Here is a 91867-nt window from a genome sequence, read left to right as displayed (position 1 = left end):
AAACAATCTAAAAGCAAATATCGAACCTTTTCTAACTTTAAACCAGCGTATTAGGCCCTTAACTTAATGACATTGACCTACGGCACATGAATTATTTGTGCGTTTTTTTTCTACCAATATTAGGCCCCGATGGGGCTGGAAAAAAATCGATCTTTAATTATGTGACAATTGATATAGTGAAAATGGATGTTGAATTCCCCATGCTCCGTTAGGAGCAAAATATCGGTAGAAAAAACAAAGAAGAGATTTGCGCGCCGTAGGTGCGAAACCTATTGAGCTATTTATTGGCAATTGACTTTGCAGCGGGGTTGTGTACCTACGGCACACGAATTATTTGTGTGTTGTTTTTCTACCAATATTAGGCCCCGATGGGGCTGGAAGAAAATACATTCAATAATGGGTATGAATCGATAGCTATCATATGCATTTAGGTTTCTGTTTCACTCTTGTTTCGCGTTGTTCGGCACAAATAAAAAACGGAACAAGATTTAACCAGTTTGCTTATTGAATCCCTGTTTCACTCTTGTTTCAATATGTTCGGAACAAGAAACGAACGGAACAACATCCCGCCCAATCTTTATATTGATAAATACTATATATAATATACCTATCAATAAGAATAACTACAACGATCGGTTTGGTCCCGATAGAAACTTGGGTAGGGTGGCACGCTGAGGTACTCGAAGAGCGCCGTGCGCAGAGGCCAATCCGCGTGCTAAATATGGCGCAGAGGCCTTTGCCCGCATGCTTCGAGTACCTCAGCATGACATCCCATTCTTGTTATTTCACCTTCCTAATCCAGCTGATTTTACGACTCTCAATGACGCTGATAGGTATCAACTTGTTTTGTTTCGTTCGTTTTTTGTGCGACACACCCTGAAACAAGGTGAAACAGCGGATAATTAAATTGAGATGTTTGTTCCGTTCGCTATTTGTGCCGAACACCCTGAAACCGGGTGAAACAGCAATTATTGCAGATACGCCCTCTTATTCAAAAAATCAGCCAGCTCATTGATCTTATCTGTGCCGATAACGTCGGAATGCAAATCAATCAACTCCTTCCAGCAAACCGGGTTATCAGGCGTATCCCAAAAGCGGATCTTTTTGCCGGCAGTATGGGCACTGTCGATTATGCTGTTTAACCTGCCGATGCTTTCCTGGTCGATGTTACCCGTACCATCCCATTTGGAATACCTGCTGAACGGGACACTTACCAGCCCGATTTTTGTAAGCTGCGGGGTGGTAAATCCGCCCACATGATCCACATCAAAATTGAGCCATGCCGGGTAGTTTAACATGACCGCCCCGGGTGGCACCTTTCCTGTCATCACTATTGACAATCGCCCTGCATGACCGGGGTAATCAAAATATTGGCTAAGTGGCTTAAGCTCTTCCATCACCAGCGGCAGGGTTACGGTGTAATCTCTTTTTATTTCGATGAGCAGCCTTAGTTTTCTCGCGGTATCCTGTTTTAGTTTCAGCACCAGCGGATCAATATACATCAGTTTAAGCGACCGCTCCGGCGTGATCTCCTTTTCATCATGCGCCACCATCAACTGCCCGTTAACCGCAAACACATCCGCTTCTATCGACCCAAAACCTGCATCATACGCCCGGTAAAACGGGATGCTGTTTTTATAGTCGTTATGTGAATGAGCATCGGCAGGGGTATAGGTTTTGGTAGAGGTGTGGCAGGATAAAATGGCAAACGATAATGCTATTATGGGATAAATTGATCTTAATTTGATCATAGCGCTTTTGTTTATTAAATACTATTGTCATTGCGAGAAGCGTAGCGACGAAGCAACCTCGTGGCCTGCAAATCGGCCATGCTTGCGACGAGGTTGCCACGCTGCGCTCGCAATGACAAAGTTTGATAGAATACCTTTAATTCCGAAATACAAAATCCGAATTCCGAAATCAACCTTTACATATTAAACGTCCCGTTTCTCTCCTGCTCTTGATAGTTTTGTACGGTTTCGATGGCGTTGTCAATTACATCGCTTAGGGCAACTATAAACGTACCGGGTTTGGCAAGGCTCATGGAGTGCTTAATGGCATCCACCTCGTTAGGAATGATCTCGAATTTCTTATCGATATCCACCGACTCAATCCCCTCAATCAATAACGTCAGGATGTTTTCGGCGGTACGGCCGCGCAGGTGTTTTTCCTGGCGGAGGATGATGTAATCAAACATCTCGGCAGAGAGTTTGCCCAATTCGCGGATATCCTCGTCGCGCCTGTCGCCTGTACCGGCTATGATGCCGATCTTTAACGGCGAATCGATATGATCCAGGAATGCCTTGATGCCCTTAAAGCCTGCCGGGTTATGCGCAAAATCGATCATAAAGCGGAAGTCCTTAAAGTTAAAGATGTTCATCCTGCCCGGTGTTTGCGCTGCCGACGGGATAAAGGTTTCCAATGAGATCTTGATATCGTCAGTCTTAAAGTCGTACAGGTAGGTTGCCAGTGTAGCCGCCAGCACATTCTCGATCATGAACGGAACGGTGCCGCCAAAGGTTATCGGGATCAGTGTGGTACGTTGTACGCGGATCTTCCAGTCGCCTTTTTGAATGGTGATAAAACCGTTCTCGTAAATACAGGCAATGCCGCCCTTTTTACAATGCGATTTAATGATGGCGTTATTTTCATTCAGGCTGAAATAGGCCACCTTGCAATGCGCGTTTTTACCCATGCGCACGCAATATTCATTATCGGCATTTAACACTGCCCAGCCGTCTTTTTTAATAGAGTCAACAACCACGCCCTTTACACGGGTAAGGTCATCAAGGGTATGGATATCTGCCAAACCAAGGTGATCCTCCTGGATATTGGTTACTACGCCTATGTCGCAAAAACCAAAACCTAAGCCGGAGCGCAGGATACCGCCACGTGCGGTTTCAAGTACTGCAAAATCTACTGTAGGGTCTTTCAGTATAAATTCGGAGCTAACCGGGCCGGTGGTATCGCCCTTCAGCATCATGGTGTTTTGCACGTAGATACCATCGGATGTGGTAAAGCCAACCCGGTGGCCATTATTCTTAACGATATGCGCTATTAAGCGGGTGGTAGTTGTTTTGCCGTTGGTGCCTGTTATGGCGATGATAGGAATGCGTGCCGATTTGCCCGGAGGGTACAGCATATCTATCACATGCCCGGCAACGTTGCGCGGCAGTCCCTCGCTTGGCGCAATGTGCATCCGGAAGCCCGGTGCTGCATTTACTTCCAATACCACACCGCCATTTTCGGTAAGCGGTTCGGTTAGGTTCTCGGCCATTATATCTATGCCGCAAATATCCAGCCCGATGATCTTCGAGATACGTTCGCAGATGAATATATTTTGCGGGTGTACATGGTCGGTTACATCAACGGATGTGCCGCCGGTGCTCAGGTTGGCTGTCGATTTTACAAAAACCTTTTCGCCTTTGGCCGGAACGGTGTCAAGTGTATAGTTTTTCTTTTCCAGCAGATCAAGCGTGTCGCGGTCTATAGTGATCAGGGTAAGCACATTTTCGTGCCCGTAACCACGGCGCGGATCACTGTTTTCTGTATCGATGAGCTGTTGAATGGTCGACACGCCATCGCCCTTAACATGCGCAGGATCGCGCAGGGCGGCGGCTACCATTTTGTTATCTATCACCAATACGCGGAAATCATACCCGGTAATAAAGCGCTCCACTATTACCCGGCGCGAGATTCGGGCGGCATGTTCATACGCGGCAACCGCATCCTCGCGGGTGCGGATGTTGATGGAAATACCACGGCCATGGTTGCCGTCAAGCGGTTTAAATACTAAGGGGAAGCCCACCTTGCGGATGGCCTCATCCACACCCTCTAAGGACGAGATGGTAATGCCCTTGGCAACCGGGATGGCCTGCTCCTGTAAAAGGCGCTTGGTTTCGTCCTTATTGCTGGCGATGTCTACCGCTATGCTGCTGGTTTTCTCGGTCATGGTGGCGCGGAAGCGTACCTGGTTTTTACCGTAGCCCAGCTGGACCAGTGATTGATTGTTGAGCCTGATCCATGGGATATCCCGCGATATGGCCTCTTCAACTATCGACCCGGTACTTGGCCCCAAACGGGTATTTTCGCGGATCTCCCGCATTTTCTGGATATCTTTCTCCAAATCGTAGTCTTCCCCTTTTATCAAGGCTTCAGCAATAGCTACGGCTGATTCCGCAGCAAATACACCTACTTTTTCTTCAAGATAAGCGAATACTACGTTGTAAACACCTTTGGTTTTTGTTTCGCGGGTGCGGCCAAAACCGGTTTCCATACCGGCCAGCGACTGGATTTCCAAAGCGATGTGTTCAATCACATGCCCCATCCAGGTGCCTGCCTGCACGCGCTGGAAAAAACCTCCCGGAACGCCCGGTGAACAACGGTGACTGTACAGGCTCGGCATCAGTTTTTCAAGCCGATCATAAAAACCGTCGATGGTATTTGTCGGGCGGTCCTCCATCTCCTGTAGGTTAAGCCGCATCTGGATCAATTTTTTACGACTAACGCTCCAGATATTCGGGCCGCGCAATACTTGTATATTTTCTATCTTCATTTGGACGATGCAATTTTTATAAGGGGCAATTTTCTTTTAAAACTATAAAACTTAACAGTGTAATAAAATTTTTCAGCATAAAAAAGGCATTATTATTTACAACAGCCTGCCTTTATGCTGGTTTTTATTTTAATTTGTAGTGTGGTAGGAGAGTGGTTGATTAAGTGAGTAGGTTGATTGAGTTAGATTGAGTCAATATTTAGTAGTGTTAAACTTAATAAACTCAATCAACTTAGTCTAACTTAATCAGCCATTAATCCTAATCTAACTTAATTAACTAAAAGATGACTGTCCCGAAGGGTAAACTGATAATAATTGGCGGAGCCGTTGACATGAACACCAATTTGGGTGCCCAGGAAAATATCTTAAAGCCCGATCACCTTAAATTTTTTGAACAAGGCATACTCAAGCGCATTATTACCGAATCGGCAAAACAGTCGGCATCAAAGGTTGAGGTTATTACAACTGCATCGCAAATTCCCGAATTAGTTGGTGAGGAGTATACAGAAGCCTTCAACTACCTGCTGGCTAATCCTATCGGCGTAATGGACATCCGTAAGCGTGAGGATGCATCAAACCCTGAATATTTAGAACGCATCCGCAAGTGCGATGTAGTAATGTTCAGCGGCGGCGACCAGTTAAGGCTGAGTTCTATTTTTGGCGGGACGGAGTTTCTGCAGATCATGAAAAGCCGCTACGAGAATGAGCATTTTGTGATAGCCGGTACATCGGCAGGGGCAGCGGCGGCATCAACCAATATGATCTACCGCGGGCAAAGCAGCAAGGCGCTGATAAAAGGCGAAGTGCAGATCACAGCCGGGCTAGGCTTTATTGATTCCGTCATTATTGATACTCATTTTGTTCAGCGTGGCCGTATAGGCAGGCTTTTGTATGCGGTAGCCAGTAATCCCGGCATGTTGGGGATTGGTTTGGGTGAGGACGCAGGCTTGCTGATCACAGATGGCACCATGATGGAAGCTATCGGTTCAGGAATGACCATACTTGTAAACGGCCGCAAAATGGCGGAAACCAATATTTACGATGTAGAGATGGGTTCGCCGGTATCCATTAAAAATATGCGCGTAAGCGTTATGTCGATATTTGATAAATACGACCTGCTAACCAATCAGCTCATGATCAAGAAATCGATCAGTGCTGAGGATACTTTATTGAATACTTCCCCGGGAAGCTAACGAACAGAGACTAGTGATTGGAGGTTGTAGATTAGGAAAAAGCTTTTTTTCTTTCGGACTTCCGGACTTTTCCGACTTTCGGACTAATAGATCTACCTATGAAAATAATAATCCACGGTGGTTTTTTCAGTGAATCGCTGACTAACCAGGGAGTTAAGAAAGCCAAGCAGGATGCACTTACCGAAATTGTGAAGCTTGGCCATAAATACCTGCAAACACATACCGCTTTAGAGACTGTTGTTTATACCGTGGCTTTGCTGGAGGACTGCGACTTGTTTAATGCAGGCACGGGATCACAGATCCAGAGCGATGGCAAGATCCGCCTGAGCGCCTCTTTAATGGATGGCAAAACCATGAAATTTTCGGGGGTGATCAATATCGAGGATGTAAAGAACCCGATCTGCATTGCTGAAAAATTGTTGACTTATGACGATCGTGTATTAAGCGGGAAAGGCGCACAGGACTTTGCACGCGAGAGCGGGTTTGACTATTATAACCCCGAAATACCGCAACGCCGCAAGGAATATGAAAAAAAACTAAGCGATTCCATTCGTTTAGGTACTGTGGGTTGTGTAGCGCTGGATGCGCTTGGCAACCTGGCAGCAGCAACTTCAACCGGCGGAAAGGGCTTCGAGATCCCCGGCAGGGTAAGTGATTCTGCTACCACGGCAGGTAATTATGCCAATGCCTTTGCCGGAATTTCATGTACCGGTGTAGGCGAAGATATTGTGAGCGGCGCGGTAGCATCAAATATAGTAACCCGGGTTACCGATGGCATGCCGCTGGCTTTGGCTACAGAAAAAACGCTTAATGAATTAAAGCCTTATGATGGCTTTGCAGGGATAATTGGCATTTCCAGCAAAGGTGAAGTTTACCACGCAGATACCCATCCTTATATGGTTTGGGCGGCGTATGACGACAGTGTTTGGGTGTTTGCTTAGCTAACATCAGATTTACGAAGTTTAAAGAACTTCGTAAATCCTTACATTGCTGCTAACCTACTCAAAGCGCTGGTTATACAGTTTTAATGCCCTGTTGCCGTGTTTTCCTGCTTTAACCCAATTAATTATGGCTGCGGTTAAAAATCCGGTCGCAATACCGGTTAATACATAGGCACCGGTCAGGCTATGGTGCTGGTAAATAAATTCCGGCTGACCGTTTACAAACCCAGTTGTTTCCCCGGCATGTTTGTTATGGGTAGCAAATTCAATTACCGCCGCAAGCTGCGCCACAACAAATCCGCCGCCTGACACATAACCCCAGGTGAGGTTATTTTTGGCCTGCGAATATTCCTGTGCCGAGGGGGCATAGCTCAATAGCCTGATCTTAACATCTTCGGGAGTTTGAAGTTTCCCGCCGATGGTATAAAGAAATGATGTATGCCTCCCCTCCCCAAAAGGAATAAGCTTGATAACGCTGTCGGGCTGGGCCCTAAATTTTGTAGTGTCCTGCGCTTTGACAAGGAACGACGTGAACAACAATGAAATTGTGATAACGATTAGTGTTTTCATAAATAAATTTGATTTGTTTGACAGTTTGACTTGGGGAATACGCGTTGGTTTGATGGCTCGGAGGTAACAAATCAATTACGATAATAGGCTGTGTGCGAGTACTAATCCGGATAGTGTAAAGGAATTGAGACAGCGTTGAGGAGGACGCTTTTTAATTGACTACAAGCGGGGTGTTGCCCCTACAGGGCAAAAGATCTTTTTTCTGTGTTTGCTACCAATATTTGGCTCCTAACGGAGCCGATGGTAGGTCGTCATTGTCGGGAAATCATCCAGTGATATTTATGCTCGTCATTCCGAGCCCATGGGGCTTGTCACTAAGTTAACCCTATTAGATTTGTTTTTTTCCTCTTTGCGCAGCAGGTGATCCAGCGCAGCGTCGGCGGGGTGAGCCGAACCGTTGTGCATTCGTGCCAGTGCACTAGCGCGAACGTAATTGCGTGAACATCGCGCGCAGATTTACCCACCCGGTCGACGCTTCGCTGGACCTGCCCTCCCTTTGCTGCGCACAAGGAGGGCTTGCAGATTTACCCACCCGGTCGACGCTTCGCTGGACCTGCCCTCCCTTTGCTGCGCACAAGGAGGGCTAAAAAGCTTAACTTAATGACATTGCCCAAAGAGACCAATCCCGGTAGAAAAATCAAAATCAAGTTTTGCGCGTCGTAGGTCAATGTCGTTAAGTAAGGATGTCATTGCATTTGACCCCACCTAAATCCTCTCCAAAGGAGAGGACTTCAGCTTCGCTCTTATTTAGAACCCTCTCCTTTGGAGAGGGCAGGGTGAGGCAACCAAGGCTTGTGGGAAGAATTGGCTACTCGCCATCCCTCAAGTTTAACTTAATGCATTCCACGTCGGGATCAAACCCCGGCAGAAAAATAGAATTGTCAAGAAGATGTTCGACAGATCTTCTACGTATGCGATTCACCGACCCCATCGGGGTCAAATCTTGGTAGAAAAATCAAAATATTAAGAAGTCGTTCGATAGGCATTCTACTTATGTGCTTCCCCGACCCCATCGGGGTCAAATCTTGGTAGAAAAATCAAAATCAAGTTTTGCGCTCCGTAGGTGCGCTACCTCGCCAACGTTCAACACGCGTTAATTATTATCCACCTGCCTGTTCTTTTTATAAGCTATCCACACATAAAACGGGATGCCAGCCATCAGCAATAAAAACCCCCAATAAACCGTGCTTTGTCCCGAACCGGCAACCGCCCAGATAGAATAGGCGAACGCAAGCGTACCAACCAGCAATGAGGTATATAATCCTTTGGTTTGTTTTATTTTTAAGCGGATGATCACAAACGCGGCCGCACAAAAAAGGTAGGGCACCAGGGTTGTTAAGGTAGATAGCAGCACTAAAAATTTAAATTGTTCAACCATGCCTTTGGTGTAGTTCATCATCATAAATAAGGAAACAAAGGTGCTGCTGATAATGATACCTACGTATGGCGCTCCCTTTTTATTCTGCCTTCCGAAGATAGCAGGGAACAGTTTGTCCTTTGCGATGGCGTAGGGTAGTTTGCCTTGAACAAGCGTCCACCCGTTTAATGCGCCAAATGCTGCAATTGCTGCACCACCGCTTGCCCAGTAACGGGCGTTGCTGCCAAACATGATCACTGCCGCATCGGCATAAGGCGTAACTGAATGTTTAAGTTCTTCGGGCGGTATTATGCCCATGATGCTGATGCTCCCCAATAAATATACCAGCGTACAGATAACCAGGCCAAGCATGGTTGCCCTTGCGATTGTTTTGCCCGAGTTTTCAATGCTATCGGCGGGAATGGTGGCGCACTCAACACCAACAAACGAAAAAAGCGCAATGGTTGCAGACCCGTTAATGGCATCGTAAACCGAACCACCACTGCTGTTAAAAGGGTGGAAATTTTCAAGACGGATAAAGAAAAGACCACCGATGGATATAATTGCCAACGGGGCAAGCTTTAAAATGGTGGTAACGAGTTGCATTTTACCGGATGCAGGCACACCGCGCATATTGATCCACGCCAGGAACCATATTGCAGCCAAACCTGTTCCAACCGCAGCAACTGCACTTTCACGCAGTACCGGGAAAAAGGTGCTCATTGCGCTCACAAATGAAATAGTGATGGCGGCGTTAGCGGTAATTACGCAGATATAATATCCCCATGCCACCAGGAAGCCTGCAAAGTCGCCAAAGCCCTGGTGGGTATAGGCATACGGGCCGCCTGTGCTTTTTGGCACCATGGAGCTTAGCCTGCTAAACACACGTGCCAGGAAAAATGCACCGACTGCCGAGAATACCCAACCCAGCAAACTTACACTGCCATAGGATGCCATTGCTGCGGGCACCATAAAAACGCCTGCGCCTATCATACTGCCAACCACCAGCGAGGTGCTTGTCCAGAGGCCAATTTTTTTGGGAGGTTGGGTCATTGGTTGGTTTAAATCAATTGGGATACAATGTTTAAATATATTGATTTATCCAATAAAACAACCTATGCCATTTTTTCGCAAGATGACAGCAATTTTCATAATTCTGTATTTTATTGAAAATTATTTACTTTTGCATGTTAATTTAAACTTGGGGACAAAGATTAAATGAAATTTATCCTGCTTATTATCTGCTGCTTGTTTGGCCTTTCGGCTTCGGCGCAGTGGTATCGTGTAGATTTAAGATTAAAAAAGCACCCACGCTATCCTTTAATTGAAATTCCCGCCGATAATTCGATGGCCCGGTTAAAGTTTAATACTTCAATTAAAACCGTTAAAATTCGTCCTATTATTTTAGACAGAACTGAATACAGCTTCCAGGCGGCTGAAAATATAGTGATGCGTACTGCCCAGCACAATATGCGCTTCAGGGTTTATAACGACGCGAGTTACAACTTTAGCGAACTTGCCAGGCTTTATATCCAGCAAAACCGGTATTCAGAAGCTAAATGGTATTTATTGCAAAGCAACATCATATCGCGCCAGCAAAACGACGATAAACATACCATAGCTAACCTGATTGACCTTGCAACTATAAAATCAGACCTTGGCGACTTCCCGCAGGCGCAACAGGATCTGTCAGAAGCCCACGACCTGGCCAATATGCGTGGCCTTAAGGAAGAACTGGCAGCCATCGACAAAAAGATGGTATACATCAAGCTAAATAAAAACAACGCGCCAAAAACCGATGTGCGCTATGCCGAGGTTCCGCTTACGAAAGCTGAACTTAAAAACCAGGAATTAAAAGACAAGAGCCAGGAAAACTTAAAGAATTAAGAAAACGGAGCTGCCTGGGCCGTGATCAGGTGACTCTATTATAGATTTTTTTGACAGTCAGGCGCTTACAAATTCTTCTTAACTTTTGCTTCTTGTCCCTTTATTCTTTTCTCCCCCTGTCTCTTGATTCTTGGCTCTTGATTTCTTGATTCTTCAGCACCGGACAATAAAATTGTAACAATACCGTAAAATGTATGTCTATTTTGTGAAAACAATACAAACATTATTGTAATATTGTTATTCAATATGAGACGGCATTTAAGCTGTCTCTTTTTTTTAAAATTAGCAAACCGAATTTAGGCACAAGTATTGATGTTTTATAAAATTCCCGACTTAAAGAGTGTAAAAGATATGTTCAAAAAATTTTATTTAGTGCTGGTTGTTGGTGCCACACTGGCGTGCAGCGCTAAACCAGCCAAACCGATAAGAGTTGATGGCTCAAATAATATACAGCCTGACGAGAAACAAGCAATAGTTTGTAAAACCATTGCTACCCTGATATCAAATTACAATTATAAAAAGGTTGTTCTTAACGATTCGCTTTCAACCGAAGTTTATAACCGGTATATTAAATTGATGGATGAGAGCCATAATTACTTTCTTGCATCAGATATCCAGGATTTTGATAAGTATAAAACCATGCTTGACGATGACGTGAAGGCAGGCAACCTGAGCGATGTTTTTTACATCTTCAACGTATACCAGAAAAGATATATCGACCGGATAAAATATTCGATTACCCAACTGGATAATAATTTTGATTATTCAAAGAACGATACCTTTACTTACGACAGGGATAACCTGCCATGGGTGTCATCCGAAACTGAGATGAACAAGCTTTGGAGCGAACGTGTAAAATACGACATGCTTAACTTAAAGCTTGCGGGGACAGACGTTTCAAAAAACAAGGAGACTTTAAAGAAAAGGTACGAGAGCTTACTGTCGCAAGCCAATAAGCTGAACAATCAAGACGTGTTCCAGGTGTTTATGGATGCCTTTACCGAAGCAATTGATCCGCATACCAACTATTTTAACCCGGCAAATGCAGCCAATTTTAATATTGACATGTCGCGCCAGTTAGAGGGTATTGGAGCAGGTTTAAATATTGAGAATGAGTTTGTGATCATCAAATCATTAACTGCCGGTGGCCCCGCTGAAAAAAGCAAGCAGGTAAATGTTGACGACCGTATCATCGGCGTTGCACAAGGAGCCGATGGCGAGTTTCAGAATGTTGTAGGATGGAGGATAGAAAACGCGATAGCGCTCATCCGCGGTAAGAAAGGCACCACCGTAAAGCTGGAGCTTTTACCAAAGGGTGTAAGCGTTGGCAGCAAACCAAGGGTTGTTGAATTGGTGCGCGAGAAGATCATCCTTAAGGACGAATCGGCAAAAAAAGAGATCAAAACATATAACGAAAATGGTAAGACCATTAAGATAGGAGTTATCTCTGTACCGGCTTTTTATATCGATTTTAACGATTACAAAACTGGTAACCCTAATTACAAAAGTACCACGCACGACGTTAAATTGCTGATCGATTCGTTAAAACAGGAAGGTGTTGACGGTATTGTGATGGATATGCGCCAGAACGGCGGTGGTTCGTTGTTGGAAGCAGTAGACCTTACAGGTCTGTTCATTAAAACCGGCCCGGTAGTACAGGTTAGGAACCCTAACGATGAAGTGGAAGTTGATAAGGACGAGGATCCGTCAATAGCATATTCTGGTCCGCTGGCTATTTTAGTGGATCGCTTTAGTGCATCGGCTACTGAGATCTTCTCAGGCGCTATACAGGATTACGGGCGTGGTATAATTTTGGGCACCCAGACTTACGGTAAGGGTTCTGTTCAAAATGCTATCGACCTTGACAAAGTTATTTCGCCATCAATGCTGGAGCGTGTTGCCGGTTTAGTGAACAAGGACAAAAAAACAACAACTGCCATGACAGGCAGCCAGAGCGTATTTGGTCAGCTTAACTTAACCATTGCTAAGTTTTACCGCATAACAGGTAACTCAACCCAGCATAAAGGTGTTACACCTGATATTGAGTTTCCGTCGATAATCCCGTTGGATAAATATGGCGAGGATACCGAGCCGTCTGCAATGCCGTTTGACGTAATTGCAAAAAGTTCATATACAAAGGTTGGCGATTTCAGCGCAGTATTACCGCAGCTTAAGAAACTACATGACCAGCGTATGGCCGGCAGCCCTAACTACAAATACATGTTAGAGGATATTGCTGAGATCAAAAAGCATGAAGCAGAAAAAAGCGTTACCCTGAATGAACAAAAACTAAAGGAGCAACGCGATGCTGATGATAAAAAAATGTTTGAAGAAAACAACCTGCGCCGCGTAGCAATGGGCTTACCGGCTTTGAAAAAGGGACAAACCAAGCCCCGTAACGAGGACCTTGACTTCCTGAAACGCGAAGCAGGCCAGATCCTGACCGACTATATCGGCCTGGATAATAAGTTCACCAACACAGTTGTGCCGGTAACCAACAAATAGTACTTAATAATATTATAATAGAAAATCCTGGCTTAGGCCGGGATTTTTTTGTTTAAGGGTATTTGCACACTCAAGTTCGGAATCGCGAATCACTGCCCCGCACGGCATCATTAAGATCCGTCTCGGCTTTTCTGCAAAATATATATGCCTGGAAATGATGTTTTTGTCAAATATAATATTTACTATTGTGTTGTAATGACACAATGAAAGTTTTGCCATTAAAACCAACCAATATTAAACCATTTTTAAAGTATTAATTATGAAGAGAGGGTACAGGTTATCGGCAGGACTGCTTGTGTTGTTGTGCGCCATCCAATTAAGTGTAAATGCACAAGACAAGGCTAAAAAGCCGGTTCCGCAATTAGGCAAAGCCACATTAAGGCAGGTTATTAACGCCATGACGCTGCAGGAAAAGTCAAAGCTGGTTGTGGGCATGGGCTTCAAAATGCCGGGTGTTCCTGCACCGGTAAAGGGTGAAAAACCAAAGACTGTAGATATCGGTGGTTTTAAAATGCCACCATCGGACCCCGAGGCTTATGAAATTCCTGAAAAAGTGCCCGGCGCTGCTGGAAGAACACATGCTATCCCGCGTTTGGGAATCCCGTCTATCACAGTTTCTGATGGCCCGGCCGGGTTAAGGATTGAGCCAAAACGGCCAAATGATCCGAATACGTATTATGCTACCGCATTCCCGGTTGCCACTTTGCTGGCTTCTACCTGGGATACAGCAATGGTTAGAAAAGTGGGCGTTGCCTTTGGAAACGAAGTGCATGAATATGGGGTTGATATATTACTCGGCCCGGCTTTAAACATTCACCGGAATCCTTTGGGCGGGCGTAATTTTGAATATTATTCGGAAGATCCGCTGATTGCCGGCAGCATGACAGCAGCAATTGTAAAAGGCATCCAGAGTAATGGCGTAGGAACATCCATTAAACATTACGCGGCAAATAACCAGGAAACTGAACGTAACAGTGTAAACGTTAATGTAAGTGAACGTGCCATGCGCGAAATTTACCTGCGCGGTTTCGAACTCGCGGTTAAAACTTCGCAGCCATGGACGGTAATGTCGTCATACAACAAACTGAACGGTACATATACGTCCGAACGTCGCGACCTGCTGACCACCATCCTTAAAAACGAATGGGGCCTCAAAGGCTTTGTGATGACGGATTGGTTTGGCGGCAAGGACGCTGTTGCCCAGATGAATGCGGGTAATGATCTGATCATGCCCGGTAGCCCGGATAAATCGGACGACATAGTTGCAGCCGTAAAAAGCGGAAAATTGAGCATGGCGCAATTAAATGCCAATGTGGAGCGAATACTAAAGGTTATCGTAAAATCGCAAAGCTTCCTCGGGTATAAATATTCTGACAAGCCCGACCTTGCGGCGCATGCGAAAATAGCCCGGGAGGCCGCTGCGAACGGGATGGTGCTATTGAAAAATGATGGTGATGTATTGCCGCTATCGATAAATAAAAGAGTTGCCCTATTTGGGAATACCTCCTACAACCCTATAGCAGGCGGAACAGGGAGCGGCGATGTAAATAAGTTGTACAATATCTCAGTTGCTGAGGGCTTAAATAACGCTGGCTATAAGGTGCAGGAAACTTTGGCTAAAACCTATAAGGATTACGTGGCAGATGGTAAAATAAAACAACCGAAGCCCAAAAATTTCTTTATGCTGCCGCCGCCAATTCCGGAAATGGATGCCAATGGGCTGATATTGAAGGAAGCTGAAGGGGCTGATGAAGCGGTAATAACCATCGGCAGAAACGCTGGTGAGGGCTCAGACCGAAAGCTTACCGATGATTATTACTTGACCCCTGGCGAAAAAACGTTGATTGAGAATGTAAGCAAGGCGTTTCATGATAAGGGCAAAAAGGTAGTTGTGGTATTAAACATAGGCGGCGTTATTGAAGTTGCCAGCTGGCGCGATAAGGTGGACGCAATTTTGTTAGCCTGGCAGCCCGGCCTGGAAGGCGGAAATGCGGTTGCTGATGTATTAAGCGGAAAAGTAAACCCATCCGGAAGACTTGCAACTACCTTTGCAATGGATTACAAGGACGAGCCGACAGCCAAAAACTTCCCCGGAACACCGGCGGAAAAGCCGGCGCAGGTTAATTACGAGGAAGGTATTTATGTGGGTTACCGTTATTTCGACTCGTATAAAATTAATCCCGCCTACGAGTTTGGTTACGGTCTGTCGTACACCAAATTTAAGTTCAGCGATATGGACGTGAGCGCACCGGATGCTAAGGGTAGCGTATCGATAAAGGTGACTGTTAAAAATACCGGTGATGTTGCGGGCAAGGAAGTGGTGCAGCTATATGTAAGCGCTCCCCACAAAAATATAGATAAGCCGGAGCAGGAACTAAAGGCATTTGCCAAAACAAACCTGCTGGCGCCGGGGCAACAGCAATTCCTGGTGTTTACCTTACATGCAGGCGACCTGGCATCATTTTACACCAGCAGATCGGCATGGGTAGCTGATGCAGGGGAGTACAAAGTTAAGATAGGTACTTCATCAAGAAACATTGAAAAAACAGTTTCATTCAAACTAGCTAAGGAAATAGTTACGGAAAAAACCATCCCGGCGCTTAAACCCATAAAAGCCATTAATGAATGGCACAAGAAATAAAAGCGTAACAAACTATAATTGACCCGGCCCTGCAGCATTAATGTTGCAGGGCTTTTTTTTGGCGTAGATTTCGACCGCTGATTTTAAGATGATTTAAGGATTTCGCTGATTTTATTCGGGAATAAGAATGTAGAGACGCGATACTTTGCGTCTTTTCTCCATTAAATATCACAAAAAACATTAATTATTCTATAATTTCTATAGTTTTAGTAGTAATTAAAATAAATTTATATATTTGCGGCGTTAAACAATAGTAATGAAGACAATTTTACATCCTCATACTGAATTCAAATCCTGCTTGCAGCGCTGCTACATGCGGATGTGTTGTACCTGTTGTTGTTGCTGATTCCGGTAACATTCTCCTATTAGATCCTACTGATCAATTTAATTAATAACGGTTTTATCGCTGTTTATGTCAGTATTCGTGTGACCCTTTAAAATACAATAATGAAACTTTAGACCCCTGTAAAAAAAGCAAACCGGCAAGGAAGCCTTGCCGGTTATTTCAACGAGAGACCGGCCCGTAACGCCAATCACTAACCGATCCTCATAAATAGTTTTACTAACAATTACTCATTAACATAAAACAGCTAAATATATGGAATTATATATCCATGCAAAACGAATACGTCCCCGGTTTTTATACACATTTCTTTTAGTTCTGCTTTCCACGGTTGCATTTGCACAAACCGAAACCGTACCGCTCATCAATTCAAGGCTGCTAGGTACCGTTAAAGATTCATTAACCAAACAGCCCGTAGTAGGCGCAGTGGTTCACATTAAAGGAACTACACATGCTGTTGCAGTAGCTGCCGATGGCAGCTTTTCCTTTGTAACCGGTCAGAAATTTCCTTACACGCTGATCATCACTTTTGTGGGTTATAGAACAAAGGAAGTTATCGCCGATGGCAGCCCCATATCCATAGTACTTGCCGAAAACGTAAGCCTGCTTAACGATGTGGTAGTGGTAGGCTACGGCACCCAGAAAAAAAGCGACGTAACCGGGTCGATCGGTTCCGTATCAAAAAATATCCTTAATCAGCCCGCCGCCTCATTTGATAACCTGCTGCAAGGCGCCGTTTCTGGGGTTGCGGTAACGCAAAACTCCGGTCAGCCCGGCAGTACCGCAACTATAAGAGTGCGGGGTGGTAACTCCATATCGTTCGGCAACGCGCCACTGTATGTGATAGACGGGTTTATTATTTATAATAATAACGACAACGCCAACGTGGGCGCAAACGGCACCAGCGTAAACGCGCTATCAACCATCAACCCAAATGATATTGAATCCGTCGAGGTTTTGAAGGATGCTTCGGCTACCGCGATTTATGGATCGCACGGGGCGAATGGGGTGGTTATTATCACGACAAAACGAGGCAAAAAGGGCACCAATAATGTAAACTTCAGCAGCTATTTCGGCACGCAACGGGTTGCCAAAACACTCAACCTGCTGAACGCTTCACAATGGGCGGGGTTAGTTAACGATGTGAACGTGAGCGACGGTGTTGCCAAAACTTATACCGATGCGCAGATTGCAGCTTTGGGCACAGGTTCAAACTGGCAGGCGGCAGCTTTAAAAAGTGCGCCTACATCAAATAATGAGCTGACCATATCCGGCGGGGATGAAAAATCGAGATACCTGATTGCCGGTAATTACTTCGACCAGGAAGGAACCATTTTGCATACCGGCTTTAAACGCTACTCGGCAAGGGTAAATTACGAAAAGGAGATCTCCGACAAATTCAAAGTTTCCACTAACTTATTCGGCAGCCGGTCTATCGAAAACAAACTTTACGGCAGCCCTTATAACAGCATCAACTTTAGCAACGCGTTTTCAAATTTAATACTAACCTCGCCGGTGGCCCAAATAAGAAATGCAGACGGTAGCTTCAATATCACTAATCCGTTCAATGCGACACCCACTAATCCGCTGCAGGACATCACCAATACAACCAACACAACAACGCTAACACGTGTGCTGGGTAATGTTGCCGGTGAGTATAAATTTAACACCGATCTTACCCTGAAGGTAACCGCCGGGGTTGATATTCTTAATGCCGGGCAGGACTATTATGCACCCTCAAATACAGGTTCACCAGCAGGTGGTTCAAACGGCTATTCGGCCAGCGGCTATGCATCGGTTGGTGCAGCTAATTCACTGAGCTGGTTGAATGAAAATACCCTGACATATGATCATGCGTTTAACCGTACCCACTTTTTAAATGTGCTTGTTGGTTATACCACGCAATACCAGCACGATGAATCATCGGTAGCCTCTGCACAAAAATTCCCCAATGATTTAACTACGTATAACAACCTGTCGTACGCGGGAATTGCGAACCTGCCGCTTTCATCGGCACATAACTCAACCATGAATTCATACCTGGCGCGGGTGAATTATTCTTTCCAGCATAAATACAACATTACCTTGTCTGAACGTGCGGATGGCTCGTCGAAACTTGGCGCCAACAATAAGTGGGGCTATTTTCCATCGGCTGGATTTTCATGGAATGCGGGCCGGGAAGATTTCTTTAAGCCGCTTGCTGAAACCGTCAACAACCTGAAACTGCGCTTAAGCGCCGGGCAGACCGGTAACTCAGAAGTGCCGCCGTACAGTTCACTTGCAGCACTCGCGCCAACAAATTATTATTTCGGCAGCAAGCTGGTAACAGGCATAGCGCCGGTGCAATTGGCCAATCCCAATCTGAAATGGGAAACAACCACGCAGTATGACGCCGGGGTTGACATCGGCTTATTTGACAGTCGCATTAACTTAACCTTTGATGCTTATTACAAGAAAACCACCGATCTGCTGCTGAATGTTCCGCTACCACTTTACACAGGGTACGCAAGTGCGCTTGAGAACGTGGGCAGTGTGTCAAACCGGGGTCTTGAGCTATCATTAAATACAGATAATATCAAAAGCGATGCCTTTAAATGGAGTACCAATATTGTATTTGCCGTAAACAGGAACAAAATTTTGAACCTGGGCCAGGGAATAACCAGCTTTTATCCACTAGCGCCTACCGGGCAGGTTTCGCCGGTAATAGTACAAGTTGGATTGCCGGTTGGTACCTTCTGGGGATACTCGACTCATGGCCTGTTAACCGCTGCTGATATTGCCGCAGGTGTGCCGCTTTTAGCCGGGGTGCCGCAGAAAGTTGGCGATACCAAATACGTAGATGAGACCGGTGACGGAAAAATCACCACTGCCGACAAACATAACCTTGGCAGCGCCCAACCCAAATTTACAGGGAGCATTACCAATACTTTTACCTACGGCCATTTTGATCTGTCGGTGTTTTTTGCAGGATCATACGGTAACAAGATCTTTAACCTGCTGCAGCAGAGTTTAGAGCGGCCAACGCTTACGTTAAACGCATCTGCAACTTTGCTGAACAGGTGGAGCCCATCTAATCCTAACGGAACGGTTGCGCGTGCTACAAACTCACCGGTTCCGCAGGTAACGGACAGGTATATCGAAAACGGATCGTACCTGAAGCTGAAGAATGCTTCGTTTGGCTATACATTCTCTAATGAGTTGCTTTCAAAGATCCATGCCAAACAGCTAAGGGTTTATGTATCGGCACAAAACCTTTTCACCATAACCAAATACACCGGGCTTGATCCGGAAGTAAGCTTTTACGATAACGACAACACCAAGCAGGGCATTGATTATGGCACCTATCCATCGGTGCGCACATTCCTGGCGGGCCTAAGTATTACCTTCTAAAACTTCGAATATGAAAAAGTTACACACTTATATAATTAGTTCATTACTGCTATCTGTTGCGGCGCTATCATCCTGCAATAAGCTGAATGAGAACCCGAGCTCGGTGATAGTTAGCTCACAATTCTTCAAAACACAGTCAGACGCGGTTGCGGCGGTGAACGCGGTTTATGGCACTTTGAACAGTGATCCTGCGGGCGATTTCCCCCTATACGGCCGCCAGCTTAACCTGCTGGTTGAGAACGGAAGCGATAACCAGGTTTACAGCCCCAGCAATACCAATCCTGACGTAAGGGCTCTGGGAACGGCAACCTATATCCCGTCAAACAGTCGTGTTCAGAAAGTTTGGCAGCAGCTTTATTATGGAATTAACCGCGCGAATATTGCCATTGATAATATTCCCGGCATCCAGATAGATACTGTTTTGCGGTCGAGGCTGGTAAGGGAGGCTAAATTTATCCGGGCGCTTTTATATTTCGACCTGGTGCGCTTATATGGTGATGTGCCCCTGGTATTGCATAACCCAAACAGTATTGATTTAGATAAACTGTTTGTATCCAGAGCTGCCACGACTGATGTATACACACAGATAATAAGCGATTTGCAGGATGCAACCAACCTGCCAAAATCATTTTCAGGCACCGATCTGGGCCGTGCAACAGGCGGCGCAGCACATGCCCTGCTGGCCAAGGTGTATGTTACCCGTAAAAACTGGAGCAGCGCCCTAACCGAATTAAAAACGGTAATAAACGGCGGCTACGGCTATGCGCTTTTCCAAAATTACCGGGATGCATTTCAAAAAGCTACCAAAAACGGGGTCGAACATATTTTCTCGGTGCAGTATGAAACCAATTTAGGAGAGGCAAACAGTGTGCAGAATTTAAGCCAAAGCTTTACCTCGTTTAACACCGGGACGTTCCCGATAGATATCCCGGCGGATAGCGGCGTGTCTAAATTGTTCAGCAAAACCGATACGCGGCGTGCCGTAACCTTTTATGACTCGGTTTATAATGCAGCAACAGGCAAGTACGTGGTTTTTAAAAATGCCTATACGCCTTACTTCAACAAGTTTGTTGATTACAGTTTGTCGCCGTTGTCTATTCAATCACAAAGCGCGGTTAACTACCCGGTTATCCGCTATGCGGATGTGCTGCTGCTTTATGCCGAAGTGCTTAATGAAATAAACGGCGCACCTGACGGCGATGCCTACAATGCTATAAACCAGGTGAGGAACCGCGCCAATGTAGCCAACCTTACCGCGGGGCTGGGGCAAACAGCTTTCAGGGATTCTGTTTTTCTGGAGCGCCGCAAAGAATTTATACAGGAGGGACACCGTTGGTTCGATCTTGTGAGGCAGGGCGGCACCGCGCTGGTTGATGCGCTGCATAAAATTCCGGCAAAATCTGCCGCGGGCGACAAAAATAATCTATTCCCGATCCCGCAGGTCGAGATCCAGCTAAACCCGGCGTTGAAACAGAATCCAGGCTATAACTAAATCAATTAATCATCAATAAAAAACCAAAGCGTATGACAGTATCAGATGTAACAATTTTAGGGAAGAAAATACTGGTTGGCATTATCGTCACACTGGTACCCTTCATCATCATTTTCGGCGGATTATGGCTCACAAGAAAACTATTATCCGACAATGAAACAGCTAAACAACCCATTGCTAAACAAATTAAAACCAATAAACTATGAAGATAGAAGAAGCCACCAAACAACGAATAGTCAGGAACGCGTTCCTGAGCTTATTCATTTACGTGCTGCCTATAGCACTTATGTTCATCACCTTTTCCATAACCGGACAAAGGCCATGGAATAAAAAACAGCATAAAAACGAAGCAACTAAATCAGTAAACTCTAAAAACTCAAGCAACAATGGAAACAGCGATTGAATTTGTAAAAAAGATAGTGGCAAACCTGGACAGCTACGGTTTCCCATTTTTAGTATTTTTTATCGGCGTACTCGAATTTTCATTCGGGCTGTATAAAAGGAAATGGCCTAAAAATGAAAAGTTTGTTGATATCGCCTGCTTTACGCTTCCGCGGTTGATTATAAGGCCTGCAGTAGCATACTATTCACTTAAGCTTTTGCCATTGGCGCTTCCGGCATTTAAAAATGAATTTGGCTGGGTTCCGCTCTTTTGGGGCCTGATAATTATTGCTGTAGCAGATGACCTTACACAATACTGGTACCACAGGCTACACCATGAAATTCCGTGGCTATGGCGCTTTCACCGTACACACCATTCGGCCTCGTACATGGGGATGGCAATGGCGAGCAGGCAAAATGCTATCTACACGCTTTTCTTTTCACAGACCTATTTGACCGCAGCCCTGGTTTACATGGGCTTAGGTATCCCGGCCATTATTGTGCGCGGCATAAAAGGAACCATTACTACGCTTGCGCATTCAAGCATCCCGTGGGATAAGCCTTTTTATAAATATAAAGTGCTTCATCCCTTAGCCTGGGTGCTGGAACGTACCATATCAACCCCGGCAACACACCATGCGCACCACGCCGCTACTACTGATGATGGCGTTGGGCATTACAAAGGCAACTTTGGCAATATGTTCTTTTTGTGGGATATTATTTTCGGTACGGCTTTGATCTCCCGTCAATACCCTAAAGCATACGGGATCTCGCATTACGAAGGCGACCAATGGTATGCGCAATTATTGTGGCCGATATTTAAATCGAAGGTGGAGGGCAGTGAGCTGGCAGCCAATGGGCCGGTGGTGCGTTTAGACGATTTTAATAAATCGGCAGCGGAGCCGAACGAAAACAATAAAAGGATAGTGCAGCCCGGTTTAACAAACGAACTGGCGGCTGTTTATCAAAATTAAACCTCTATCAACCATAAAAAAATGAAAATATCAGTAAAAACCATCAGTAAGCTCAGCTATTTATTAGCTGGCTTATTGATGGTTGATTATGCATCGGCACAAAACTTTACCCAGCAGCAACAGCCATTTAAGGGTACAGTTGGTAAAACCCTTGCAGATTCAAAGGAATCATGGAACACTAACATTAAGGCGCCCAAAGGTGCGCCGAATGTGGTGTGGATCTTGCTGGACGATGTGGGCTACGGCGCAAGCTCAACTTTTGGTGGCGTTATCAGCACGCCCAATTTTGACTCGCTGGCCGGCAAGGGGCTCAGGTATACCAACTTTCACACGGCGGGGATCTGTGCGCCAACCCGGTCGGCGCTGTTAACCGGGCGTAACCATCATTACGTGCATATGGGCGGATTTGCGCACACTGCATTGTCGGCAGGCTTTCCGGGTTACGATGGTCGTATCCCGTCGGACAAAGGCACCATTGCCGAGATCCTGCGCGAGAACGGGTACAATACCTTTGCTGTGGGTAAGTATGGCTTAACGCCTGATGAGGATGCTACAGACGCCGGTCCGTTTGACCGCTGGCCATCCGGTAAGGGCTTTGATCACTTTTTTGGATTTTTAGGCTCACAAACTGACCAGTACAAACCAGACCTGGTTGAGGATAATGCACATGTACCAACAGATGGCAGGAACCTGAATGAGCAGATCACTGACAAGGCGATCAGTTACCTTAGCAGGCAGCAAAAAGTAGCGCCCGATAAACCGTTCTTTCTTTATTATGCGCCGGGCGCAACACACGCCCCGCACCAGGTAGCAAAGGAGTGGAGCGACCTTTATAAAGGAAAGTTTGACGAGGGATGGGATGTGTTCAGGGAAACAGTTTTTGCCAGGCAGAAAAAGCTGGGAATAATACCTGCAAATGCGGTATTGCCGGAGCGTAACCCAAACATTAAAGCCTGGAAATCGCTTTCGGCTGATGAGAAAAAGTTGTATGCGCGTTTTATGGAGGTGTATGCCGGCTATTTAACCTATGCGGATAACGAAGTAGGCAAGCTGATTACCTATCTGAAAACCAGCAAGCAGCTTGACAATACCTTAATATTTGTAATCATAGGCGATAATGGCGCAAGTAAAGAAGGTACGTTAAATGGCGATATTGACCGTGCTTCGCGATTACAGGTAAACGAACAGGAAAATATACAACACAACCTGGATAAAATAGGTGAAATAGGAACCCCTGAAGGTACGCAAACCAATTATCCGTTGGGATGGGCACAGGCTGCAAATACACCGTTTAAATACTGGAAGCAGGACGCCAATGCCGAGGGTGGTACCCGTAACCCGCTTATTGTTTATTATCCGAAAGGGATAAAGGACGGAGGCAGCATCCGTACGCAGTATGGGCATGTAAATGACATTTTGCCCACCACACTGGAGTACCTGGGCATAAAGGCGCCGGAGTATATCAGGGGCATTAAACAGGATACATTGCAGGGAACTTCGCTGGTTTATTCGTTTGAAAACGCGTCGGCTCCATCAAAGCACCTGTTGCAGTACTATTATATTTTTGGTTCCCGCTCAATTTATAAGGATGGCTGGAAGGCGGAAGTTTATCATCACCCTGATTTTACTGATCTTACCAAACCACATCTGGACAAAGCACCCGGAGCAACAAACTTTGACTCGGATGTATGGGAGTTGTACGACCTTAAAACCGACTTTAACGAGCGGATCAACCTCGCTGCAAAATACCCGGATAAATTGAAGGAGTTAGTGGCGCTGTATGACGACCAGGCCAAAAAGAATAACATTTATCCGTTTATTGATTGGGAGGATGTAATTAAAGGGCGAATCCATAAAACGGATAAGCCGCCGGTTGATCCCAGTAAATAATGGCAATTAATTGTTGATCAGGATGCGACCATTGAAACTAATAGTTTTATTAACCGGTTTTTGCTTTGCGTGTAAGCAAAAACCGGTTCCTGTTACCACGACTTATCCTAAACAGCCAAATGCTATTGGCAGTAAAAGAAGAATTTGCTGTGAATCAAATATCCCGGCCCGCTTTGCCTTTGTTAAGGCCAATGTGCAGCCAACTATAGCAGCAAGTGGTATTGATAAATTGCATCCGGGTATGGTTTTAATAAAACCCGGTGCATTTGTAATGGGCGGTAATAACAGCCAGGCCGAAGAAGATGAATATCCCCGGCATAAGGTAACAGTAAAGGCCTTTTGGATGGACGCAACAGAGGTGACAAATGCGCAATTCAGCAGCTTTGTAAAAGCTACCGGGTACGTTACAACGGCAGAACGGAAACCCGACTGGAACGAGATGAAAAAGCAACTGCCGCCGGGAACGCCCAAACCCGATGACAGTGTGCTGGTAGCCGCCTCGCTGGTGTTTACACCCCCGAACCATGCGGTGGCGCTAAATGATTACAGCCAGTGGTGGTCGTGGAAAAAAGGGGCCGACTGGAAACATCCGCATGGCCCCGGCAGCAGTATTAAAGGGAAGGGAAATTACCCGGTCGTACACGTTTCATGGGATGATGCCGCTGCGTACAGCAAATGGGCGGGTAAGCGCCTGCCTACAGAGGCAGAGTGGGAGTGGGCAGCCCGCGGAGGCTTACAGGATAAAGTTTATCCCTGGGGTAATGAACCCGTCGACGAGGGTAAGGTTAAGGCAAATACCTGGCAGGGGCGTTTTCCCGACAATAATACCTTAAAGGATAAATTTTACGGACTTGCCCCGGTTGCCTCATTTGCAGCAAATGGGTATGGACTATATGACATGGCGGGAAATGTATGGGAGTGGTGCGCTGATTACTACAACAATAAATATTACAGTACCCTCACTAAGGGCGCGGTTAATCCTAAGGGGCCAGCGAATAGTTTTGATCCTGACGAACCTTATGCAAAAAAACGCGTGATAAGAGGAGGTTCTTTTTTGTGTAATGAGAGTTACTGTACAGGTTACAGGGTATCGCGACGGATGAAAAGCACGGAAGACAGTGGGATGGAGCACCTGGGTTTCAGGTGTGTAAAGGATTTATAAAAACGCTGTATATATCAGCATAAAAATAATTAACTGTTAACTGACCGGGCCCTGCAGCAGTTTTGCTGCGGGGCCTTTTTTGACTAAGATTTATAGGAGAGAAGGATTTTAGGAGCCTTGCAAAGTACCTCGCGTTATCTTAAAATCTTTCTCTCCTGTAAATCATAGTTCATTAAGGTAAGGATTTTAGGAGCCTTGCAATCTTTAAAAATAGCAGCAAATATCTCCCGCGTTATCTTAAAATCTTTTTATCCTATAAATCTTAGTTTATTTTCAATAATTACTGAAAGTTTAAAATATTGTTTATATTTGTTCTGTTATTGTAGAGACGCAATACTTTGCGTCTCTGGAAGAAGCCAGATCAGCCACAAAAACGCTGATATATTTTTTATCGATATATTTCATTAATTATTGAAAGATATGAAAACATTAGAAAACCACACGATCCTGTTTGATGGTGAATGCCCCATGTGTAAAATGTATACCAAAGCATTTGTAGATACCGGGATGCTGGATAAAGAAGGCAGGGCTCCCTACCAGGAAGAGATGGGTACTTGTCCGCTGATTGACAGGCAGCGCGCGGTGAATGAAATAGCCCTGGTTAACCAGGAAACGGGAGAGGTAACCTATGGAATAGCCAGTATCTTTAAAATCCTGGGTAATGCCTGCCCGGTATTTAAGCCGCTGTTTGCCTTTAAGCCGTTTACCTGGCTGATGAGCAAAGTTTACGCTTTTATCTCATACAACAGGAGGGTGATCATCCCGGCTGACGAAGCCGGTAACAGTTTTGCTTACCAGCCCACATTTAAAAAACATTACCGCGTGGCTTATTTGCTGTTCACCTGGTTTTGTACCGGTTATATTTTAACGGCGTATGCACATTTATTGAGCCCGGCTGTGCCGCTGGGAAATGCTTACCGCGAATACATGATTTGCGGCGGACAGATTATTTTCCAGGGCATCATCATCAGCACTTTCGCAAAAGACAAGCTTTGGGATTACCTTGGCAATATGATGACCATTTCCTTTGCCGGCAGCTTGCTGCTTTTGGTTATGCTGATATTTAGTCACCTGGTTCAGATCCCGCCATTGTTTTTTATTGTGTATTTTATGGCGACCGCCGGTTTGATGTTTTTAGAACACATCCGCAGAACGAAACTAATGCAACTGGGCTGGACGATGACCATTAGCTGGGCGTTTTACAGGGTGGCATTGTTGGCAGTAATATTCTTAACTTAATCAACCCAATCCAACCTAATCAACTCAATCAACCAAACAATGAAATACAAAAAGATAGTCCTCGCCGGAGGTAATGGTTACCTGGGCAAGGTGCTGGCTGATTATTATAAGGATAAAGCCGAAGAGGTGGTGATCATCAGTCGGCGTGAACAAGAAACGGAGCATAACATTCGCACCGTAACATGGGACGGCAAAACCCGCGGCAAATGGACCGCCGAGCTGGTAAACGCCGACATGCTGGTAAACCTGTGCGGCAAAAATGTGAATTGCCGCTATACCGAAAAAAACAAGGCAGAGATCTATGCCTCAAGATTACAGCCAACAGAATTATTGGGCGAAGTGATCCATGATCTTTTTGAGCCGCCAAAGCTTTGGATCAATATTACCTCAGCAACCATTTACCGACATGCGGAGGACCGTCCGCAGGATGAGGAAACCGGTGAGATCGGTACCGGCTTTTCTGTTGATGTATGCCGACGCTGGGAGGCCGCCTTTAACAAATTTGAAACACCAAAAACCCGGAAGGTGGCATTAAGAATGGGCATTGTGCTCGGCCGCAGCGACAGCGTTTTTCCGCGCTTGCTGAACCTGGTAAAGCTGGGCATGGGCGGCATGCAGGGCGATGGCGAACAATATGTTTCATGGGTACATGAGCACGATGTTGCCCGCACAACAGAATGGCTGATCGATCACCAGGAATTGAAGGGCGTGTTTAATTGCACCGCGCCAGTGCCTGTAAAAAATTCCGTGTTGATGCGCACCATCCGCAAAATTTATGGAATGCCATTTGGTTTGCCTGCACCTGCCTGGCTGCTGGAAATGGGTGCAGTAGTGATTCGCACCGAAACGGAATTGATCTTTAAAAGCCGGTGGGTATTGCCAAAGCGGTTATTGGAGAGCGGGTTTGTATTTGAGTATGGGGAGATTGGAGGGGCGGTGAGGGAGATATTGGGGAAGTGATTCACGTTCCCGCAGGATCTCTCGCAGAGGATCCTGCGATGGTTTGTAGAATGTTATGATCATGAGGTGATGCCGCTTATATACCTGGCAGGCGGCGCAGGTTCCCTTTCAGGAGAACCTGCGAAGACATAATTGATCTTTAAAAGCAGGTGGGTATTGCCAAAGCGGTTATTGGAGAGCGGGTTTGTATTTGAGTATGGGGAGATTGGGGGGGGCGGTGAGGGAGATATTGGGGTGAGATAGGTGCAGTGATTCTGATTCTGTCTCCGTAGGGCCTACCTGAGATGGTTTGCAGAAAACGGTTGGACATAATTACACCGCCTACATACCTAGTACATGGCACAGGTTACCTTTCGGGAGAACCTACGGAGACAGACATCAGGCTGCTAGGAATTACTTGCCGCAGAAGTTGCTTATGCTTAAGTTTAAATATCCATTGTTGTTTTAACTTAGCTCTTATCAATCATCAAGTGCCCTACACGTGTCAAAGTCCAAAATATTTTGCCGCTTGGAGAATTAATCTTCTTAACTAACCTTTGTTGCTCCAAATCATTTAAAAGAAGCTCGACTATATCGGGGGTATAAAGTAACTCTTTGGCAATCCCGTTTACACTTCTAAATTTGTAAGTATCTTTAAAAGAATTTAATATATGCTGCCTTTTTATTGTTAAATCATTATCCAAGTTAGATGACACTTCTGTGTCATAAATAATAGCTCGTGATTCAGCGTCACTATCATCCTCGTCCAAATCATTTTCGATTAACGTTTCGATTATCTGAGAGGTTTCTTTTAATAGATTTGCATTTTCATCAATATTATTGTTCGCTTTTTCTACATCATTCTTAGTTTGTTGAATTTCCTTCAAAATCTTTTCGCCTATAGAATCTATAAACCTATCGGAAAAATAACCTGCAATAAAGCAGAACCCCGCGAAAACAAAATAGTTGATACTATCATAGTTTGATTGATATTTTATAAGATTGCTAGAAAGCATATTTAGAAATAAAGGGACTAAAGTCGCCGCTCCGATGCCAGAAAAAACATATTGATACAATTTTTTATGAGGTACAATGTTTCTAAACGAATTTATAAATCCCGCAAAACCTCCAACGAATATCAACAATACGACTAAAATTATTTCATGACTATTGCATGTGTACATTTCTGCTTTTTCCATATCAGATAAGGTCTATAATCGAACTATCACTTTCAATTTCTTCATTTAGATAAAGCTTTAACGATTTCGTAAACTTGGGAACGTTCAGTTTTAACGATTTTATATGAGGCTCTAATATTTCTTTAATCTTAGCATTTGCATTTTTTGAAACTGTTAAAGTTAATGTTCTTTTTGATTGCGGGTTTAAATTGTCTCGCATAATGCCCATCCTGGCGATTGAAAAATCTGAAACAATTGCTAAAAGGCCGGATAAGATATCTAATTTGCTGTGTGTCATTGATAAATAGAAAAGCATCGACATCGAAATATTTTCACCCTTCGTGGAAGTTATGGATGATTTTAAATCATTTGTAATTTGTTCTAAAAATGGAATTGTCAAATGTTTAATTACGCCTTGTTCATCTTGTTCCACTAGTAGACTAAAAAAATTATCCTTAGTTATGAGTTCGATAATATCATAGTTTTTCAAAGAATTATAAATTTTCAAATAAGCTTCTTGTTTAGGTTTGCCTTCTAACCCAACAATATACAAACTGGAAAAATATTCTTGCAGAGACCTATGAGGAAACACATAATCAAGACCCTCTTTTTGCAAAATGCATATTGCCACTTGTAAATCATCTAATAAATGCTCATTACTAAATGTCAAATTCTTCTTATTTTCTTTTATTTTATCTAAAATGCTATTTATAAATGCTTCATCAAAAACAAAAATCTGCTTAAAGAATGAAATATAAGAAAACATCTTTAAGACCTGCTCAAACTGTTCTTTACTAAGCCCTGACTTTTTTTCTCTGTCATACGCGAGTTTTGACATACTATCATGCAGATAGTATAACGAGTCGAAAACTTGGTGATAAAAGGCACTTTTTTTAGGAGGAATATTCGAATAGGTCTGAAATGTTAAGATAAACATTGATAATAATAACGGATTACTCAAAAAAGTCATATAGGATTGGTTGCTATCTTCATTTATAGCTTCCAATATTTTTGAGGATATCTCATGCTCAGTTGTAGGTATTTGCTTTCTAACGAATTGCTCGATTTCATCGTTGTTAAGCTCGCAAACTTCAAAATTTGAAAATCCAGAAAGTAGTTCAATATTGGTATAAGGCCGCGATGTCAGTAGATAATAGTTGTTTGAATACGAGGTTGTAAAGTCATTAATTTCCTTTGTCGTCCTTTCTTTTATCGTTGAACTTAACTCATCGTACCCATCGAAGAAAAAAACAAACTCGCCGGAATTTAAAACCTTGGCTATCGTCCTTTTGTCAATATTTAGAGTTTCGCACTTGAATATTTCTTCTTCAATAAATTTTAACAACGTGCCATTGTATTTATTTAGATATCTCAACTCAATCTTAACAGGAATTTTGAAATTTATATCAGCACAATTGACAGAAAGATATTTCACAATGGTGCTTTTTCCGCTTCCTGCGGTACCTAGTAAAGTTATAAATCTATTACTGCCAAACAAATTACTGGACGAATGAGTTTCGATTCTTTCATCTCGGTGATTTTTACCATATTTTCGAATAAACAAGGGTTGATAAAACTCATTCAGCTTTACTGGCTCTGTTCTGTGTAAAATAGTCTTAGAATAATAACATCTATTATATTCCTCTGTTTCGAAATCTTTTATTCTATTGTATAGTAACGCATATACGTCTGGACTAAGCTTTAGCTTTCCTAATGCTCTTTCTATTAAGTCTTTAAACAATTCCATGGTTTATAGTCGAGGTTAGTGCAGGAAGTTTTAATAATTAAATTTATGTTAAGAAACGTGAATTCAGGTTAAGTTTTTAAATATAATAATAAAAAGCAAAAGATAAATAAATGCAGAATTCGATGGCATTATAGTTTTGGCTTAAATGCCTCCGTCTTTCTCAGAAGTATGTCCCATTTTGGCGCTAATGTAGCGCAAAAACCCAAAGAGGTGGAGTTCTTGTGACACCACGTTTAGGTAATAAAGAGGATGGTAGCCAACAACCCAATCACAAATAGCATAAAACTACAATTTGTATTATAAAATGTTACTTCGGCAACACCAATCCTCCCTCATCAAGCTAATCCCTAAATCCCCTAAATCAAAGTTCAGACAAATTTCCACCATCATTTGGTTAGCAGAATTATGATAATGATTATGCCGTTTAAATACTTGGTAAGCGGCGCAGGTTCCCTTTCAGGAGAACCTGCGAAGACAGGAGAAATAACAATTTTTTTATTGTCAAAATATTTAACAACAAAAAAATTGTCAAATAGCATTGGGCTTCCAAATCCGCCCCCAATTTCGTATCTTTGTATCAGCCGCAACCGAAGAGCTAAATCCTCTCCTACCTCCCTACAGGTTCATTCAATATTTTTCACTTTTTTAACCGTTCTTTTACTTATTTTCTGTATATTTTATTGAATTTCAATTAGTTAATAAATATTCTTCTCAGGGGTAAAACGCGTTCTTCCATCGTAATTGAAATTTTTATCAGGGGCAAAAGCAGGGTTTACCATCGTAATCAAAAATTTTATCAGGGGTAAAAACAGTTTCGCCCTGGTAATTGATTTTTTTATCAGGGGCAAAACCTCCTGCTCCATCGTAATTTAAATTTTTATCAGGGTTAAAATCAGGTTTTACCCCTGATAAAGGCGCATTTATTAGGCGCTTGGGTGTGTTTTATTAATGCACCAGGCGATTTTAACAGGGTTGATAGCTCATAAAATGCTTTCGGCCGGAGTTATAAGACTTACGAAGTTTCGCAAACTTCGTAAGTCTCTAGAAATTAAGTAAAAAAGCACCCACTATGCTTTAAAAAGCTGCATATTAACGCGTATAACCTTAGTATTTAATATAAAAATCCGTATTTTTGCAACCTCTAAAATTTGAGGTGGATGTACAAGGAATATAAGCAGTTAAACTTATCGCAGACAGGCAAGGATGTACTTGATTTCTGGAAACAGAACAGCATTTTTGAAAAGAGCATCAGCAGTCGCCCGGCAGATAACCCGTACACATTTTACGAAGGGCCGCCGAGTGCAAATGGCATGCCCGGGATTCACCACGTAATGGCGCGCGCCATAAAAGATATTTTTTGCCGCTACAAAACCCTTAAAGGGTACCAGGTAAAACGCAAGGGCGGCTGGGATACCCACGGCCTGCCTATTGAGCTGGCTGTTGAAAAGGCTTTGGGCATTACCAAGGATGATATCGGCAAAAAGATCTCGGTTAAAGATTATAACGACGCCTGCCGCAAGGAGGTGATGCGCTATACCGATATCTGGAACGACCTTACTGAAAAAATGGGTTACTGGGTTGATTTGGAAAATCCTTACATCACCTACAAAAACGAATACATTGAGTCGCTTTGGTGGATCCTGAAGGAGTTTTACGATAAAGGATTATTATACAAAGGTTATACCGTACAGCCATATTCGCCAAAATCGGGTACCGGCCTTAGCTCGCACGAGCTGAACCAGCCGGGTACTTATAAAATGGTGAAGGACACCAGTATCACCGCACAGTTTAAGCTGAAAAAAGATCAGGATTCGGAGTTTTTGTTTGAGAACATCAATTCGGACTTGTACATATTAGCCTGGACAACTACCCCATGGACCTTACCGTCAAACTGCGCACTGGCAGTTGGGGAAAAGATAGATTACGTAAAGATTGCCACCTTTAACCCTTACACTTTTGAGCCTGTTACGGTGATATTGGCTAAAGATTTAGTTGGCAAGCACTTTAAAGCCGAAGGCGAAAACGCATCGTTTGCCGATTACAAAGGCGGTGATAAGGTGATCCCATGGGAAGTAAAAGGAAATTATAAAGGGTCACAATTAGTTGGCCTGCACTACTGGCAGCTGATGCCTTATGTAACCAACGAACTGCTGGAAAAGGATGCTTTCCGCGTTATTCCTGCTGATTTTGTTACTACTGAGGATGGTACCGGCATTGTGCACACGGCATCTGTTTTTGGTGCGGATGACTTCCGGGCCTGTAAGGAAAACAACGTACCATCGGTGATGGTGAAGGATGAGTTTGGCAAGGATGTGCCGCTGGTAAACAAGCAGGGCAAATTTGTTGACGAGGTTACTGATTTTGCCGGCTACTACGTTAAGGAAGAATATTATACCAAGGAAGAACGCGAAGCGCCGGGCTTTAAAGCTACCGACGTTTTGATCTCGATCAAACTAAAGACTGAGAACAAGGCGTTCGACGTAAAAAAATACGAACACAGCTACCCGCACTCCTGGCGCAGCGATGAGCCGATATTATACTATCCGCTCGACAGCTGGTTTATCCGTACCACGGCGGTTAAGGATAAAATGGTTGAGCTGAACAAAACCATCAACTGGAAACCGGAATCGACCGGAACAGGCCGTTTTGGTAACTGGCTGGAAAATTTGGTGGATTGGAACCTTTCCCGCTCCCGTTACTGGGGTACTCCGCTGCCGATCTGGCGCGAGGAAAATGGCGGCGAGGAAAAGTGTATTGGCTCTATAGCCGATCTGGATGCCGAAATTGAAAAATCGATAGCAGCGGGTTTAATGCCGGAGGGCTTTAAACTTGATGATCTGCACCGCCCTTATGTTGATGATGTGATCTTAACTTCATCAACCGGCAAACCAATGTTCCGCGAGCCCGACCTGATTGACGTTTGGTTCGACAGCGGGGCCATGCCTTACGCACAATGGCATTTCCCGTTTGAAAATAAAGATGCGTTTAAAAATGCCTACCCGGCTGATTTTATTGCCGAAGGTGTTGACCAAACCCGCGGCTGGTTCTTTACCCTGCATGCCATTGCGGTAATGCTGAGCGAAACCAGCGATGAGGTTAAAAAGATAAATGCCGAAGTCGGCAATAAGGGCGTTGCCTTTAAAAACGTGATCTCGAACGGTTTGGTGCTGGATAAGAACGGCAACAAAATGTCGAAGCGTTTGGGCAACGGCGTTGATCCGTTTGAAACCATTGAGAAATTTGGGGCCGATGCACCGCGCTGGTACATGATCAGCAATGCGGCGCCATGGGATAACCTGAAGTTTAATGTTGATGGGATCGATGAGGTTCGCCGCAAATTCTTCGGTACACTGTACAATACCTATACATTCTTTGTGATGTATGCCAACATTGATCAATTTACTTACAGTGAAGCAGAGATCGCGATAAAAGACCGCCCGGAAATTGACCAGTGGATCATCAGCTTACTGAATACCCTGAGCAAGGAAGTTGATGCTTTTTATGCTGATTTTGAGCCTACCAAGGCCGCCCGCGCCATCCAGGATTTTGTGGATGCACATTTGAGCAACTGGTACGTGCGTTTAAGTCGCCGCCGTTTTTGGAGGTCGGATAATTCGGAAGATAAACTGTCGGCTTACCAAACGCTGTATACCTGTTTAACTACCATCGCGAAGCTGATGTCGCCAATTGCGCCTTTCTTTGCCGAGCGTTTGTATACCGATCTGAACAGCATCACCAAAAAAGAGGAATTTGAGTCGGTTCACCTGGCTTATTTCCCCGAGTACCATACTGATTTGGTGAATGAAGCTCTGGAAGAGCGGATGCAGATGGCGCAGGATATTTCTTCGCTGGTGCTGTCGCTTCGTAAAAAGGTAAGCATTAACGTAAGGCAGCCATTGAGCAAGATCTTATTGCCAATATTGGATAATAAGTTTAAAGCACAGATCGAGCAGGTAAAAGACCTGATCCTTTCTGAAACCAACATAAAGGGCATAGAATACATTACCGATACCGCGGGCTTTATCAAAAAGAAGATCAAACCAAACTTTAAGGCCCTGGGCGCTAAGGTGGGTAAGGATATGAAGATTGTTGCTGAAGCTATCGGCAACTTAGGCCAGGATGATATTGCGAAGCTGGAAAATGACGGCGATTTACTATTGCCGACCCAACATTTGATCAACCTTACCGATGTAGAGATCATTGCGGAAGATGTTCCGGGATGGCAGGTTGCAAATTTGGGAAAACTAACCGTGGCCTTGGATGTTACCATAACGGACGAACTGAAACAGGAAGGTATATCGCGTGAGCTTATCAATCGGATCCAGAATCTGCGTAAGGGGAATGAATTTGAAGTTACCGATAAGATAAATGTGAAGCTCAGTAACCACCCTTTTATTAACAAAGCCATAAATAATAATTTATCATATATTTGCGCCGAAATTTTGGCGGACCGCATTGTGCTTGATAATGAGCTTAATGAGGGTGAATTGGTTGAGATAGATGGAAATGAAATTTTGATTGCTATTAGTAAAATATAAATGAAACAAGAAAACGAAAAAACAAGGTACTCTGAATCAGACCTGCAGGAATTTAAGAGCATTATATTAGAGAAACTGCGCAGTGCAAAGGAAGAATTAAACGCCCTTGCGACTTCGCTAAGCTCGCCTAATGCAAACGGCACTGACGATACTGCCGGTACCTATAAAACACTGGAAGACGGATCGGCTACGCTGGAGAAGGAACAAATAAACCAACTGGCTGCACGCCAGAAAAAGTTTATCGAGCAGCTGGAAGCAGCTTTGGTTCGTATCGAGAACAAAACTTATGGCATTTGCCGCGAAACCGGTAAACTGATCCCTAAGGAGCGTTTACGTGCAGTACCTCATACTACCTTGAGTATGGAAGCAAAATTGAAGCAATAAATGAAGGCGGTTTATTTAAGACCTTTTTTAGTAGCTGCCTTTATTGTGTTGATTGACCAGGTTATTAAAACCTGGGTTCGAACGCATATGGATTTTAATACTGAAATCCATTTTATGGGCAGCCATGGCATGCTGCGCTATACCGAAAACAACGGCATGGCCTTTGGCTGGGAGTTAGGCGGAAAGGTTGGAAAACTGGTATTAACATTGTTCCGCATTTTGGCGGTTTGCGGTATCGGGTATGGGTTGGTTTATCTCATTCAGCATAAATACCACCGTGGATTGATCATGTGTGTGGCACTGATATTTGCCGGTGCTTTGGGTAATATTATCGACTCAACATTTTACGGTTTGCTATACCAGCATGGTCATCTTTTTGAAGGCCGGGTAGTGGATATGTTTTATTTTCCTTTAATTAAAGGCACGTATCCGTCGTGGTTTCCGGTGTGGCATGGCCAATATTTCGAATTCTTTCAACCGATATTTAACCTTGCAGATGCATCAATATCTGTCGGCGTCATCGCTATCCTGATCTTCCAGAAGCGTTATTTCAAGCACGAAGTGCCGGAAGTAAGCAGCCCGAATAGTGAGATGGAGGAAGTTTAGTTAATCAGAGGTTAGAGACTGGAGATTAGTTAAAAGGCCTTTGTTCTGAAATAGAATGACAAAAGTGGGATGTCATGGTGAGCTTAGTCGAACCATGTGGGCAAAGGCCCTCCGTACCATGGTTAGCATACGAAGAGGGCTCGTCGCACGTCGCCCTTCGACAAGCTCAGGATGACATCCCACGCGTTATTAATCTTCTCTTAACATAAACATGTTACCTTTAGGTAAATGATATTTCTAACATTTTTTATCGGGCTGATAGCAAACTTCATCGGTTACGTTCCGCCGGGAAATATTAACCTTACGCTGGTACAGATCACCATCAACCGCGGGCTTAAGCAGGCCCTGATGTTTATTATAGCATTCTCGTCTGTCGAATTCTTTTTCACCTACTTTATTATGCACGCCGATAAGTGGCTCAGCGCCGAGGTGCATTTGGATACTATTATCGATTGGGTAATGGTTGTGCTATTTGGTGTGATGGGCATAGTTACCTGGATCCACCGCAACAAACCACCCGAAACCAGCTACTCCGACCGGGAAAGCATCAGGTACGGCATCCTGCTTGGGTTTTTAAACCCCATGCAGATCCCGTTTTGGATGATAACCGGAACCTATTTAATTACCCATGAATGGATTGTTGACGGGCAGGTAGCACTGGTGATATTTAGCGTAGGTGCCGCCGCAGGTGCATTTTTAGCGCTGTTCCTGTATGCAAAGTTTGCCGAATACATCCAAAGTAAATTCGCCCTAAGCACCCGGCTGGTGAATACAAGCATTGCTGTTTTGTTTTTCGCCTTTGCGGCGTATCACATTGTGAAGCAGTGTTATTTGGTGTTTTTCAAGCATTAAGCCCCGATCTAAACAAAATTATTTCGTCAGATAGTATTCCGTGTGATTGATCGTATCGGTCAGTCGTGGGCCCCAGCAATCCGTGCATAGTTCTGTAGAAACGCTGTAAACCCTATTGTTTATAATATCGATTTTACTTCTGTCGCTATTGGCGGGCTTCAATATTAGAAGTTGATTTTTAAATGCCCATACAAAAGGTACGTCGACGCCTTCAGTGGTTCTGATCGACCCTTTTTCATCTTTTTCAAACGTAAGCGTAGGGCAACTATTTGAACTGGCACGTTCGTCCTGCTTGCACATCATCCAATCACCCAAAAGAAATCCGGCAGCCTTATTCTCTTTAGAGGGATTATTTTGGCAAGATAAAAAGACGCATACTATAAATAAGTATATCGGAAAGCATTTCATATCAAACAATTGGGGCTGCCATGATCAATGAACCATCAACTATGAGCTTTCCTGAAATTCCAAATCTTCTCCGCTCTTCTCCCTATCAACCAAAAAGATAACCCTAAAATGGCGAAGAATAACGTCTTGTTTGTATTATCCCAAAAGTATTCGAAGTATTTGGTGTAGATGGAAATGAGCAAAAAGGTGATGCCGAACTCTCGGGCGATAACATCCTTTGACTTAAGGCCGTAAAGCAGAAATCCTCCTGCAACCAAAGCAGAGATGATGCCCCAATAAAACAGGCTGATCTGCCGGATGTGCCACCAGGTATCTATGCTGCCCAGGTTACCAAAAATGCTGAGCAGCCAAAGCGACATAAACAGGTAGGTTAAACCTACCACATAGGTAAGCTCCCAAAAGCGATCAAACCATTTTCGGTTTTTAAGCAGGTAGATGGCCGCTAAACACACCATGCCGAACAGCACGAAGCGCAGCGGGTAATTCATGCCTAAGAAGTAGTCGGCCCAGTGGGTTTGATAGCCGGTTTCGGTACCGAACCAACTGCCGAGCGATACCAGCGCAAACAGCCAAATGAGCCTTGAATCCATGCGATAGGCCAATACACCATAAACAAAAATCGACAGTAAAAACAAGAGTGAATAATGACCGGAGCCCTTATCCAAAGCCTTGCCCAGGTAGGCTATACAGCAAGCGGTAAATAAAATGCCGGTAAAAATAATAGCCTCGTTGCTGAACACCTTTTCCGGGTATTTCAATTCCCAGCGCCTGCCAAAATAAAACAGGACAACCGCAGCCGCTCCTGCAATTATACTGATGGCGATATCGGGGGTATAATAAAGCCCTTTGAGCCAGTTGATCACCTTGTCGTCAATGATCAGCGAGCCAATGGCTATAAAACCACAGGCCAAAGCAATCCAGAAGGAATATTTTGCAAGCCGCATCCAGTCGAAGCCTTTTACTTCGTAAGAGGTACGCAGGTTATCAGCGAGGCCTGCATCTATTAAATGCTCGTCCTCCCAATGCTTAATAGCCTTGTTTAAAAATTCGCTTTCCTGTTTATCTAAGTTGAGTTTGGCCATGTTTTATGTTAATGGTTCATAGATCATGGGGATAGTGATCCGACGTGATGGTTTATTTGTATAACAACGTTAAAGCAAGATAGTTATTTTGAGGTGAAAAATGAATGTGGTATTTAGTGAGAAGCTCAGCGTAATAAACTTTTGTCATTGCGAGGAGGAACGACGAAGCAACCTCGTAACTATGCATATCCGCACTGTAAAGTTCGCCTTGTATAGCTACGAGGTTGCCGCGCTGCGCTCGCAATGACAATTTTTATAAGAGTTAATTATTCACTCCCCAGCAACGCTTCCACATCCAATTTATCCTTGCGGATCTGTTCCTTCAAATCATCAAGCGAATCAAATTTCATATCGTCGCGTACAAAATTGTAGAACTCCATGCGGATCTGCTGGTTGTAGATTTCCTTGTCGAAATTGAAAATATTGACTTCGATATTGCGCCTGGTACCATTAATAGTTGGGCGTGTGCCGATGTAGGCCATGCCCCAAAAGGTTTCGGCATCAACCTTAACTTTTACAGCAAAAATGCCGTCCACGGGAATCAGTTTGTACTTCTCATGGATCACGATATTGGCTGTCGGATAGCCTATGGTACGGCCAATTTGGTCGCCTCGTACCACCCTGCCAGTGATAAAGAAGGGATAACTTAAAAAGGTGTGTGCCAGCTCAATTGCGCCATTCAGTAGCGCTTCCCTGATGCGGGTTGAGCTAATCGCAACTTCGTAAATGTCCTGTTCCGGTATTTCAACCACATCAAAACCGTAAACCGGACCAAGGCGCTGCAGGTCCTCAAGTCCGCCCTGCCTGTCCTTGCCGAAGCGGTGATCATAGCCTATTACGATCTTTTTTGTGCCGATCTTGTTCACCAGCACATCGCGGATATATTCTTCAGCTGTTTGGTTAGAGAAATCGCGGGAGAAGGGGGTAATGATCAGGTGGTCGATACCAAGTTCCTCCAGCATTTCGGCCTTTTCGTCCATGGTGTTGATCATCTTGATGCTTTCATCCTCCGGGTGCAGGATCATGCGCGGATGCGGGAAAAAAGTAAGCACCACGGTTTCACCGCCAGTTTCGGCAGCAAGCGCTTTAAGGTCGGCTATTATTTTACGGTGACCGGTATGGACACCATCAAAGGTGCCGATGGTAACTACCGCGTTATTTAATCTTACAAAATCGTCGATACTGTGATAAACTTTCATTATTAATTTGCGATTACACTGATTGCAAGGCCGATTTCACCGATTTTTTGATTCGTGATATCTCCGAGCTTATAGTTTTTAAACGGATATACGTTTTACTTCACAGCTTGCGTTGCCAAAGTTTATTAATAAACCGGTTTTTACATTACTTGCTTTTAAATATGAAAGCAGTTGACCATGGAATAAATTGGGAATGTGCCCTGTTACTGATTTAAGTTCAACTATCACTTTGCCTTCGACAAAAATATCGCATCTGAATTTACCGACAAATAGATCTTTAAAAACAACATTAAATTCCTTTTCAGCAACAAAGCTTAGGTTTTCAAGTTTCAATTGATGCTCTAGTGCCCTGGCATAAATTTTTTCGACAAAGCCGGGACCTAGTAAACGATGAACTTCAAAACAACACCCGATAATTTTTCTGGTTAATTCATCAGGTTCAAAATTTTTATTGATTGGTTCGGTCATTTTAATCGGTGAAATCGTTATTCTATAATCGGTGAAATCATTTTAAATCGCGGATCGTATTCACCAGTTCCATCACCTCCCATGCGTCATCAACCTTATAATCGCCGCTGCGGGTGCGCCTTAATTTTGAAAGATAGGCACCATTATTTAAAGCCTTGCCAAAATCGTTTACGAGCGACCGAATGTAAGTGCCCTTGCTGCAAACTACCCGGAAGTGTACTTCAGGTAATGTGATTTCGGTGATCTCAAATTCAGTTATAGTAACTGTTCTTAAACGCAATTCAACCTCTTCTCCACGACGGGCTTTTTCATAAAGGCGTTCGCCATCAATTTTTATAGCTGAATGGGCGGGCGGATACTGGCCGATCTCGCCGATAAATTGCTGACAAACTGCTTTTATTTGATCTTCTGTGATATGGCTGATATCGAATTTTTGATCGGCTTCAGTTTCCATGTCGTACGATGGCGTGGTTTCACCAAGGATCATGGTGCCGGTATATTCCTTCTCCTGCGCCTGGAAGGTGTCGATCTGTTTGGTCATTTTTCCGGTGCAGATAATAAGCAGACCGGTTGCCAGCGGATCGAGCGTACCGGCGTGGCCCACTTTTAGCTTCAAGGGTTTAAATGAGTTGCGGATCTTGCCCACTACATCAAAGCTGGTCCAGTTATAGGGCTTGTTGACTAATAGTAACTGGCCTTCGGCAAATTCTTCTATATTTTTAAAAACTGATTTCACTGATTGTTTTTTGATTTCACCGATTATCGAATCATGATTAAAGGATTTTTGGGATGTATAAACGATGCTTATTTCTTTTTTTTTTATCTAAGAAATCTGTTTAATCCATTAATCCCGGTTCAGAAATATGCTCTCCTTCACCTCTGGAATAATATGATTTTCAAGCGCTTTATCGAACAGCAGTCTGATCGCCCTTCTTCCTTCGGCGCCCAAATCTACGGAATACTTATTTACATACAGCTCAATATGCTTATACATCACCTCCTCGCTCATTTCCTGGGCGTGTGAGCGGATGAATTCCAATCCTGATTTTGGATTTTCAAATGCAAACTCCACAGACCGGCGAATAACGCGGTTTACTTTATGCTGAACATCCAAAGATAAATTGCGGTTAGCCACAATGCCGCCAAGCGGGATGGCGCAGCCGGTTTCCTTTTCCCAGTAATCGCCCAGGTCGATGATCTTTTTGAGGCCCTTATTTTGATAGGTAAAGCGGTTTTCATGGATGATGAGGCCAACGTCGACGCGACCATCAAGCACGGCATCTTCAATATCTGAAAATACCAATTCAACTTTGTTGGTAGCATTCGGGAATGCCGTCCCTAATAAAAAGTTGGCGGTAGTGTATTTGCCTGGAATCCCGATCTTTAGATTTGAGACGTGAGATTTGAGATCTGAGATTAGTTTTTCAGGGTCATCTTTGCAAATTAGTAAAGGACCTACACCAAAGCCTAAAGCGCTGCCGGCATCCATCAATACATATTTATCGGCAACGTATGCGAAGGCGTGGTAACTTAATTTGGTGATGTCCAGCTCACCGCGCATGGCTTTTTGGTTAAGGGTTTCCACATCGTCATAAAATACTTCGAAGTCGAGGCCTTCGGTGTCAATTTTATGATGGATCATGGCATCAAAAATAAAGGTATCGTTAGGGCAGGGCGAAAAGCCGAGGGTTAGTTTCATTTTCTAAAAAATAATAAGCCATGTCATTGCGAGGTACGAAGCAATCGCGAACTTTGTATTACCGCTCTGTATAGCGTGCGATTGCTTCGTACCTCGCAATGACAATTTTATAAATCACGCGTACAGCTTCAAAAACTCAATGGCAAAGGTATTCAGATTTTTTATGGCGAGCCCTATGTTCCAGTTGGCGCGATTGCGTTTTTCCACATAATTTGACACAGCCCTGATCTGCATACAAGGTACATCAAATTGTTTGCAGGCATAAAACACCGCAGCGCCTTCCATGCTTTCTATTTGCGGACCTAATCGTTCGGCCACTTTTTGTATAGAGGCCTCGTTACCATGAACCGTATTTACAGTTATAGCTGTTGCCTGTGTCAGGTTGAAAGTATTAAAGAGGTTGTAAAGATCAGCGAGTTTTTTTGACGGATAATAAGTTGCTTCGCCAAAGCCCATATCAGCAATCGGCAGGAAATTAGTATCGTCTTCTGCGCCTAATTCCGCAAAGGTATCTTGAGTTATTTCGACAACATCGCCTAAAGCAATACCGCGATCAAAGCTACCGGCGATTCCCAGGTTGAGGATAAGGTCGTATTTGTTTGATGACAGATGCCTGCCGAGTGCAAATGCTGTAGCTGTCATTCCAACGCCGGTTACGAGTAGCTGGCAGTCGTAAGTTTTTCTTGAGTCTTGAGTCGAAGGTTCTGAATCTTGAGTTTCCTTTTCTTGATTCCTGGCACTTGACTCTTGATTCTTACTCCCGACTTCTGACTTCAGACTTAAGACTTCATCCTCCGTAGCCACAACAATCAATATCCGCATATTGCTTTATTTTGACCGCTAAGATAAAACATAACGCCTGCTTTTGTTTTGTATATTTGCACCATTATTTGTTATGATGATATATATTACGCGTAAAGAACATTTCAACGCGGCACACAGGATGTACCGCGAGGAGTGGAGCGAAGAGAAAAATGCCGAAGTGTTTGGCAAATGCGCCAACCCAAATTGGCACGGACACAATTACAACCTGTTTGTTACTGTAAAAGGCCAGGTTACCCATGCTACAGGCTATTTAATTGATTTGAAGGACCTGAAAGTTATTATAAACGACTACGTGATCGAAAAGCTCGACCATAAGAATATCAACAAGGATGTCCCCTTTATGGCCGGCAAAATGGCTTCCACCGAATTGCTTTGCATCGAAATCTTTAACCAGCTAAAGGCGCCAATCGAGGCACACGAAGGTGTGTTTTTGCATTCAATAAAACTATACGAAACCGAAAATAACTCTGCCGAGTATTTTGGTGATTAATCCTTAAACATGAGTAACGAAAACTATATCCACGACGAGGATGATGATATTGACGGCTACGTAAAGATTGACCGTTATAACCCCGACCTGATAGCCAGCCTGTCTACCCATTACAAAGAGGTTTTAAAACAAATAGGTGAAAAACCGGAGCGTGAAGGCTTATTGAAGACCCCCGAGCGCGTGGCCAAAGCCATGCTGTATTTAACCCAGGGCTACGACCTTGATGCAAAAGAGATCCTGAACTCGGCAATGTTTAAGGAGGATTACAGCCAGATGGTGATTGTGAAGGACATCGAAGTATACTCGATGTGCGAGCACCACATGCTGCCATTTTTTGGTAAGGCACACGTGGCGTATATTCCAAACGGGCATGTGGTTGGCTTAAGCAAGATTCCGCGTGTGGTTGACGTTTTTGCCCGTCGCTTACAGGTACAGGAACGCCTTACCAATGAGATTCGCGATTGCATCCAGGATACGCTGAACCCATGGGGTGTAGGTATAGTTATTGAGTGCCGCCACCTGTGCATGAGTATGCGCGGCGTACAAAAGCAAAATTCAGTTACCACCACATCGGCATTTACAGGTGAATTTTTAAAGGAAAAAACAAGGACGGAGTTTTTAAATCTTATCTCAGCGAAGCTGGGGTAGGTTAGTGGTCAGAGGTTGGAGATTAGAGATTAGTTTTTTAGCTTTATCTCAGATTTTCAATTTCTAACCACCTAAAAGGCAACTAATCTCTAATTAACCAGTCTCTAATCTCTAACATGAAAGCATACATTTTCCCGGGGCAAGGTGCCCAGTTTGTTGGTATGGGTAAGGACCTGTACGAAAAATCGGAACAGGCACGTGCCTTATTTGAACAAGCTAACGAAATCCTTGGCTTCCGCATTACCGACCTGATGTTTGATGGTACCGACGAGGATCTTAAACAAACCAATGTTACCCAGCCGGCCATATTTTTACATTCTGTGATATTAGCCAGTGTTTTGGGCGATGATTTTAAACCTGAAATGGCAGCAGGTCATTCCCTTGGCGAATTTTCGGCATTGGTAGCCTGTAAATCGTTATCATTTGAAGATGGTTTGCGTTTGGTGGCTGCACGTGCAAATGCTATGCAAAAAGCATGTTTGATCCAGCCATCAACCATGGCGGCTATTATAGGCCTTGATGATTTTACCGTTGAAGATATTTGCCACCGCATAAGTGATGTTGTGGTTCCGGCAAATTATAACTGTCCCGGCCAGCTGGTAATATCAGGCACTATTGCCGGTATTGATAAGGCGTGCGAATTAATGACCGAAGCAGGTGCAAAAAGAGCGTTGAAATTGAACGTCGGCGGCGCATTCCACTCACCGTTAATGGAATCTGCAAAAATTGAGCTGGAACACGCCATTGTAAACACCGAGATAAAGGAACCTATCTGCCCGATATACCAAAATATCGACGCAAAACCATATACTGATCCGGCACAAATAAAACATAATTTAATAGCGCAGTTAACCGGCCCTGTACGCTGGACACAAACTGTTAAACACATGATGGAAGACGGCGCCACCTCTTTCACCGAAGTAGGGCCGGGCAGCGTTTTGCAGGGACTGGTTAAAAAAGTTGACCGCCACATGCCAACTGAAAGCGCTGTGGTAGAATAGTCCAAGTCAATAGTCGAAAGTCTTGAGTCGTCAGTCAGATCCGTTAATTTGGACTCAGGATTAATGACTCAAGACTTTCGACTCAAAACAAAAACTTAACACGGCATTTTTGGTTACATTTGATATTATTTAAACAATCCAATTGGCTACATCCGGGAAAATACGTTTAATGCTGGCATTGCTTTGTGCCAGTCTGCTGCTGACCGCTGTTATTGTTCGCCAAACGTACACTCCTGTAAATAACCTCGATCAAACTGCAAAAATTCTTGAAGGCAACCTGCAGCAAAAGGAAGCTTACGTGAACAGTTTTATCAACGATAAGGCGAGTTATAATAAATTAAAAGATCTGCAGGATAGTCCGCATACCTCTATCGACCTGATAAAGGACTTTACTGCTGACAGGAACATCTGGTTCATCACCCTGAAAAATAACCAGCTTGATTTTTGGAGCGGTATAAAGGTGATACCGGAACTGCCCGCCACTATAAAGGAAGGATATTCCTTTCATAAGGAATCGAATGGTTATTATGAAGTGATCAGGAAAAGCGAGGGTAACTTTAGCGCCATATTTTTTATACCGGTAAAAATAAGCTATACCTTTCAAAACCCCTACCTGCAAAATACCTTCGCGCCCGATTTAACTAAGGACAATAATATTGAAATAGCGGATTTTACCGACAAAAGCGTTTACGAGATCCGAAGCACAAATAATACCTATTTATTTTCTGTTAAGATAAAACAGGGCGAAGTAAGCCATACCTTTTTTTACTACGAGATTACCATTTGGCTGCTTACCCTGCTTTGCTTTTGTATCCTGGTAAATAATGTTTGTAATTACATAGCAACAAAGGGATATGTAATAGTTTCGGTAATTACGCTTGCTGCTTTTATTGTTTTAGTACGCTGGATCAACTTATATTTTAACTGGCCCGAATTTACTTACCGGCTCGAGGTTTTTAACCCCACATTATATGCGTCGAGCTTTGCTTACCGGTCGCTTGGCGACCTGTGTATTAATATATTGGCTATCTGCTGGTTTGTAAGCTTTTTGTATTTACGGCGCCGGAGCATATTAAAGGGTACCCACAGTAAGGTTAGTGCTTATGCTATTTTAGTCACAGGTACGTTAACACTCATTATTGTATCTGCCGGGTTGCTGAATGTTTTTTATGGCCTGGTGATGAATTCAAAGATCAGTTTTGATGTAAGCAATGTGCTGAATCTTTCGCCTTTTAGCCTGCTTGGCGTTTTAATGCTTTGTTTCAGCTTCCTGATCTTTTACCTGTTATCCGAAGTTTTCTTAACCATAACTGTAAGGCTTCCGGTATCCAGCCTAAATAAGGCAGCGATACTTATTGCAGGAGTTGTGCTGGCTACTATTATAAGTGCATATTACCAGGGGTTCACCATGTTTTATTTGCTGTGGGCGGGGCTTGTGTTTACAAGGGCTTATGCCCACCGGTACAACAGCGGCAAGATAACCGCCATCTCAATGGCGATGATTATTTTAATTTGTGCGCTTATATCAGCTATAAAGCTTAATTATTTCGAATCGGTTAAGGAAAATGTAACCCGCACGGCGTTTATACAAAAGCTTGAAGTACCCGATGATGCAAATGCCGATATAGCGTTTAAGAGGGTAGAACACCAGATAATAAATGATGCTTCAATAAAACAGTATTTTACTGATAGTGTTCAAAACACCAACTATGTAAAAACCCGTTTTCAAAAATTATACTTCAACGGTTATCTTTCAAAATACGACTTTAATGTTCACGAATTTAATGATAAGGATCAACCCCTTTCGGCAGATAAAAGCTATTCGCTGACTATTTTTAAGGACCTGGTGCTATACAGCTCATTTAAGGTGTCGGACTTCTTTTACAGGGTGAATGAATCGTTTGGCTATCAAAATTATTTTGCCATTCTACCGATAGTAAAAAATGGTCAAAACCTTGGTACCATAGTTATCGAGCTAAAATCAAAACCGCTGCAAACGTTTACATCGTTCCCCGACCTGCTGGTTGACGGACAGGTAAACCTGGAGGATGAATTTAAAAACTACTCGTACGCTTTTTATATCGACAACAAGCTGATAACACAAAGCGGGCCGTACGTTTACGACCTTGAGAATACAGAATTGCAGGGAAAACTAAAGAAATACATTGAAAAAACAACGCTAAGTACCCGGTCTGAGTGGTACTTACACTTTACAAATTACAGCCACTTAATTTATAAGCCAAGCCAGCGCAATTTAATTGTGGTAAGCAAGGAGCAGAATTTACTGTTTATAGGCATCACCTCCATTACCTTCTTTTTTGTTGTATTCCTGCTTTTTAGCGTTTTGATATTGATACTCAGCTGGCTGTGGATAAGGATTAAAATATTGAACATTAAAAATAACCGGATAGGATGGAGCTTTAAACTGAACTTTGACCTGATACTTTATAAAACACGGATCCAGTTTTCAATGATATTTGCGGTGGTAGCCACCCTGGTAGCTGTGGGCTTTATCACATTCTTCTCCATAAGTACCCAATATCAAACCCAGCAAGATAAAACTATCCGTGAAAAGATAACAAGGATAGCCAGTGCGCTTGAAGCCAGCAACTACAACAAATATCTTTATGATATTAATGAAGAGAGCCAGGTTGAATTTAATGAATTTGCCAACACCTACGCCGCCGATCTTACGCTGTATGATGTTAATGGCATGGAGCTGATCAACACCCAGCCCAAAATTTATGAATTTGGATTGCAGGCCCGAAGAATGAATGCCAGGGCTTATGTGTATTTAAAGAAGTTTCAAAAGTCGGAGTTTGTTAACGATGAGATCATCGGGAAGCTAAATTACAAGGCTGTTTATGTACCCTTACGCAATGGGAACGGAACAATCGCCTATTTACAGCTGCCTTATTTTGCCAACGAGGCAGATTATAAGGAGCGGATCGGGGCGCTGTTAAACATTATGATTAACGTGTACGCGTTGATATTTATAGCGATAGGGCTTTTTGCAGTGATTATTGCACGGCAGATAACAGCCCCGTTAAGCTTCATTCAATTTAGCTTAAGCAAAACAACCTACGGCAAAAAGAATGAGCCTATTCATTGGGACCGCAATGACGAGATTGGCGCACTTGTAAAGGAATATAACAAGATGATAGCTGCGCTGGAAAACAGCGCCCAAAAGCTAGCCCAGAGCGAAAGGGAAACGGCCTGGCGCGAAATGGCCAAACAGGTTGCACATGAAATTAAAAACCCGCTAACCCCGCTAAAATTGGGCTTACAACTGCTTGATAAGTCGTGGAAGGATAAGGATCCTAAGTTTGACCAGAAGTTTGAGCGGTTTAGCAAATCATTCGTAGAGCAGATAGAAAGCCTGTCGAACATTGCGTCGGAGTTTTCGGCTTTTGCAAAAATGCCCGATACAAAATTAGAGAAGCTAAACCTGTTTGATGTACTAACCCAGGCCGTTACCATTTTTAAGCAAATGGATAATGTAAGGATCGTATACCAGGCGCCAAATAGTCCATTTATCATAAATGCCGACCGCGACCAATTGCTACGATGCTTTAACAACTTATTAAAGAATGCCATTGAAGCTGCGCCTGCTGACAGGTTTGGTGTAATTGACATAAATTATACCATAACAAACAAGAATGTGCTGCTTACCATAAAAGATAACGGCAACGGCATTCCGGAAAATTTAAGGGAGAAGATCTTCGAGCCCAACTTTACCACGAAAAGTTCAGGCACTGGCCTCGGGCTTGCCTTTGTTAAAAATTCGATTGAGAATGCAGGTGGCAAGGTTTGGTTTGAAACCCGCCTTGGCGAAGGCACTACGTTTTACTTCAGCCTGCCTTCGGCTTTGGTATAATAGTGAGGGGTTGGATTGAGTTGATTAGGTTGATTAGGTTGATTGGGTTAGATTGAGTTGATTAGGTTGGATTGAGTTGAGTTCAGTTCAGTTCAGTTCAGTTCAGTTCAGTTGCCTCGGTTTGATTGATTGGATAAAACATATTAAATGCATTAGCGGCATTGTTTTTACAACAATGCCGCTAATGCATTTTCTAAATAAGTTAACCTAATCAACCATTCACTTAATCAACCCAATCAACTAAAAGCTTACTTAAGCTCAAAACTGGTTTTACCCATAGTGTACCCATCAGCATAAAGCAAAACAGTATACGAGCCTTTTTGGAAGGCTACAGGGTTTATCCAGTCGATGGTATAGCCGCTGCCGTCATCCTTAAACTCGATGGAAGTTTTATAGGTGAATTGCAGGTCCTGACCGTCAGCATTAAATGTGCCGGAGTCTGTCCCGGTTATTAAGTTCCCTGTTGGATCAATTACCCTAACGTAGATATCATGCATTGCCTTAGCTGCAACAGCATTGCTGGCAATTGTTAAATTTATCTTGATCTTTTTAGCAACGCTCGACCGTTTGGTGTCAACCTCTTTGCCGCTGCCCTTTATTTTGTATGCAACTACATTCACGGTAGCAACCTTAAGTGCCGATGCAACCTTCACCTTGGTATCCAGGTCCTTGTTCTTTTGGGTAAGGTCGCTGTCTTTCTTAGCTGCGGTAACTAAGTTGGTCTTTAAGGTATCCCTTTCGGTAGCTAATGATTGGTTTTGTTTCTTAAGCTCCTCAATATCAGCAGTGTATTTTGTTACAAAGTAGCGCAGTTGTTTAACATCCTCCTGTGCTTTTGCAAGTTCGGCTACGGTTAACTTGCCTTTTGCAAGTTCGGTACGTAAAACCTTTATCTTGGCCTTCAGCGAATCATTTTTGGCCTGCAAGCTTGCCGACATCCTTGTTTTGCCAACATTCACCTGTTCAATTTGTGCTTCAAGACTGTCGAGTTCGGTTTGCAGCCTGGTTTTTTCGCTGTCCTGGTATACTATCCGGGTGTCAGATTTATTTTTTTGAAAATACAGGTAAATGTCTGTAGCAAATAATGCCAAAATCATCACAATCAGGAAATATACAAGATTGGAATTTTTTCTTGGCGCCTGGCTTGGTTGGTTCTCCATAACAATTAATGTTTTAAGTTTTCAATAATAGTTAAATGTTTGCCGGTTTTCTAACATTTTAATGTTGCAACTTGTTTTATTTGATTTAAAAACATTGGTTGCGGCAAATTAATTATTGATCTGGTCCATTCAAAAAAATATAAAGTTTGAAAACAATAACGCAGAAGTTGCCTTAATTGATATAATAATAAGTTATAGCTGGGTTAAAATTAAGCAGAATATGATTAAAACACAAAATACGGTCAATTATTATTCACTATACTAAAACCGCTAAGCCATGAGTTTATATCTTTGCAGCTTTTAATAAATTGTTTAATGCGCATCTACCGGTTAGTGATTTTTCTGTTCTTAACTTTTACAATCTGCATAAAGGCCAGGGCGCAACCTCAGCACAAAATAGAATCGTTGCCCGTAGACAGCGGCCCGATTTCTATTCCTGATACACTCGACCCTAAACGCGAGTTCAGGGGGGTTTGGATCGCCACCGTCGAAAATATCGACTGGCCAAGCAAGCCGGGATTACCCACAGATCAGCAGAAAAGAGAACTGATAGACAGGCTGAACGCTCATCAACAAGAAGGCATCAACGCCGTAATGTTCCAGATAAGGCCGGCTGCAGATGCGTTGTACGCCAAAAGCCGTGAGCCCTGGTCAAAATGGCTCACCGGCAAACAAGGAACGCCTCCCAATCCTGCTTACGACCCACTTGAATTTGCAATTAACGAGGCGCACAAACGCGGAATGGAGCTGCATGCCTGGTTTAATCCCTACAGGGCCACTAATGATGGCAAGTTCGCATTAATAAGTCCTTCACACATAACGCGGATAAAACCTGAGTGGTTTTTTACCTATGGCGGCATTAAATTGTTTAATCCCGGCATTCCCGAAGTGCGCGATTATATTGTTAAGGTGTTTTTAGATGTGGTTGATAATTATGATATAGACGGGGTGCACCTGGATGATTATTTTTATCCGTACCAGATTGACGGGCAGCATATAGACGATGCCGACGCCTTTAAGAAATACGGAACGAGCTATGCCGACATAAGGGACTGGCGTCGTCATAACGTGGATACCCTGATTGAAATGCTGAGCGACAGTATTCAAAAACATAAGCCCCGGGTTAAATTTGGGGTAAGCCCGTTTGGCATTTGGGCCAATAAATACCAGAATCCCGACGGAACCGATACCCATGGGGGCTCATCCTATTATGAACTTTTTGCCGATTCGCGCAAATGGATCAAGGAAGGCTGGGTTGACTATATAAACCCACAATTATACTGGCCGATTGATGACCGTTCTGCAGCATTTAATAAACTGTTGGATTGGTGGAGCGACAATACCTATGGCAGGCATTTGTATATAGGCATGGGCGCCTATCGCATTAACGAGGCGCGGCGGGGCAAGTTTAAGGACCCGGCGCAGATGCCTGCTCAAATAAAATATCTGCGTAAAAATCCGCGGGTGCAGGGCAGCGTTTATTTTAGTTCAAACTCGTTGTTGAAAAACCCGCTGGGCTTTACAGATTCGCTTAAACAAACGTACTACAGGCATCCTGCATTGCCGCCGGTTATGCTTTGGCTGGATTCTATCCCACCTAATGCGCCTGTGAATTTTACTGCAACGCCAACAATAAAAGGAGTAGAGTTAAGATGGGGTACCCCGGCGCCCGCAAAGGACCTTGAGCCCGTTTACGGCTACGTGATTTATCGGTTTGAGGGCACTGAAAAGGTGAACTTAAACGACCCGGCGCACATCATCCACATACAATATAACAACAATACTTTTTTTACGGATGATAAGGTAAAAAGAGGGAAAACGTATTTATATGTGGTAACGGCCCTTGACAGGCTTAAGAATGAAAGCGAACCGTCGCCTACCATCGCTGCTATTTTAAATAATAAAGGAGTTTTGTAAGGAGATAAAAAATAATTATTACATTTACGAAACATTCGTAGATGTAATAGTATGAAACGCTGCCTGACTTTTATCGCCATATTGGCCACTTCGTTAAATGTTTATTCAAACAAACCCGGCATTGATGCCTCGCCGGTTTTAAACAAAGTGTTGACCCGGTTGAACGGGTTGAAAACCGTTAGTTACACCTACAAAAGGATTATCGATTATCCTGGTGAATCTTATCACGACGAGATGACCGTTGATTCTTATCTTGAATTTAATCCGTCGGCGCAATTCATCGGCTTAAGGTACCAGTTTAGCAACAGCGGCCTGTTATCAATTTATAATGGCGCGGAAGGTTTTTATTGCAATAAAAAGGAAAAGACGATCGAAGTAAATTACTCGCCTAAGCTCAACGGGTTTAAAAATTCATCAAACCTTTTCAATTCATATCTTACCCTGAAAAATGCCTTGCCTGCAATTATTGCCGATAACAGCATTCCGAAGGCGTTATCCGACACTACAATAAGCGGGAAGCAGTTTTATGTGGCAGATATCACCCTTAAAAACGAGACACTAAACTCCCTGGGCGAATATGTGCATACCACAATGGAGCTAAAGTTTAGCTATAAGGTGATAATAGATAAGGCCACTTTTATGCCGGTAGAGGTTATCCAGCATACACTCAGCAATAAGGATATCACCAAAACACAATTCACGGACATCAACCTTAGCCCGGCTGAAAAATCGGAAACATCATGGTATTCATCCAGCTATGATGACTACAAATTGAAAAAGGATGAAAAAATTGAATTGATTAAGCCTGGTACCACAATCCCGGAAACACCACTTATCTACTTTAGCGATCAAAAAGCTGTGAAGTTGAGTGATTTTAAAGGCAGCGCCGTGCTGATTCAATTTTGGATAAAGGATTGCGGGCATTGTATAGAGGATGTGGATCCGTTAAATACGCTATACGCAAAATATAAAAGCAAGAACTTTAAGCTGCTGGCGGTAAATACACACGATACAAAAAATATGATTGGTCTTTTTATAAAAAACCATGGTATAAAATACGATGTGCTAACTGCGTCCAATGATATTGAAAAAAGCTGCGGGATTTCCGGCTTCCCGGCTATGGTGTTATTGGATAAAAGCGGAAAAGTAATTTATGCCGACTACGGGCTTAATGAAAAAAAGCTGGTATCTATTATTGAACAAAATCTCTAATCGATCAGTTTTTTGTCGCGGAGTTTATCCAGGTAGATCTCAATTTCCATATCGCCCATACCATAGATCTTTTCCGTTTTCCAGAATTCGAGGTAGATCTCCGGTTTTGTTTTGATACCGGAGTTATAGATGGTAAGCAGTTTTTGTTCGATATAATTTAACCCTTGTTCATTTAATTGCAGGCGTTTAAGATGTGCTTCTAATGCTGCCTTCAAAAAGTGCAGGCTGCCCCAAAAAACCGTTGCCGATAAAAAGGCACTTAAGCTTGACGCATCACCAGTTACGTACACCTTCCAGGCCTGCTGGGCAATTGCAAAATCCTCGGTGCTTAGCTGTTCGCGGATGTTATCATACAGGTATTCCAGTTCTTCGCCGTTTAGTTCGCCCATACCCCTGAAATCGTCCTTGCCGGGAAAATCGCCGGGACAGATCAAATAGATAGCAGGGGTGGAGAGGTCGGCTTTTTGTTCCAGGTAAGCCATAACGCCAAGCAAGTTTACCTGGCAATGCAGGTCAAACTCAAACCAAAGGTTGATCTCGTCATATTGTTCATTGAGTACGGAGAGTTGGTCGAGCATTTTATGCTGATAGCCTTCAGGGGTGTCATTGATCCATTCCTGCCGCGCGCGCCAGAAATGGGCCGATGAAATGTTTTCCTCCAAGGGGCCCTGCGAGAAGACCTCGCGCCAAACCATTACATCGCCGTCAAGGCCGGTTTGTTCAAAGCCATGGAGTGTTGAATCGCCGTTAAGGATATGGAGGATGTTCATTTTTTGAGCTTAAAGCAGAAAGCGTAAAGACCAAAGCTAAGATTTTGATCGCTGAATTGGTTGTAATTTGTTAATAATGATTTTGGGTTGATAATTGTTTGGAGCAACGCTTGTTTGATGGTGTTACGCACCTACGGCGCGGACTTATTTGTTTGTGCTTTTTCTACCAATATTTGGCCCCGCTGGGGCCGAACCGCGGCTTAACGCGGTAGCCTTGATGGCACCAGAGGTGCCCAATATTGGTAGCACTATTGATCACGCATTTCCCATCGGTATTTGACTCCACTGGGGTCCTGAAAACAAATTTGCCATCAACCTGATGGCACCATCGGTGCCCAATATTGGTAGAAAAACAATGTAAATAAATTTAGCGTGCCGGAGGTACGCAACCTATTGAAGCGATAATAATACGGTATTTAATTATTCCCCCAACAGCGCCCGCAAGCTTTCAATGGTATCCGCTTCCTCCTTTGGCTTATCGTGCCGCCATCTCAGGATCCGGGGAAACCTTAATGCAATGCCTGATTTATGCCGGGACGACTTATTTATCCCCTCAAAGCCAATCTCAAAAACCAGCTCGGGTTTTACCGTACGCACCGGGCCGAATTTTTCCAGCGTGTTGCGCTTGATAAAATAATCCACCTTATTGATCTCGGCATCGGTGAGGCCGCTGTAGGCTTTGGCAAAGGGTACCAGCTTGTCGCCATCCCAAACGGCAAAGGTATAATCAGTATACAGGTCGGCTCGCCTGCCATGCCCCTTTTGGGCATAGATCATCACCGCATCAACCGAGAGCGGATCAATCTTCCATTTCCACCAGTCGCCACGCTTGCGGCCAACCTGGTAGGTGGCGCTTTTGCGCTTCAGCATGATACCCTCAGCTATCATCGCACGCGATTGTTCCCTTGTTTTGGCCAGGTCATCCCATGTTTCAAAAGATATCAATGCTGACAGGCGGAAAATTTCGGGAAACGGCGTAGCCGCCTGTAATTCCTCCAAAATCAGCCGCCGTTCTGCTTGTGTTCTATTACGGATATCCTCGCCATTATATTCCAGGCAATCATAAGCAATTACGGCAACGGGGCTTTCCTCCAGGATCTTTTTAGTCAGGTTTTTACGCCCGATGCGCGTTTGCAAAACGTTAAAGGGCATGGGTAAGCCATTTTGGAAGCTCAGTAGCTCACCATCTATCACCGTTCCATCAGGTAGCGCGTTTAAAAATGGGTACAATTCCGGAAACTTATCGGTAGCCAAATCCTCGCCTCGACTCCAGATAAAGATCTCGCCGCCGCGTTTTATCAGTTGTGAACGGATGCCGTCCCATTTCCATTCCGCTTGCCATTCGCCCTCATCACCCAAAGCAATTTTCAACTCATCACTCGATTTTTGCTTTTCAGATGTTTCCTGGATTGGATAGGCCAGGAAGAAAGGATAAGGCCTGGATATATCGTCAGACGCGCTATCCTCATGCACCAGCTGCTCATAAGTATATGTTGCCGGCATCCAGCTACCCATAATCCGGTGCGTAAGGGCAGGCGCTTCAATACCGGTTATCTCTGCCAAAGCCTTCACCACCAAACTTTGCGACACGCCAACCCTGAAGCTTCCGGTAAGTAATTTATTAAACACAAAACGTTCGCTGGTATCCAGCATCGCCCATGAATCGAGCAGCCAGAGCTTTTTTTCTTCCTCAGTTTTATCACCCAGGGCATTTATTTCAGCAATCCATTCGGTAAGGGTTTTGCTGCTGCTGCCACGGTTTTGGGGCATTAGTAACGACATTGTTTCCGCAAGATCGCCCACTACATGATAACTTTCCTCAAATAGCCAGCCCGGAATGTTCGATGCCTCGATAGCCCAGTTACGCACAAGCGTTGAATTGATCTGCCGCTTAGGTTTTCTGCCTGAAAACAAAGCCAGCATGTGCATCTTATCCGTATCAGGTACGTTGTTAAAATAATCCTTTAAAACCTTAACCTTTTCGTTGGTTTTGTTGGTTTCATCGAGAGAAAGGAAAAGTTGAGCAAAAGCCTTCATGATAAACGCCCTCCCGCCTCACCTAAATCCTCTCCAAAGGAGAGGATTTGAACATCGCGCTTATCAGAACCCTCTCCTTTGGAGAGGGCAGGGTGAGGCACAGCGTGAACTTCCGGCTCTTCCTCCGGCACGCTACCAACCCCCTCATCATCCCCATAAAGCGTATGCACCTCGTGTGCATCAAAACCTATCTCATTTAAATACCTGGTAAAAGTTGCGGTGTAGCCATGTGTGAGGTAAACGCTGTCGCAACCGGTAGCATCAATAGCACTCACAAGACCGTCCCAATCGGCATGGTCCGATAATACAAAGCCGCGATCAGCCGCCCGCCGGCGTTTTGCGCCGCGGATGGCCATCCAGCCGGAACAATAACCAAAACTATACGGCCCGAACTTGCGCATCCAGGGTGTTCCTACTGACGATGGCGGCGCGAGGATGATCCCCTTCCGCACCTCTTCCTTTACCGATTCGGGTGTGATCCTGGTGGTTGGGTTCAATATAACGCCGTTGCGGCGCAGGGCCTCATTGGTGTTTTCAATAACACCATGTGTATACACGTTACCTATTGACAGATCCAGGTTTTGCAAAATGCGTTGTGCCTTACCTAGGGAATAGCCAACTATAACCGTAGCCAGGCCATGTTCCACATTGCTGCGCCACCAATTGTTTACATCGTTAAAGATCTCAACCTGCGGCTTCCATTGATAAACCGGCATGCCGAAGGTACATTCGGAGATAAAATGATTACAGCGCACCGGCTCGAATGGTGTGGAGATACCATCATCCTCGACCTTGTAATCGCCCGAAACCACCCAAACTTCACCCTGGTGTTCCACCCTGATCTGCGCCGACCCAATTACATGGCCCGCAGGAAACAGGCTGATTTGCACACCGTTTTTTATAACTGTTTCGCCGTATTCGACCGTTTGCAATTGAATTTCACCAAGTCGATAAAGCAATACTTCGCGCGACAGATGATGTGCCAGGTAATGCTTATGCCCCCAATAGGCATGGTCGGCGTGGGCATGGGTGATCACGGCATCGTCAACAGGCTTCCATGGGTCGATGTAAAACTTCCCTATGGCACAGTAAATTCCCTTGTCGGTAAACTCAAGCAGCGGTTTTTTGGGCATATATTAAATAACCTAAATATAATCAATTGGTTTTAAACCGGTGTTGCGCAATACCAAAACCATCCTTATGTAATACTTACGCTATTTGTTTTGCTTAAAATATAATTGCGGTATTTTAGCTGCTCAAAATACTTTTTTCAGCGTTCATGGCTTACAAATCAACATACCAGGCGGCAAGTGTGGCAGCGCCGGCAATAGAAGCTCATTTTATAAAGCTTTTGGCATCCGCCCTGCAGCAGGGCGGACAGGATTTGGCGCCTGAACCGTCTGCAAAGGTTATCGAAGCGATAATCGACCTGGCATTTTGGACGAGCCTGCGCCATGAAGAGGGCCGGTCGCCAAAGGTGTCGCTTACTTACCTGCCGCCGCAGCTTGCAGGGCAGCCGCTTATTTTTGAAGAACGTATTTTAGTTACACCGCATGTGCTTACCAAATTGGCGCCCGCGGTTGAACGCTCCGGCATACACCTGGGTGTTTGGGACGAAGATGGGGAATTATATGTTTGGGGCACCACCCGCTCTGTTCCCGATTGCAGCTTTGTGCTGGAGGTAGTTGAGTCAGGGTTGTTGGTTATTAAACACCGACGGATAAAAGGATTTGGCAAGTTTATAAATGTAGCTGTGATAAAGGGCGATGAAGTAAAAATAATTGACGAACACAGCAAAAGCCTGCCCGATTGCCCGGCGATGCTTACCTCGCTGCTGGATTATAACTCACCTACCGGTTGGAACGATTCGGTGAATGTATTAGTACAGCTGGCTGCATCTATGCGCCTGCATGGCCATGGGGGCACATTATTAGTCGTGCCAAACAATAGTGAAGCCTGGCGCGACTCCATCATCCATCCCATAACTTACCCGGTTACCCCGGCTTATGATGAACTTAAAAAGCTGATGAGCGAGGTAGTTAACGAACGCAGCATGATCCTCTGGCAGGAGGAAGTTAACCGTGCCGTTGACAGCGTGGCCGGCCTTACTGCCGTTGATGGTGCAACCATTATCACCGATCAACTGGAACTGCTGGCTTTTGGCGCAAAAATAGCACTGTCATCAAACGGGGTGCCGGTTGAACAAATACTGGTTACCGAGCCCGTTGTTGGCACCGCGCAATCCATCATTCACCCGGCACAAAATGGCGGTACCCGGCACCTTTCTGCGGCGCAGTTTGTTTTTGATCAGCGGGATGCCATTGCATTGGTATCATCGCAGGACGGCCGGTTTACCATATTTTCATGGTCGCCCTGCGAAAATATAGTGCACGCGCACTTTGTTGACTCGTTGTTGCTGTAAAAGTTTTTTAGATAGATGAGAACATGGTTTGCGCCGTATCTCCTAAAAGCGGGATAGGTTTTTTCTCACCCTGGATTGCTCCGATAAGCCCTATCACCCAAATAATAAAAAACGCAAGATCAACCAAACGCAAAAGCGAATACAGCGAGAGAAATCCGGTTGATAACCACACGGCAGCTAAAAAAATGCTAAGGCCCCATCTAACTACCATCCAGGCGATATGGAAAAGCAATGTTTGCCTGAGCTGGTAACTGCCTAAACTTGTTCTGTTGTTTTGATGAAATGCAAAATACGCAATAAGCCAGCCCACAATGGTAAAGTAGCTGATTATTCCAGCTGTTTTGCCATTGTCAGACGTTCCGAAATTGTTAACTGGTTCCATAAAAATTGAGGTTGGTTTATAATTGAAATTAAATGTAAATCAAATTATTATAACTTGTTCATTTAATGGCAAATAATTATGCAGCCTTAGGTTGGCAGATGCAGCGGCATATTCGGCAAACTTATGATCGATCAATCATTATTCCCAGGATGAATACTGTTCAAATAAATTAAAAGAACTTTTATTAAGTTATTTGGTTTAACTATTTTGTTGCCCGGTGCCTGCGTGTTTGCATCCATTTGCGGGCGACAATGAACCTTTGCAATTGAGGATTAATTTAAGTTTTATCGCGAAAACATCTACCAATGAGCCAACCAGCGCCGCTATTAAGTAACGAGCAATTATTACAGGTTTTATCCTCATCAAACAATGCAGTAGCTATTCATATCGGCGAAAATGCCGTAATACAATACGCCAGCGACCGGATGATCGCTATCTGGGGAAAGGACAGGAGTGTTATAGGTAAATCGCTGGAGGATGCGTTGCCAGAACTTAAGGGGCAGCCTTTTATTGACCTGTTTAAACAAGTTTGGAACGAGGGTATAACCATTAGCGGTACAAACACTGCGGCGCAACTTGTGATTGACGGCGAGCTGCATACATTCTATTTCGATTTTGAGTACAGGGCGGTAAAGGATGATCAGGATAAAACCTATTGCATACTTCATACAGCAACCGATGTAACCGAACGTTATTTAAATTCAGAACAGGTACAGAATCTAACGGAGGAGCTAAAGGCATCGAACGAAGAGCTTAGGGCAGCCAATGAAGAACTGAATGCTTCAAACGAAGAATTAAGTGAATCGCAGCAGAGCCTGCGTGAGGCGTATGAGGACCTGGCAGAAGGCGATCTTCGTTTTCGCAACATGGTTAAGCAGGCCCCGGTCGGTATCTGCATTATCAGGGCAAAGGACTTATTTATCCAGGAGGTTAATGACAGCTACCTGGAATTGGTTGGACGACAACGCATCGAATTGGAGAATAAAACCATTTGGGAAGCGATACCGGAAGCCGCTGCTACTTATGCGCCTGTAATGAACGAGGTGATCAGCAGCGGTGTGCCCTTTTTTGCAAAGGAACACGAGCTGATATTAACCAGGGACGGGGTGCCCGAAACAGTATTTGTTGATTTTGTATACGAGCCCATAAAAAACGATGGCAGCGTAACCGCAATAATGGTCTTAGCTATTGATGTAACTGATAAGGTTATTGCCCGGCATAGTGTTGAGGACATGGAAGAGCGGATAAGACTGGCTGTAGAAGCTGCGGAAACCGGGACATTTGACCTTGACCTTGTAAAGGGTATCATGCTTACTTCCGACAGGTTTAATACTATTTTTGGGTTCGACAGGCAGGTTTCATGGGAGATGTTTGCATCTGTAATTCATCCGGACGACCGTGGAAATCGCACTGCTGCGCATGAAGCTGCCTATAAAAACGGCAAACTTTTTTACGAAGCCCGGGTAATGTATAGTGATGGGTCAATTCATTGGATCCGGGTGCAGGGTAAGGTTTATTTTAAGGAAGAAAAGCCGGTGAGAATTTTAGGCACCCTGCTTGATATTACCGAGTTTAAGCGCCTGCAGCAACAAAAGGATGATTTTATAAGTATAGCAAGCCATGAACTAAAAACACCCATCACCAGCTTAAAGGCATCGTTACAATTGCTGGAAAGGGTAAAAAATGATCCCTCGTCTGAGTTACTGCCGAAGCTGATAGATCAGTCGAGCAGGAGTATGCATAAAATAAGTGCATTGGTTGAGGACCTGCTGAATGTTAGCAGGGCAAGTAAGTCAGAACTGCACCTTAACAAAACGATGTTTACCATTGCCGAAATGCTGGATGTTTGCTGCAACCATGTGCGTATTGCGGGGAAGCATGAACTTATTACCCAGGGCGACCGGCAATTGGAGGTTTATGCAGATGAGCACGGTATTGACCAGGTAGTGGTTAACCTGGTGAACAATGCGGTAAAGTATGCACCCGAATCGAAGGAGATCTATTTGATCGTATCGCGCGAGGGAGGCAAGGCTAAAATAGCGGTAAAGGATAGTGGACCAGGAATTCAGCCCGAGAAAATCCCACATTTATTTGATCGTTATTACCGTGCGGAGGCATCCGGCTTTCAAAACTCGGGGTTGGGATTGGGCCTGTTTATCAGTTCAGAGATAGTAAAGCGCCATGGCGGCGAAATTGGTGCGGAAAGTGAGTTGGGGAAAGGCAGCACCTTTTGGTTTACCCTGCCGCTAAAATAGAATATTCACCCCGGTGATAACAGTGTCTGTCAACCATAAAATTACGCATAGTCTTGAGTCCAAAGTCTTAAGTTCTGAGTCATAAAAACGCCAGATTTGACTTAAGACTTTGGACTAAAAACTGTTGACTTTACACCAGTGCACCGGGGGAATACAAAATATTAATTGAATTTTAAGTTTATATTTCCGCTTGATGCTCTTGCCGTAACGGCAATACCGCCACCGTTAATTTTTCCGTCAACACGATCTTTTTTCCATTCGCCGGTAAAGTTTGATGGCTGGTCGCTAACCTCATCAGCCCTTAAAGCAATGTCATAACCTTGTTTAGAAGGTAATTTAAGGTCGATATTACCAGAACTCGCGCTTAGTTTCAAATAGCTGCCGACGTGCTTCATTTCGGCGCGTAAGTCGCCGGCGCTGGTGCTGGCTTCCAGGCTGCAGCTTAATCCGCTCAAATCAATGCCGCCGCCAGATGTTATGGTATTTAATTCACCTTCAATATTCCTGCCTTCAATACCGCCACCGCTGGTGTGTGCAACAATATTTCCTTTTAAATCAAAAAGCTGCAAGCCGCCGCCCGACGTGATCAACTTTATTTTGCCGTTACAATTCCTGGCTTCAATGCCGCCACCGCTGGTCGACAGGTCAATATCTTCGCTTGAATTTGAAACCTCGATGCCACCACCCGAAGTACGGCCATGGATCATCCCGGTAAGGTGATCGATCTGCAAACCGCCGCCACTCGTTGAGAAGTTTTCAGTTCCACTAAGATTATCCAATTGGATCCCGCCGCCGCTGGTTGCTAAATGACTGGAGACCTGCTTTGGCACATAGATCTTAAACGAAATACTCATCTGGTTTCTCCAGTTGGAAAAGGTATGCTTGTTTTTTACTGTCGCGCTCAGTTCATGGCCGTTAACAGTTATGTTCATGTCATAATCCTCGGCAAGGCGTTTTTCTATTTCCTGCTTTGACAATTCCTTGTTGTTGTTTCCCCTGATATAAACCTCTATTCGCGGAGATTGGCCGGCCTCGCCGCTAACTTTAATGCCGCCTGCCGAGGTGCTTACCACAACGCTGTTGATGGCATCATTGGATAATGATTTTGTTAGGTAAGGTTTTTTGCCATCGTTATCCTGGGCTAGCGCCACAACGCTTTGGCAGGCTACTATGAATAAGGTTAAATAAGTTTTCATAAATTTAAGTTTGTTTATCTAACAGACTTAAAATTGTGTGGATGCGTTGCATGAAAAGCTAATTTTATTTTTAACGGAGCAGCAACTCATTCAATCGCTTTTATAACCCTGCAAGGGTTACCGCCGGCAAATACTCTTGCAGGGATATCTCGTGTTACTACGCTGCCCGCACCAATTACGGCTTCATCGCCGATGGTAACCCCGGGGCAAACAATAACACCTGCGCCAATCCAAACCCTGTTGCCAATGGTTATCGGCTTGCCTAATTCGGTGCCTGAAAAATTACGCTCTTCGGGATTAAGACTATGAGTAGCGGCAAGCAATTGCACTTTTGGGCCGCACATCACGTTATCACCAATGGTTACCGGCGCGACATCCAAAATAACGCAATCAAAATTCATGTAAAAATCCTTGCCTACCTTGATATTGAACCCGTAGTCACAATAAAACGGTGGTTCAATCCAGCTGCCTTTGCCGGTTTCGCCTAAAATACCTCGAAGCATATTGCTGATCTTATCTGCATCATACGTGGGTTCATTGTTATAAGGTGCCAGTTTTAGCCGTACCTCACGGCGCAAGGCTACCAGTTCAGGGTCATCTGCGCGGTATGGTTCACCGGCGATCATTTTTTCTTTCTCAGTCATATAATCAGGTCTTTACTTTTTGGCGCCGATAAATAATAATGCCATAATATCATAGTGGCAATTGTCTTGTTTGGCTGCCACTGAGTGGCTATCTTCATCAGCTGTTCCTTTGTTGTACCCGCCGGCAAATGCTTTACACGTTTCATCGCATTTACAGCCGCAAGATCGCCGACGGGAAAGATATCCGAATGCTGCAGCACAAACATCAGGTATACATCGGCCGTCCAGTTGCCGATGCCTTTTAGCGCTACTAATTTGGCGCGTACCTGGTCGTCGGGCATTTCTTCCAGTTCAGCGAGGTTAAGCTGCCCGCTTAATAAAGCCTCTGCCAAATATTTGATATAGCTTGTTTTTTGGCGACTGCAATAACACGCCTTCATTTCCTCATCGGTAAGCAGCAGCAACCTTGCGGGTGTTAACTGCTGCACGCGCTCCCTTAATTTATTTAACGCTGATAAGGCAGATGCCAGCGAAACCTGTTGCTCCAAAATAATATGCACCAAGGTCTCAAACGTATTTGGCCGCGACCAAAATGGCGGATAGCCATAGGTTTTTATAATAGCAGCCAGATCGGCATCAATGCTTCCGAGCTGATCGCAAATGGTGTGGTAATTATCGCGGATAAACTTATTGGTCATATCGTTGTTTTAAACTTACTAACTTTTTTAGGATTTAGCATTTAGTTTTCTGAAATTTACCCAAATGAATAACCTACCCCCATTAGCCGAGCGCATGCGCCCCAAAAACCTGGATGATTACGTGGGGCAAAAACATTTGGTGGGCAAGGGTGCGGTTTTACGGAAGGCCATTGAATCGGGCGCTTTGCCATCTATGATCTTTTGGGGGCCGCCGGGAGTTGGAAAAACCACGCTGGCCTATATCATCTCGCAAACTTTGGATCGGCCATTCTTTGCCTTGAGCGCCATCAACTCGGGTGTGAAGGATGTACGTGAGGTGATAGAAAAGGCATCGCTGCTTAAGGAAGAAGGCCAAATTCTGCCGGTATTGTTTATTGATGAAATTCACCGTTTTTCCAAATCGCAGCAGGACTCATTGCTGGGTGCGGTTGAGCGTGGCATCGTTACGCTGATTGGCGCCACCACAGAAAATCCATCATTCGAAGTCATCTCGGCTTTGTTGTCGCGATGCCAGGTGTATATCCTGCAGTCGTTAAATGAGGACGACCTGATGAGCCTGCTTGCTAAAGCGATGAAGGAGGATGAAGTGATCCGCAAAAAGAGCATCACCATAAAGGAAAACGAGGCGCTGTTGCGCTTATCAGGCGGTGATGCACGCAAGCTGCTCAATATTTTTGAGTTACTGGTAAATGGTTTCGACAGCAAAAAGATCACCATAACAAATGATGCCGTGCTGGAACACGTGCAGCAAAATATGGCACTGTACGACAAGACCGGTGAACAACATTATGATATCATTTCGGCCTTTATTAAATCCATGAGAGGAAGTGATCCTAACGGTGCCGTTTACTGGCTGGCTCGGATGATAGTCGGTGGGGAAGATCCTTTATTTATCGCACGCAGGATGCTCATCCTGGCATCAGAAGATATTGGTAATGCTAACCCAAATGCGTTGCTGCTGGCCCAAAGCTGCTTTGAGGCTGTGAATAAGATCGGGATGCCGGAGTCGCAGTTGATCTTGTCGCAAACGGCTATCTATTTGGCAACATCGGCCAAAAGTAATTCTGCCACTACTGCAATTGGTGCGGCGATAGCCATGGTAAGGCAAACCGGCGATCTGCCTGTGCCGCTGCACCTGCGCAATGCACCAACCAAGCTGATGAAAAACCTGGGCTATGGCAAGGACTATAAATATGCCCACAGCTACGATGGCAATTTTACCGATCTTGATTTTTTACCCGACGCCATCAAGGGAACCAAGCTGTATAATCCCGGCAATAATCCGCGCGAGTTTGAAGCAAAGGAAAAGCTAAAAAAACTTTGGGGCGACAGGTATAAGTATTAACCCACAGCTTGTTGATCGAATACCCCGTTTTTATAGTCACTGGTAAATTCCGCATAATTCTCCTTTACCTTCGCACAGTAAGCAACACAATATTTTAATAAAGCCTGCTGCCAATCGCTATTATCGCCAAAAGCTTTTAATTCATCGATAATTGCCGAACCATTCATGCCGCCGCTTCGCAACTGGGCAGAAGCGGTAAGCGCCGCCATATCATCAATCACCTGGTAAATATCGCGGTATTGGTCGCGGATCAGTTTAAACTTTATCGTGTCCTTAACGGGTTGTAATTCTTGTAACACATAAGGCTCGTCATGAAAAAGGGTTGCGCTTAACAACGAGGCGGATACATTTTGCATCCGCTGCTGTATGGCCAAAATCCTTTCCGCCTCTGATTGCCAGGCAGGTTGTTCCGCATTCGCGTAGGGAGATAGTGAAGACGGTCGCGATTGCTTCATATCAACCAATAAATATTTGTCCTTAGTGTTGGTGCTTTTTAGTAAAAACAGGTAGCGTTTTTGCCCGATGCTGCCCGTGCCCGCCAGGCGAAACACCGCGTCCTTAACCTTGTAGTTATAGGGACTGTCGCTGCTGTGTTCAATCCACTGTTGAATGTGATCCATCAGTACCAGCTTCAAATGTTTTTTTATTTTAAAATGGCGCTCGTCGTCAAGCGATAGTACTACCTTCTTTTTTTTCTTGTCCGTACGCTTCCTTAGTACTGCTATATATTTATTTTCAGCTGCCGCGGTTAAAAAATCGCACACTATTCCCCTGGCGGTCCGCGGCTCAATACTGGCTGCCTTTCCCTTGCTTAGGGCAGCGGCGTACGTTTTTATAAAAAGCTGCGTCATTTTATCTGCCTGCTCGGGAGCAATTTCCAACTCGTCGAAGGCAATGTAAATACTGGTGATCATCCTTGCCACTTCCCACAAAGCAGGCGCAAGAATACTTTCGTCAAAATCATTCAAATCAAAATAAACCAGCTTATTATCCGCCTTGTAGCTGCCGTAGTTTTCCAGGTGCAGATCGCCGCAGATCCAGGTTAGCGGCGACGCCGGGAATTTTTTAACAGACGACAGGTCCTCATAAAACAGGTGACAAGTGCCCCGGTAATAGCGAAAAGCGTTTTCAGTCATTGCTTCATACTTCAGCTTTACCATTTCGGGCAGCAGGTCTTTATTGAATAGTTTTAATCGTTCGGAAAGTTTGGACATTTGTTTTAACGAATAGTGGTATTAATACACTAAAAGGATAGGAATAGTTTGAAAGAATTTATGGTATTCTGCTGCATTTTCCGCCAACCTGTAGAATAAGGCTACAATTTTACTTTAGGCGGGTCTTTATTAATCGTTTGATTTTAAGTTAGATAATCACCTGTTCGGTGTTGTGGCACCATTATGAACCTGTTATTGGCATCATACTTAAAAACAAAAATTAAATTATGAAAAAATTCATTTTATCAGCAGCAGTAATAGCGGTAGCAGGATTAGCTACAGTTAAAGCAAACAACCTAAATACAAACATGCACACTGTTGCAATTGTTAGCCAGGCCGACAGCGTACAAAAAGCGCCAATAAAATTAGAAGCTCTTCCTGATCCGATAAAAACGGTTCTGCAAACAGACGTGTTTAAAACCTGGGTACCATCAACTGCCTTCGCAGTAACAGCGGGTACTACTCAATATTACGAGGTTGATGTTAAAAAAGGAACAGAAACAAAGGCTTTAAAGTTCGATAAGGACGGAAAAATGCTCCAATAAACGCGCAATCATATTGTTTTATCAATCAAAAGGCTGGATTTACTCCGGCCTTTTGTATTTTTGCCATACATCCACACAAAATACCTATGGCGAAAATACTAATCGTAGAGGACGATCTTACGTTCTCTCAATTATTGCAGGGGTTTTTGCAGAAGCATCACCATGAAATTTTTACAGCACAAAATATAAAGGCCGGTCTCAAACTTATCACGCAACATACCTTCGACCTGTTATTACTTGATTACCGGCTGCCGGACGGCATAGGCCTTGACGTGCTTATCCAAACCCGCGAAACCGGCTCAACGGTGCCGGTTATCATCATGACCAGTTTTAACGATGTACGTACAGCGGTAAAAGCCATCCAGTCGGGCGCGTTTGATTATATCACCAAGCCGGTTAACCCGGATGAGTTGCTGATGATAATGAGCGAGGCGCTCGGAGTGAAAAAGGAACCTGCTGCCGATAAAACAGGAGAGCAGCCGGATTTTGTAAAGGGAAACAGTCACCATTCAGATAAATTACACGAACACATAGATGTAGTTTCGCCTACCGATATGTCAATCCTGATCCAGGGCGAGAGCGGAACAGGGAAGGAATATGTGGCCCGGATGATCCACCGGCAAAGCAAACGGGCATCCAAGCCGTTTGTGGCTATTGACTGTGGCGCTTTGTCAAAGGAGTTGGCTGCCAGTGAGCTGTTCGGCCATATCAAGGGTGCATTTACCGGCGCTATAGCCGACAAAAAAGGCATGTTTGAATATGCCGATGGTGGCACTTTATTTTTGGATGAAGTGGGCAACCTGAGCTACGATGTGCAGGTAAAATTACTGCGTGCCCTACAGGAAAAAGTGATCCAGCCGCTTGGCAGCAATAAAACAATCCCGGTTAATGTGCGGGTAATCACTGCAACCAATGATGATTTGGTGAACAGTGTAAGCGAGGGCGATTTCAGGCAGGACCTTTATCACCGTATTAATGAATTTAAGATCCAGCTATCACCGTTGCGCGTTCGCGGGCATGATATCGATATTTTCATCAAACATTTCATCCGACTGTCAAATGCGGAACTTGATCGCCATGTTACCGACATTGCGCCCGATGCGAAAGGCATCTTGCATAAATATGATTGGCCGGGAAACCTGCGTGAGCTAAAAAATGTAATCAAACGTATGGTTTTATTGAGCCCGGGCGAGATTGCCGGAGCGGATACATTACCTGATGAGATGCTGTTCGCAGTATCGAACAATATTCCTCAAAACCGCGAATCTGATCTTAAGGCACAAAACGAGGTTCACGAAAAACAGCTGATCCAAAAAACGCTGATCCAGGTTAAATACAACAAATCGAAGGCGGCCAAACTGCTCAATATCGACAGGAAAACGTTGTACAGCAAAATTGAACGGTACGGGTTGGATAGTTAAGGAAGTATTGTTTTTTTGACGATAGCGTTCTCTGTGCATTCTCTGCGACCTCCGTGTTTAATTTTTACCGCAAAGTGCACAGAGGAGTTCGCAGAGTAACAGAGGAACAACACAAAGGCTATACCGTTTCAATAAAAGTATAATCCCTCGTTGCAATAGCCAAATCGCTTAGCTTTTTGGCAAGGCTTAAAATGGTCTTGATTTTCTTTGACGATAGTTCCCTATCCACATTCAGTTCCATTTCAATTAACCGGAAGCTTTCTGCCAGTTCACGTGCACCGGCTTGCGCTGTACGCCCGGCAATGCGATGGGTGAGCAAGAGTATCTTTTCGATATTTTGGCGCTCGATAGCAGTCTTCAACTCCTGCGCATCATTGATGCTGTCGGCTGCGAAACGGGCGAGGATCTTAGCGGTTTGTTCCGGGTCGCCAAAGGTCATTTTTTCAATTGCTTTGATATTGATCTGCGGCACATCACTATAATCTGCCGGTTCGCCTTTTACTAAAGCTACCAGTTCGCTTTCCCTGAATGGCTTCATCAGCAAACCGTTAAAGCCCTGCTGCAAAACAGATTCGCGCTCACCAGGTAGTGCCTGCGCTGTAAGTGCGTAGATTTTCACATCGGCCGGAATCTGTTTGCGTAACAATTGACAAAGCTCTATCCCGCTCATATCTGGCATCCGGATGTCAAGCAGCAGGTATTTTACATCGTCGTCCCATGCTGTGTTCAGCATTTCGTGGGGCGAGGTAAAACAACGATAGGCAACTTTATTATGATCAAAGATGCGTGAACACAGTTCCAGAATAAATGTATCGTCATCAATTATCCAAACTTTTCCGCCAGCTTGTTGATTTGTTGATGCCTTGTTATTTACATTATTACTAACCGGCTGTTCTGCCTTTTCAAATTCAAGATCAAATATAAAGCTGCTGCCCTTCCCTGGCTTGCTTTTTACCTTAATGGTGCCACCCTGGCTTTCTATAAGCTCTTTGGTTATAGGTAAGCCCAGCCCGGTGCCGGCCTGATTTTGCTTTTCGTCGCCCGCTTGTTCAAACTCATTAAAGATCCGTTCAATATCAGCAGGCGTTAGGCCCAGGCCTGTATCAGTTACATCAAAATGGTAAGTTATTTTATTATCAATCTGTTTTCCTTTAACCGATAAAATAACTCCTCCGTGTTGGGTAAACTTAATGGCATTACCCAACAGGTTAAACAGGATCTGTTTCAGCCTGAACGGGTCGCCGGTTACATAGGCAGATACAGTGTCGTCGTAATCAGTTTTTAGGGTAATCTCCTTTTTGTCGGCCTGTAGGGTCATCACCGCGATTGCGTCATCCAGTAACTCTTGCAGCTCAAATTCCTGGCTGGCAAAGCTAAATTTCCCGGAGATGATCCGGTTATAGTCAAGCACCTCGTTCACTATCTGCATTAAATGCCCCGACGAACGATAGATTGCCTCAATGTCCTTTTTCTGCGGATGTTCCTGCTGCTTTATCATTTCGGCATAGCCAATGATGGACTGCAAGGGCGTGCGGATCTCGTGGCTCATGTTCGAAAGGAATCGATGCTTGGCCAGTGCGTGGTATTCTGCCTCGTCCTTAGCCAGCTCCAATTCCTTACGGTATTTGTTTATCCGCGAAATATCCCTCAAAATGAAATAAACCAACAAAATAGTGAGGCACACAAAAGCCAGCATGATCAGGCTAATGCGCTTGATACTGCCATGCACCATGTTTTTAGCTGCCAAACTGTTTTGGGCGGTTTGCGCAACAACTTCGGCTTCCACCTTTTTCAATATGGCCATTATCTGGCGGATGATGTTTGAGCTTGATCGTGTAAGCACCGCTTCCCGGTTTACAAATAAAGCGCTTTTACGCTGTTGAATAGCTTCCAGGTCCTTCATGGTTTTGCCCAGCCCCTTCAACAGGCTGTCCTGTATGGCCATCGCCAACGTGTCATGCTGCACATGAAACTCTTCGTTAACAATCTGGTAGGGTTTGTTTAACGAATCAACCCGCTTTGTTTTCTTCTTGCCAAAAAGTTTATTAAAAAATCCGCGATTATCGCTCTTTGTTTTCGCTGTATCGGCGGGATAAACGGTGGTTGTAGATGTCTTTTTTTCCGTAGTTGTTACGGTGCTGTCGGCTTGTTTGGCGCTTTCATCTACAATATTATTTAAGTTTTCTACCTGTGCCGAGAATGATTTATTATTGATCAGGCCTTCTCTTACCCTCAGATAGTTTACAAAAAGGCGGTCCCTGTCCTGTAATAATTTTTTAAGCGTGCTCAGCCTCACCACCTGTACTGATGCCGGCGGATACAAAGATTTCAGCGTATCTATTTTGGAATTGAGCTTTTTGGTTTCATCAAAAAAACCGGAATAACTGACGGCGCTATTTAGTAAACGCGCCCGCTGCACCTGGTCTATCCTTGCTAACCCGTTTGAAAGCTCATTAACCAGTCGCAGTTTTTCGTTTGGCGCAGATACGTTTTCAAAAGCATCCAGCATTGCCGTAAAAGCATCCTTGCTGGTGCTCCACGCCAAAAATAAAGCAAAGCAAGCCAGGGTGGCTGCAATGATTATTTTCCCTTTTACCGATGTAATGAACCTGGGTTTATGCATCTAAAATTTAAAACTCCCTATCCATTAACGCAAAAACGAGAAAGATGTGTTTTTTTAGATGAAATAGGGGAGATTAGGTTAATTAACCCAAGCAAATTGCCTCACCCAAATTCACAAAAAGCCATGCGAGTGATAGTACCTGCTAACATGTGAGATGCAATTTAAAAATCATGTCATTGCGAGGAGGAACGACGAAGCAACCTCGTAGCTATGCATGTTCGCCGTACAGGTTTTAAACTTGTCTCTTCGCTCTGTAAAGCTACGAGGTTGCCGCGCTGTCGCTACCCATGACAAATTTATAGAGGTTTATTCTCCCCCGCCGGCTTTTGCCAAAAATAATCCGGGTTATTTGACGCATACACTGTTTGTCCGTAAGCGGTTTTTTTAGGTAAACCATGGATAACGCTGAATCCGCCGGGATACAGATCAACATACTCCATATTGGCTTTGCCGGCTTTGTATGTTTCCAGGTCCCATTCACTTTTAGCGGAACATTTTAACCAATAGAGGTTTTTAGACATGTACCTGCCCAGATAATCCTCTTTGGTTTGTTTTACCTTATTGTTCCAGTTGGCATCATCATTTAACACAAGGGGTTTGTCGTTTATCAGACGCTCACGCACTTCCTCAATATTCAGCAGGTTGCCCTTTTCATCGCTTACATAAGCATTAAATGTAGGGTCCATCCAAACCCATTTGTTTAGGGTTTTTGACCACACCACGGTTATTACATGGCAATCAAAATCTGCAGTATCCTTCGGCATGCAGGTTACCATTCGTGCTTTAAATCCCTCGGCCTGGTAAGCATCCTTTAAAATGGTAGCCATCATGCGGCAATTAACGCCACGGTCATCTTTTTTACAAACAGAAATTAAATCGATTGCGTTTTTTGATGGCGGATTATTTGCACTACCGTCATGCCTTACCACATTGTGCGCCCAATAAAGCAGGTTTTTGATCTTGTTAATTTCATCGCCATTTCCGCTGATAGAATCAAGGTTAAACAGTTTCCTGAAATTTGCCAGTTCCGGTGCATCGGCAGATTGGTAAGTGAACACCGGCAGGTCAGGCGTTATTGCACGATTGTAACTGCCGGCTTTTTTAAGCACATAGTTATAATCACCTTTTTCGCGGATCAGGGCTAAAGCAGTTTTATATTCGGGATCGTCATGCAGGCTGACCAGGTCGCTGTCGTTTGCCATATTGGCATAATCGGTAAAACCAGTAGCGGCGGCTTTTTTGATATAATCGACAGCCCTTGTTTTTTGCCCGGCGAGGGCTGTGTAGCAAGCCTGGTTGTAATACATTACCGGTAAATAGCCGGGGTTGTTTTTCTTAAAATCAGCAGATAATTTGTCATAACGGCTAAACCATTCATCGCCTATCGTTATGGCTTGTTTGTATTCCTTTTTGGTATAATCCACGTGCATATTATTCATTACGGTTGTGGTGTAGGCGCCGAAATCGTCGGCCTCTTTATTTGATTGTGCATCAGTTACCAAGGCGAATACGCAAATAGCGCAGGTTAACAGTAGTTTTTTCATTTGTGATATTTTTTATTAGATGAAATATTAGGGCAAAAGGTTGCCACGGCGGCATAATTTCCTTTATCCCGGTTAATTTGTTTTTGAAATTTGATGATGTTAATTTAGCGTAGGGGCGTAAAGCTTACGCCCTCGCTTGCAAATTCCTCTATCACGCTGTAAAGGGCGTAAGCTTTACGCCCCTACGGATTCCTGTATTTATTATCAACCCGTCTCCAGCGCCTTTTTTACTGTGTCTTTTTTATTGCGCGATACTGGTACTTCCGATCCGTTAAGCAATAGCAAAAAATCGCCATATTCCTTTTTCCAGCTTTTAACAAATTTTTTATTTACCAGGTGCGATTGATGACAGCGGATAAAGCCATAATCCTTCAGGATCTCCTCGAATTCGTAGATCGGTTTGCAAACCAATAATTCTTCATCGCCCTGCAAAAAGAAAGATGTATAGTTATTTGACGATTCGCAGCGAATGATCTCACTCGTTTTTACAAATCTTGTTTCTTTGAGCGTAGTAAGCGCTATCCTTTGTTCTTCCTTATTTTGCTGACTTTTTAACAAGTGAATCAGGTTTTCCAATTGCTGGTTCTGCACCTTCAACCGGCATTTTTTAATTGCCCTGTCCACCGCCGATTGCAGTTCATTTATATCTATCGGTTTTAATAAATAATCAATAGCGGCAAAGCGCATGGCCTGGATGGCATAGTTATCAAACGCCGTTACAAAAATCACCTCGAAATCGTAACTGCTTAGTCCACGCAACAGATCGAACCCGGTTTTATTGGGCATTTGGATATCCAGGAAAACAATGTCGGGCTGGTGTTTCAGGATGATGGACGCGCCTTCGTCAGCACTTAAGGCGGTAGCCACAACAGTTACCTGCGGGCAATATGCCTTCAGCAATTCCTGCAGGTTATCCAGGTTATGCTTTTCGTCGTCAATTAAAACTGCCTTGATACTCATAAAAACCAGTTATTAAAGGTAAGCGTTATTTGGGCTCCCGAGGGTTTGTTGTTTGATACTTCAAACGTTATCTGCTGACCTTTGGTAAACTCATTCAGCAGTTTTATTCTGTCGTACGTAAGCTTTAAGCCGAAGCCATTGTCGTTTGCATTTGCTAAAAAACCGTTGCCATTGTCTGATATGATAACCAGCATGTTGTTTTGCTGCCGTGTAAAAGCAACTGTAACAATACCTTTATCCTGCAAAGCAGATACACCATGTTTAACCGCGTTCTCAACCAAAGGCTGCAATAGTAACGCAGGGATTTCTGTTTCATAGGTGTTAATACCTTTATCAATGTTTATATCATATTTAAACCCGAATCGCAATTGCTCCAGCTTTAAATAGGTATCAAGCGTTACCACCTCTTTATCCAATGATGTTTGATCCTTATTGTTGTTGTTTAGCGACTCGCGCATCAGCCTTGCAAAATCCGACAGGTAGCTGTTAGCCCCCTTTATATCCTGCTTGTTGATCAATCCCTGGATGGAGCTGAGCGCATTGAAGATGAAATGCGGGTTAAGCTGGGCATAGATACTTTTGAGTTCCAGTTGGAGCTTTGTCTTTTTAGCAAGTTCCTGTTCTGCCTTTTGTTTTTGCCTAATGTTTACAATTACTGAAATAATGGCACCCAAAAAAGCACAAATCAAAATGCCCGCGACAATTTTAAACCACGTTGACTGGTACCATGGCGTTGTTACTTCAAACGTAAAATTGGTAACGTTTTGCCTTTGTGCCGTGTATCTTATTTTTAACTGGTAATCACCCGGTGCAAGCTCTTTAAGCCACACGAAATTGTTGTCAAAATCATTGAACTTCCAGGGTATGGATAATTCGCCGTTTCTCAAAAGTTCATACTCCAGCTGATCCCGGTTATAAATATCCTCCGACAAATAAAATATCAAGTTGTTATCAGTTGGTTTAAGTATAAGCTTGTTGTGTACATAGGTTAGAGTTGAGGGTTCATCCTTTGCCCAGGAGTGCTGCAGCTTTTTCAAAAAAGCATTCAGGTGGTTTGTGGTGTAAATATTCCTGATAACCGGTTTAATGGGCGTCCATGCTACAACGGCAGTTGTTACTATTTTTTTCAGATCTTTTAAACGCACATCAACAACGATGGTGCTGCCAACTTCTGTGCGATAACCGCCGAGGTATGCTATTGGTGGGATGCTAAAAGGCTTTACTTTAGTTGCGTCTGTAAATTTTGTGATGCTGCCCCACGGCACAATTACTTCCTTATAATCTTTTAACACCCTGTATTCATAATCATTCGCATTGCTTTTGAATACGCCGTGCAAAACAAAATGGGCCTTTGAAGTATCAAAAGTGGTAATGGCCACAGAATTTTCGGGTCGGCGGTTATTTGTAAATGAGGTGTCTTTTCCCAACCTACGCCCCAGGCCATTATTGTCCTGATGCTCCCAAAAAGAATTATTTTCTTCTTTAACCATAATGACTATCCCGAAGTTATAGGGTTGGTCGAACGTACCGTTTGGAAAGCTTTGCGAATATTTGGGCCAGTCAATTTGTGCCGATGCATGTTTTACTATCGCGATGGTTAGTATTAAAAGAAGCAATGACCTTTTCATATCTGTTTATTATAATTCAAAGATCAAAGGTTTTCGGACGATATTTTTCGGCACTGTGAATCTGGTAGGGTAGGATGTGAATTGGGAGATCCAGCAGAAAGTAGTTAACAAGCTTATAACCTTAGTCAGAAATATTCTCCCAGCCCAATACCTTATAATTGCTTCGTTCCTGGTTTTCAACTCCTCCGTAAATAAGCGTTTTATTTACCTTTTCCGGCGCTGCTATTTCGGCAAAGCGGTCAAGCTCTTTAAATAAGGCCGATGTAATTGTTTGTGTGGCCTTCACTTCAAAAATATCAAATCCATTGTGTTTTTTTATCAGGAGGTCAACTTCATGACCACTGCTATCCTGCCAAAAATAATAGTCCTGATGAAGGTAGCGGTGATGATTTTTCTTTTGATATTCGGCCAGAATCATATTTTCAAAAATGTTGCCTTTTAACCGATTCTCGTTTAATTCTTCAGCAGTTCTGATTCCAAGCAGATGATTTAACAAACCGGTGTCGTAAAAATATATTTTAGGACTTTTAACCAGTCGCTTATTAAAGTTTTGATGATAAGGTTGAAGCAGGAAAATAATGTAGCTGCTTTCTAAAATCGACAACCATGCTTTGGCAGTGGGCTGAGATATATCACACTCATTAGCAATAGCACTTACATTTAGCAGTTGTCCTGCCCTTCCGGCACATAAACCTAAAAATGTGCGAAACAATTTCAAGTCTTTAATATTCAGAAGTTCCGTCACATCTTTTTCGATATATGTTTGAATATAGTTGGCGTAAAATATAACCGGGTCAATATCCCTGTCGAAAATTGCGGGGTAAAACCCTTTTACTGCGGCCGATGTATAAGTATTTTCTAAAAGATCATTTGCTTTTAATTCGCTGAAATCCAGCGGCAACAATTTAAAAAGCGCAACCCTGCCGGCCAGTGTTTGTGTAATGCTGGTTAGTAAATGAAAGTTTTGCGAACCGGATAAAATGAACTGCCCCATGTGCCCCGATTCATCAACTCGTGTTTGAATATAGGAAAACAAGGATGGTACGCGCTGTACTTCGTCAAAAATAACCTTCTCATTATATTGATTTAGAAAGCCGACCGGATCATCGGTAGCAAAGGAACGCGTGTCCGGATTTTCCAGGGAAATATAACGGTAGTCAGAAAATAATTCTTTCAGTAAAGTAGTCTTACCCGACTGCCGAGGCCCGGTAACTGCAAGCACGGGAAATTTGGATTGCTGAGCCTTAATAATTTCAGTAATCTGCCTTTTAATGTATCCGCTCATATAATCAAATATAATACTTATTTTGAATTTACATGGCTTTCATTTTTAAATTACATGACTTATATTTTGAATTTACATGAAAAATACGCATAACTACTTGATAATCAATAGTGGCTTATTTCAACAAAAAAGGCATCTGCAAAAATGCAGATGCCTTAGATTTCTTTTGAAACGGTACGGTTATAACGTAGCCATATCTATCACAAAACGATAACGTACCTCGCCTTTTTCCATACGCTCGTATGATGGAGTGATGTCTTTTATGTCTATGATCTCTATATCCGAAACAATATTGTGTTCTGCACAGAAATCAAGCATTTCCTGGGTTTCGGCTAGTCCGCCAATCCCTGAACCGGCTAAACTTTTACGACCGGCTAATAAGCTGAATGCAGCAATTTCTGCCGGTTTAGGCGGAACGCCAACGCAGATATGCGTACCGTTTGTACGTAGTAAAGACAGGTACATATTAAAGTCATGTTCGGCAGAAACGGTATCCAAAATAAAATCGAATGTTCCTGTTGCTGCTTTTACCTGTTCAGGGTCAGTAGTTACCACAAAGTGGTGGGCGCCTAATTTTTTCGCGTCTTCCTCTTTTTTAGGTGAAGTACTTAGTACAGTTACTTCAGCGCCAAAAGCAACGCCAAATTTAACCGCCATGTGGCCAAGGCCGCCAAGGCCGAGTACGGCCAATTTATGTCCCTTGCCAACTTTCCAGTGCCTTAATGGCGAGTAGGTGGTAATACCGGCACATAACAACGGTGCGGTTGCAGCAAGATCCAGTTTATCAGAAATGTGAAGTACAAAATCTTCGTTTACTACAATGGTATTTGAGTAACCGCCATAGGTTGGTGTTTTGTGGTCCTGCTCTAAACCGTTATAAGTTTGCGAGCTGCCATTTAAACAATATTGCTCAAGATCCTGTTTGCAGTTTTCGCATACGCGGCATGAATCAACCAGGCAGCCTGTTCCGGCAATATCGCCTACTTTAAATTTCTTAACGTGATCGCCCACTTTAACTACGCGGCCAACAATTTCGTGGCCCGGCACCATAGGGAAAATTCCCGGGAACCAGTCGTTTTTTATCTGGTGCAGATCGGAGTGGCAAACGCCACAAAATAAAATATCAAATTGCACATCGTGCGGGCCCACGTCACGACGCTCAAAAGTCCATGGGGCTAATGGTGTGTGTTCGTTTTGGGCAGCATAAGCTTTTGTTTCAATCATGGTTGGCTTGTTTTTATTGTAAGGTAAATTTATCGGGTATTTGGAGATACCGGGCACAAATATACATGTGCACCTTTAAAAAGGTATTGCCACCGCTAACATTTAATGTATTGCTAATGTCAGATTTTAGCTGCAAAAAAAGCCTTATCAGTTGCCTTCCGTATGCTTTTTAAAATTATTCATTATGGCCTGCCAGCCGGTCAGCTGCTGTTCAATGGAATGTGTGCCTTCTGCTTCAAATGTTTCAACCACTTTGGTTCCGCCATCCTCGCTGCTGAACGTGATCTTTACTTTCCGCCCATCGGCTATTTCGTATTCAATAACACTATGTTTCTTAACATCGGTGTAAACGCCTTCAAAATCAAAGCTGAAGCTGCCGTCTTTTGCGGCCATTGTAGTTTTGAATTTGCCACCGGTTCGTAAATCGTTTTCAGCATGTGGTGCATGCCAATCATCTGATGCGAATGCCCATTGGGCAATATGTTCAGGTTCCGTCCAAAATTTCCACACCTTTTCAATGGGTGCCTTAACCATAGTTTCTACGGTTATTGTTTTGTTTGTTGCAGTTTCCATTAGTTCGGTTTTATAATTTATGATAAAGGTAGCATAACATTTTGGGCAAAAAAAAGCTCCCGGGAAATTAAACCGGGAGCTTCCTTAAAAATATTTTTTGTTGATTTTTAAATAGCCGCAAAGATAAGCTGTGCCGGTTTCCCTAACACTGGGATCGGTTTTTCCTGCCCGTTGCTCGCGCCAATTAAACCGTAGATCCAAAGGAAAACGAATGTTAGGTTTACAAAAATGACCAAGTTACCTAATGAGTACATACCATTTAGCACACCGCATTTATCTAAAATTATAAGTACACCATATCTTGTGGCGATATATGTTAAATACAATAAAAGTGTTTGACGTAAGTGAAAGCTGCTTAAGCTTGTTTTTTCGGTTTTGTGGTAACCGAAGTAAGAGATCGCCCAACCTAAAACAAAAAAATAGCTGCACAAGCCCGCTATTTTACCCTCATCCTGAACCCCGAAAATATCATTCCCCCTCATAATTTTCTCCGTACCGCCTTTGGTTATAAGCCTTTAATAATTAGTTAGTTATTTTGCCGGTAATCATTACGATCCGGCAATTATTACCTTGTACGAAATATTTAGGCTTTTTGTTTGCCGGGTTTTGAAGAAAAGGGGAGAAATTTTAACCACAATTTCGGATGTTTACAGAGCACCGGAGCAAGACAACGCTAACGGGAAGTGGTGGTTGATATTTGAAGGACTTAATCGGGCACGAGTTTTTAAACAGAAGGAGCCCGGGATATCCCAGGCTCCTTCTGTGCATTTATCAGCATGCCGGTAAAATTAATTCTGTTTTTCAGTCAAAACAGTTACTGGTCCAAGCAATCCGCTGACTCTCAACTTTGAATCCTTCGGCGGTCCGCTTATCGTCCATGTTTTTCGTTTTTCTTCTGGCTGTGCGGCATCATAAGCCAACCTGTTAAACCAGGTACTGGTAACTTCCACCTGTATGGTGTTTTTGCCCGGTGTAATTCCTTTGGTAATATCCACCTGGTAAGGGTTTGCCCAAACCGTGCCCATATCCTTACCATTTACAGTAACTTTTGCTATCATGGCAACTTTACCCAAATTAAGGATAAAGCTATTGGCGGCTCCCGGGTTGCCGGCATCAAATGTGGTTGTATAAGTTGCAGTGCCTGAAAATGCTTTGCCTTCATTCGTGATGTCAAGGTCCTTCCAAGCTTTTAGTTCATCAACCTTAACCGACTGCGGTGCGCCCCAACCATCGGGAAAGGCAAGCGTCCAGTTACTATTAAGCGGTGTGGTGGAGATTACTTTAGTAATTACGGGATCCGACGTTTTTTCATTGTGATGAAAAACCACAAAACATGAGCCTGCCTGGGGCAAATCAATTTCCACCGATGAACGGCCGTCTTTTTCTTTACTCATCACCGGTTTAACAGCGCCTGTAATGGCATCCCATAATTCGACGCTGCCATTTGTCCTGAAGTTCAGAGTGCCTTTAAATGCCTTGCCTTTCGGCGCGGTCACGAAATACCAATCGGCACCCTGTACTTTCCTGTGTAACCAAAGGGCGGTATCGCCGCTCACATCGGGTGTTATTTTTAAATCATTTAATGCTGCCTGTAATGATAAACCAGCAATGATCTTGCCTTTTCCAATCACGTGAATGCCTGCCGATCGGCTATTTCCCCAGATATTTTTTACTGCCGCGTTAAAACGGACCTGCGCGGTATTGCCCCCGCTTAAAGTTCCTATTTCTTTCGGTGCATCCCCAATAACAACAGCTCCTTCATTTATCAATTTGCTGATCTTTTCAAGTGTTTTGGGCAACATGTGCGTGGTTTTTGGCAACCATAACACTTTATAAGTAATCCCTTCCGGGGTAGTAAGCAGACCATTTTTAACGCTGAGCCTGTTAAGCAAAACGTCAGGATTACAATAATCGTATTTAAAACCTGTGGGGAAGGGCGCATTTTGATCCGGTTTATGGTCGATCTCATCACCCAGGTACCATAACACGTCAGATACCGGTTTACCGCGCTCAAGCAGGTAGCTGCATCGTGCAAAATAAGCGTTGAGGGAAGGCATGTGCCTCCACCATGTTTCGCCCCTGAGGAAAGGGGTTCCGATAAATGCGCCGAATGACGTTCCGGGAGGCAGGAAATTAGTTTGCGGGTTATGCGTATAGGTATGATATACCAGGTGCGTTACACCTTCTATCATATTGATGTTCGCAATCTCCTTAAGCATTTCCCATTGCTCGTCCCATGAAAGGCTAATATTGGTAAATGATTCCGCAGCGACCCGGTTTTTACCATAAAGCCGGGAAGCAGAGGCACAGGGTTTTATGGGTTTAAAATTCAGTGAGCCAACAAATCCATCTGTCATTGGCTGCCAGAATTCACACATTGGTACATCGGCAAATTTATAATACTCCATAATATCCGCAGGGAACACATCACCTGCGGCGGTTTCATAGGTAACCGCCAGGTTGTTTTGCTTAGCCAGGGCCGACATCCGCCCGAAAAAATTATTGGTATACAAACCGTTGATAACAGATTTCCAGTCGTGCAAAAACCGGAACGTTGTTTCCTGGTCCTTTAAAACATAACCCATCAATGCGGGCATCCATTTCCTGAGCTGATAACCCGCCCCTTGTTGAAAATCGGCTTCCATATTACTTGTCCAGGTTTGTGAACCGCACTCCCAGCTATCCATGGTCATACTGGTAAGCAAACCGTTTTTTAACGGCCCGTCACTCCCTGAAAGGCGACCAATATACCCGGCGAAATGAGCGTTTGCCCCGTTTTGCGAGAGTTTGTCACATTCCCACCCTGTCCCTTCAGGCGGAGCGGGGCCATTTTTCTTGCCCGCGTTTACATGCCCTATACGCAGGATGGTCCAATCACCGGGAGGCGCGTTCCATTCCAGCACGCCCGCTGCGTTTACAAAGGCGGTGAGATCCCGTATTTGCGCAGGATCGATATAAGCTTTCTTATCCTGGTCATATTTTCCATCGCTTTTACCTACGCTTCTTAATACCCAGGCCGCTTCAGTTTCCCAGTTGTTTTGGCGCGCCGCAGAAAAAAAGCGACAAAATGCAACGTTGATATCATGTTTATTAATAAATGAAACTCTGAATTTTTTGGCCCGGATGTCCTTTGAACAGGCTAACGTAAGGGGTACATCATCCTGCCAGTTGCTTTGCGGCAGGTCTGTGTTGATGATTTCTTCTAACCGGCCGTCAGGAAGAATAGCGTCAACCTTTACCTTAACTGCCGGCTCGTATGCCCATGTGGTATTTAAACTATTTATACTTGGCAGTTGAACCGTCCTGATCACCGTTGCGTCAGCAAATGTAATTTCAAACCAGTTCGGTTTACCGGCGGTTGCCGCTTTAACGGATACCGACTTTTTAGTTTTCCCCGTTAACAAGCCCTCCCATAAAGTATTTTCACTTTTAACCGAGACACCTTTCAGCGTATCCCCGTTATCGCCCAGGGGCCGTGGGAATGCCAGTACGGCAATACTGTTATAATCGCGCCATGGCTCGCTGCTTGGCTGCGGCATTGCCAACGGCATCTTTATTTTGCCCTTGCCGCCGCGTATATCTGTACGCGACCAAACCAACTGGCGCATCGCTTGCGAAGGCTTGATCCAGGGGCCGCCGGCCATAGCCCAGCCGGGGCAATTTTCCATGGAAAACTTTAATCCTAAACGCTGGCATTCAAGCGCTGTATGTTTAACGGCATCTTCCCATAGCGGGCTCAGGCAGGTAATAGGCGTATCCACACCGGGCCACCTCCCGCCAAATTGCCCGTGAAAAAGCGTTATGCCCGAGGTGCCCGCACCTGCAATAGCTTCCAGATCGGCAGTGATGCCTTTTTTTGAAACATTGCCGCCAATAAAATGGAACCAGCTTTCCGGGTAATAAACCTTTTCAGGAGCCATAAAGGCCGTTTTATCCCGGCTTCCGAAAACCTGGTTGAGGCTTTTTCCCGATGGAGTTACGGGGGCCACCTGGGCCACCAATACACCACTGTTTATTAATATCAAAAATAAAATAGCAGCCGGGTAACAAAAGGTGGGTATTTTTAATGACATCTTTTTAGGTAATAAAATATTTATTGTAACCCACCAGCGGAAATCAAATGATGCCGACTGATGGGTAAAATTAAGACAGATTAATCTAATATCCTGTAGTTTGACTTAAACTACCGCCACTCGACCGGATTTCCTGGGTTGCAATGGGTAAGTAATATAGTTTATCATTCCAAACGCGTGTAAGCAGGTTGACCCGGTTATAAGTAAAAGTGCCGCCGTTATTGGTAATGATCACTCCCTGAACTGGTTTGGTATCTGTTGTAGGCGCAATTTTTAGCCTGCGGGTATCATAATACCTGTGGCCTTCAAATGCTAATTCCACCTGTCGTTCATGAACCATCCTGTTAAATAACGCGGTCCCGGTTTCAGTTATGGCCGGCATGCCTGCGCGGGCCCTAATTTTGTTCACATACAGCCTTGCATTATTTTCATTTCCTAAGTTAAATTGGGCCTCTGCATAAATGAGGTAAATCTCTGCCAAACGAAAGTGGATCCAGGGATTTGTATAAGGAGTTGTTGCCGAAACAGGTAAACTTTGGTCTATAAACTTATACAATCCATATCCGGTAGGTGTAGCATCTTGTCCGATAAAATCAGTTCCCCCTTTGTACGGCTCATAAGTCCTGCTTTTAAAAGGTGCGCCGTTATACAAAATTGAGGCATAAAAGCGGGGATCACGGTTAGCGTAAGGATTATTTGGATTATAAGTATTTGCCGGGTCGGGGTTTACAACTCCGTCGATTACCGGGATTACTCCGTTCGTCATTTCATAAGCATCAACCAGGGTCTGTGTTGGCGTGCGGGTAGAGTATCCGCCATCGCCTTGAGGCCCGCTGTAAAAACCAATATTTTGGTAAGTTGCTGTCGAAAAATATTTGGCAAAAATGATCTCGTTATTGGCTCCGGCTCCGCCGATAAATAAACCGTGAAAATCTGTAGCCAGGGAATAGCGATTTGTATTAATTAAATCTAAAGCCGCATCTGAAGCATCCTGCCATCTTTTTTGATCGTTGGATGGATTATTTAGGGGGCTTGCATAATACAGCAACACCCGTGCCTTTAATGCCCTTGCTGCATCGGCTGAAGCTCTCCCAAGATTGGAACCGGTTTGCTGCCCTGGTAATCCGGCGATAGCTGCGTTTAAATCACTTAAAATATAAGCTATACATTCGTCGTAAGTATTGCGCTTTACACCGGTAAGAGTTTCGCTTATTGTGTAGGCTTTATCAATTATAGGCACGCCGCCATAATTCCATATCAGTTTGGCATACACAAAGGCCCGCAGAAACTTGACTTCTGCAATCATTTTTGCTTTTGTAGCCGCATCGGTGGGCACTGCATCAATTTTTTGAAAAAAGATGTTAAAATTCCTGATCGCAGCATAACCATTGTTCCAATAGTAAAAATAAGTGGATAAGGAGTTAACGTTATCCGGTGTAAGCGCAGCATTCGCTATTGTGGTTGGGTACGGTGTCGGCGCATTCGTATTATAGGCTTCATCACCGTAGTTTTGAATGTTGTCGCTACTGTTAAAGCCAAAACCATCCTGGAGATAATTGTATTGCGCATTGATAAATAATTGCGGTAATGTAGCGTCCGTCCATACACTTGATTCGGAGATCCTGTCGGTCGGCGTAATATCTAATATGTTTTTTTTGCACGACCCTAACAGCAAAAGGCTAAGCATCAATGCTATATATTTAAATTTCATGTTTACTATTATAATGTAAAGTTTATACCTAGGTTAATTACTCTCAGCTGATCCATTCCCCAACCCCAGTTAGTTTGTTCAGGATCAAGGTTGATGTCCTTAAAATTATCGTGAATAAAAAATAAATTGGTTCCATTAAGGAAAACCTTTGCCCCCTTCACTCCGATTTTATTTAGCGATTTGCTATCGAAAGTGTAGCTAAATTCAGCCGTTTTTAATTTTAAGAACGCCATGCTGGCATAGCGCCAGGTTGTGTTTGTTGTTCCATTGGTAAAGTTTTGGCCCGGAGCCGGATTAGTGCCGTTTGGATTAGATGGCGACCAGGCATTTTTTGCCATTGCGGAAGGGAAGTCACCCCAACCAACGGGATCGAATGGTAACACGCTGTATTTTTCGCCATAAGCCTGGCCTTGCCCCTGGAATCCAAGATTTAACTCAAAATTCTTGTAACCAAACGTAAAGTTTGTGCCATACACAATATTAGGTGTCGGGCCATATTTTTGTCTTACTTGATCCAGGCTATTGACAACGCCGTCATGATTGGTATCCACATATATCAAGTCGCCGGGCACAACACCTGCCAAATGCGGCGTGCTGTTTATTTGGTCCTGGCTTTTATAAATGCCGTTGGTTTCATATAACACAACAGTCCCTAATGAAGCGCCGGTAGCACGTTGGTAAGATGGTGTACCTGGTGTTTCATCCTGGAACAGTACAGTATTTTTGGCATAAGTGAAATTTCCCTCAATGGTATAAGTAAAACCGCCAACGTGACCGCTTGTTGACAGATCAAGCTCTATACCCTGGTTTTTTATCCTGCCGATGTTTTCGAAAGGCAGGGTCAAGCCGGTGTAAGCCGGTACAGAGGCATTCCTGGGTGCAAGTATGTTACTGCGATTGGTTCTGAATACATCAATAGTTGCCGTCAAAGCGCCGTTAAAAAATCTGCTATCTATACCTATGTCGGTTGTTTTAGCTACCTCCCAGGTAATATTCGGATTCGGTGCATTGGCCTGCACCAAACCCTGGTTTGTAGTGCTGTTAAAAGGATAATTACTTCCATATTGATAAGATGTTAAATATTGGTAAGCGCCTACATTATCGTTGCCTAATTCGCCCCACGATGCCCTGAGCTTCAAATTATCTATCCATTTAACATCTTTTAAAAAGCTTTCTTTGGAGGCTATCCAGTTACCTGAAACGCCCGGGAAAAAGCCATACCGCTTGCCGGGTGCAAAATTATCGGAACCATCATACCTGAATTGAAACTGTACATTGTATTTATCATTATAAGTATACAATGCACGGCCAAACAAATTTTCGCGACCGGTCCTGGATGACCTTCCATTGTTTGACTGGTTAGCGGTATTTGAATCCCCGGCAAAGATCTCCTGTATAGTACCACTGGCATAATTATTACGGCCGGCGCTTATGAAGGTGCTTGAAGTGGTATTTTGTTCATAGCCAATAAATGCATCTATCGCATGCACGCTGGCAAACGTATGAGTATATCCAAGCTTTATATTAGATGTAACAGAGTTGCCGGCGGGGAAGGTTGCCAATAAATTGGGCGACGCAGTATTTGAATTCTGCATCTTATTATATTGACCGGTTGCCGGATCTAGTATGTAATAATAAGTCACACCCTTCCAGGTTTTGTTGTAATTATTATCATAATCGTAAGCAAAGTTGCCGGATACTACCAATCCATCAACACCGGGGATTTTGTATTCCACAGAAGCCGTGCTGGTAAAATTGCCTGCATTTTGCTGATAGAAACCGTAGTTGGGGTTACTTGCCATCAATACAGCATTATTCCCGGTACGGCCCGGCCCGATCAGCCCATTAGGGTAAATGCCGTTTAGCACGGGTAATCCTAAAAAGACGTGGGCCCAATCCATCAGGCTTGAAACATTGTTCCTAACCCTGCCTGACAAATTAAGAGATACCTTCAGGTCCTTACTGATCTGTGCATCGATGTTTGATATAAAATGGTATTGCTTATCGTAAGTAAAACCATTTACAAAAGGAGTCCCGTCGTGAAGATATCCGGCACCAAAGTAATATTTTACACCCTCAGTGCCCCCGGTAGCATCAACATCTGCACGCTCCTGGTGTTGCCAATTCGCTAATGTCAGTTTCTGCCAGCTGGTATTTGGATGATTTAAGGGATCACTGCCATTTTGATAGAGTGCAAGATCATTAGCAGAGTAGGTATCCGGAAGTCCTCTAAGTTCGTTTTCAAGATTAACCATCGATGCATAAAGTGAGGCATTGGCAGACTCGGGGATTCGCTGCGGCTGCATCCATGCCTGGTTGTAAGTTGCATTGATTGCTGCTTTTCCTAATTTACCGTGCTTAGTGGTAATCAAAATAACGCCGTTAGCCGCCCGCGACCCGTAAATTGCTGCGGAAGCATCCTTTAATACGGTAATGGATTCTACATCTGCCGGAGGGATATAATTCATTGCTCCGTAATCGCGCACTATTCCATCTATTACAATTAACGGAGATGCACTCCCGCTCGTACTTATACCACGGATGTAAACCGACACCCCGTCATTTCCCGGTTCGCCGCCCCGGTCATTAATTACAACACCGGGAATCCGGCCTGCTAATCCAGCGCCTAAATTTGGCGACGGGCTTAATGCAACTTCCTTTGCTACAACCGTTGTTATTGCGCCGGATACTTTTGCTTTTGATTGTGTTCCGTATCCTACCACAACCACTTCATTTAATTTATTGTTGCCCGGTTTAAGCTGAACGTTTATGGTTGAGTTGCCATTAACTTTAATTTCCTGGGTTTCGTAGCTCACAAAGCTAAAAACCAGTGTTCCGTTGGGGTCAGGAATTGTGATGGAATAGTTTCCGGACACATCACTAGGAACAGCCAGCGCCGATCCTTTTAACTTTACGGTAACGCCCGGAAGCGGGATACCTTTTTCGTCGGTAACCTGTCCGCTTACTTTTAATGCCTGAACTATCACTGCTGTATTTGCGGCATCGTTGCTTTTAAGGGCGATGGTTTGCTGTATAATAGTATAACTTACAGGTAATCCACCAAGACATTTGTCAAGCACGCTGGTTATAGTGGCATTATCTGCATCGATGCTTACCGATTTGGTTTTAAGAATTTCAAGCTTGCTATCGTATATAAAATGATAGGCAGTTTGCTTTTCAATTTTCAGCAGGATTTTTTCAACGGGAACATTGTTCTCGTGAATCGATATAGTTTGCGCATAGCTATCGGCGTGCGCCTGCGACAATGCAATAAATAGGAGAACGGCAATTAGCTTCATAGCCAAAAATATTTTGGACATGCCGGGCCATATAGCCACCGGCTTTAATTTAAATTTCATACTTTCGTTAAGTTTGGGTTAAACGCTTAAGTTCAATTCGTCAGTTCTGATTGATTGGGACCCAGATAACAGCCGGTTAGTGGGTGAAACACTTGCCGGCATTTTTATGTGCGCTATCCTTGCGGCGTAATATAAATTACCCTTTCGTATAGCTTTACATCATGGATCCCTGCTTTTTTAGGAGTTTCGAGGTATCTTTTTTTTCATGCTAAATTTTAATAGGTTAATAATTGATTAATTGGCTGTTATTAAGTAAACCTTCTCATGAGTTCGCTTTTCTTAATTTATTATCGTTACATTTCTTCCCGCTATCCTGAATTTGACACCCTCAAATTTTAACAGGTCTATGAGGCCCGAAAAGTTAACATTGCGCGAGATGCGACCTGAGATCTTCAAATCCGGCACCTTGTTTTCGTAGATGACCTTAAAATCATACCAGCGGGAGGTATTATTCATCACCTGTTTTATATCAGCGTTATCAAATTCAAACAATCCGTTTTTCCAGGCCATGGCCTCGTCGAGGTTTGCATGGCGGATCACTTTTATAGCCTGTTGCCTGTCTGCATTCCTAACCTGCGCCTGTTGCCCAGGCTTAAGCGTCACATGCTGATCATCAACCGAAACCTTAACTGCGCCTTCCAGTAACGTAGTTTTCATAACAGGCTCATCGTCATAAGCATTAATATTAAACTTTGTGCCGATATCTTCAATAACCTGGCTGCCGGTTACTATCCTGAATGGCGCTGCATTGTTATGCACAACTTCAAAGTAAGCTTCGCCCTTTAGCTCAACTTTCCTTTCGTTCCCGATAAATGACGCAGGATAGCGTAGTGATGAACCGGCGTTTAAAAACACCCGGGTACCATCAGAAAGGACTACCCAATATTGGCCCCCCATTGGAGTAGTTACCGTATTATAAACCAATTCCTTTGAAGCAGAAGAGGTGGTTGTGGGGTAAACGGTATAAACCAATTGTCCGTTTGCAGTTTTGCTGATTGCCGTGTTCCCTTGATTGCCAAATTTTCCACTTCCGGCATTGGTTAAAATTACCTGTTTGCCATTTGCCAGTGTAAGGATGGCCTTGTTACTACCCGGCACTATTTTATTAGGATGGTTTTTAGTTAATTGGTGTTCCTTTTGGCGGGTATTTGTGATATAGAGTTTACCCAGGTAGAAAAACAATAAAAGACAGGCAACGGCGCCAAGCCATGGCCAAACAGACTTAATACCGGGACGCTTTTCGGCAGGATGAAGCTTGTTCCAGATAGCTTCTGCATCTTCCAGTCGCTCTTCAAGCGAGACAGCTGGTTTTTTATCTTCGTTATGTTGCAGGTACCAGCTTTCAAGGAATGCAATTTCCTCGTCGGTAGCAGTGCCGGTTTGATATTTGTGCAGTATTTCTTTAAGCTGTTCTTCTTGCATAATATTTAAGGTTATTATTTCCCTTAATTATTAGTAAGACAAGCTGCTAAGACGCAACAGGTAAAAGAAAATGAAATATTTTGATTGTTGTTGTGATTTTCCTCTTATCGTGGCAGATTATCTTCACTTATAATGGCATACTTTTTCACTTGTAATCATACGCTTACTTAAATTTCATTATGGTCAGCATCGGCTCAAATCAAAAGCGAACAGCCTGTTGAACGTTTTTATTACAATCCCCATTATACTTTAATGCTAATTTGCAATATATCAGTAATTTGCATGATTGGAATAATGATTGAGCATAACAAGTACTTTGAAACCTCTTATACTTCATATTAGCTTATACGATCTGCTTTCCCTGGCAACTTTGTTTACCGGGTTGACGCTTGCAGTACTATTAATACTGATCAAAAACACCAGTCAAAAAGGGAATCTATTTTTAAGTTTAGCCTTAATGGCGTCCGTACTTAAAGTCAGCAGTGTCTTCGCATTCTTTCTACCGGCTTTAGGTCCCTTATTATATTTTTATGTGCGCCAGTTAACAAGGCCTGACCGGCAATTTGATCGCAGAGATATCCTGCTTTTTTGTCCGATGGTAGCCGCGTATTGGATGCCGGCCTGGTTAGTTTTAACATTAATAGTTATCTATCTGTATTTTTCGCGCCGCCTGATACATAACTTTTATAGTCGGCTTACACCGATATTAATGGATAAGCCTCGTTTTGCTTTTCGTCAATTAGAAAGAGTAATGATTCTGATCGGGTTGTTCTGCATTTTCGCTATACTGAATGATGCCTTCCTGTTTGGAGTTGCCTTTGTACTCCTAAGAATATCGGCCGAAATGGTACTGAACCCGCATAAAGACATCCGGCTGCAGCTAACTGTATCAGACAAATCAGACGCGCGAGAGAAAAGTCGCAGACTGAAAGAAGCTGTGGTGGTTAATCGGCTTTACGAGGATGCCGAACTTACACTGTCTTCACTGGCAGTAAAACTGGGCATCCATCCGCATGAGCTGTCCAGAATAATTAATACCGGATTGGATAAGAACTTTAGTGATTTTATTAACGAATTTCGGGTACGAGAAGTTTCCCGGAAAATGCGGGACCCGGCGTATGATCACCTCACCTTATTAGGTATCGCCTACGAATCAGGCTTTAATTCTAAAACAACCTTTAATCGTGTTTTCAGGGAGATCACCGGCAAAACACCGTTGGAGTATAAAAAAGAAGTACCAATTGATAAGTTGGCACCCCGCGCGGCCATGAGGCCGGTAATATTGCGTTCAGAAACACCAAAACGCAAATTTATGATCAGGAATTATCTAAAGATCGCATATCGCCAGTTACTCAGACAAAAAATGTATGCAACCGTAAAGATCGGGGGCTTTGCCCTGGGGATCGCTGCCTGTTTACTCATTGGGTTGTATATTCATAACGAAATGACTTTCGATCGGTTTTATCCGGGTGCCGACCGTATTTTCCGTGTTGTGGGCGACGGCGAAATGAGCCGTGGGCTGGCATGGCCCGCACCCATGTCAAAAGCTATACAGCAAGACTTTCCTGAAGTTGAATTTGCCGGGCGTATGCGGCTTGTTAACTCGTACCTTGGCCATGCCGAATTGCGCAGAGCCGATCAGCGGCAAAATACTTATGAGCGAGGTATTATCTATATTGATCAGTCATTTTTTAGCGCTTTTAAGCTTCCCATGGTTTACGGTGATGGTGCTACAGCTTTAAAAGAGCCGCAAACCATGGTGATCTCTAAAACGATGGCCGACAAGTATTATCGTGGACAAAACCCAGTTGGCCGGGTCATGTATATTGACAATGACCAGTCGCATCCATACCGGATAGGTGGCGTCATGGCCGATATTCCTGCAAATTCGCATCTGAACCCGTTCCACTTTTTTATCACGCTCTCCGGTATGGAATTTGGGGCCGGCGAGCAAAATAGCTGGCGCTGGTTTAACTATATCCAGTACATTAAACTGAAAGCCGGCACCAATGTAGCAGCATTTGAAGAAAAGCTCAATACCGGCCTGCGAAAAAATTACTGGATGCCTGAAGCCAGCAAAGGAGGTGCGCAAGACCCCAAAACAGAAGCTGCGAAGTTCCATGTTTACCTGCAAGCGGTGCCCGATATCAACTTACATTCGGCCGAATTTTCAGACGGGTTAACCAATGGCGATATCCGTTTTGTCTGGCTTTTCGGCGCTATCGCCTTATTTATCCTGGTCATTGCCTGCATTAATTTTATCAATCTTTCCACCGCTAAGTCGGCTGGTCGCGCTAAAGAAGTGGGCTTGCGCAAAGTTGTAGGCTCGTACCGCAGCAGCCTTATCGCACAGTTCCTTACAGAATCGCTCATCTACAGTTTCATCTCTTTTATCCTGGGCATTATGGTAGCGTGGCTGTTATTGCCTTATTTCAACAGCATCGCGGCAAAATCACTGACTATGCCGTGGCTGGAATGGTGGTTCGTTCCGGTTATCCTGCTTTCTACCCTCGTTGTTGGTACATTAGCGGGTTTATATCCTGCCTTTTATCTTTCAGGCTTCAGTCCGGGCCAGGTATTAAAAGGGACAATCAGTACCGGCAGCAAAAGCCCTGTGCTACGCAATGGGTTGGTCGTGTTCCAGTTCGCGGCTTCCATTATTCTGATCATCAGTACGGTTGTTATCTATAACCAAATGCATTTTATATTGAACCGTAAGGTCGGTTTTGACAAAGACCAGGTTATGGTATTACAAGGCACCAATACACTGGGCAATCAGAACATAAAGAATTTTAAAGCAGAACTAGGTAAAATAGCTGCTGTTAAAAGCGCCTCCATAAGTGATTACCTGCCGATAAACGGCACCGCGCGTAACGGAAATGCTTTTTTTAAAGAAGGGCGTGAAAAAATTGATCCTCCTGTTTTGGGGCAGATTTGGCAGGTAGATGATACTTACCTCGCGACATTAGGCATTAAGTTAATTGAAGGAAGAAATTTCTCCTATGGGATGGCCGATGATACTGCCGGAAGGTCCATTATCATCAATGAAAACATGATTAAAAAATTGGGGTTAAAAAATCCGGTAGGCGCACGCATTTACGATGATGGTATCTATACGGTTATCGGTGTGGTACAGGATTTTAATTTTGAGTCGATGCGTGGGGAAATGAGCCCCCTGGTGCTGCATTTTGGGTTGAGTACTGCTATTATGACCGTAAAACTTCGCGGTGGAGAAGTACAAAATGCGATTGCCATTGTCAGCGCGTTATGGAAAAAATATTCGCCCAACCAACCCATACGCTACACCTTCCTGGATGAAGAGTTTGCCAATATGTATGCCGATGTAACGCGCACGGGTAAAATATTTACCAGTTTTGCCGTACTGGCTATTATTATCGCCTGCCTGGGTTTATTCGCGCTCTCGGCTTTTATGGCCGAGCAGCGAAGCAAAGAGATCGGCATCCGCAAGGTCTTAGGTGCCAGTGTGCAGGGTATTACCACCTTGTTATCGGTTGATTTTATAAAGCTGGTGCTGCTGGCTATTTTAATTGCATCGCCTGTTGCGTGGTGGGCCATGTACAAATGGCTCCAGAATTTTGCCTACAGGGTCACCATCAGTTGGTGGATGTTTGCAATAGCAGGGCTTGGTGCTATTTTGATTGCACTGATAACGGTAAGCTTCCAGTCAATCAAAGCCGCACTGGCAAACCCGGTGAAAAGTTTGCGATCGGAATAGTATAGATCAGGTTTTTCCATAATTGCTGGTTGCATGTGGGCTGCTCCTTTTAAGTTTTGGGCAGCCTAAAAGCAGTTGGCGATGGCACCAAATGAGTTTAGTGCTGACAT

Annotated in this window: 64 protein-coding genes; 31 read left to right on the top strand and 33 right to left on the bottom strand. The window is 44.0% G+C overall.

Features of this window, described 5'->3' with window-relative positions:
• Nucleotides 1-968: 968 nt before the first annotated feature.
• Together KXD93_RS17550 and cphA are read right to left on the bottom strand one after the other, a co-directional pair.
• Nucleotides 969-1751: a PI-PLC domain-containing protein gene (locus KXD93_RS17550; RefSeq protein WP_258138610.1), complete on the bottom strand. Its 783-nt coding sequence runs from the start codon at nucleotides 1749-1751 to the stop codon at nucleotides 969-971.
• Nucleotides 1752-1927: 176 nt separating this feature from the next.
• Nucleotides 1928-4555, bottom strand: a complete 2628-nt coding sequence (cphA, locus tag KXD93_RS17545; protein ID WP_258138609.1) for a cyanophycin synthetase — start codon at nucleotides 4553-4555, stop codon at nucleotides 1928-1930.
• Between the two features lie 284 nt (nucleotides 4556-4839).
• On the opposite strand from cphA, the gene KXD93_RS17540 reads away from it, so the two are divergent.
• Both KXD93_RS17540 and KXD93_RS17535 read left to right on the top strand, forming a co-directional pair.
• The gene (locus tag KXD93_RS17540; RefSeq protein WP_258138608.1) at nucleotides 4840-5748 is read left to right on the top strand and encodes a cyanophycinase; all 909 of its coding nucleotides are present in this window, start codon (nucleotides 4840-4842) and stop codon (nucleotides 5746-5748) included.
• Nucleotides 5749-5846: 98 nt separating this feature from the next.
• Entirely contained in the window at nucleotides 5847-6689 is an 843-nt protein-coding gene (locus KXD93_RS17535; RefSeq protein WP_258138606.1) for an isoaspartyl peptidase/L-asparaginase, read from the top strand.
• A 57-nt stretch (nucleotides 6690-6746) separates the two neighbouring features.
• Here KXD93_RS17535 and KXD93_RS17530 read toward each other — a convergent pair whose 3' ends face one another.
• Nucleotides 6747-7259, bottom strand: a complete 513-nt coding sequence (locus KXD93_RS17530; protein ID WP_258138605.1) for a hypothetical protein — start codon at nucleotides 7257-7259, stop codon at nucleotides 6747-6749.
• A 1093-nt stretch (nucleotides 7260-8352) separates the two neighbouring features.
• Nucleotides 8353-9669, bottom strand: a complete 1317-nt coding sequence (locus KXD93_RS17525; protein WP_258138604.1) for an amino acid permease — start codon at nucleotides 9667-9669, stop codon at nucleotides 8353-8355.
• A 165-nt stretch (nucleotides 9670-9834) separates the two neighbouring features.
• Here KXD93_RS17525 and KXD93_RS17520 point away from each other — a divergent pair, with 165 nt between their 5' ends.
• The 13 genes from KXD93_RS17520 (at nucleotide 9835) to KXD93_RS30640 (ending at nucleotide 27723) form a co-directional block, all read left to right on the top strand.
• Nucleotides 9835-10503: a tetratricopeptide repeat protein gene (locus KXD93_RS17520; RefSeq protein WP_258138603.1), complete on the top strand. Its 669-nt coding sequence runs from the start codon at nucleotides 9835-9837 to the stop codon at nucleotides 10501-10503.
• 351 nt (nucleotides 10504-10854) lie between these two features.
• Complete coding sequence (locus KXD93_RS17515; protein WP_258138602.1) at nucleotides 10855-13008, top strand: carboxy terminal-processing peptidase; 2154 nt, start codon at nucleotides 10855-10857, stop codon at nucleotides 13006-13008.
• 259 nt (nucleotides 13009-13267) lie between these two features.
• A complete protein-coding gene (locus KXD93_RS17510) occupies nucleotides 13268-15649 on the top strand; it encodes a beta-glucosidase (protein ID WP_258138600.1) in 2382 nt (793 codons plus the stop codon).
• Nucleotides 15650-16247: 598 nt separating this feature from the next.
• A complete protein-coding gene (locus KXD93_RS17505) occupies nucleotides 16248-19382 on the top strand; it encodes a SusC/RagA family TonB-linked outer membrane protein (protein WP_258138598.1) in 3135 nt (1044 codons plus the stop codon).
• A gap of 10 nt (nucleotides 19383-19392) precedes the next feature.
• Nucleotides 19393-20874, top strand: coding sequence for a RagB/SusD family nutrient uptake outer membrane protein (locus KXD93_RS17500; RefSeq protein WP_258138597.1), 1482 nt, complete (start codon nucleotides 19393-19395; stop codon nucleotides 20872-20874).
• 32 nt (nucleotides 20875-20906) lie between these two features.
• Nucleotides 20907-21080, top strand: a complete 174-nt coding sequence (locus KXD93_RS17495) for a hypothetical protein (RefSeq protein ID WP_258138595.1) — start codon at nucleotides 20907-20909, stop codon at nucleotides 21078-21080.
• Nucleotides 21077-21277, top strand: coding sequence for a hypothetical protein (locus KXD93_RS17490; protein WP_258138594.1), 201 nt, complete (start codon nucleotides 21077-21079; stop codon nucleotides 21275-21277). The genes KXD93_RS17495 and KXD93_RS17490 overlap by 4 nt, the downstream gene beginning before the upstream one ends.
• The gene (locus KXD93_RS17485; protein WP_258138593.1) at nucleotides 21261-22229 is read left to right on the top strand and encodes a sterol desaturase family protein; all 969 of its coding nucleotides are present in this window, start codon (nucleotides 21261-21263) and stop codon (nucleotides 22227-22229) included. Before KXD93_RS17490 ends, KXD93_RS17485 begins: the two co-directional genes overlap by 17 nt.
• A gap of 21 nt (nucleotides 22230-22250) precedes the next feature.
• Nucleotides 22251-24119 (top strand): arylsulfatase, encoded by a 1869-nt coding sequence (locus KXD93_RS17480; protein ID WP_258138592.1) that lies wholly within the window; start codon nucleotides 22251-22253, stop codon nucleotides 24117-24119.
• 22 nt (nucleotides 24120-24141) lie between these two features.
• Nucleotides 24142-25281: a formylglycine-generating enzyme family protein gene (locus KXD93_RS17475; RefSeq protein WP_258138590.1), complete on the top strand. Its 1140-nt coding sequence runs from the start codon at nucleotides 24142-24144 to the stop codon at nucleotides 25279-25281.
• Between the two features lie 420 nt (nucleotides 25282-25701).
• Entirely contained in the window at nucleotides 25702-26520 is an 819-nt protein-coding gene (locus KXD93_RS17470; protein ID WP_258138589.1) for a DCC1-like thiol-disulfide oxidoreductase family protein, read from the top strand.
• Nucleotides 26521-26559: 39 nt separating this feature from the next.
• On the top strand, nucleotides 26560-27480 hold the full coding sequence (locus tag KXD93_RS17465) for a TIGR01777 family oxidoreductase (protein WP_258138587.1): 921 nt from the start codon (nucleotides 26560-26562) through the stop codon (nucleotides 27478-27480).
• A 132-nt stretch (nucleotides 27481-27612) separates the two neighbouring features.
• On the top strand, nucleotides 27613-27723 hold the full coding sequence (locus KXD93_RS30640) for a DUF1731 domain-containing protein (RefSeq protein WP_373417363.1): 111 nt from the start codon (nucleotides 27613-27615) through the stop codon (nucleotides 27721-27723).
• 206 nt (nucleotides 27724-27929) lie between these two features.
• On the opposite strand, the gene KXD93_RS17460 is transcribed toward KXD93_RS30640, so the two are convergent.
• Nucleotides 27930-28658, bottom strand: coding sequence for a YEATS-associated helix-containing protein (locus KXD93_RS17460; protein ID WP_258138586.1), 729 nt, complete (start codon nucleotides 28656-28658; stop codon nucleotides 27930-27932).
• A 1-nt stretch (nucleotide 28659) separates the two neighbouring features.
• Complete coding sequence (locus KXD93_RS17455; RefSeq protein WP_258138585.1) at nucleotides 28660-30384, bottom strand: NACHT domain-containing protein; 1725 nt, start codon at nucleotides 30382-30384, stop codon at nucleotides 28660-28662.
• 1157 nt (nucleotides 30385-31541) lie between these two features.
• Here KXD93_RS17455 and ileS point away from each other — a divergent pair.
• The 4 genes from ileS to KXD93_RS17435 all read left to right on the top strand — a co-directional run bounded on the left by ileS (nucleotide 31542) and on the right by KXD93_RS17435 (nucleotide 36764).
• A complete protein-coding gene (gene ileS / locus KXD93_RS17450; protein ID WP_258138584.1) occupies nucleotides 31542-34922 on the top strand; it encodes an isoleucine--tRNA ligase in 3381 nt (1126 codons plus the stop codon).
• Complete coding sequence (locus KXD93_RS17445) at nucleotides 34923-35306, top strand: TraR/DksA family transcriptional regulator (RefSeq protein WP_258138583.1); 384 nt, start codon at nucleotides 34923-34925, stop codon at nucleotides 35304-35306.
• The gene (locus tag KXD93_RS17440; protein WP_258138582.1) at nucleotides 35307-35912 is read left to right on the top strand and encodes a lipoprotein signal peptidase; all 606 of its coding nucleotides are present in this window, start codon (nucleotides 35307-35309) and stop codon (nucleotides 35910-35912) included. It begins immediately after the preceding gene.
• A 228-nt stretch (nucleotides 35913-36140) separates the two neighbouring features.
• Entirely contained in the window at nucleotides 36141-36764 is a 624-nt protein-coding gene (locus tag KXD93_RS17435; protein WP_258138581.1) for a LysE family transporter, read from the top strand.
• 443 nt (nucleotides 36765-37207) lie between these two features.
• Here the strand turns inward: KXD93_RS17435 and KXD93_RS17430 are convergent, their stop codons facing one another.
• The 6 genes from KXD93_RS17430 to mqnB form a co-directional block, all read right to left on the bottom strand.
• Nucleotides 37208-38254, bottom strand: a complete 1047-nt coding sequence (locus KXD93_RS17430; RefSeq protein ID WP_258138580.1) for a DUF2157 domain-containing protein — start codon at nucleotides 38252-38254, stop codon at nucleotides 37208-37210.
• 266 nt (nucleotides 38255-38520) lie between these two features.
• A complete protein-coding gene (locus KXD93_RS17425; RefSeq protein ID WP_258138579.1) occupies nucleotides 38521-39453 on the bottom strand; it encodes a bifunctional riboflavin kinase/FAD synthetase in 933 nt (310 codons plus the stop codon).
• A gap of 78 nt (nucleotides 39454-39531) precedes the next feature.
• Nucleotides 39532-39921 (bottom strand): GxxExxY protein, encoded by a 390-nt coding sequence (locus KXD93_RS17420; RefSeq protein ID WP_258138578.1) that lies wholly within the window; start codon nucleotides 39919-39921, stop codon nucleotides 39532-39534.
• Between the two features lie 37 nt (nucleotides 39922-39958).
• Entirely contained in the window at nucleotides 39959-40657 is a 699-nt protein-coding gene (gene truB, locus KXD93_RS17415) for a tRNA pseudouridine(55) synthase TruB (protein WP_258138577.1), read from the bottom strand.
• A 108-nt stretch (nucleotides 40658-40765) separates the two neighbouring features.
• Nucleotides 40766-41620 (bottom strand): menaquinone biosynthesis family protein, encoded by an 855-nt coding sequence (locus tag KXD93_RS17410; protein WP_258138576.1) that lies wholly within the window; start codon nucleotides 41618-41620, stop codon nucleotides 40766-40768.
• 114 nt (nucleotides 41621-41734) lie between these two features.
• Nucleotides 41735-42442: a futalosine hydrolase gene (gene mqnB, locus KXD93_RS17405; protein ID WP_258138575.1), complete on the bottom strand. Its 708-nt coding sequence runs from the start codon at nucleotides 42440-42442 to the stop codon at nucleotides 41735-41737.
• 76 nt (nucleotides 42443-42518) lie between these two features.
• On the opposite strand from mqnB, the gene KXD93_RS17400 reads away from it, so the two are divergent.
• The 4 genes from KXD93_RS17400 to KXD93_RS17385 all read left to right on the top strand — a co-directional run bounded on the left by KXD93_RS17400 (nucleotide 42519) and on the right by KXD93_RS17385 (nucleotide 48461).
• Complete coding sequence (locus KXD93_RS17400; protein ID WP_258138615.1) at nucleotides 42519-42935, top strand: 6-pyruvoyl trahydropterin synthase family protein; 417 nt, start codon at nucleotides 42519-42521, stop codon at nucleotides 42933-42935.
• A gap of 9 nt (nucleotides 42936-42944) precedes the next feature.
• Complete coding sequence (gene folE / locus KXD93_RS17395; RefSeq protein ID WP_258138574.1) at nucleotides 42945-43583, top strand: GTP cyclohydrolase I FolE; 639 nt, start codon at nucleotides 42945-42947, stop codon at nucleotides 43581-43583.
• A 116-nt stretch (nucleotides 43584-43699) separates the two neighbouring features.
• Entirely contained in the window at nucleotides 43700-44584 is an 885-nt protein-coding gene (fabD, locus tag KXD93_RS17390; protein ID WP_258138573.1) for an ACP S-malonyltransferase, read from the top strand.
• A 142-nt stretch (nucleotides 44585-44726) separates the two neighbouring features.
• Nucleotides 44727-48461 (top strand): ATP-binding protein, encoded by a 3735-nt coding sequence (locus KXD93_RS17385; protein WP_258138572.1) that lies wholly within the window; start codon nucleotides 44727-44729, stop codon nucleotides 48459-48461.
• Nucleotides 48462-48709: 248 nt separating this feature from the next.
• Here the strand turns inward: KXD93_RS17385 and KXD93_RS17380 are convergent, their stop codons facing one another.
• Complete coding sequence (locus KXD93_RS17380; protein ID WP_258138571.1) at nucleotides 48710-49621, bottom strand: DUF8428 domain-containing protein; 912 nt, start codon at nucleotides 49619-49621, stop codon at nucleotides 48710-48712.
• Between the two features lie 405 nt (nucleotides 49622-50026).
• Between KXD93_RS17380 and KXD93_RS17375 the strand changes: the two genes are divergently transcribed.
• On the top strand, nucleotides 50027-51538 hold the full coding sequence (locus KXD93_RS17375; RefSeq protein ID WP_258138570.1) for a glycoside hydrolase family 10-like protein: 1512 nt from the start codon (nucleotides 50027-50029) through the stop codon (nucleotides 51536-51538).
• A gap of 51 nt (nucleotides 51539-51589) precedes the next feature.
• Nucleotides 51590-52750: a TlpA family protein disulfide reductase gene (locus KXD93_RS17370; protein ID WP_258138569.1), complete on the top strand. Its 1161-nt coding sequence runs from the start codon at nucleotides 51590-51592 to the stop codon at nucleotides 52748-52750.
• Here the strand turns inward: KXD93_RS17370 and KXD93_RS17365 are convergent.
• The 3 genes from KXD93_RS17365 to KXD93_RS17355 form a co-directional block, all read right to left on the bottom strand.
• Nucleotides 52747-53520: a DUF1835 domain-containing protein gene (locus tag KXD93_RS17365; protein ID WP_258138568.1), complete on the bottom strand. Its 774-nt coding sequence runs from the start codon at nucleotides 53518-53520 to the stop codon at nucleotides 52747-52749. The two genes, KXD93_RS17370 and KXD93_RS17365, sit on opposite strands and share 4 nt — an antisense overlap.
• 420 nt (nucleotides 53521-53940) lie before the next feature.
• The gene (locus tag KXD93_RS17360; RefSeq protein ID WP_258138567.1) at nucleotides 53941-55557 is read right to left on the bottom strand and encodes an ATP-dependent DNA ligase; all 1617 of its coding nucleotides are present in this window, start codon (nucleotides 55555-55557) and stop codon (nucleotides 53941-53943) included.
• Nucleotides 55554-56690, bottom strand: coding sequence for a ligase-associated DNA damage response exonuclease (locus KXD93_RS17355; protein ID WP_258138565.1), 1137 nt, complete (start codon nucleotides 56688-56690; stop codon nucleotides 55554-55556). Before KXD93_RS17355 ends, KXD93_RS17360 begins: the two co-directional genes overlap by 4 nt.
• A 146-nt stretch (nucleotides 56691-56836) precedes the next feature.
• Here KXD93_RS17355 and KXD93_RS17350 point away from each other — a divergent pair, with 146 nt between their 5' ends.
• Entirely contained in the window at nucleotides 56837-57979 is a 1143-nt protein-coding gene (locus KXD93_RS17350) for a putative sensor domain DACNV-containing protein (RefSeq protein WP_258138564.1), read from the top strand.
• Between the two features lie 7 nt (nucleotides 57980-57986).
• On the opposite strand, the gene KXD93_RS17345 is transcribed toward KXD93_RS17350, so the two are convergent.
• A complete protein-coding gene (locus tag KXD93_RS17345; protein ID WP_258138562.1) occupies nucleotides 57987-58361 on the bottom strand; it encodes a hypothetical protein in 375 nt (124 codons plus the stop codon).
• Between the two features lie 305 nt (nucleotides 58362-58666).
• Between KXD93_RS17345 and KXD93_RS17340 the strand changes: the two genes are divergently transcribed.
• Nucleotides 58667-60616: a PAS domain-containing sensor histidine kinase gene (locus KXD93_RS17340; RefSeq protein WP_258138561.1), complete on the top strand. Its 1950-nt coding sequence runs from the start codon at nucleotides 58667-58669 to the stop codon at nucleotides 60614-60616.
• Nucleotides 60617-60777: 161 nt separating this feature from the next.
• Here the strand turns inward: KXD93_RS17340 and KXD93_RS17335 are convergent, their stop codons facing one another.
• The 3 genes from KXD93_RS17335 to KXD93_RS17325 all read right to left on the bottom strand — a co-directional run bounded on the left by KXD93_RS17335 (nucleotide 60778) and on the right by KXD93_RS17325 (nucleotide 63094).
• On the bottom strand, nucleotides 60778-61812 hold the full coding sequence (locus tag KXD93_RS17335; protein WP_258138560.1) for a DUF4097 family beta strand repeat-containing protein: 1035 nt from the start codon (nucleotides 61810-61812) through the stop codon (nucleotides 60778-60780).
• Nucleotides 61813-61898: 86 nt separating this feature from the next.
• A complete protein-coding gene (locus KXD93_RS17330; RefSeq protein ID WP_258138559.1) occupies nucleotides 61899-62456 on the bottom strand; it encodes a sugar O-acetyltransferase in 558 nt (185 codons plus the stop codon).
• Complete coding sequence (locus tag KXD93_RS17325) at nucleotides 62453-63094, bottom strand: DNA-3-methyladenine glycosylase family protein (protein ID WP_258138558.1); 642 nt, start codon at nucleotides 63092-63094, stop codon at nucleotides 62453-62455. The genes KXD93_RS17330 and KXD93_RS17325 overlap by 4 nt, the downstream gene beginning before the upstream one ends.
• Before the next feature lie 64 nt (nucleotides 63095-63158).
• Here KXD93_RS17325 and KXD93_RS17320 point away from each other — a divergent pair, with 64 nt between their 5' ends.
• Nucleotides 63159-64439 carry a replication-associated recombination protein A gene (locus tag KXD93_RS17320; protein WP_258138557.1) on the top strand — a complete coding sequence of 427 codons (1281 nt, stop codon included), beginning with the start codon at nucleotides 63159-63161 and terminating at the stop codon, nucleotides 64437-64439.
• Here KXD93_RS17320 and KXD93_RS17315 read toward each other — a convergent pair.
• Entirely contained in the window at nucleotides 64436-65653 is a 1218-nt protein-coding gene (locus tag KXD93_RS17315) for a DUF2252 domain-containing protein (protein ID WP_258138556.1), read from the bottom strand. The two genes, KXD93_RS17320 and KXD93_RS17315, sit on opposite strands and share 4 nt — an antisense overlap.
• A gap of 227 nt (nucleotides 65654-65880) precedes the next feature.
• Between KXD93_RS17315 and KXD93_RS17310 the strand changes: the two genes are divergently transcribed.
• Both KXD93_RS17310 and KXD93_RS17305 read left to right on the top strand, forming a co-directional pair.
• On the top strand, nucleotides 65881-66198 hold the full coding sequence (locus KXD93_RS17310) for a hypothetical protein (RefSeq protein WP_258138555.1): 318 nt from the start codon (nucleotides 65881-65883) through the stop codon (nucleotides 66196-66198).
• 86 nt (nucleotides 66199-66284) lie between these two features.
• Nucleotides 66285-67619, top strand: a complete 1335-nt coding sequence (locus KXD93_RS17305; RefSeq protein WP_258138554.1) for a sigma-54-dependent transcriptional regulator — start codon at nucleotides 66285-66287, stop codon at nucleotides 67617-67619.
• 118 nt (nucleotides 67620-67737) lie between these two features.
• On the opposite strand, the gene KXD93_RS17300 is transcribed toward KXD93_RS17305, so the two are convergent.
• The 12 genes from KXD93_RS17300 to KXD93_RS17245 all read right to left on the bottom strand — a co-directional run bounded on the left by KXD93_RS17300 (nucleotide 67738) and on the right by KXD93_RS17245 (nucleotide 88021).
• Nucleotides 67738-70242 carry an ATP-binding protein gene (locus KXD93_RS17300; RefSeq protein ID WP_258138552.1) on the bottom strand — a complete coding sequence of 835 codons (2505 nt, stop codon included), beginning with the start codon at nucleotides 70240-70242 and terminating at the stop codon, nucleotides 67738-67740.
• 296 nt (nucleotides 70243-70538) lie between these two features.
• Entirely contained in the window at nucleotides 70539-71786 is a 1248-nt protein-coding gene (locus tag KXD93_RS17295) for a TPR end-of-group domain-containing protein (RefSeq protein WP_258138551.1), read from the bottom strand.
• 204 nt (nucleotides 71787-71990) lie between these two features.
• Nucleotides 71991-72746 carry a LytR/AlgR family response regulator transcription factor gene (locus KXD93_RS17290; protein ID WP_258138549.1) on the bottom strand — a complete coding sequence of 252 codons (756 nt, stop codon included), beginning with the start codon at nucleotides 72744-72746 and terminating at the stop codon, nucleotides 71991-71993.
• The gene (locus tag KXD93_RS17285; protein ID WP_258138548.1) at nucleotides 72743-74374 is read right to left on the bottom strand and encodes a sensor histidine kinase; all 1632 of its coding nucleotides are present in this window, start codon (nucleotides 74372-74374) and stop codon (nucleotides 72743-72745) included. The genes KXD93_RS17290 and KXD93_RS17285 overlap by 4 nt, the downstream gene beginning before the upstream one ends.
• Before the next feature lie 121 nt (nucleotides 74375-74495).
• Nucleotides 74496-75659: an ATP-binding protein gene (locus KXD93_RS17280; RefSeq protein WP_258138547.1), complete on the bottom strand. Its 1164-nt coding sequence runs from the start codon at nucleotides 75657-75659 to the stop codon at nucleotides 74496-74498.
• A gap of 180 nt (nucleotides 75660-75839) precedes the next feature.
• Entirely contained in the window at nucleotides 75840-76883 is a 1044-nt protein-coding gene (locus tag KXD93_RS17275; RefSeq protein ID WP_258138546.1) for an NAD(P)-dependent alcohol dehydrogenase, read from the bottom strand.
• A gap of 147 nt (nucleotides 76884-77030) precedes the next feature.
• Nucleotides 77031-77456 carry an SRPBCC family protein gene (locus KXD93_RS17270; RefSeq protein ID WP_258138545.1) on the bottom strand — a complete coding sequence of 142 codons (426 nt, stop codon included), beginning with the start codon at nucleotides 77454-77456 and terminating at the stop codon, nucleotides 77031-77033.
• A gap of 107 nt (nucleotides 77457-77563) precedes the next feature.
• Nucleotides 77564-77938, bottom strand: a complete 375-nt coding sequence (locus tag KXD93_RS17265; protein WP_258138544.1) for a hypothetical protein — start codon at nucleotides 77936-77938, stop codon at nucleotides 77564-77566.
• 306 nt (nucleotides 77939-78244) lie between these two features.
• Entirely contained in the window at nucleotides 78245-81529 is a 3285-nt protein-coding gene (locus KXD93_RS17260) for a glycosyl hydrolase (RefSeq protein ID WP_258138543.1), read from the bottom strand.
• Nucleotides 81530-81614: 85 nt separating this feature from the next.
• Entirely contained in the window at nucleotides 81615-83240 is a 1626-nt protein-coding gene (locus KXD93_RS17255) for a RagB/SusD family nutrient uptake outer membrane protein (RefSeq protein WP_258138542.1), read from the bottom strand.
• 8 nt (nucleotides 83241-83248) lie between these two features.
• Entirely contained in the window at nucleotides 83249-86599 is a 3351-nt protein-coding gene (locus KXD93_RS17250) for a SusC/RagA family TonB-linked outer membrane protein (RefSeq protein ID WP_258138541.1), read from the bottom strand.
• A gap of 279 nt (nucleotides 86600-86878) precedes the next feature.
• Complete coding sequence (locus tag KXD93_RS17245) at nucleotides 86879-88021, bottom strand: FecR family protein (protein WP_258138540.1); 1143 nt, start codon at nucleotides 88019-88021, stop codon at nucleotides 86879-86881.
• Between the two features lie 751 nt (nucleotides 88022-88772).
• Here KXD93_RS17245 and KXD93_RS17240 point away from each other — a divergent pair.
• On the top strand, nucleotides 88773-91757 hold the full coding sequence (locus KXD93_RS17240; RefSeq protein ID WP_258138539.1) for an ABC transporter permease: 2985 nt from the start codon (nucleotides 88773-88775) through the stop codon (nucleotides 91755-91757).
• Nucleotides 91758-91867: the final 110 nt, after the last annotated feature.

It is taken from the genome of Mucilaginibacter phenanthrenivorans, assembly GCF_024721155.1.
GTDB classification, from domain to species: domain Bacteria; phylum Bacteroidota; class Bacteroidia; order Sphingobacteriales; family Sphingobacteriaceae; genus Mucilaginibacter; species Mucilaginibacter phenanthrenivorans.
The sequence above is the reverse complement of the archived record's forward strand: the minus strand, read 5'-3'. Positions and strand labels throughout refer to the sequence as shown.

Bases quoted from the DNA above. Each gene is read 5' to 3' on its own strand.
- KXD93_RS17550 (WP_258138610.1), bottom strand. From the start codon at position 1,751: ATGATCAAATTAAGATCAATTTATCCCATAATAGCATTATCGTTTGCC.
- cphA (WP_258138609.1), bottom strand. From the start codon at position 4,555: ATGAAGATAGAAAATATACAAGTATTGCGCGGCCCGAATATCTGGAGC.
- KXD93_RS17540 (WP_258138608.1), top strand. From the start codon at position 4,840: ATGACTGTCCCGAAGGGTAAACTGATAATAATTGGCGGAGCCGTTGAC.
- KXD93_RS17535 (WP_258138606.1), top strand. From the start codon at position 5,847: ATGAAAATAATAATCCACGGTGGTTTTTTCAGTGAATCGCTGACTAAC.
- KXD93_RS17530 (WP_258138605.1), bottom strand. From the start codon at position 7,259: ATGAAAACACTAATCGTTATCACAATTTCATTGTTGTTCACGTCGTTC.
- KXD93_RS17525 (WP_258138604.1), bottom strand. From the start codon at position 9,669: ATGACCCAACCTCCCAAAAAAATTGGCCTCTGGACAAGCACCTCGCTG.
- KXD93_RS17520 (WP_258138603.1), top strand. From the start codon at position 9,835: ATGAAATTTATCCTGCTTATTATCTGCTGCTTGTTTGGCCTTTCGGCT.
- KXD93_RS17515 (WP_258138602.1), top strand. From the start codon at position 10,855: ATGTTCAAAAAATTTTATTTAGTGCTGGTTGTTGGTGCCACACTGGCG.
- KXD93_RS17510 (WP_258138600.1), top strand. From the start codon at position 13,268: ATGAAGAGAGGGTACAGGTTATCGGCAGGACTGCTTGTGTTGTTGTGC.
- KXD93_RS17505 (WP_258138598.1), top strand. From the start codon at position 16,248: ATGGAATTATATATCCATGCAAAACGAATACGTCCCCGGTTTTTATAC.
- KXD93_RS17500 (WP_258138597.1), top strand. From the start codon at position 19,393: ATGAAAAAGTTACACACTTATATAATTAGTTCATTACTGCTATCTGTT.
- KXD93_RS17495 (WP_258138595.1), top strand. From the start codon at position 20,907: ATGACAGTATCAGATGTAACAATTTTAGGGAAGAAAATACTGGTTGGC.
- KXD93_RS17490 (WP_258138594.1), top strand. From the start codon at position 21,077: ATGAAGATAGAAGAAGCCACCAAACAACGAATAGTCAGGAACGCGTTC.
- KXD93_RS17485 (WP_258138593.1), top strand. From the start codon at position 21,261: ATGGAAACAGCGATTGAATTTGTAAAAAAGATAGTGGCAAACCTGGAC.
- KXD93_RS17480 (WP_258138592.1), top strand. From the start codon at position 22,251: ATGAAAATATCAGTAAAAACCATCAGTAAGCTCAGCTATTTATTAGCT.
- KXD93_RS17475 (WP_258138590.1), top strand. From the start codon at position 24,142: ATGCGACCATTGAAACTAATAGTTTTATTAACCGGTTTTTGCTTTGCG.
- KXD93_RS17470 (WP_258138589.1), top strand. From the start codon at position 25,702: ATGAAAACATTAGAAAACCACACGATCCTGTTTGATGGTGAATGCCCC.
- KXD93_RS17465 (WP_258138587.1), top strand. From the start codon at position 26,560: ATGAAATACAAAAAGATAGTCCTCGCCGGAGGTAATGGTTACCTGGGC.
- KXD93_RS17460 (WP_258138586.1), bottom strand. From the start codon at position 28,658: ATGGAAAAAGCAGAAATGTACACATGCAATAGTCATGAAATAATTTTA.
- KXD93_RS17455 (WP_258138585.1), bottom strand. From the start codon at position 30,384: ATGGAATTGTTTAAAGACTTAATAGAAAGAGCATTAGGAAAGCTAAAG.
- ileS (WP_258138584.1), top strand. From the start codon at position 31,542: ATGTACAAGGAATATAAGCAGTTAAACTTATCGCAGACAGGCAAGGAT.
- KXD93_RS17445 (WP_258138583.1), top strand. From the start codon at position 34,923: ATGAAACAAGAAAACGAAAAAACAAGGTACTCTGAATCAGACCTGCAG.
- KXD93_RS17440 (WP_258138582.1), top strand. From the start codon at position 35,307: ATGAAGGCGGTTTATTTAAGACCTTTTTTAGTAGCTGCCTTTATTGTG.
- KXD93_RS17435 (WP_258138581.1), top strand. From the start codon at position 36,141: ATGATATTTCTAACATTTTTTATCGGGCTGATAGCAAACTTCATCGGT.
- KXD93_RS17430 (WP_258138580.1), bottom strand. From the start codon at position 38,254: ATGGCCAAACTCAACTTAGATAAACAGGAAAGCGAATTTTTAAACAAG.
- KXD93_RS17425 (WP_258138579.1), bottom strand. From the start codon at position 39,453: ATGAAAGTTTATCACAGTATCGACGATTTTGTAAGATTAAATAACGCG.
- KXD93_RS17420 (WP_258138578.1), bottom strand. From the start codon at position 39,921: ATGACCGAACCAATCAATAAAAATTTTGAACCTGATGAATTAACCAGA.
- KXD93_RS17410 (WP_258138576.1), bottom strand. From the start codon at position 41,620: ATGAAACTAACCCTCGGCTTTTCGCCCTGCCCTAACGATACCTTTATT.
- mqnB (WP_258138575.1), bottom strand. From the start codon at position 42,442: ATGCGGATATTGATTGTTGTGGCTACGGAGGATGAAGTCTTAAGTCTG.
- KXD93_RS17400 (WP_258138615.1), top strand. From the start codon at position 42,519: ATGATATATATTACGCGTAAAGAACATTTCAACGCGGCACACAGGATG.
- folE (WP_258138574.1), top strand. From the start codon at position 42,945: ATGAGTAACGAAAACTATATCCACGACGAGGATGATGATATTGACGGC.
- fabD (WP_258138573.1), top strand. From the start codon at position 43,700: ATGAAAGCATACATTTTCCCGGGGCAAGGTGCCCAGTTTGTTGGTATG.
- KXD93_RS17380 (WP_258138571.1), bottom strand. From the start codon at position 49,621: ATGGAGAACCAACCAAGCCAGGCGCCAAGAAAAAATTCCAATCTTGTA.
- KXD93_RS17370 (WP_258138569.1), top strand. From the start codon at position 51,590: ATGAAACGCTGCCTGACTTTTATCGCCATATTGGCCACTTCGTTAAAT.
- KXD93_RS17365 (WP_258138568.1), bottom strand. From the start codon at position 53,520: ATGAACATCCTCCATATCCTTAACGGCGATTCAACACTCCATGGCTTT.
- KXD93_RS17360 (WP_258138567.1), bottom strand. From the start codon at position 55,557: ATGAAGGCTTTTGCTCAACTTTTCCTTTCTCTCGATGAAACCAACAAA.
- KXD93_RS17355 (WP_258138565.1), bottom strand. From the start codon at position 56,690: ATGCCCAAAAAACCGCTGCTTGAGTTTACCGACAAGGGAATTTACTGT.
- KXD93_RS17350 (WP_258138564.1), top strand. From the start codon at position 56,837: ATGGCTTACAAATCAACATACCAGGCGGCAAGTGTGGCAGCGCCGGCA.
- KXD93_RS17345 (WP_258138562.1), bottom strand. From the start codon at position 58,361: ATGGAACCAGTTAACAATTTCGGAACGTCTGACAATGGCAAAACAGCT.
- KXD93_RS17340 (WP_258138561.1), top strand. From the start codon at position 58,667: ATGAGCCAACCAGCGCCGCTATTAAGTAACGAGCAATTATTACAGGTT.
- KXD93_RS17335 (WP_258138560.1), bottom strand. From the start codon at position 61,812: ATGAAAACTTATTTAACCTTATTCATAGTAGCCTGCCAAAGCGTTGTG.
- KXD93_RS17330 (WP_258138559.1), bottom strand. From the start codon at position 62,456: ATGACTGAGAAAGAAAAAATGATCGCCGGTGAACCATACCGCGCAGAT.
- KXD93_RS17325 (WP_258138558.1), bottom strand. From the start codon at position 63,094: ATGACCAATAAGTTTATCCGCGATAATTACCACACCATTTGCGATCAG.
- KXD93_RS17320 (WP_258138557.1), top strand. From the start codon at position 63,159: ATGAATAACCTACCCCCATTAGCCGAGCGCATGCGCCCCAAAAACCTG.
- KXD93_RS17315 (WP_258138556.1), bottom strand. From the start codon at position 65,653: ATGTCCAAACTTTCCGAACGATTAAAACTATTCAATAAAGACCTGCTG.
- KXD93_RS17310 (WP_258138555.1), top strand. From the start codon at position 65,881: ATGAAAAAATTCATTTTATCAGCAGCAGTAATAGCGGTAGCAGGATTA.
- KXD93_RS17305 (WP_258138554.1), top strand. From the start codon at position 66,285: ATGGCGAAAATACTAATCGTAGAGGACGATCTTACGTTCTCTCAATTA.
- KXD93_RS17300 (WP_258138552.1), bottom strand. From the start codon at position 70,242: ATGCATAAACCCAGGTTCATTACATCGGTAAAAGGGAAAATAATCATT.
- KXD93_RS17295 (WP_258138551.1), bottom strand. From the start codon at position 71,786: ATGAAAAAACTACTGTTAACCTGCGCTATTTGCGTATTCGCCTTGGTA.
- KXD93_RS17290 (WP_258138549.1), bottom strand. From the start codon at position 72,746: ATGAGTATCAAGGCAGTTTTAATTGACGACGAAAAGCATAACCTGGAT.
- KXD93_RS17285 (WP_258138548.1), bottom strand. From the start codon at position 74,374: ATGAAAAGGTCATTGCTTCTTTTAATACTAACCATCGCGATAGTAAAA.
- KXD93_RS17280 (WP_258138547.1), bottom strand. From the start codon at position 75,659: ATGAGCGGATACATTAAAAGGCAGATTACTGAAATTATTAAGGCTCAG.
- KXD93_RS17275 (WP_258138546.1), bottom strand. From the start codon at position 76,883: ATGATTGAAACAAAAGCTTATGCTGCCCAAAACGAACACACACCATTA.
- KXD93_RS17270 (WP_258138545.1), bottom strand. From the start codon at position 77,456: ATGGAAACTGCAACAAACAAAACAATAACCGTAGAAACTATGGTTAAG.
- KXD93_RS17265 (WP_258138544.1), bottom strand. From the start codon at position 77,938: ATGAGGGGGAATGATATTTTCGGGGTTCAGGATGAGGGTAAAATAGCG.
- KXD93_RS17260 (WP_258138543.1), bottom strand. From the start codon at position 81,529: ATGTCATTAAAAATACCCACCTTTTGTTACCCGGCTGCTATTTTATTT.
- KXD93_RS17255 (WP_258138542.1), bottom strand. From the start codon at position 83,240: ATGAAATTTAAATATATAGCATTGATGCTTAGCCTTTTGCTGTTAGGG.
- KXD93_RS17250 (WP_258138541.1), bottom strand. From the start codon at position 86,599: ATGAAATTTAAATTAAAGCCGGTGGCTATATGGCCCGGCATGTCCAAA.
- KXD93_RS17245 (WP_258138540.1), bottom strand. From the start codon at position 88,021: ATGCAAGAAGAACAGCTTAAAGAAATACTGCACAAATATCAAACCGGC.
- KXD93_RS17240 (WP_258138539.1), top strand. From the start codon at position 88,773: ATGATTCTGATCGGGTTGTTCTGCATTTTCGCTATACTGAATGATGCC.